Annotated in this window: 56 protein-coding genes, 1 tRNA gene and 2 pseudogenes; 32 read left to right on the top strand and 27 right to left on the bottom strand. The window is 40.4% G+C overall.

Annotated features, from left to right (window positions below; all coding sequences use genetic code 11):
* The coding region (locus H6G28_RS27160; RefSeq protein WP_190674042.1) for a transposase at nt 1-267 on the top strand (267 nt) is incomplete at its 5' end.
* A 15-nt stretch (nt 268-282) separates the two neighbouring features.
* On the opposite strand, the pseudogene H6G28_RS27155 reads toward H6G28_RS27160, so the two are convergent.
* Nucleotides 283-915, bottom strand: a pseudogene (locus H6G28_RS27155) (hypothetical protein); the annotation flags it as partial.
* 341 nt (nt 916-1,256) lie between these two features.
* Here H6G28_RS27155 and H6G28_RS27150 point away from each other — a divergent pair.
* Together H6G28_RS27150 and H6G28_RS37020 are read left to right on the top strand one after the other, a co-directional pair.
* Nucleotides 1,257-1,366, top strand: a tRNA-OTHER gene (locus H6G28_RS27150).
* A gap of 240 nt (nt 1,367-1,606) precedes the next feature.
* Nucleotides 1,607-1,873, top strand: coding sequence for an AAA-like domain-containing protein (locus tag H6G28_RS37020; protein WP_313934726.1), 267 nt, complete (start codon nt 1,607-1,609; stop codon nt 1,871-1,873).
* Nucleotides 1,874-2,087: 214 nt separating this feature from the next.
* On the opposite strand, the gene H6G28_RS27140 is transcribed toward H6G28_RS37020, so the two are convergent.
* The 8 genes from H6G28_RS27140 to H6G28_RS27105 form a co-directional block, all read right to left on the bottom strand.
* Nucleotides 2,088-3,356, bottom strand: a complete 1,269-nt coding sequence (locus H6G28_RS27140) for a glycosyltransferase (RefSeq protein ID WP_190592274.1) — start codon at nt 3,354-3,356, stop codon at nt 2,088-2,090.
* Nucleotides 3,357-3,783: 427 nt separating this feature from the next.
* Nucleotides 3,784-5,043 carry a glycosyltransferase family 2 protein gene (locus H6G28_RS27135; protein ID WP_190592275.1) on the bottom strand — a complete coding sequence of 420 codons (1,260 nt, stop codon included), beginning with the start codon at nt 5,041-5,043 and terminating at the stop codon, nt 3,784-3,786.
* Nucleotides 5,044-5,340: 297 nt separating this feature from the next.
* Nucleotides 5,341-6,600 (bottom strand): glycosyltransferase family 2 protein, encoded by a 1,260-nt coding sequence (locus H6G28_RS27130; protein ID WP_190675591.1) that lies wholly within the window; start codon nt 6,598-6,600, stop codon nt 5,341-5,343.
* 134 nt (nt 6,601-6,734) lie between these two features.
* Nucleotides 6,735-7,202, bottom strand: a complete 468-nt coding sequence (locus H6G28_RS27125; protein WP_190592277.1) for a DUF2141 domain-containing protein — start codon at nt 7,200-7,202, stop codon at nt 6,735-6,737.
* 139 nt (nt 7,203-7,341) lie between these two features.
* A complete protein-coding gene (locus tag H6G28_RS27120) occupies nt 7,342-8,343 on the bottom strand; it encodes an NAD-dependent epimerase/dehydratase family protein (protein WP_190675588.1) in 1,002 nt (333 codons plus the stop codon).
* 229 nt (nt 8,344-8,572) lie between these two features.
* Entirely contained in the window at nt 8,573-9,751 is a 1,179-nt protein-coding gene (devC, locus tag H6G28_RS27115; protein WP_190592279.1) for an ABC transporter permease DevC, read from the bottom strand.
* Nucleotides 9,752-9,834: 83 nt separating this feature from the next.
* Nucleotides 9,835-11,040, bottom strand: coding sequence for an ABC exporter membrane fusion protein (locus tag H6G28_RS27110; RefSeq protein WP_190592280.1), 1,206 nt, complete (start codon nt 11,038-11,040; stop codon nt 9,835-9,837).
* Nucleotides 11,041-11,609: 569 nt separating this feature from the next.
* A complete protein-coding gene (locus H6G28_RS27105) occupies nt 11,610-11,759 on the bottom strand; it encodes a hypothetical protein (RefSeq protein WP_190592281.1) in 150 nt (49 codons plus the stop codon).
* Nucleotides 11,760-11,874: 115 nt separating this feature from the next.
* Between H6G28_RS27105 and H6G28_RS27100 the strand changes: the two genes are divergently transcribed.
* The 17 genes from H6G28_RS27100 (at nt 11,875) to H6G28_RS27020 (ending at nt 45,899) form a co-directional block, all read left to right on the top strand.
* Nucleotides 11,875-13,212 carry a ParB N-terminal domain-containing protein gene (locus H6G28_RS27100; protein ID WP_190675604.1) on the top strand — a complete coding sequence of 446 codons (1,338 nt, stop codon included), beginning with the start codon at nt 11,875-11,877 and terminating at the stop codon, nt 13,210-13,212.
* 798 nt (nt 13,213-14,010) lie between these two features.
* Nucleotides 14,011-14,289 (top strand): hypothetical protein, encoded by a 279-nt coding sequence (locus H6G28_RS27095; protein WP_190592283.1) that lies wholly within the window; start codon nt 14,011-14,013, stop codon nt 14,287-14,289.
* Between the two features lie 264 nt (nt 14,290-14,553).
* Entirely contained in the window at nt 14,554-19,875 is a 5,322-nt protein-coding gene (locus H6G28_RS27090; protein ID WP_190675586.1) for a type I polyketide synthase, read from the top strand.
* Between the two features lie 101 nt (nt 19,876-19,976).
* Nucleotides 19,977-21,707 (top strand): SDR family NAD(P)-dependent oxidoreductase, encoded by a 1,731-nt coding sequence (locus H6G28_RS27085; protein ID WP_190675584.1) that lies wholly within the window; start codon nt 19,977-19,979, stop codon nt 21,705-21,707.
* A gap of 156 nt (nt 21,708-21,863) precedes the next feature.
* Nucleotides 21,864-23,243, top strand: a complete 1,380-nt coding sequence (locus H6G28_RS27080) for a beta-ketoacyl [acyl carrier protein] synthase domain-containing protein (protein WP_190675582.1) — start codon at nt 21,864-21,866, stop codon at nt 23,241-23,243.
* Nucleotides 23,244-23,440: 197 nt separating this feature from the next.
* Nucleotides 23,441-26,737, top strand: coding sequence for a PfaB family protein (locus H6G28_RS27075; RefSeq protein ID WP_190675580.1), 3,297 nt, complete (start codon nt 23,441-23,443; stop codon nt 26,735-26,737).
* Between the two features lie 340 nt (nt 26,738-27,077).
* Nucleotides 27,078-28,724: a PfaD family polyunsaturated fatty acid/polyketide biosynthesis protein gene (locus H6G28_RS27070; protein WP_199332948.1), complete on the top strand. Its 1,647-nt coding sequence runs from the start codon at nt 27,078-27,080 to the stop codon at nt 28,722-28,724.
* A gap of 15 nt (nt 28,725-28,739) precedes the next feature.
* Nucleotides 28,740-30,254, top strand: a complete 1,515-nt coding sequence (locus tag H6G28_RS27065; RefSeq protein WP_190592289.1) for a thioester reductase domain-containing protein — start codon at nt 28,740-28,742, stop codon at nt 30,252-30,254.
* A gap of 611 nt (nt 30,255-30,865) precedes the next feature.
* Nucleotides 30,866-31,744: a hypothetical protein gene (locus H6G28_RS27060; protein ID WP_190675576.1), complete on the top strand. Its 879-nt coding sequence runs from the start codon at nt 30,866-30,868 to the stop codon at nt 31,742-31,744.
* A 94-nt stretch (nt 31,745-31,838) separates the two neighbouring features.
* Complete coding sequence (locus H6G28_RS27055) at nt 31,839-32,453, top strand: hypothetical protein (RefSeq protein WP_190592291.1); 615 nt, start codon at nt 31,839-31,841, stop codon at nt 32,451-32,453.
* 173 nt (nt 32,454-32,626) lie between these two features.
* Complete coding sequence (locus H6G28_RS27050; protein WP_190592292.1) at nt 32,627-35,458, top strand: hybrid sensor histidine kinase/response regulator; 2,832 nt, start codon at nt 32,627-32,629, stop codon at nt 35,456-35,458.
* A 50-nt stretch (nt 35,459-35,508) separates the two neighbouring features.
* A complete protein-coding gene (locus tag H6G28_RS27045) occupies nt 35,509-36,951 on the top strand; it encodes a hybrid sensor histidine kinase/response regulator (RefSeq protein WP_190592293.1) in 1,443 nt (480 codons plus the stop codon).
* Between the two features lie 109 nt (nt 36,952-37,060).
* The gene (locus tag H6G28_RS27040; protein WP_190592294.1) at nt 37,061-38,452 is read left to right on the top strand and encodes a malic enzyme-like NAD(P)-binding protein; all 1,392 of its coding nucleotides are present in this window, start codon (nt 37,061-37,063) and stop codon (nt 38,450-38,452) included.
* A 195-nt stretch (nt 38,453-38,647) separates the two neighbouring features.
* Nucleotides 38,648-40,918: an alkaline phosphatase D family protein gene (locus H6G28_RS27035; RefSeq protein WP_190675574.1), complete on the top strand. Its 2,271-nt coding sequence runs from the start codon at nt 38,648-38,650 to the stop codon at nt 40,916-40,918.
* 98 nt (nt 40,919-41,016) lie between these two features.
* Complete coding sequence (locus tag H6G28_RS27030; protein WP_190592296.1) at nt 41,017-41,439, top strand: peptidoglycan-binding domain-containing protein; 423 nt, start codon at nt 41,017-41,019, stop codon at nt 41,437-41,439.
* A gap of 188 nt (nt 41,440-41,627) precedes the next feature.
* The gene (locus tag H6G28_RS27025) at nt 41,628-42,887 is read left to right on the top strand and encodes a CHAT domain-containing protein (RefSeq protein WP_190675572.1); all 1,260 of its coding nucleotides are present in this window, start codon (nt 41,628-41,630) and stop codon (nt 42,885-42,887) included.
* A gap of 21 nt (nt 42,888-42,908) precedes the next feature.
* On the top strand, nt 42,909-45,899 hold the full coding sequence (locus tag H6G28_RS27020; RefSeq protein WP_190675570.1) for a CHAT domain-containing protein: 2,991 nt from the start codon (nt 42,909-42,911) through the stop codon (nt 45,897-45,899).
* A gap of 138 nt (nt 45,900-46,037) precedes the next feature.
* Here H6G28_RS27020 and H6G28_RS27015 read toward each other — a convergent pair whose 3' ends face one another.
* The 3 genes from H6G28_RS27015 to H6G28_RS27005 all read right to left on the bottom strand — a co-directional run bounded on the left by H6G28_RS27015 (nt 46,038) and on the right by H6G28_RS27005 (nt 52,555).
* On the bottom strand, nt 46,038-48,302 hold the full coding sequence (locus H6G28_RS27015) for a caspase family protein (protein WP_190675568.1): 2,265 nt from the start codon (nt 48,300-48,302) through the stop codon (nt 46,038-46,040).
* A gap of 546 nt (nt 48,303-48,848) precedes the next feature.
* Complete coding sequence (locus tag H6G28_RS27010) at nt 48,849-51,572, bottom strand: CHAT domain-containing protein (RefSeq protein WP_199332946.1); 2,724 nt, start codon at nt 51,570-51,572, stop codon at nt 48,849-48,851.
* 188 nt (nt 51,573-51,760) lie between these two features.
* Nucleotides 51,761-52,555, bottom strand: a complete 795-nt coding sequence (locus H6G28_RS27005; RefSeq protein WP_190592301.1) for a tetratricopeptide repeat protein — start codon at nt 52,553-52,555, stop codon at nt 51,761-51,763.
* 847 nt (nt 52,556-53,402) lie between these two features.
* On the opposite strand from H6G28_RS27005, the gene H6G28_RS27000 reads away from it, so the two are divergent.
* Entirely contained in the window at nt 53,403-53,660 is a 258-nt protein-coding gene (locus H6G28_RS27000) for a hypothetical protein (protein ID WP_190592302.1), read from the top strand.
* Nucleotides 53,661-53,975: 315 nt separating this feature from the next.
* On the opposite strand, the gene H6G28_RS26995 is transcribed toward H6G28_RS27000, so the two are convergent.
* Both H6G28_RS26995 and H6G28_RS26990 read right to left on the bottom strand, forming a co-directional pair.
* On the bottom strand, nt 53,976-54,827 hold the full coding sequence (locus H6G28_RS26995) for a cyanophycinase (RefSeq protein WP_190675564.1): 852 nt from the start codon (nt 54,825-54,827) through the stop codon (nt 53,976-53,978).
* Nucleotides 54,828-55,322: 495 nt separating this feature from the next.
* Nucleotides 55,323-55,526 (bottom strand): hypothetical protein, encoded by a 204-nt coding sequence (locus H6G28_RS26990; protein WP_190592304.1) that lies wholly within the window; start codon nt 55,524-55,526, stop codon nt 55,323-55,325.
* Between the two features lie 319 nt (nt 55,527-55,845).
* On the opposite strand from H6G28_RS26990, the gene H6G28_RS26985 reads away from it, so the two are divergent.
* Nucleotides 55,846-57,762, top strand: a complete 1,917-nt coding sequence (locus H6G28_RS26985) for an ATP-binding protein (protein WP_190675562.1) — start codon at nt 55,846-55,848, stop codon at nt 57,760-57,762.
* A gap of 174 nt (nt 57,763-57,936) precedes the next feature.
* On the opposite strand, the gene msrA is transcribed toward H6G28_RS26985, so the two are convergent.
* From msrA to H6G28_RS26960, 5 genes are all read right to left on the bottom strand, one after another.
* Nucleotides 57,937-58,614 carry a peptide-methionine (S)-S-oxide reductase MsrA gene (gene msrA, locus H6G28_RS26980; protein ID WP_190592306.1) on the bottom strand — a complete coding sequence of 226 codons (678 nt, stop codon included), beginning with the start codon at nt 58,612-58,614 and terminating at the stop codon, nt 57,937-57,939.
* 23 nt (nt 58,615-58,637) lie between these two features.
* On the bottom strand, nt 58,638-59,090 hold the full coding sequence (locus H6G28_RS26975; RefSeq protein WP_190592307.1) for a GNAT family N-acetyltransferase: 453 nt from the start codon (nt 59,088-59,090) through the stop codon (nt 58,638-58,640).
* A 153-nt stretch (nt 59,091-59,243) separates the two neighbouring features.
* The gene (locus H6G28_RS26970; RefSeq protein WP_199332945.1) at nt 59,244-60,422 is read right to left on the bottom strand and encodes a sensor histidine kinase; all 1,179 of its coding nucleotides are present in this window, start codon (nt 60,420-60,422) and stop codon (nt 59,244-59,246) included.
* Between the two features lie 737 nt (nt 60,423-61,159).
* On the bottom strand, nt 61,160-62,311 hold the full coding sequence (locus tag H6G28_RS26965; protein WP_190675560.1) for a 5-(carboxyamino)imidazole ribonucleotide synthase: 1,152 nt from the start codon (nt 62,309-62,311) through the stop codon (nt 61,160-61,162).
* Nucleotides 62,308-62,880, bottom strand: a complete 573-nt coding sequence (locus H6G28_RS26960) for a pentapeptide repeat-containing protein (protein WP_190675558.1) — start codon at nt 62,878-62,880, stop codon at nt 62,308-62,310. Before H6G28_RS26960 ends, H6G28_RS26965 begins: the two co-directional genes overlap by 4 nt.
* A gap of 813 nt (nt 62,881-63,693) precedes the next feature.
* On the opposite strand from H6G28_RS26960, the gene H6G28_RS26955 reads away from it, so the two are divergent.
* A complete protein-coding gene (locus H6G28_RS26955; protein WP_190592310.1) occupies nt 63,694-64,017 on the top strand; it encodes a slr1957 family protein in 324 nt (107 codons plus the stop codon).
* A gap of 170 nt (nt 64,018-64,187) precedes the next feature.
* Here the strand turns inward: H6G28_RS26955 and H6G28_RS26950 are convergent, their stop codons facing one another.
* Nucleotides 64,188-65,423 (bottom strand): tetratricopeptide repeat protein, encoded by a 1,236-nt coding sequence (locus H6G28_RS26950; protein WP_190675556.1) that lies wholly within the window; start codon nt 65,421-65,423, stop codon nt 64,188-64,190.
* A gap of 564 nt (nt 65,424-65,987) precedes the next feature.
* On the opposite strand from H6G28_RS26950, the gene H6G28_RS26945 reads away from it, so the two are divergent.
* Together H6G28_RS26945 and H6G28_RS26940 are read left to right on the top strand one after the other, a co-directional pair.
* The gene (locus H6G28_RS26945) at nt 65,988-66,635 is read left to right on the top strand and encodes a hypothetical protein (RefSeq protein ID WP_190592312.1); all 648 of its coding nucleotides are present in this window, start codon (nt 65,988-65,990) and stop codon (nt 66,633-66,635) included.
* 240 nt (nt 66,636-66,875) lie between these two features.
* On the top strand, nt 66,876-68,216 hold the full coding sequence (locus tag H6G28_RS26940; RefSeq protein WP_190675554.1) for an NAD(P)/FAD-dependent oxidoreductase: 1,341 nt from the start codon (nt 66,876-66,878) through the stop codon (nt 68,214-68,216).
* Nucleotides 68,217-68,354: 138 nt separating this feature from the next.
* Here the strand turns inward: H6G28_RS26940 and H6G28_RS26935 are convergent, their stop codons facing one another.
* From H6G28_RS26935 to H6G28_RS26925, 3 genes are all read right to left on the bottom strand, one after another.
* Complete coding sequence (locus H6G28_RS26935; RefSeq protein WP_190675552.1) at nt 68,355-68,927, bottom strand: HD domain-containing protein; 573 nt, start codon at nt 68,925-68,927, stop codon at nt 68,355-68,357.
* A gap of 738 nt (nt 68,928-69,665) precedes the next feature.
* Nucleotides 69,666-72,506, bottom strand: a complete 2,841-nt coding sequence (locus H6G28_RS26930; protein ID WP_190675550.1) for a pentapeptide repeat-containing protein — start codon at nt 72,504-72,506, stop codon at nt 69,666-69,668.
* Nucleotides 72,507-73,587: 1,081 nt separating this feature from the next.
* Nucleotides 73,588-75,804: an alkaline phosphatase family protein gene (locus H6G28_RS26925; protein WP_313950000.1), complete on the bottom strand. Its 2,217-nt coding sequence runs from the start codon at nt 75,802-75,804 to the stop codon at nt 73,588-73,590.
* 181 nt (nt 75,805-75,985) lie between these two features.
* Between H6G28_RS26925 and H6G28_RS26920 the strand changes: the two genes are divergently transcribed.
* From H6G28_RS26920 to H6G28_RS26900, 6 genes are all read left to right on the top strand, one after another.
* Nucleotides 75,986-78,331 carry a sensor histidine kinase gene (locus H6G28_RS26920; RefSeq protein WP_190675548.1) on the top strand — a complete coding sequence of 782 codons (2,346 nt, stop codon included), beginning with the start codon at nt 75,986-75,988 and terminating at the stop codon, nt 78,329-78,331.
* Nucleotides 78,332-78,334: 3 nt separating this feature from the next.
* Nucleotides 78,335-78,967, top strand: a complete 633-nt coding sequence (locus H6G28_RS26915) for a response regulator (protein WP_190675546.1) — start codon at nt 78,335-78,337, stop codon at nt 78,965-78,967.
* Between the two features lie 21 nt (nt 78,968-78,988).
* A complete protein-coding gene (locus tag H6G28_RS37490) occupies nt 78,989-79,120 on the top strand; it encodes a hypothetical protein (RefSeq protein WP_277883259.1) in 132 nt (43 codons plus the stop codon).
* Nucleotides 79,121-79,671: 551 nt separating this feature from the next.
* Entirely contained in the window at nt 79,672-81,303 is a 1,632-nt protein-coding gene (locus H6G28_RS26910; protein WP_242054655.1) for an iron uptake porin, read from the top strand.
* A gap of 27 nt (nt 81,304-81,330) precedes the next feature.
* The gene (locus tag H6G28_RS26905) at nt 81,331-81,900 is read left to right on the top strand and encodes an antibiotic biosynthesis monooxygenase (RefSeq protein WP_190592332.1); all 570 of its coding nucleotides are present in this window, start codon (nt 81,331-81,333) and stop codon (nt 81,898-81,900) included.
* A 15-nt stretch (nt 81,901-81,915) separates the two neighbouring features.
* A complete protein-coding gene (locus H6G28_RS26900; RefSeq protein WP_190675544.1) occupies nt 81,916-83,004 on the top strand; it encodes an alkene reductase in 1,089 nt (362 codons plus the stop codon).
* A 501-nt stretch (nt 83,005-83,505) separates the two neighbouring features.
* Here the strand turns inward: H6G28_RS26900 and H6G28_RS26895 are convergent.
* A complete protein-coding gene (locus H6G28_RS26895) occupies nt 83,506-85,716 on the bottom strand; it encodes an HAD-IIB family hydrolase (RefSeq protein WP_199332944.1) in 2,211 nt (736 codons plus the stop codon).
* A gap of 490 nt (nt 85,717-86,206) precedes the next feature.
* Here H6G28_RS26895 and H6G28_RS26890 point away from each other — a divergent pair, with 490 nt between their 5' ends.
* Complete coding sequence (locus H6G28_RS26890) at nt 86,207-87,568, top strand: UDP-N-acetylmuramoyl-tripeptide--D-alanyl-D-alanine ligase (protein ID WP_190675542.1); 1,362 nt, start codon at nt 86,207-86,209, stop codon at nt 87,566-87,568.
* A gap of 73 nt (nt 87,569-87,641) precedes the next feature.
* Here the strand turns inward: H6G28_RS26890 and H6G28_RS26885 are convergent, their stop codons facing one another.
* The 3 genes and pseudogenes from H6G28_RS26885 to H6G28_RS26875 all read right to left on the bottom strand — a co-directional run.
* Entirely contained in the window at nt 87,642-89,540 is a 1,899-nt protein-coding gene (locus H6G28_RS26885; RefSeq protein ID WP_242054654.1) for an EAL domain-containing protein, read from the bottom strand.
* Nucleotides 89,541-90,383: 843 nt separating this feature from the next.
* Nucleotides 90,384-91,655 (bottom strand): tetratricopeptide repeat protein, encoded by a 1,272-nt coding sequence (locus H6G28_RS26880; protein ID WP_190675593.1) that lies wholly within the window; start codon nt 91,653-91,655, stop codon nt 90,384-90,386.
* Nucleotides 91,656-91,721: 66 nt separating this feature from the next.
* A pseudogene (locus tag H6G28_RS26875) lies at nt 91,722-92,017 on the bottom strand (zinc ribbon domain-containing protein); the annotation flags it as partial.

The following is a 92,017-nucleotide window of genomic DNA, read 5'->3' as shown; positions in this document are numbered from 1 at the left end:
GCAAGTTTTCACAAAAGAGAAGAGTATATCAATAAAATTGAAGCAGAAATGCCGAATATTCATTTAGAGTTTCTCCCGGAATATAGCCCAGATTATAATTTAATTGAATTGGTTTGGCACTCGACAAAAGAATATATTGCTAATCGGCTATTTAAATCAATTGAAGACCTAGAATATTTATTACATCAACTTTTAAATGAAGGAGCGTTAATTATTAAATGGGGACGAAAACTCAAAAATAAAGGCGATACTATTATCACAATTTAAATGCACAAGAGCTTAGCCCAAGGTTTCAAACCATCCTCGCATTTGTTGGGCTAAGGCGATCGCTCTACACTGATTTTCAGTTGCAGTTTCGGTTAATACTAGAGAATTATGGGCTGCTAATCTTGCCATTTCTGTACGAATACCTTCCAGGGTTGGCAATCTTTCTAGCTGTTCTTGAATACCAGCAATTCTCTTGTGTAGAGATCCAATCTGCTGACTCATTAAGACATCAGCTGGTGTACGGCTGCGTTTGGCGACTTCAATAAATACGGTTGCAAATGCAGCTACCTCTCGTCTGACATCCAGTTCTAAGTTTCTGATTTCTTCACCCAAGGTATAAGCTTCCAAAAAAGCATCAACTTCAGAAAGCAAAATTGAGGGATTATTATGGCCCAATGCTTTACGAAATGCTTGCTTAATGGCTTCTTGTCGAAATAATTCGAGAAATAGTTTTGGTTTACCAACACCGTATTCTACTAAGGCATAGGCGTAAACACCACTAAAATCGGCTGGTGGATGCTCTGGGTCAAGGTTAAATTGCTGGAGTAACTTAATTACTGTCTCATTACGCAGAATTTTTTCTCTAATTAAAGGATTCGCAATGCTAGTAATTGCGTTGATGACTAGATCCAAGTTAATTAAGCTCATTACGACACCCCGAAAATGCAGAGCAATCTTGCTCAACTATGCTTAATTACTATTACAAGGGATATCTGAGCTATAAAAGTTTTCTTTTATACTTTCTCAAGTATTATCTGAGTATCAGTTTGAAGGTTAGTGAATGGCAAGTACTGTTACCAAAATTTCTAACTGGTTGCCGATTTTTATAAGATGCTAGAATTAGCCGATCGCTGAAAATGATAAAACTGGCGATCGCTTAAATTCAATTCTATTTTCTTCAATATTTCAAATACACATTGATTTACTTTTGTCAATCAATAGTCTTAATTAAAAATCAAAAAGTCAGGGAATTTTAATATTTGTCTGTTGGGTGTAAATTGGGTGTAAAAATTTTTGAAAATGACTGAAACTTTTGTAAATAAAAGATTTCATATAGCCTTCCAAGCTATTAATGCGGGTTCGATTCCCGCCGCCCGCTTAGAAACTGAAACCCTTGTGAGCTAAGACTTACGAGGGTTTTCTTTATTTATAAGACAGTTCTTTTTGCAGTATTTTTGTACTAAAAATATACAATCACAGGACTGACGCACCACAATTGTCTGTGGGGATTGGGTGTCGGGGTGAAAGGGTATGGGGTGTAAGGGTTTTGAATACTTACAACCTTATACCCATATAACCATATCTGAAAAATGACAGTTGTGTTTTTATTTAGAACGCGATCGCTAATAAAGTTCTAGAGCAAGCCCCTAAGCAAATGGGCAAAAGCTCCCTGATGACACGCATCTTGGTTTACTCTAAAAATCTGGGATATCAAACCGTTTTTGTGAGCTTGCAACTTGCCAACGACGAGATTTTACAGAACCTAGAACGCTTCCTTCAGTCCATTTTTTCGCGATCGCCTGTGGCAAATCAACAATTAGGAGACACCGATGAAAAGTTGGTATTTAGGCGCTCACAAATGATCAGGACTCACGTAGAACAATAGTTGGCGCGTGAGTCCTAATCATTTGGGATTGTTTTATTTTTAGCCAACTAGTAGTCTGCCAAGATAACTTTGCGTGGTGGCTGGCAGAGGGGCAGAGGGGCAGAGGGGCAGGGGAGAGAGTACCTTCATTCCCCCCTGCTCCCCTGCTCCCCTGCTCCCTTGCAGGGTCTACACAGCAATATTGGGTTGGTGAACTACTAGAGTGATAGTCAAGTTATCCCACAACTGTAGGTTTTCGTGGTTGGGAAGTTTCCACCACTTCGTAAAGTCTGGCCTCAAACTTCTCCATACAAGCAGACCAATCATACTGAAGTATAGAAGGACGAGCTTGTTCACTCATTGCGGCTTTGAGTTCAGGATTTTCTAGGATAGCAATTACCTTTTGAGCAAAATCTCTGGGGTTATTTGGTTCTGCTAAAAAGCCATTCTGACCAGGAAATACTTGTTCTGATGTTGAAGGTGCAGTTACGGCTACTACAGGAGTTCCCGAAGCTAAGGCTTCGTTAGTTGTGGTGCAGAAGTTTTCTGTTACTGAAGGGTTGACAAATATATCTGCACGCGCAAACCAACCTAAAAGTTCTGTACCGTGTGACTCACCCCAGATAGTAATACCAGAACCAAATTTTGCTGCACGCCGACGAATTTCGGCATCTAAGGGGCCGCTACCAACAATCACTAAATGCACATCAGGAACTTTAGCGGCAATTATTGGAAAAGCATCTATTAATTGAGGCACATTTTTTTCGGCTGTCACACGTCCTACAAAGAGTAATGTCGGACGATTATCATTCGGTATTGGATTATGAATGATATTTTGGGGATGAAATTTTTCGCAATTAATTCCTTGATAGGGAAGATATTCACTTCGTTTACATTGGAGGTTTTGATATTTTACAAGCTGTTCTTTAGAAGAAAATAAATTCAGATCGTAAGATTCACTAAACTGTTTAACTATCAGAGGAATAATCGGGCGCAGGAAGTTGAAAAATGTATCGCCTAAATAATATTTAATGTAGGCAACAATATCAGTATGAAAAACTGAAACAATTGGAGTATGAGTTTTTTTTGCATATCCTACTCCAACAGGACGACCATAACCTTGTAAAAAGGCTGAATACACTCCTCGCATTTGGGCTGCTTCTTCAACCACAATAATATCTGGTTGAAATTGTTTTAGTAGTTTATTATCACTCCAATGACGATAATTTAATGGTTGGGGAAGAGACTTATAAAAGATTAAAGGCTCTGTGGGGAATTTGTATGAAGAAAAAGTCGGAAAAGATTTTAACTCATCTAGCCCTGGCATGGGGCGATCGCTCACTTTTTTGGGATACTTATTGTTGATTTCTGGATGGACAAGTAAAACTTCATGTCCTTGTTGTAGCAACCAGCGAACTCTTTGATGGACTGCAACGGAAACTCCTGTCAGAAAAGGAGAGTATAATCCTGTAAACAGTGCAATGCGTAGCTGTTGCTTTTTCATGATTTTAGTTAGTTTGTTAATTTTTCTCGGAGTTTCATCGTTTGTGAGGAAAAAGATACTCGACTCCTCATAGCAATTCTGTATTAAGATGCACTGAATTAGAGAACGAACCACAAAGGTCGCATAGATGCGATAGCGGCTTCCCGTTCGCGCAGCGTCTCCGTCAGGAGAAGGGTAGGACACAAAGGAAGACGAGATAAAAGATTAAATGCAGTCTCACATAGAATTGGTATCACAAATCAGATAGGATTGCTATAAAATTCTTGCTCACACCGCAAAACGCTAATTTGAGGATTTACGCATTGCTAGAGAAATTCCTGAAAGCACAATTCAGGAGTCAGAAGTCAGAAGGATTAATAAATCAGCTTCTTTTCACACTCATTGCCGAGTGCTGAATAGTATGAAGATTACTTCTGACTTCTGAATGTTAGAGAGAAACTTTGCGATCGCTTGGCTGATCTTGTAAATGATAAGGACGATATTCTACAAGACGGATATTCCAAGGGCCTTGAACTTGATATGTCACGCCACGCCAATGAACTGTGGGCATCTGAAACGATGCTAACATAGCTAACCCATAAATCCATTGTGTGAAGGGCAAAGTTATTGCAATTTTCCCAATTACGGCTGCGGAAAGTTTTGTTACTTGTTGACCTTGAGCGCGAATTTCTGGCTGTACTCCTAACTCTAAAAAGAGGATCAGCATCACTAAAGCCAACATATAACTGACATACCAACTCAAAGCTAAGTTGGCGCTGTCTCCTTCTCCAATTAACAAAGCTGCGAAAAATACTAGCAATAAAAGATTCGGTAGCATGATTGTGAAAATCACATCAGTAGCTACAGCTATCCATAAAGGATGGTACAAGCGAGAAGATAACAATTGACGTTGAAACCAGTATCTTAAACTCGGTAAATCGCACTCTTCCTTATTCAACATAATCAAAGAAGGCACAAACTGAACTTTAAGTTTATGCTTACCTAAAACACTACGAATCATCGTATCTTCGCCAAAAGCTTGACTCCACTTATCTAACAGTCCAGTTTGATGAAGTACAGAGGTTTTGATTGCTAAGGTTCCACCCCAAGGAATGCCATAAAGAAACATCTGTACAAGTGCCGAAACATTCCAGATGTAACGGACTACAGTACCCCAATATCTACCTGTTGGAAGGTACCAACGATTCCCTGTAGTTGCACCGACTTTCGGGTTATTGAGAGGTGTGACTAATTCCCGCAACCAATTGGGATGCACAACTGTATCAGCATCAACTAAAGCCACAACCTCGTAAGACTCATCGAGTTCTGAGACAGCTTGAATCAAAGAACTACATTTGAGGCTGCAACTATGACGAACTATTTTGAGTGGTTGGATATCAACATTAGTCGCTCCTAGTTCATTGATAGTATTGTGGGCTATTTGCCATGCTGGATCGTCGATGCTATCCACAACCAACTTCAAATTATAGTTAGGGTAGTTCTGATGAAGTAGCGATCGCAAGCAATTTGGTAAAAACGGATCAGCACCACGCAAACAAAGAATTACTGCTGTTTTTGGCAGTTCTTCATCTAGTAATGGATCTTGTGGTCGTGAAGACAAACACCACAACAACGCCAACACCGAACACACTTGAACAGCTAACCAACTCAACAAGCACCGAGACAAAAATATTATTAACTCATTCATGTTTGAGAAACCCTACGCAATTGCATCTGAAAGACAAGCTATAAATAGCTTTTGTGACTCATGAAAAATAACAGTCAACTGACGCAGGATTTACACAGAGTTTGTTAGGATTTTGGACTTTTAGATCCCCGACTTCTTAGAGAAGTCGGGGATCTGATGATTGGCGATTAAAACTCTAGTACAGATTGGCGTAAATAAATAGATCATCGGTAATTATTAAAAGACTTGTGGTATCACGATTCTTTCTTTTTCCTTTTGACTTTTTACTTTTGCCTTATTGCACTAGCCCCTTTTAACTCACAAAGATATTTTGCTATCTATCGGTTGATCCAAAAAATCATAAGCTTGGTATTCCACTAAACGGATATTCCAAGGGCCTTGGACACGATAAATCACACCCCGCCATTTAACAGTTGATCTGACCAAAGAAGTAAGTAATGCTAAACCATATACCCATTGTGTTAACGGGATGGCAATCAACATTTTTAATATTGTGCCGATGGATAATTTTGTCACTGACTGACCTTGATTTAAAATTACTGGTCTGACTCCTATCTCTAATGTCAACATGAGTAAAAGTAGCCCCAGGGTGTAGATGCTATAAGAGCGAAATAATAAGGCGGCAGTTTGCCATTCTTCATCCCACAAAGAGGCTAGTAATAAAACAATAGTGATGGCGGGAAATAAAATACTAGAAATTACATCCCCAACTATAGCTATCCATTGCGGATGATAAAGTCGAGAGTATAAAAACATTCGTTTGAGATGATCTATTAAGCCGAGTAAATCAGATTCTTCCCGATTTAACATCATCAAAGAAGGTACAAACTTGATTTGCATTCCGTGTTTTTTCAAAACTTTGTGCATCATCAAGTCTTCATTTAAGGCTTTACCCCACATATCCAGTATCCCGGTTTGGCGCAGTAGTTGTGTTTTGATGGCTAAAGTACCGCCCCAAGGAATACCAAATAAAAACATCTGCACAACTGTAGAAACATTACCTGCATAGCGGACTACTGAACCCCAATATTTACCAGTTGGTACATACCAACGATTACCAGTTGTCGCGCCGACTTTGGGATGAGATAAAGGGCTAACTAATTCTCGCAACCAGTCGGGATGGACTACCGTATCAGCATCCACAAAAGCCACAACTTCGTAAGTATCATCTAATTCGGCAAAAACTTGCAAAAGGGCGCTGCATTTGAGGCTGCAATTGTGGCGAATCACCCTTAAATAGCTGATATCAACATTAGTTGCGCCTAGTTGACTGATAGTATCGTGGGCTATTTGCCAAGCTGGATCTGTTTGACTATCGACAACTAGTTTTAAAGTATATTGTGGATAATTTTGAGTGAGAAGCGATCGCAAACATTCCGGTAAAAACGGATCGGCTCCACGTAAACAAAGAATTACCGCCGTTTTGGGTAGCTGCTCATCTGCTAATGAGCTTCTTTTACTGAGGCGCAAGTAGAACAAGAAAACAAGTGCTAGACACACCTGAATAGCCAGCCAACCCAGCAAAGACTTAGACAGGAATATCGTAAATGCTTCCATGTAATTGAGATGTGAGGAGGAGTTGAGGTGAGGGGGGAAGGGGGAGACAAGGGTGACAAGGGTGAGGGGGGAGACAAGGGCGACAAACATAGTTTCTACCTTGTCCCCTTGTCTACCTTGTCCCCTCTCTCCCCTTATGGATCAAGTGAATACTTCATGACAATATTGATGCTGGTGTTTTTGTTAACGACAAAACTAGCGTCACGAAATTTTGGTGTACCTGTTTGCACAGAAACAGTAGGATTTTTAGAAATACCAAAGCCTTCTTTAGGTATACCGAAGAAGTCTGTATTTAATTTGCGATCGCCATTTTGGTCGTCAACAATTGCTACTGCATAAGTACCATGTTTTAAACCAGAGAATTTTTTAACTACAGTGTTACCTGTAATTTTGGCGCAACCGCTTTGGACTTCACTTTTATCACTCATCGGGAATCCTTTTTCCCCAGCGTAAATGCGGAAGCACACATCACCTTTTTGATGGCGAACATTTTTGACTACAATAGTAAGTGTTGCAGTTTGTTCTGCGGTTACGGGTTTAATACAATAAATGCTGATTAAAGAAGAAAGCACAAAGTAAGACCAACGTGCAATTTTACGCATGATGATTCATGAAGAGGTAATGTTTATCTTTTAACGCGGAGGTACGCTAAGTCTCTACCTAATCTCTGGATTATTTACTCTGCGTCCTTGGCGTTCTTGGCGGTTCGTGAAAAAATTAAGTAGATGATAGCCGATTACACTACTTAACTAGTTTTTGGATATCTGTTTTCTGCACCCATTCAGATGTTCTACGCAAGCCTTCTTCTATGTCAATTTTGGGTTTGTAATCTAATAAAGTTTGGGCTTTAGCGATAGAATAAGCATAGGGACGGGTCATAAAATCAACTGATTCTGGGAGAATATCAGCTTTTTTACGAAATAGTTTTTGTCCTTGACTGCGGATTTTGAGAAATAGTTTGATTTCATCTTTTGGTACAGACATCGGAGCCTGTAAACCTTCAGTTGCAGCCAAGCGCATGAAATACTCTTTCCAAGAAGTTTGTTGACCGTCGGTGATGTTAAAAACTTCGCCGTAAGCTTCTTTTTGAATGGCTAAAAAGATAGCATCAATCAGATTATCTATATATAGATGGTTGATGACTCCTTGACCATCGTTAGCATAAGCAAATAGCTTTTGACGCATCATCAAAAGTGGTCTAATGATCCAAGGGATACAGCCAGGGCCATAAACATCTCCAGCACGAATTACAATCACACCAAAGTCTGGCGGAGAGTTTAGGGGTAAAAGTTCTTGTTCGGCTTCGATTTTGGTCTGACAGTAAGGATTATTATCACCAGATAAAGGGCCAGTTTCGCTTACGCCATCGGGATAATCAAAGCCATATACCATCGCACTGGAGAGGTGGACGAAGGTTTTTACGCCAGCACTTTTGGCGGCTTTTGCGATGTTGAGAGTACCGTTAACGTTGATTTCCCGAAACTCTTTGATGGGGCCAGCTTCTTGGGTGAGTTGTGCTGTGTGGAGAACGATATCTACTCCCTGACAAGCTTTTTGAGCAATTTTGGGGTCGGTAATGTTACCAGCGATCGCTTCTACATTCAGATTTTGTGGTATCTTGCGATCGCTAGAACTTTGCAACCCGCGCACCTTCATTCCCTGCGCTATGGCTAACTCGGCTGCACGCAACCCGATAAAATCATCAATCCCAGTAATCAGGAGAGTTTTGTTTTGTAAGTTCATCAGGGGTTATTATTTTACTAAAGTTTGAATGTTTAATGTGAGGGGTTAGGGGCTAGTACAAAAAGGCAAAAGTAAAAGGTCAAAAGGAAAAAGAAAGAATAGTGATACCACAAGCTTTTTAGTAATTCCTTATGGTCGGTTTATTTACGCCGAACTGTACTAGATAAAAAGAATTAGAAAAGTGAAAACCCTATTTAATCCCTACTCCCTACTCCCTACTCCCCACTCCCTAAAAAATATCTGCCGGGTCAGCAGAACGCAATTTATTAATCGCAAGTGCGCCAGAGGTAATACACATCAAGACTGCTGAGATAAACACTATCAAGGCATTTGTCGCATTCATCATGATGGGTAATTTTGTTGCTTCCCTTGCAAAGTCATACAAAATTATGGAAGTGAAAAATCCGGGAATATATGAGAGAAATGCCAAGATTAACGCTTGTTGAAATACCACCTTTAACAAATAAGAGTTGGGATAACCAATGGCTTTTAATGTCGCATAAGCAATAAATTGAGTGGCAATATTACTGTAGAGAATTTGATAAACAATCACCACACCTACCACAGAAGCCATTGTTAACATTAGATTCAAAATAAAACCAATCGGTGTTCTATCTGCCCAATATTGTTTCTCAAAGTTGATAAAGCCTTGACGAGTAAAAACTAGAACATCATTTGGTAAATTGCCTTGTAAACTCTTTAAAACTTTTTCTTTATCAGCATCAGGCTTGAGAGTAATTATGCCGATGTCGATTTTTTCTGCTGGGCGAGTATTGGGATTTATCCGCAAAAAAGTTGAGTCGCTGACAATTAAGTTTCCATCTACACCAAAGGAAGGGCCTAAGCTAAATAATCCCCCGACTCGTACGTTATAGCCAATTGGCCCATCAAAAGGAAAGATTTCAATTGTCTGTTCAGTATCTCCTTTATCAAAATTCGCAGCAATTGGCCCAAATTCTGGACGAGAATCGCGGTCAAATAGCATGACATCAGGAATTTTGAGCTTGTCCAAATTCTGCTCAATTTCTGGGATATTTAGTACCGGATTTCCTGGGTCAAAGCCAATCACATAAATAGAATATTTCTCACCATTGACGGGATTTTTTAACTTGGCAAATTGCAAGTACATGGTGCTAACAGATTCAACACCATCAAACCCCAAAGATTGATATAAACGAGTGCGAGAAAAGCTTTGATTAGATGTCAAAGACTTATATTGTGCGCTAACTAAAAATAAGTCCCCGCGTAGGCTTTGATGTACTGCGGTTGCACTAGAATAAAGTGCATCTTGAAACCCTAACTGGACAAACATTAGCAGCACAATGAAAGCAATTCCGGCTACAGCAACGACAAAACGAATCTTTTGTTGGGCAAGCTGTAGCCATGCTAAAGGAATCTTGAAATTCATGGATTCATTTGTTATTTGTTAATTGTCATTAGTCATTAGTCATTTGTTATGTTGACTATTGACTATTAACTTTTGATTGTTGACTAAATTTGAATAGATACATCCACTTGCAGATTTGTCATCCGAGCTACTTTTTGACTATCTGCGGGGTTATCAATAGAGATTTTGACTTCTACAATTCTGCGGTCGGTATCAGACCTGGGGTTGAGACTAAAGATGCTTTGTTTGTCAACTTGCCAACCAATTTCTTTCACAGTTCCCTGCAATTTTCCAGTAAATGCAGCACTAGTAATTGATGCTTTTTGACCGACACGTACTTTTTGAATATCGGTTTGATACACTTCTGCAATTACATACATTTGTGATATCTTACCGATTTCTGCAAAACCAGAAGTATTGATAACTTCGCCAGTTTTGGCATGAATTTTGAGAATCCTACCGTCAATGGGAGCTTTAATGTATGTTAATTCTTGGTCAGCTTTGGCTTGTTTAATTGCTGTGACAGCACTTTTAACTTCTGTTTGCGCGGCTTCAACATCTACAGAACGTACTTCTTTAATACTGCTGAGTCTGGCTTGCGCTTCTTTTTGTTGGTCTTGTAGAGTGTTTTGGGTACGAGTTAGTGCAGCTTGCGCTTCGGTAAGTTGTTGCTGGGCGGTTTTGAGTTGTAAAGCTTTGCTGTCGGCAACAGAAGCCGCGATCGCACCTTGTTTGTATAATTGCTGATAGCGATCGTTTTCTTTTTGAGCGTTATCTACTTCAGCTTTAATGCGGTTAATAGTTGCTTGTTGAGTGGCAACTTCTCCTTTTAATTGAGATGCTAAATTCGCAATGCTGGCTTTTTGCGCCTCAATGTCTCCAGATTTTGCCCCAGCTTTTACCTGTGCTAATTTAGCTTTGGCAACTTGTAATTTATCTAAGGATTGTTGTAAAGCGGCTGTGGCACGATTATAATCTTCTAAATATGCCAATACCTGCCCAGCTTTGACTTCATCCCCTTCTTTGACCAACAGCTTTTCCACACGCACACCGTTGATAGAATTAGGCGCAGACAAATAAGTAACTTTACCTTCTGGCTGCAAACGTCCTAAAGCGGTGACTGCAACTTTTACAGGCGCGGGTTTTGGTGTTGTTGCTTGAGTGGTATGAACTGCGACACGGTTTGATTTTGGTGCAACAGTGTAAAAAGTTCCTAGCCCAGCCACAGCTACAGTAATAGAAGCTGCCAAAATTATTTGCCACCGACTCAAGGGTTTTGTAAACAAGTGGCCGTATCTTTTTAGTGCCATATTTTTATTCCAATCATGCTATGCCAGGGAACAGCCGAAATGACTGATAATTAAGCTGAAAAATGAAGTCTGAAAATGTAAGCATTCAGGAGTCAGAAGGTAGGAGGAAAGAATAATTTATATTTCTCCTATCTTTTCCACTCCCTACTCCCTACTCCCTACTCCCTATTTCATAATTCACACTTCATACTTCATACTTGTTGTACGCCTTTACACCAATCTTGATAATTAATTGTGCGGATAACTAACAGAAGGCTGTACTCTAAATCTTTCTCAGTTTTAACTTAATTTCCTATCAAATCCAGTATTCTAAATTACGATAACGCTAACCCAAAAATTTAGTTTTCCTCAAATGAAGCGTTTAGAAAATCTGGATAAACTGTGTCCAATTATTGCAAAATTGTTTACTCTTGTCAACCGATTGGCATTGCTTAAGTTAGCTTTTAATGACTCAGCTATGTGGTTGGGAGTGGGGAATGGGGAGTAGGGAATAGGGATAAATTTTAACAATTATTTTCATGATTATTTTTTACCAAAATTGTGTAATTTCAAACACATTGTATAGATAGCTATTGCCAGACAGGTGAGAAAAATTGAAAAACATGAATGCTACAAATAGTAATACTTTCACCTTCTGCCTCCGGTCGCCGAGCGACTTGTACCGAGCGTTCGCGCAGCGTCTCCGTCAGGAGAAGTCGAGGTAAGTCGAGGTGCTGCATTCTCCTAAATTTCAGGAACAAAATTCTAGATTTCAACTCACTAAATAAAATGTGTGAAATTGACTTCGCGTGTTATCTTGGTTGTTTTAACTGAACTTATATGAAAACAGTAATTATGCCTGTTATTGCTATCGATCAAATTCATATAGGTGCTAACCGCCGTCCTGTTAATGCTCATAAAGTTAGTGAGTTAAAAGAATCAATTAAAGCCAATGGTTTACTCAACCCCATCACGGTAGATCAGAATTTGACCTTGGTTGCTGGTTTGCATCGCCTCACAGCTTGTCAGCTTTTGGGGTTAGAAACCATCGAATGTAATGTTGTTAACTATCAAGATGCTGACCAAGCGCGGCTGGCAGAAATTGACGAAAACCTGATTCGCAATGAGTTAGAACCCTTGGAGCGTTCAGAACTGTGGTTAGAGCGTGACCAGATTTTAGAGCGGATGGGGTTACGGGCGAAAGCTGGAGATAACCAACATACCTTCAAAGGTGGTGCAACCATTTCACCACCTAAAAGAACCATCGAGTTGGCGAAGGAAGTTGGATACTCTGAGCGTACTTTTCAACATGGAAAGCAAATCGCTAAAAGTATCCATCCAGATGTGAAACAGATGATTAAAGGTACATCTCTAGCTGACAGTCCTACAATACTACTGAAAATTGCCAGGGCTGGTAGCGAAGAACGCAGTTTAGCCGAAACTGCACAAAAAGCTTTGGAATTGGCCCAAAAACAGGGAGATGAACCAGCAATTATCCAGCAAACACAATTAATTGCAGAAGCTAACAAAAAGCAAAAAGAGTTACAGATATTAGCTTTTAAAAGTGCTATGGCGGAAAAAGAAGCGAAATTAGCCATCAAAAAGGTGCAACGCCAGGTAGAACAAGCAATTGAGCAAACCAAAGCCAATGTAGAATCCGCCATAAAAGTTGGTGAAGAATGGATGTTGGGAAGACATTTGGTTTATTGTGGCGATACTTACACTTCACAGTTTCGGAATTTGTTACCTTCAGATGCAGCACTGGCGATCGCTACTGTATCCTCTACATGGCAACATAATTATTTAGTAGACGAAGCCAGGGTTGTGGCTGTCCTCCGTTCTGAAGGACAAATTTACGATTTTTACAAACATAACAAAATGCCATTTCAATATGAGTTGTTAGTAAATAACCTTTATATAGGCATTTTTTCACATCATGCGATCGCTAAACCCCAATCACCAATTCACATAGAAGGTATAGAAGGTGTTGTCAATTATTTAATAAATTTCTACACCAGTCCCAATAATTTTATCATTGCGCCATTTATGGGGAATGGTGAAATATTAGCTACTTGTGAAAGGTTGGGACGCATCTGTTTTATTGGCGATGAAAATCAGCAATTAGTTAATCGCGGCGTGATGCGCTGGCAGCAATTGACTGGCAAGTTAGCAAAAAAAATGGTGAGTGTTTGATGAGTAGAAGGCAGTGGTTCGGCTTCGCTCACCAACCACGGAGGAGCTTTTGATTTGCCGTCCATTTGATTCAAAGTTAGATCCCCGACTTCTTGAAGAAGTCGGGGATCTGGAACACCTCATTTTCTGTAACGTTTTTAGCAGATATACATTTCAACACTCAAATGTTTGTAATTTGTGAAATGTCATCAAAGTATTGTTTATGCTGTACTTTCTAAAATTTTAATATTTGCTGATTCCTAACTTATTGGTGTTGTTTTTTGCCTTATTTTAAAAATTCATCAAAAAGTCGAATCAAATTATGATGCTACGTTGAAAATATCGGATATATACCCATGTATTTGCTTATGGATTGTCTACGGAATATGCTGATGGTGCTAATGGCTAGAAAATTAAGCTGTATTTGGATTCGAGAGAGCGATCGCGTAAATTCACAACCACTAAATATGAGTTTGCAAATATACTTTAATACAATATTGTGTTTAACATTGCCATCTACTAAAAGCCAGATTTTTTTCTTAAAATCCCTTGAAGAAATGATTTAGTTTATGTGAAGTGTGCTATTCTTTTTATTAATTCAACTCTTCAAAGCCCAACGGAAACAGAACACATTTATTGTGCTTGAAGATGAGAAACATACTATACAAAGTCGCATCACTATCACCTTGTAACTGTTGGTTAATTTCTTCAAATTACTGTGAAATTTAAAGTAGAGGTGATGTTCTTTCGGTAACGAACTTGTCAGCTTTTCTGGGTCGAATTCCGTACAATATATTATCCTGGACGTTGAAACTGGCTATGGCATTTATCAAGATACAGAACGTTGTCATTAATACCAGCTACGTTGCTGCTGTTAAGCTAGATAATCAAACGAGCTTGGGAGAAAAAAGCGTTTCTGTCCTCATGGCTACTCCTAAGTTTCCATTGTTCCAGCCGGATGCAATCACACAAAACTTCTACCATTACGAATGGCTTGAATTTACTGGTCAAGCTGCTAACGCGCTTCAAGATTATTTTACCAGTTTCAACAACGTTATTGACCTGCTACCACAATATCAGGAAAAGTGTGAAGTATGAAGTGTGAAGTGTGAAAGACTTCATTCTTAAGTAATTCGGCAGTAATAAACACCTGACAAATAAGCAATAAAAAATGATGTTTGTCCCGACTTACTTAATGTTTCGTACTTCATTTGTATTGTGTGGTGTTTGTTAGGAAAAAAGCATTTAGCCTTCATACATAGGATAGCTAGTTGCTTGTCACAACAGACAGATGATTTTTGATGGGTAACAAAGACTACTGTAGCTTCACAATCCACAGTAATTAAAAACTGTCTATGTCCTATGTCTGCTTATTCAATTGATACTGCTTTGGCGGAATTAGAAGCCCAGATCAACAGTTGTGAAAAAACTTTGATTCGGTATATAGAGGAAAAAAAGATGACGACAGACAAACCAATGTCGATTAACAAACTTAACAGACAACTGCAACAAAATCCTATAGCTATTGTGGGCATGGCTTCGTTATTTGCGAAAGCCAGAAATTTGCGGGAATATTGGCAAAATATCATTAACAAAATCGATTGTATTACTGATGTTCCGCCCTCTCACTGGAGCGTAGAAGATTATTACGACCCCAACCCCAGAACCCCAGAAGATAAAACTTATTGTAAACGCGGTGGCTTTATTCCAGAGGTTGATTTTAACCCGATGGAATTTGGGATTCCGCCCAGCATTTTAGAAGTAACTGATGTTTCGCAATTACTCAGTTTGGTAGTTGCAAAAGAAGCAATGGAAGATTCTGGCTATGGTGAATCTCGTGAGTTTAGCCGCGAAACAACTGGGGTAGTTCTCGGTGTGGCGATGGCTAAACAGTTGGGAATGCCACTAGCTGCACGCTTAGAATATCCTATCTGGGAAAAAGTTCTTAAAAGCAGTGGTCTTTCTGACGAAGATACCAAAAAAATCGTTGACAAAATTAAAGCCGCTTACGTCAAGTGGGATGAAAACGCTTTCCCTGGTATGCTGGCTAACGTTGTGGCTGGACGTATCGCCAACCGCTTGAACTTCGGCGGAATTAACTGTGTAGTTGACGCGGCTTGTGCTAGTTCCTTCGGTGCGTTGAAATTAGCTATCAGCGAACTCATCGAACATCGCGCTGATATGATGCTGACTGGTGGTGTAGATACAGACAACACCATCATGGCTTACATCTCCTTCAGCAAAACCCCGGCGGTTTCTCCCAGTGAAAGTGTTAAACCATTCGATGCGAAATCTGATGGGATGATGCTAGGTGAAGGTATCGGGATGATTGTTCTCAAGCGTCTAGAAGATGCAGAAAGAGACAACGATAAAATCTACGCCGTAATTAAAGGCATCGGTACTTCCAGCGATGGCCGCTACAAGAGTATTTATGCACCCCGCAAAGAAGGGCAAGTAACAGCCTTACGCCGCGCTTACGAAGATGCTGGTTTTTCTCCGGCTACCGTCGGTCTGATGGAAGCCCACGGTACGGGGACAATGGCTGGCGACCCAACTGAGTTCGGTTCTTTAAGAGACTTCTTTGGGGTACACGACCAGAAAAAACAGCACATCGCTTTAGGTAGTGTGAAATCCCAAATCGGACACACCAAAGCGGCTGCGGGTGCGGCAAGTTTAATTAAAACTGCTTTGGCACTGCATCACAAAATTTTACCGCCAACTATTAACATTACTGAGCCGAACCCCAAACTCGACATTAACAACTCGGCATTTTATCTGAATACTGAAACCAGACCTTGGATACGTGCTGAAGGCGAAGCACCAAGACGCGCAGGTGTCAGTTCCTTCGGGTTTGGTGGGACAAACTACCACGTAGTTTTAGAAGAATACGAAGCGGGACAAAATAAACCTTACCGCATACACAGCACACCCCAAGAAATTCTGCTGTTTGCGCCTAACCCAGCGCAACTACTCAGCAAGTGTGAAGCAGATTTATGGAAGTTGCAATCAGAAGGCGGCGACAGACACTTTTCTCAGTTGGTGCAAGATAGTCAATCTCTTGAAATTCCTCAAACTGCGGCGAGAGTTGGCTTTGTCGCTGAGAACCTACAAGAAGCTTGCAAGTTGCTGCAAATCAGCATCGACTGGTTGAAACTCAAAGGTGCGGCGGCTTCTTGGGAACATCCCCAAGGTATTTATTACCGCGCCTCTGGGATGGAATTAGGCGGTAAAGTTGTTGCACTGTTCTCTGGTCAAGGTTCCCAATACCTAGAAATGGGTCGGGAATTGGTGATGAATTTCCCTGAGATGCAACGGTTACATGGATACATGGATAGCTTGTTGCTAAAAGATAACTTGCAGCCTCTCTCAGAAATTGTCTTCCCGCGCCCAACCTTTGAAGAAGCAGAGAAAAATGCTCAAGTTGCAGCATTGCAACGTACAGAATACGCGCAACCTGCTATTGGTGTCTTTAGTGCTGGGTTGTATTCTATCCTGCAAAAAGCTGGTTTCAAATCTGATTTTGTCGCTGGACATAGCTTTGGTGAACTAACAGCATTGTGGGCTGCGGGTGTATTAAGTGAAGCAGATTACTTGTTCTTGGTGAAATCTCGCGGTCAAGCGATGGCTGCACCAGAAGACCCAGACCACGACGCAGGTACAATGTTGGCGGTTAAAGAAGACATCAACAAAATTGAACCTATACTCAAGCAGTTCCCGCAAGTATCCATTGCTAACTTCAATTCTCCGACTCAGGTAGTGTTAGCAGGGCCGACCGCAGAAATCGCTAAAGTGCGCCAAGCTTTGCAAGAACATGGCTACGCGGCTGTACAGTTGCCAGTTTCCGCCGCCTTCCACACTTCGCTGATTGCTTTTGCCCAGAAGTCCTTTGCGATCGCTACAAAATCAGTCAAATTCAATACCGCAACAACTCCAGTTTTCAGCAATGTTACTGGCAAGCCTTATCCCCAAGACCCCACCGGAATGCAGCGCATCCTGGAAACACACCTGGCAAGTTCGGTGCTGTTTAAGCAGGAAATTGAGAATATCTACGCGGCTGGCGGTGCTTGCTTTGTGGAATTCGGGCCGAAAAGGATTCTGACTAACTTAGTTAAGGATATTTTAGGCGATCGCCCTCATATTACCATTGCCTTGAATCCTAGCACTCAGAAAAATAGCGATCGTTCTCTGCGGGAAGCAGCAGTACAAATGCGCGTCATTGGGATGCAGTTGAAGAATCTTGACCCTTATCAAGTTCAACCTGTATTACCTGCTGAGAAGAAGAAAACTTTGAGTGTGCGTCTCAATGGGATTAACTACGTTTCGGAGAAAACTAGAAACGGTTTTAAGGAAGCGTTGGAGAGTGGACATAAGGTTTCGTTACAAAGTGCTGAGTTGAAAGTGCTGAGTGCTGAGTTGAAAGACCAGTTACAAGAGATTCCGCCCACAAGTGAAGAAAAGACTGAGAATTCTTCACCAGAATCAACACTCAGCACTCACACTTCGACTTCGCTCAGTGTACAGCACTCAGCACTCAGCACTCAGCACTCAGCACTCAATATGAAACTAGCCCAGGAAACTGATATGCCAACACCTGAAAACTTGGTAAATTACCAGCGAATGCTAGAAAGCTTAGAGTACCTGCTGACCCAATTCCAAAAGAATCAATCTGATAACTTACAAACTCACGGTCAGTATCTCAATCATCAGATGGAATATACCAAAGCATTCTTCCAACTGATGCAGCAGCAAAACGCTTTGTTTGCTAACGCCAAGTCTTCTCAAGAGGTAGCGCAACTGAAGCTAGTGGTTATGGAAGGTGTCGAACGCAGCATGATGCAGTTTCACTCTCAACAAGGTGAAACCCTCCGCATCCATGAACAATATCTTCTAGAACAGGTAGAATACGCCAAAAACTTCTTTAATCTCATTCAGCAGCAATATTCACAGTTGATTGCTGGCGGTGTCGCAGTTGAACCAACTCCTGTCAGTGATGCACCTGTACCTGCAACCACCAAAATTGTTGCACCAACTCCAGTAGTTGAGCCTGTAGCGAAAAACGGCAATGGTAACGGTTATGCTAAACCTGTTGAAATGCCAGTTGCACCAGCGCCTCAAGCTGTAGCAGTTGCACCTACGCCAGTAATTGAGACACCAGTTGCACCCGTACCTCAGCCTGTAGCGGTTGCATCTGCACCTCAGCCTGTTGCTTTCACGCCCACACCTGTAGTTGAAACACCTGCACCAGTTGTTCCAATTCCTACGCCTCAGCCTGTGGCTGTAGTTAGCGCACCTGTTATAGCTGCACCTGCGGTTGATGTCTCTGACTTAGACAAAAACCTGCTGGCTATTATCAGCGATAAAACTGGCTACCCAGTCGAAATGCTCGAATTAGAGATGGATATGGAAGCCGACTTGGGTATTGACTCCATCAAACGAGTTGAAATCTTGGGTGGCTTACAAGAAATGTATCCTAACTTACCCAAGCCCAACTTAGAAGAACTAGCAGAAAAACGCAGCATCGGTGACATTATTACATATCTGCAATCTAATTCTTCGGGAAGTGCTAATGTCGGAGTTGCAGTTTTACCCGCACCAGTCGCACCAGAAATGCCAGTTGCGCCTGTAGTAACTGCACCTGCACCAGTAGTAATTGCTGAGACTCCAGTTGTCGAAACAGTAGAAGATACCACTGATTACGCAGATATCGCCCAAACACTTCTAGCCATCACCAGCGATAAAACTGGCTACCCAGTCGAGATGCTGGAACTGGAAATGGACATGGAAGCGGACTTAGGTATCGACTCTATCAAACGGGTAGAAATTCTGGGAGCAATGCAAGAAACGTACCCCAACCTACCCAAACCCAACGTCGAAGACTTAGGTGACTTGCGAACCATCGGTCAAATAGTTGAGTATCTGCAACGCCTAGTTGCGGGTGAAAAAAAAAAGCCTGATTCTAACTGGGACTTCCAGCCAGTCCAAGTAATCGATAGCGTTGCGCGTCGTCCCGCGCAACTAAAAATCCTCCCGCTACCAGACAGCTTAGAGTTCAGTTTACCAGAGGGACACATCTGCTTAATCACAGATGATGGCTCCCTCACCACCTCCCACCTAGTACAAACACTGTGCGATCGCGGTTGGAAAGTAGTAGTATTAAGCTTCCCCCAAGCCATCATCGCTCAACAAGCACCCTTACCTGCTGGTGTAGAACGTATCACCCTCGCAGATATGAGTGAAGAATTACTCCAACACAAATTATCCGCGATCGCAACTAATATTGGCACAATTGGCAGCTTTATTCACATCCATCCCCAGGCTGTAGAACAGGACAAAGCGATAGTTAAGCACATCTTCTTTGTAGCGAAATACTTGAAGAAATCCCTCACCGAAACCGCCAATTACACCCGCAGTTCCTTCTTAACAGTCGTGCGCTTAGATGGAGCATTTGGGTTAGAGCATAACACCAATTATGGAGCGATCGCAGGTGGTTTATTTGGACTTACTAAAACCTTGAGATGGGAATGGCCAAAAGTATTTGCTCGCTCCATTGATTTGAGTCCGGCGATAGATGCACAAAAATCTGCTGAACATATTATTGCTGAACTGTGCGACTCGAATCTTTATATCAATGAAGTGGGTTACGGTTCCCAAGGGCGAGTTAGTTTGAAGGCTTCCATTAAGTAAAGCTTCACGCAAAGGCGCAAAGGCGCAAAGAAAAACTCTTCTTCTCCGCGTCCTCTGCGCCTTGGCGGTTCGTTTAAATAAATTCTCAAATTCAAACAAATATGACAACAGCAACTCAGGTTCGTTCCTCATCAGTATTTCTCGTCAGTGGTGGTGCGAAAGGAATCACCTCCCTCTGCGTTAAAAAACTTGCACAACAACAACCTTGCACATTTATACTCCTCGGTCGTTCCGAAATTTTAGAAAACGAACCAGACTTCGCCAAAGATTGTTTTGAAGAAGCTGCATTAAAAAAACGCATCATGGAAAATCTTCTCGCTCAAGGTGAGAAGCCTACACCCATGAGTGTGCAGAAAATATATAACAAAATTGCTTCCAGTCGAGAAATTAAGCAGACGATAGCAGAAATTCAAGCAACAGGCGCAAAGGTTGAATATCTGAGTGCTGATGTGACAAATGTTGCTGAACTACAACAAAAACTAGCAGCCACAGTTGCACGTACTGGCGCAATAACTGGCATTATTCACGGTGCTGGTAACTTAGCTGATAAATTAATTGAAAAGAAAACCGACCAAGACTTTGAAAAAGTTTATACAGCCAAAGTTCAAGGGCTAGAAAACTTACTGAATTGCGTTAACCCCAACCAACTAGAACAGTTAGTATTGTTCTCCTCCGTAACTGGATTTTACGGGAATATTGGGCAGTCTGATTATGCGATCGCCAACGAAATTCTCAACAAATCAGCGCATCTATTCAAACAAAACCATCCCAATTGTCACGTAGTTGCAATCAACTGGGGCGGTTGGGATAGTGGGATGGTGACACCAGAACTCAAAAAAGCTTTCGCCGAACGCGGAATTGATATTATCCCCGTAGAAGTTGGCGCACAAATGTTAGTCAACGAACTGCATCCCGCCCACCATGACTCTACACAAGTTGTCATTGGTAGCCCCACAATTCGTCCACCCGCACCTTTAGATGCAGAACTCAAAAGCTACCGCATTCGTCGCCGCATTGTATTAGAAGCAAATCCCTTTTTATACGATCATGTCATCGCAGGTTCCCCCGTATTACCAGCAACCTGCGCCATGTCTTGGATGATTAATGCTTGTGAAGAATTGCATCCAGGTTATCGCTATTTAAGTTGTAAAGAATTCAAAGTTCTCAAAGGAATTACCTTCGCTAACTCCAACGTCAGCGAACATATTCTGGAAATTCAAGAACTTGCAAAAAGTGAATCTGAATTTGTCGAATTACAAACCACAATCTTAAGTAAAACACCCGAAGGCAAAACTCATTATCACTTCCGCGCCCAAATCAAAATCGTGCGGAAAATGCCAGAAGCACCAGTTTACGAATCAGTAAACCTCAGCGAAGATAACATCATCACTACCACTGGCACAGACTTTTATCAAAAAGATAGCTCCTCATTATTTCACGGCCCAGCATTTCAAAAAATCACCAGAGTTATTAACATTACCCCCGAAAAAATCACCACCGAATGCTATTGGGCATCAATCTCACCCCAAACGCAAGGGCAATTTCCTATCAATTGGCATAACCCATACTGTAATGATTTAAGCACACAACCATTATGGGTTTGGCTAAACCATTTCCATCAAGAAATATGCTTACCAGGACAACTCACCCACTCCGAACAATTCCGCGCCTTACCTTGCGATGAAATCTTCTACGTTTCTTGCGAAGTTAAAGCAAAAACAGCAACAGGCGTAACCTCTGACTATTACATCCACGACCGCGAAGGTAAAATTTACTCCCGCATCCTCGGAGCCAAAGCAGTAATTTGGCCTATGAGAATGATGAATAAATAACCGCAGATAAACGCAGATAAACGCCGATAACCCTCCGCGCCCCTCTGCGTTTAAAATAGTAATATCTCTTTGCGCCTTTGCGCCTTTGCGCGAAACAAATTTCCACTCCGGGGAACAACGTAAATCCAAAAGCCCACCCCAACGAGGACAACAACAGTGGAAAAAATAGCCATCATCGGTATATCCTGCCTTTTCCCCGACGCGAATAATCCCGAACAATTTTGGCAGAATATCACCGAACAAAAAAACTCAACCTCAGAAGTTACACTTGCCGAAATTGGCGTTGATCCCACAATATTTTACGACACTGCTAAAGGCAAACCGGAAAAAATTTACTTCCTCCAAGGTGGATTTATTCGCAACTTTCAATTCGACCCCAGCGAATACAACCTATCACCAACCTTAGTAAATAGCTTAGATAACACCTTTAAATGGTCACTCTACGCAGCTAAACAAGCAGTCCAACATAGTGGCTATTTAGGTAATCAACAAGCCCTCGCCAAATGTGGCGTAATTTTAGGAACCCTTGCCTTACCGACAAAACTTTCCAATCAATTATTATCCCCCATTTATCGCCGCACAATTGATGGTGCGATCGCGCAACTTCTCCAAGACCAAGATTTCCATTTAGCAGCCATCCCCCCAACCACCAAACCATCATCCTACAACGCGATGATCTCTGGTTTACCAGCCGCCCTCATCGCTCAATCTCTCTCACTATCAGGCACTCATTTCTGTATAGATGCAGCTTGTTCCTCAGCCTTTTACTCCATCAAACTAGCATCGCACTACTTACAGACAGGCAAAGCCGATTTGATGTTAGCTGGTGCTATTAGTTGTTCTGACCCTCTATTCTTACGAATGCTCTTTTCTGGTATTCAAGGATATCCAGAAAACGGAATTAGCCGTCCCCTAGATAAAGCATCACGCGGTTTAGTAACCTCCGAAGGTATCGGTATGGTAGTTCTCAAACGCTACAGTGATGCTGTTAGAGATGGTGATAATATTCTTGCTACTGTTTGCGGTAATGGACTCTCCAACGATGGTAGAGGCAAACACTTACTCAGCCCCAACGCTAAAGGACAAATCTTAGCTTACGAACGAGCTTATCAAGAAGCCCAACTTAGCCCGAAAGAAATTGATTATTTAGAGTGTCACGCTACAGGCACACTCTTAGGCGATACCACCGAATGTAATTCTGTAGAAAGCTTTTTTGGGGAACACCAAGCATCACCATTAGTAGGTTCTGCTAAATCAAATGTTGGTCATTTGTTAGTAGGTGCTGGAATGGTTGGCTTAACCAAAGCAATTTACAGCCTAAATCATGGTGTAATTCCACCCACCATTAATATTGATGAACCCATCGGTGCAGAAAATACTGTTATTTCTCCTAAAAACATAGTCAAAACAACAACACCTTGGCCTAACAATAATTCGACTAAACGTGTAGCTTTAAGCGCCTTTGGGTTTGGTGGAACTAACTCTCACATCATTTTGGAAAAAACCGCGAAGGACACAAAGGACACAAAGAAATAAGAGTTTTAGAGATTTCTAGATAAGTTTATAAAATTACCTATTGTCTCTCTAACTCTGTGTTCTCCCGAAGTTTGCTCAACGCGGGGAACCCGCGCACGCAACTTCTCTCTGTGTCTCTGTGGTTCGTTATTCCCTCTTTCCTTCGCGCTCTTTGCGTCCTTTGCGGTTCGTTATAAACTCTGTTTAGGTACTCAATAATGACCCAAGATAATAAAAACAAAATTGCAATTATTGGCATGGATGCCTTCTTTGGCGAATGCCATAACTTAGATGCTTTTGAACGTAGTATTTATGACGGTAAACAACACTTCATACCTCTACCTGAAAAAAGATGGTATGGCATTAACACCGAAAAAGACTTACTCCAAGACTACGGTTTAGCTGAAGGTAAACCCCCAGTCGGAGCATATATCAAAGACTTTGAAATTGATACTTTAGCCTATAAAATTCCTCCCAACGAAGTCGAAAAACTCAACCCCCAACAACTATTACTGTTGAAGGTTGCAGAACGCGCCATCAAAGATGCAAACCTCCCCGAAGGTGGGAATGTCGCGGTAATTATTGCGGCTGAAGCAGAGTTATCTGTACACCAACTACAACAAAGGTGGGATTTATCTTGGCAAGTCAAAGATGGTTTGAATGCGGCGGAAATTACCTTACCACCAGAAAAGATTGCTCAATTAGAAACCATCGTTAAAGATAGCGTTCACCAACAAGTAGAGATTGGTGAATACTTAAGCTATATCGCCAACATTATGGCGAGTCGCATTTCCTCGCTGTGGAACTTCACCGGGCCTGCTTTCACCCTTACGGCTGTAGAGACTTCAGCTTTCAAAGCTTTGGAAGTAGCGCAAATGTTACTGATGACTGGCGAAGCAGACGCAGCCATTGTTGGTGCTGTTGACTTGGCTGGTGGTGTAGAGAATGTATTGTTACGCAATCAAACCGCCAAGATTAACACTGGTGTCAATACGTTGAGTTATGACCAAAAAGCCAACGGTTGGAATGTGGGTGAAGGCGCGGGTGTAGTGGTTCTCAAACGCTACGATGTGGCGCAAGAGAATGGCGATCGCATTTATGCCACCATTGATGCTGTTAATATCGGACAATCTCTGGTCAATTCAGCAAACGAAGCCTTTCAGAGTGCAGGTGTACAACCCTCTCAGGTGAAATATGTAGAGGTTTGCGCTAGTGGTATTCCCCAAGAAGACGAAACGGAAATTACAGGTTTATTGCAAGCATACCCATCAGTAGGTCATGGTTTGCACTCTGCTATTGGTAGCGTCAAAGCCAATATCGGACACACTCAAGTAGCTTCGGGAATTGCCAGCTTAATCAAAACAGCGTTGTGTCTTTACTATCGCTACATTCCTGCTACTCCTAATTGGTCAGGTGTGAAAGCACCACAACAATGGGAAGGCAGTCCTTTTTATGTAGCTACAGAATCTCGTCCTTGGTTCTTGGGTAAAGACTCTGACCGTCGGATAGCTGCAATTAACGGTCTGGGTTGTGATGGCACTTTTGCTCATGTGATTATCTCAGAAGACCCCACCCAAGAAGAACGCCCTAGCAGATATCTGGAGCAAATGCCATATCATCTGTTCCCGATAACTGCTAACGACAGGGATAGTATTTTTGCGGCTCTAGATAGTCTGCAAAAGAGCATTGAAACTAGTTCTTCTTTATCAGACTGTGCAAGTCAAGCCTTTGCTGCATATAAAGCCAACCCCCAAGCGCAATACGCCATCGCCATTAACGGACGGAACAAAAAAGAACTCCTCAAAGAAATTGAGTCGGCGCGTAAGGGTGTCAAAACGGCGTTTGAAAAAGGTACAGACTGGCAAACACCTATAGGTAGTTATTTCACTCCCAAGCCTCTCGGAAAGCATGGCGAAATTGCCTATGTATATCCGGCGGCGGTGAACTCTTATGTAGGTATGGGTCGAAATCTCTTCCGCCTGTTTCCTAGAATCTTCAACGATTACATGGTGAAGAGTCTAAATAAGCGGGTAGCGGATGTAGAACTACGAGTATTTCCCAGAAGTTTGAGTAAGTTATCCCTCAGACAGCTAGAGACTCTAGAAAAGCAATTGCTAGATGATTCTTTAGCAATGTTTGAAGCGGAAATGTTTTTTACCAGACTGCTTACCACGGTTATTTGTGATGACTTTCAACTCAAGCCGAAGTATGTATTTGGTTACAGCTTGGGTGAAACGAGCATGATGGTAGCGCAAGGAGTTTGGAATGATTTCTTCCAAGGTAGTAACTCTTTCAACTCCTCGGCGTTGTTTGGGAATAGGTTATCTGGGCCGAAAAATGCGGTGCGCGAGTTTTGGGGTTTACCAAACACAGATAATTCAGACAAAAACTTTTGGGGTAACTTCGTTTTGATGGCGAGTCCTGAACAGGTACAAGAAGCTATCAAAAACGAGCCGCAAGTTTATCTCACACAAATTAATACACCGGAAGAAGTGTTAATTGCTGGTGAACCTGCGGCGTGTAAGCGAGTCATTGCCGCCTTGGGATGTAACTCTTTTACGGCTCCGTTTGATCACGTTATTCACTGTGAAACGATGCGATCAGAGTATGGGGAGTTAGTTAAATTAAATACTCTACCATCGCAGAATCTAGCAGGTGTTACCTTCTATTCTGCGGCTGAATATCAGCCTATTGCACTAGAGAGTGGTGCGATCGCTCGCAGCATCGCCACCGGACTTTGCCAACAATTAGACTTTCCTCGCCTAGTCAACCGCCTCCACGACGACGGTGCGAGAATCTTCATCGAAGCTGGTGCTGGTGGTGTTTGTTCACGCTGGATTGATAAAATTCTCGAAGACAAAGACCACATCACCGTATCCCTCAACCGCCGGGGGATGGATGACCATACTAATATTGTCAAAGCACTAGCAAAACTTCTCAGCCATCGCGTAGCTGTAGATTTATCACCACTCTACAACCTCACACCTGCGCCCAAACAAAATAAAGCTACACTACGCACTGTGACAGTCGGTGGTGAATCAATAACCGCCAGTATTTTGACTGAAGAAAACCGCAAACTTTTCCAAGATTTGCCAGGGAAAGCTAAAGGTATTCAATCTGAAAATCTGCATTCAAATATACCATTACCCGATGAAATTGATATCATCAAATCCCTGCAAGATACACATAAAATCTTAGGCGGTGAAATTCTGACGCAAAATGCAGAAGTTTCAATGAAAAATATCATTGAACACGGTTTTACAGCAGCAGAAAAAGTAGAATCTTCTGAGTTAATCGCCACACCGACACAAGCATCTGCTACCAATCAAGATTTAAATACCCTAATCAGAATGCTGGAGATAAATACCTCTCACTGTCAAAAGCTGAATGCTAATAATGCTCGGATAACTCAAGCACATACAGCTTTTTTACAAGCACGGCAAGATTTTAGTCAGCAGATGCGTGAAATTATTCAATTGCAATTAGTTTGCGCGGAAGATTTGCTCAAAGAATAAGCTTGAATGCACGTTACCTCATGGTTTAAGGATAAAGATTTAACACACTTTATTCTTAGACCTTTCTTAAGAAAGTTAAATTATAGCAATTCTAATTGAGTAATGAAAAAAAGCTTTTTTAACGTAGACGCGCAAGCGGCTTCCCGAAGGGTACCACAAAGTACGCAAAGTACGCAAAGTTGAAAAAGATAATTTTGTCAGTTCCAACCTTTATTATCTTTCTTCCCTTCGCGCCCTTTGCGCCCTTTGCGGTTCGTTTCAAAAAAAATAATTCACCTAACCACAACAATAAAATCAGCAATTAACAATCCGAGGGATAACTACTGTGACGACCTTCGATATGCCACTCAGCACCCAAGATAATGGCTTAAGATTCTCCGCCTATACATACAATCATAATCTTGTTTGGAAAGGCAATTTAGAAACAATATCCTTTGAACAGCAAGCCATCAAAAATAAATTACTGCTATTAGATAAACCTTGCTATCTTGTCAAAATTGCAGGTAAAATCGGCATTACAAATGAAGGATATTTATATCCTGCTGATAATAACACAACTTCCCAATTAGAATTAATCGCTTCTCTTGCGCCAATTTCTCTACAACAGTTAGGCGACCCTAGTTTTCTCGCTGGTTATGGCGTGAAATATGCCTATATGACTGGCGCAATGGCTGGTGGTATTGCTTCTGAAGAACTGGTGATTGCGTTAGGAAAAGAGAAAATTTTAGGTTCTTTTGGTGCAGGTGGTTTACCTCCCGAAAGAATAGAATCAGCAATTCAACAAATTCAACAAGCTTTACCAAATGGCCCCTACGCTTTTAATTTAATTCACAGTCCTAATGATATGGCGATTGAACGTCGGGCTGTGGATTTATATTTAAAATATGGGGTAAAGGTGGTAGAGGCTTCAGCATTTTTAGATTTAACACCCAACATTGTTTATTATCGACTGGCTGGGTTAAGTTTAAATGATGCCAATCAAATCATCATTCAAAATAAGGTCATCGCTAAAATTTCTCGCCGCGAAGTTGCGAGTAAATTTATGCAGCCAGCACCAACTAAAATTGTCAAAGAATTAGTTGAACAAGGATTAATTACTGGGTTACAAGCAAGATTGGCAGAACAAGTGCCAATGGCTGATGATATTACTGTGGAAGCTGATTCTGGTGGTCATACTGATAACCGTCCGTTGATTTGTTTGCTTCCTTCATTGATTGCTTTAAAGGATGAAATTCAAACTAAATATCATTATTCCCAACCAATTAGAGTTGGTGCAGCCGGGGGAATTGCGACCCCAGAATCAACCTTAGCAGCTTTTATGATGGGTGCTGCTTATGTAGTTACTGGTTCAATTAATCAAGCTTGTGTTGAATCTGGTGCTTGTGAGCATACTAAAAAACTATTAGCACAAGCAGAAATGGCTGATGTAACTATGGCTCCCGCCGGCGATATGTTTGAAATGGGTGTGAAAGTACAAGTGCTGAAACGGGGTACGATGTTCCCGATGCGAGCGCAAAAATTGTATGAATTGTACCGCACTTATAACTCAATTGAAGAAATCCCGGCGGCAGAAAAAGAGAAGTTAGAAAAACAAGTTTTTCGGAAAACTATTGCTGAGGCTTGGGAAGGAACGGCTGCTTATTTATCACAGAAAAATCCTGAAAAATTGGGTAAGGCTGTGAATAATCCTAAGTTGAAGATGGCTTTGATTTTCCGTTGGTATTTAGGCTTATCTTCTCGTTGGTCTACTGCTGGTGAAAAAGGTCGAGAAGTTGATTATCAAATTTGGTGCGGCCCGGCGATGGGTGGTTTTAATGACTGGGTACGCGGTTCTTATTTAGCTGAACCAGAAAACCGCTCAGTTGTGGATGTTGCTGACCAGATTATGCAGGGTGCAGCATTTTTATATCGCATCCAAAATTTAAAAATTCAAGGTTTGCAAATACCCGATTACTACACTCAGTATCGTCCCGAAGTTTGTCAATAATTGGAAGAGGTAACAATGTCTTATAGTGCAGCAGATATTCAAGCGTGGATGGTGTCTAACCTCGCTGAGTTAGTAGGTGTAGAAACTGACGAAATTGATATCCACGAAAATCTCGAAAACTACGGTTTAGACTCAGCACAAGCAATGACTCTAGTAAGTAAATTAGAGGAATTACTGGGTTTTCAACCATCTCCTTTGTTGTTGTGGCATTATCCCAATATTGCATCTTTATCAGAGCGTTTAGCTGAGGAATTAGTCGAACAATCTGATGTACAAGATACAGGAATTATCAAACAAAGCAGTGGGAATCATGCTACTGACATCCCTACTCTCGATTTACAAGCTGAAGTAGTCCTCGACCCCACAATTAATCCTGGCGGTGCTGTTTACACACCTATCGACAAACCCAAGAAAATCTTCTTGACAGGTTCCACTGGCTTTTTAGGCGCGTTCATCATCCGGGAACTGCTAGAACAAACCGACGCAGAATTGTATTGCTTGGTACGCGCCAGCAGCCTCCAAGACGGTAAAAACAAGCTGCAAAAGAACCTGGAACAGTATGGAATTGGTCAGGATGAGTTAGATCCTCGCATTATTCCCGTCATTGGTGATTTATCACAACCAATGTTAGGCCTGGGCGCAGAACTGTTCCAAGCGTTAGCAACCAACATTGACACCATCTATCACAGTGCTGCTTTGTTGAACTATGTTTATCCCTACTCAGCACTGAAAACTGCTAACGTTTTAGGTACGCAAGAAATATTGCGCTTGGCTTGTCAAATCAAGGTCAAGCCGGTACATTACGTTTCCAGTGTGGCTGTATTTGAATCACCTTATTACGCGGGTAAGGTGGTGAAGGAAGATGATGATTTTAGCCACTGGGAAGGTATTTTCCTCGGTTACTCCCAAACCAAATGGGTAGCTGAGAAGTTGGTGAAAATTGCCAGCGATCGCGGTTTACCTGTTACAATCCACAGACCACCATTAATCGCTGGAGATAGCAACACAGGTATCGGTAACACCCACGACTTTATCAACTTGATGGTCAAGGGTTGTCTACAAATGGGTAGCTTCCCAGATGTAGAATATATGTTGGATATGTCTCCTGTAGACTATGTAAGTAAAGCGATCGTCTATCTGTCAATGCAACCAGAATCGATAGGTAAAGCTTTCCACTTACAACATCCCAACCCAGTTTCTTTAAAATTTTTAGTTGAGTGGGTGAGTTCTTTCGGTTATCCCGTGCAAATTCTCCCCTACGATGAATGGCAAGCAGAGTTGATTAAAAATGCCGCCTCACCAGATAATCCTTTATATACCTTGCGCCCATTCTTGTTAGAACGCTGGTCAGAAGAACAAGTCACAATTCCTGATTTGTATCTGCAAACAAGAAGACCCACAATTAGCTGTGAAGCAACAGTGAAGGCATTAGAGGGTAGTGGAATTTCCTGTCCACCAATCGATTCTAAGTTGTTTATGACCTACACAGCTTATTTAATCGAAAGCGGCTTCTTGAGTGTCGCTTTGTAATATTTTGCTTGTTATGTATCACAATATTACATTTGTTTATGTTGCCTATTTGCAGTTAAAAACATATTTTTAACAATCAACTAGCCTTGTGAATAAATGTAATAAATAGCCACATAACTGCTAAATAATTAGTTAAAAATACAAAACCCAGTTGTTTATCTAACTGGGTTTTTGGTTTATTATGCTATATCAGGAATATTGCTGTTTATCATCAAGTCAATTTACATCAAATCTTAATATTAAGGATATTATTTCTTAAAATTTTTGCTCACAAGAAATTTATATTTTTTAGTTTTGATTTATATATGTACTTCTGTTTTACAAATTACAATAAAAACTCAGTATTCATTTTATGTTTTCAGCAACACGGCAGTATGTTGAACATTTTTATATAAAGATTGGATAAAAGTTGAATTGTTAAATTTAGTCTAGATAAGCTTTAGATGAACTTATTTTAAATTGGTTTGATTTTTGAAGTTGCAAATACTGAAATTGAGTATTTGTATCAAAAGCAGTTAGATTACTGATGTAAACCAAAGTAGTCAAAAACTACATTAATGTCACTATTAAACCTGACACACTTTGGTATTAATTCTGAAGTAATCTAGCTGATGGAAATCTTCTCTGAAACTTTTTTTAAGCAAGCTTTTGACTTTGCCGAATTAGAACAGACAATAGCGTCTACTATCCGTCTGGTTGCACATAATCCGGCTGCTTTGTATGTATTCTGGCAACATTATACTTGTTTCAATGGCTACACATCCTCAGTAATTTCTCGGCTTGCGAGTTCAATTGCGATGTCTCGTTATTTATTTACTGATCCAGAAATTGCGGTGATTGAAGAAGCAGATCGCGGCTTTCAAATTTCTGCTGAGATTATGATTGCTGCGTCTGATGAAGGAGCTTATGGTATCACCCATCGAGAATTGGCTCAATTACTGTTAAAGACAGTAGGAGACTATGCAGGAATTTCCGTCGAGGAACGTAACCAACTTTCTCAGACTCCAGTTTGGCTGGACGACATTGTGCAAGCTGTCATAGCTGGCTACCAAGGAACTCCCGGCGATGCTGTTTCCTTGATTCGTTCTCTGGGATTTCATACGGCTTCCGAAATGTTGGGCGATCGCGAGTATGCACTATTGGATATGATTATCCGCTATGAAAATCAAGGCGTAGGATTTGACCGCTACCTCAAAGAGAAAAGTACTCCCGTCGCCATTCGGGGTCATCGTTATGATCCTTGGTGTTATGTTGTCATCCACGGTAAACATGAAGGTTCCGGCGCAGAAGCCAGACACTTTGACCATGTTTTACAAGCCTTGAATATGGTAGTTCAGTATCGGCCTGAGTCAGAGCAGCAAATTATGGAGTGGGTGCTTGAAGGTTATCAAGCATTTACAGAGTTACAGCAGCGTTTATTTAGAGAAATTTATCGGGAATGTCTGCAAGTGCTAGAACCTCTAGAGACAGGTAATTTAGTTTCTGTATAACTTGCTGGCGATCGCTCCAGGGTGCATATACTCACTCTTGAAGTTGATGTAGAAATTTTCTCAACTTGCATCTACTACTTATTCATCACAAATCATGTTTCATTGGCAAGAAGTCATTGGTATAGTCGCCGGGTTTCTCTCACTCTTAGGCTTTTTACCCTACATATTTAGCATCTATCAAAGAAAAACTCGACCTAACAGAGTTACTTGGTGGATTTGGACAGTTGTCGGGTTCATTCTTTGTTTTAGCTACTACTCCTCTGGTGCGGTTAATACAATCTGGGTTCCGGTGTGTTCTGCAATTGGTCATTTGACGATTGCTATTCTTGGGATTAAATATGGTGAAGGTGGTTGGAATCGTTTTGACCGATGGTGTCTATTAACTGCTGGTCTTAGTCTGATCCTTTGGTGGCGTTTTAGCTCTCCTAGTATTGCTCTCATGATCAATATCTGCATTGATTTTTTAGGAGCTTTACCAACCATCAGAAAATCCTACTATCAACCACATACAGAAGATATTTTCACATGGTCTATATTTCTGTTGGCGCATACACTCAATCTGTTTGCCCTTAAAAATTGGTCTTTTAACCTCTCAGTTTATCCACTGTATTTATTTGGCTCAACTTTCACTATATTTCTCTTACTTTCCCGTACTCAAATCCATAGTCAAGTGAATTTGTATAAACGACGCAGAAGTATAAAAATCTAGAAGAATAAGACACTTTTGTTTTAATTAACCAAACATTTTCCTACTTCATATAGCCAACCATAAAGATTTTCAGCAAAACCTAAAATCAGATATATAATTCATATTTGATTTTTATTTTTTCTGCCCATTGACTGACGACACTAGTATATTCTGTAATCAACCTAGATTCTTCTATGTCATCTAAGCTGCTCTCTAGAAAAATTCCTCAAGACGGCAAATCTCAAAAAATTTCATTACGTTTGATTCTGGTTGTGCCTTTTGTACTGCAAGTGATTACAGCTGTAGGACTAACAGGATATCTGTCATTACGCAATGGTCAAAAAGCTGTAAACGAATTAGCAAGTCGATTACTAACTGAAGTCAGTGGACGCATAGACCAACATTTAGATAGTTATATGCTTGTTCCGCAAAAAGTAGTTATACTCACTTCCGATGTAATTGAGATGGGCTTATTAGATTTGCAAGACAAACAGCAACTGGGAAAATTTTTCTGGAGACGGCTGAAATCATTTAATATTGGCTATATACTTTTAGGTTTCCAAACAGGTGATTACATTGCAACTGGCTATCTTTTTGGTGATCATCGCATTACTATTGATGAATTAGCTCCTAACAATTATCAAGGTAGTAATCATTTATATAGTTGGTCAACTGATAATCAAGGAAACCGAATCAAAATTGTTCAAGATAATGGAGAATTTATTGCTAAAAATGAAGGTTGGTATGCAGAAGCAGCCAACCAAGGTAAACCAACTTGGAGTCCCGTTTATAACTGGTTAGTTCCACCTTTTAACTTATCGATTGCCGCTAGTCATCCTATTTATGACTCGAAGAAAAAACTGCTTGGTGTCATTGCGGCTGAACAACGTCTTTCCCAAATTAGTGATTTCTTAGGTCAGTTGAAAGTTAGCCAAACTGGTAGAACTTTTATTATTGAACATAATGGTCTATTAATTGCTAGTTCAAGTGATGAACAACCCTTCAGCCTTCAAAATCAAAAACCGCAACGCCTATTAGCATCCAAGAGTAAAGATCCACTCATCAAAGCCACTGCTAACTATTTGACGACACATTTTGGCAGTTTTGAGAAAATTAGTGATTCTCAGCAAATGGATTTTTTACTCCAGGGTCAACGCCAGTTTGTCCAGATTACTCCTTGGCGCGATGAATGGGGACTTGATTGGTTAATGGTGGTTGTGGTTCCTGAAGAGGATTTCATGGCGCAAATTAATGCTAATACTCATACAACGATTCTGTTGTGTTTATTAGCTTTAGGTTTAGCAATTATTCTTGGGGTTTATACATCTGAATGGATTACGCAACCAATTCTACAATTAAGTCAAGCTTCAGAAGCGATCGCCAATGGTAAACTAGACCAAAAAGTTCAGGAATCTCAAGTTGAAGAACTGCAAATTTTAGCACAATCTTTTAATATGATGGCTACTCAGCTACGCGAGTCTTTTAATGCTTTATCTAAAACCAATGAAGAACTAGAAATTCGAGTTGAAAATCGCACCAAAGAACTCAGGGAAGCAAAAGAAAGTGCTGATAGTGCCAATAAAGCCAAAAGCGAATTTCTCGCTAATATGAGCCATGAGCTACGTACACCCCTAAATGGAATTCTCGGTTATGCTCAAATTTTACAAGGTTCCAAAAATCTCACAGCAAAAGAAATAAAAGGCATCAATATTATTCATCAATGTGCTTCTCATCTATTAACTTTAATTAATGATATCCTTGACCTTTCTAAAATTGAGGCGAGAAAATTAGAACTACAGCCGACACAATTTAATTTTCTTTCCTTTCTCCAAGCCGTTGCTGAAATCTGTCTGATTAAAGCCGAACAAAAAGGAATTGAATTTGTCTATCAATTCGATGAACATCTGCCAATTGCTATCGAAGCAGATGAAAAACGTTTACGGCAAGTTCTGATTAATTTGTTAAGTAATGCTATAAAATTTACCGAGACTGGCAAAGTAATTTTTAAAGTAGAAGTTATTTTTCCTGGACATCAATTTTCCCAAGATGATATAAATATACCACCAACAACCACTTATAAAATTCGCTTCCAAATAGAAGATACTGGTATAGGAATTAAATCTGAAGAACTAGAGAAAATATTTTTACCTTTTGAGCAAGCAGGTAGTATTAAAAAACAATCAGAAGGTACAGGATTAGGTTTGGCAATTAGTCATAAAATTCTCTCGATCATGGGCGGTGATTTAAAAGTTAAAAGTGTAATGAGTCAGGGAAGTATATTTTGGTTTGATTTAAAAATAGCCAAAGCTCAAGAATGGATTGATATATCTCAAAGTTACCAAAGCCGAAAAATCATTGGTTATAAAGGAGAGAAAAAGAAAATATTAATAGTGGATAATGTTGCGGAAAATCGCTCTGTATTTGTTAGTTTATTAGAAGTATTTGGTTTTGAATTAGTAGAAGCAGAAAATGGTCAAACTGCTTTAGCACAAGCAACAGAATTTAAACCAAACTTAATTATTACAGGTGCTTGTATGCCGGTAATGGATGGATATCAGATGTTATCTAATTTACGAGAATCTTTAGAATGGCAAAATTTGAAGGTGATAGTTTCTTCAGCTAGTGTATTTGATGATGATAAACAAAAAAGCTTTGATGCAGGTGCAGATGACTTTTTAGCTAAACCTGTCCAACTGCCTGAACTACTCAATCAATTAGAGAAACATTTACGCTTGGAATGGATTTATGAAGAAAAAACTGTCGAGGCGATCGCACCTGTTAATATAATCGGATCTCACAAACAAAATGAATCTGAAATTATTCCGCCACCTCTAGTAGAATTGAATTATTTAAAGGAATTAGCTCTAAAAGGTCGGATAAAAGCTATTTCTAAACATTTAGAAAATATAGAGAAAATGGATGAACGTTATATTGCTTTTGTGCAGTATGTGAATCATCTAGCTCAAGGGTTCCAAGTTAAGGAAATTAGAGAGTTTCTCGAAAGAATATCGCAAATAAATTATTAATAAAAATTCCTCACTCCATAAAAATTTGAATAAGTATCAGGGGAAGAATTGTGCAGACTCAAGAAACCAATTTAATTTTAATTGTAGATGATACGCCTACCAACTTAGAAGTACTTTCGGAAGCTTTGACTGACGCTGGTTTTGAAGTTGCAGTCGCCACTAGTGGAGAAAGTGCTATTGAACAAATCGAATATGATCCACCAGACCTAATCTTATTAGATGTAATGATGCCGGGGATTGATGGATTTGAAACATGCTACCGACTCAAGCAAAATCCACAGACAAAAGATATTCCTGTCATTTTTATGACTGCTTTGAGCGATACGGTAGATAAGGTGAAAGGCCTTTCTTTAGGTGCTGTTGATTATATTACCAAGCCATTTCAGCAAGCAGAAGTGTTGGCGCGGGTTCAAATCCATGTGAATTTGCGAAACTTGAATTCAGCACTAGCAGAGAAAAATTTCCGTCTCCAACAAGAAATCCAAGAAAGGGCGATCGCTGAAGCAGCTTTACAGAAATTAACTCAAGAATTAGAACAAAGGGTATTGGAACGTACCCAAAAACTTACTGACGCACTTTGCACCTTAGAAAAAGCTCAAGTTCAGCTGGTGCAGTCAGAAAAGTTAGCCACTCTAGGTCAACTAGTAGCGGGTATAGCCCATGAAATTAATAACCCCGTGAACTTTATCCACGCCAATCTTTACTATGTCAGTCGCTATACCCAGAACTTGCTGGAATTAGTGGCACTTTATCAAAAGCAATTACCTGGCGCTACCCCGGAGATTAAAGCCAAAGCTAAAGACATAGACTTAGAATATTTGCTAGAAGACTTACCAAAAATTCTTTCTTCAATGGAAGTTGGGACTGAGAGAATTTGTGACATTATTAAATCTTTGCGTAGCTTCTCCCGCCACGATGAAGCAGAAGTCAAAGTGGTAAACATTCATGAGGGTATAGATAGTACACTCATGATTCTCAAGCGACACCTAGACGGAAAACCAGGACAGCCAAACATTAAAGTAGTCAAAGAATATGGCAACCTGCCCAAAGTAGAGTGCTATCCCGGCAAAATGAATCAGGTGTTTATGAATATTTTGAGTAATGCCATTGATGCTTTAACAGAAGCGATGGAACATTATCCGAGTTATGTGCCATCACCGATGATTCGGATTCATACCGAGGTGGTAGACAGCGATCGCATTATTATTAGAATTGCTGACAATGGTCTAGGAATACCAGAACATATTCAACAACGAATTTTCGACCCTTTCTTTACAACCAAACCTGCGGGTAAGGGTACAGGGTTGGGAATGTCAATTAGTCATCAAATTATCACTGAACTACATTATGGCAGTTTGCGCTGTATTTCCCATCCAGAGCAAGGAGCAGAATTTATAGTGGAAATACCCATTCAACAGCCACAAGTTTGTCATACAGGCTTAGTTAAGCAAAAAGTTGTCGGTTCTGCCGTACCTGTGATGTTGAACTTTTAGTCAATGATTAGGTTAGGAAACGTTAGGGTCTTTGTAGATTTTAGTTTTAGTCTAGATTTTTACTCAGCGATTCAATATAAAATCTAAAATTCACTATTGCAAAATTACAATGGCAGACCTAACTCCTAATTCCAGTTTTAGTTTGACTCTGCGGTTGCAAATTCCCAACCGCGTCGGGATGTTAGCATCGGTGACACAGGCGATCGCAACCAGTGGTGGTAATCTGGGGCAAATAGATTTAATTGAACAAACCCGTCAAGAATCTACGCGCGATATTACCGTAGATGCAGCTAGTACAGAACATGCTGAAACCATTGTCCAAGCAATCAAAGAACTACCAAACATTAAGGTGATCGATGTTTACGATCGCACCTTTAATTTACACCGTGGTGGCAAAATTAGCATCACTAGCCGTATTGCCTTAAGAAGTGTTTCTGATTTAGCAATGGCTTATACTCCTGGTGTGGGGCGGATTTGTAAAGCGATCGCCGCCAACCCAGAAGAAGTTTACAATCTGACAATTAAACAAAATACTGTCGCCATTGTTACCGATGGTAGTGCAGTTTTGGGCTTGGGTAATCTCGGCCCGGCGGCGGCTTTACCTGTGATGGAAGGCAAAGCTATGCTATTTAAGGAATTTGCTGGTATCGATGCTTTTCCTATTTGTCTAGCTACCCAAAGTACCGATGAGATTGTTCAGGCGGTGAAGCAAATTGCGCCTGTGTTTGGCGGGGTGAACTTAGAAGATATTGCTGCGCCCCGTTGTTTTGAAATTGAACAAAGATTGCGTCAGGAATTAGATATCCCAGTATTCCATGATGACCAACATGGCACAGCGATTGTCACTTTAGCAGCATTATATAACGCGCTGAAATTAGTTAACAAATCAATGGCAGATATCCGCATTGTCATTAATGGTGCGGGCGCTGCGGGTGTGGCGATCGCGCGGTTACTGCGGAAAGCTGGGGCGCAAACCATTTTGATGTGTGACTCTAAAGGTATTCTTTCTGTTCACCGCACTGACTTGACAGAAGAAAAACAAGAATTTGCTGTCAAAGCCCAAGGAACATTAGCTGGCGCAATGCAAGGTGCAGATGTCTTTATTGGTGTTAGCGCCCCTGGCGTATTAACCCCAGAAATGGTGCAAGCAATGGCGAAAGATCCCATTGTGTTTGCCATGGCCAATCCCATTCCTGAAATTCAGCCAGAATTAGTGAGCAAAACTGTGGCGGTAATGGCGACAGGACGCAGTGATTACCCCAATCAAATTAACAATGTGTTGGCTTTTCCGGGAGTCTTCCGGGGTGCTTTAGATTGTCGTGCTAAAGAAATTACAACCACAATGTACTTAGAAGCGGCCAGTGCGATCGCTTCTTTAGTCAACCCCAGCGATTTGAGTCCTGAACATATTATTCCTTCTGTGTTTGATACCCGTGTCGCCCCGGCTGTGGCGGCGGCTGTACAAAGGGCAGCACGTCAAGAAGGTATTGCCAAGAGTTGAGTATAATTCTTGTGGGATAGGCAGCTTGCCTATCTCCCAGAAAAAGACAGTAAAGATCAAGTAACCGCAGATGTACGCAACGAAAAGTTGAGCCAGTGCGTTGGGCGGGTTCCCCGACTCCTTCACTGGCGTTGCGCGTCCGGCTTTCCCGGCGCAAAACTTTTTCAGACAGATACACGCAGATAAAATTCACTCATGCAGTATCCTTTTGGAAGCGAGTTCATCACCGAACTGCCGCTAATTTTGGCAGGGCCAATGCTACAACATACTGAATCAACAGCCGTGACGGTATGGATAGCCCTCAAGCAGTCTTGTCGGGTAGAACTGAAAATTTATGAAACAACAAATCAAGGCGCAACTCTAGGGAATTGTTTGTTGACTGGAGAACGCGCTACATCTGCTTTGGGTGAATATCTGCATGTTGTGGCGGTAACGGCTGAATGTCACGATGAAAATCATCTGCTGGGCGATCGCATCTACGCCTACACCTTACAATTTATCTGTGGTACAGAACAGCAAACCCTATCGCAGGCATTAAGTTCTGAGAATTTTGCCGCAGATAGCATTAGTTATTTTGACCATCAACAACCAACCTTTGTTTTACCTCCCAGCCGTCTGCAAGATTTAAAAATTGTCCACGCTTCTTGTCGTAAACCGCACGGACATGGGTTGGATGCGTTACCAATTCTTGATAGTTTAATTGCAACTACAGCAACTCAACCCCAACGCCGCCCCCAGCAATTGTTTCTCACTGGCGACCAAATCTATGGTGATGATGTTGCTGATCCTTCCTTATGGGTGGCGACTCATTTGGGCGATATTTTATTGGGTTGGGAAGAAAAGTTACCAGTCAGCCCAATTAGCTGTACTCCCAAGGAATTACCTACCAGACAACGGGCGGAAGTCGCAACAGAACAAGCAGGTTTCACCGCCGGATTACATAACAAATACAGTAAAGTTAACAGTCATCTGCTGAGTTTGGGGGAATATTACGCGGCTTATTTATTAACTTGGTCGCCTGTGTGCTGGCCTAGGAAATTTCCTCAAGGAACAGAAGTAACTAGCGATCGCCAAGGTATCAAAAACTGGAATCGAGAAGTCAAAGATTTACAACAATTTATTTATACTTTGGGAAAAGTTCGCCGTGCTTTGGCGAATATTCCCACCTACACAATTTTTGATGACCACGATGTTAGCGATGACTGGAATTTGAATCAAGCTTGGTGTTTGCGCGTTTTGGGCAAACCTTTGGGGCGGCGGGCAGTGCAGAATGCCCTGTTAGCTTACAGCGTGTTTCAAGCTTGGGGAAATACACCTGAACAATTTGCCTTTGGTCAATCTGGGGAAAAACTGCTGGCGGCGGCGGAAATTTGGTCAGCTTCCCACGGTACAGATAGTTATGCCGATCAAGCGATCGCCCTTTATCTTGGTCTGCCAGATACCGATTCTCTCACAGGCTTACCAACTTTTGCTCAAGATGATTCCACATTAGTTTTAGCCAGACATCCCCAATCCCTCAATTGGCATTACACCATTCGCAGCCCAATTCATGAAGTGATTGTTCTCGATACCCGGACTTGGCGGGGTTATCCAGCCGACGCGAAACCCATCGCCCCACCCAGGTTATTATCACCCCAGGCGGTAAAACAACAACTACTGACACCTTTACAAGCAAAAACTAATATTCCCGCCACATTTGTGATTGCACCTACCAATGTCTTTGGCTTAAAAGTGATTGATTGGGTGCATCATTGGCATTTAAAAAACGATAAGGTTTTTTCTACAGATGTGGGTGATGCGTGGAATATTCATACAGAAGCATTGGCGCAATTTCTCACAACATTATTTACCCAACGTCAACAAGTCATTGTCTTGTCGGGAGATATTCACTATAGTTCGGCGGTGCGTTTATCTCATCAAGATATTGATTCCCAATCGTCATCTGTATTGGTGCAGTTAACCTGTAGTGCCTTAAAAAATGAAGAATTTCTCACGCGGTTAATTCACACCAAATTGAAAAATTGGCTATTACCAGAAAAAGTCCGATATTGGTGGGGCTGGAATCATCCTGCTGATATGGTGGAAGTTGCTGCTAAAAAATGGCAACGCCAAAACTCGTCCCGTCCTGACTGGCGTTGTGCGTTAGAGTTAATTCCTCGGCAAAAAACCCAAACTGCGAATTTAGCCATTGATGTATTAAGTTTTATTGCTCCCTGGAACCGCCCAGAAAAAGCGAAGTGGCGATCGCTACAATTTTTAATGTTTTGGAAATCCCCTTGGTTTCAAGATGGAAAAGAAGTAGTAGGCGTGAATAATTTAGCATTAGTGCAGTTTGAACCAACCGATGAAAGTCTTGCGAATAAAGTCATCCAAGATTTATACTGGTTTTCTTCCTGGTATACAACTGAACTGGTTTACTCCCGGTTTGAAACTCAACTGCTACCTGATCATGATGTATTTCATTAGGAATAGCATCAATGGGTGGTGTAGCTAATGTTAACCAATAAAACCCAATTACTCAGTAATTCAATCTTGCAGCCTGGAGATATGGAGCTTTAGTAAATATGATTACCTACAACAATGCTCAATTCCGTTCTATTTTATTTGGATTAGGATATCTAGCTCAAGATTTTGCTGCTTTGGGGCAGGGGTTTCCAGTTAGTAAAGATAATTCGCCACTCACAACCATTAAAACTGTACAAGCCATCAAAAATTTTCAGGCAGACTATGAACTGTTGGTAGATGGTATAGTCGGGCCAAAAACAATGGCGAAAGCGGAAGAAGTGATCAGAATTTTGCAATATGAATTGAATGTAGTAGTCAAAGCCGACTTACCTAAAGATCATCCCTTTTATGGGCCAAGAACTGTAGCCGCAGTCAAAAAATTTGCCGCCCAATATTTGGCTGAGGATGAAGGCGCAATTACTGGTGTTGCAACTTTAGAAATTCGCAAAAATCTTGATAGAGTAGCCAAACAGTTAATTTAAATCTATTAAAAACTTACAGCAGCATATTCTTAGAATAATGTAGAGACGTTATATGTAATGTCTCTACAGAGTTATAGATTTTATGCCTTTATTCCAATTCTATAAGCGACTGCATATAAACTCATCTACTCTTACCTATTTATATAAAAAACAATTTAATATCTCATTATTTTTACTTGAAAGATAAAATGTCGATTAACTTTACACCATCAATTTTTACAAATACATCAGTTTGCCTAATGATGATGGCGATCGCCATCAATATTTTTGCTCACAACCAGGTTTTAGCTTCAGAGCAATTGCCAGGAAATATATTAGGCGATCGCATGTTTACATTAGCAGTTAATTCTGCTACAGAACAGATTAGGCAAGTTGCTAAACAACAAAATGCCACCCTTATACAATATTCAATTATTAATAATGAATTTACGATTGCAGGCAAAAAACAAACGAGAGAATCAGAACTCTATATTTGGGTCATTAAACCTACAGGAGATATAACCTTTCGTCAGGTTGATATTAAAGCATTGTGGCAAAAACAAAACACATCTCTGTCTGAGTTAATTGCTCAAAGTCGTTTGTCTCTTGGGGTGAAAGGTAATTATAATTATCTCAAACGTAATCAACTTAAAGATAACTTCCAAAAATTGCATGAATTATTAATTAAACCTATTGAAAATTTATTACCTCAACAACCAAACACAAATATTATTTTCATTCCCCAAGGCGAATTATTTCTTGTACCTTTTGCTGCCTTACAAGATGCCAAAGGTAAATATTTAATTGAGCGATATACAATTGCCACTGCACCTTCCATTCAAGCCTTAGATTTACTTTATCAGCGAAAAAAACAATATCAAAATATCGGACAAGATATTTTAGTAGTGGGTAATCCTAAAATACAATCTGATCGAGGAGAACCGCTTCAGCTAATTGGTGCAGAACAAGAAGCAAAAGCGATCGCACAATTATTTAACACCCAACCACTCATAGGTAATGCAGCAACCGAAACCGCAGTTATACAGCGAATTTCGCAAGCAAAAATTATTCATTTAGCAACACAAGCATCTCTCAAAAATCAGCAAGGTTTAGCTTTCACACCCTCCACTCAAGATGATGGCTTACTCACACCCGCAGAAATTCAAAAATTAAAATTAACAGCAGATTTAGTTGTCTTAAGTGCCAACGATACAGCCATCGGAATAATCACAAATGACGGCGTAATTGGCTTATCACGTTCTTTCTTATCGGCGGGAGTTTCCAGCGTGATTGCTTCTTTATGGGATATATCAGATCAATCAACCGCATTGTTAATGACAAAATTTTATCAAAAACTCCATGAAAAACCAGATAAAGCAGCAGCCTTGCGTTATGCGATGCTAGAAACTAAGAAAAAATACCCAAACCCCAGAGATTGGGCAGCTTTTACTTTAATTGGCTTGTTATAGTTTGACATGAGGGTAAGAATTATGAGCGATAGACATAACGAGCTACGCCTACGCAAAATTATTTCAATCGCTTTCAATACTTTTCTCGTAACAATTGCACTGACATTTGGAAATAATTCCTACAAATTTTTCTTTACACAACAGGTTTTAGCGCAAACATCTACAAATCATCAAGCTGAAGCAGATAAACTGTGGCTTAAAGGTATTGAAAAGTTTGATAACATTCAATTTTCAGCAGCATTACAATCTTGGGAACAAGCATTGTCTCTGTATCGAAAAAATAAAGACCGTCAAAGCGAAGGGAGAATTTTAGGAAATATAGGAATTGCTTACAGCTATTTATATAATTACAACAAAGCTATTGAATCTCTTCAAAAATCTTTACTTATTGCCCAAGAAATTAAAGACCGTCAAGGTGAAAGTTTGGCTTTAGGTTATTTAGGATTTATTCATTCTTATTATTTATTTGGAAACTATCAAAAAGCCCTTGAATACTATACAAGAAGTTTAGATATAGCGAAAGAAATTAAATATCGTCAAGGTGAATTATGGAATTTAGAAAATTTGGGAGACTTTTATTTTTATTATACTTATTCGATTTGGAAACATGCAATTATCTTTGATAAAAAAGCGATTGAATCTTATGAACAGTCTCTAGCGATCGCCAAAGAAATAAATGATTATCAAAGCCAAGTATCTGCCTTGATGAATTTGTATAAATCTTATTTAACTTTAGGTGATTATAAAACGGCAATTAAATACAAACAAGAATATATAGATTTAATTAAAAAACTTCCCACACCTTTACCAGCTAATTTACTCCCACCATTAAGAACATCACAAGCATTAACCAAGACTACTGCTTTTCTTAAAGCTGAAGCTGAACGACTAACTGGAGAAGGATTGAATTCCTATCAAAATTTAGATTTTGAAACAACATTAGAAAGTTGGCAACAATCTCTACATCTATATAGAAAAATTAAAGACTCCTACGGAGAAAGTAAGACTCTCAGATATTTAGGTATGTCCTATATTGACTTAGGTAATTTTCCTAGTGCTATTGACTATTTTCAAAAGAGTTTAGCTATTGCTAGAAAAGCTAAAGACCGTTACAACGAAAGTTGGAGTTTGGGATTTTTAGGATTAGTTTATATCAAACTAGGTGAATCAAAGAAAGCTATTGGCTTTTTGAATCAAAGCCTAGTATTTAACAAAGAAATTAAAGATGATAATACAGAACTTTTTATATTAGATAATTTGACTAATCGAGAGTTATGGTTATTGAGTAATTTAGGTAAGGCTTATTTTTTAGCAGGTGATTATGCTAAAGCTCTTGAGAAATATCAGCAATCCTTAAAAATAGCAAGAGACACTCAAAACTCTTATATGGAAGCAACTGCTTTAGGTAATATAGGAAATATTCATCTTCAAGAGACTAATTATTCAAAAGCAATTGATTATTTAGAGAAAAGTTCAGCAATTTTTCTACAAAGATTTCAGACCGAGCAGAATGGTTATCAAGAGAGAGGTGAAATTTTAACTAAGTTGGGGGATGCTTATCGTAAATCTGGTAAGCTTGATGAAGCGGTCAAAGCACTATATTATGCAATTGATACATGGGAAGATGTCAGGCGGAATTTAACAGATATCAATAAAATATCTGTTTTTGAAACACAAGCTGATGCCTATCAAATATTACAACAAGTTTTCATTGAGCAGCAAAATTATGATTCTGCCCTAGAAACTGCTGAAAAAGGGCGTGCAAGAGCATTTGTTGATTTACTTAATACACGTTTATCTACTAAAATTAATGATAGTCTTACCCAAGATTTAGGAACTCAATTACCCAACCTCCAAGAAGTTGCTCAACAACAAAATGCAACACTTGTTGAATATTCAATTATTTATGATGAGTTTAAGATTCAGGGTAAACAACAAACTAAAGAATCAGAACTCTATATTTGGGTAATCAAACCCACAGGTAAAGGTACTTTCCAAAAAGTTGACCTCAAGCCTCTGTGGCAGAAAGACAATACAACTCTTTCTGAATTAGTTACTATGAGTCGTCAATCTATTGGTGTGAGAGGGCGTGGTATTATTATCAGTCAAAATTCTGATACTTTGAAAACAAAACAAAGATTCCGAAGACTACATGAACTACTAATCAAACCCATCGCCGAATTTCTACCCACAAAAGAAAGCGAAAAAGTTATCTTCATTCCTCAAGGTTCTCTATTCCTTGTCCCCTTTCCTGCACTACAAGATGAACAAGGCAAATACTTAATTGAAAAACACACAATTCTAACTGCACCATCAATTCAGGTTTTAGATTTAACCCGCAAACAAAAGTTGGCAAGTCAGGAATTGAGTAAAGAGGAAATTTTAGTAGTGGGTAATCCGACGATGCCGAAAGTAGAGTTGGAACCAGGAAAACCCCTCGAACAATTAAATAATTTACCCGGTGCAGAACAGGAAGCTAAAAATGTTGCTGCAATCCTCAAAACTCAAGCACTGACAGGTAAGCAAGCCAGCAAAACAGCTATTTTACAGAAAATTGCACAAGCGAGAATTATTCACTTTGCTACTCACGGTTTACTTGATGATAACCGGGGATTGGGAAGTGCGTTAGCCAAAGGCTTTGGTGGAGCCATTGCTCTTGCACCTTCCGATAAGGATAACGGGTTGCTTACGGCCGAAGAAATCTTGAATCTAAAGTTAAATGCAGACTTGGTTGTTTTAAGTGCTTGCGATACCGGACGTGGGAGAGTAACTGGTGATGGTGTAATTGGTTTATCTCGTTCTTTAATTAGTGCTGGTGTCCCCAGTGTCATCGTTTCTTTATGGGCAGTTGATGATAACTCGACATCGTTTCTAATGACCGAATTCTATAAAAATATCCAACAAAAACAAGATAAAGCGACTGCTTTACGTAAAGCTATGCTGACAACAATGCAGAAATATCCTCTCCCCAAAAATTGGGCTGCATTTACCTTAATTGGTGAATCTGAATAGTTTGTTTGGCGTATCTAGGTTGTATATTTTTCATTAAAAACATACAATATTTTTCCCCTCTCCGATGCGGAAATGGGTTAGGGGAGAGGTCAAAACAGACTTGTTGAATTCCCATCAAATTAAATGTAGAACAGCTTATTAGCTATTTTCAGAATCAACAACCTCAAACGAGATAGCCATTGCGGCTAATTTTTTACTATCAATACCACGCACTCCCGACGGTAATTGTATTTGCTGTGCAGAAATCCCGCCACGAGTACCTGCATCTAAATCATCTAATATATTGTTGGTTACATCTAAAATTTCATCGGTTACAGCAATAGGAGTACTACGATTAGCGACATTTCTGAAACTAGCAATTTTTTGCAAGGCTAAAAGTGAAGTTCTCAGGGGTGTTGTACTAGCAATAACTAACGCTTCTGAAATTCCTAAAGGTCTATCAACAGCTAAGATAAACTCATCATCTGTTTGGGGAATGAGTTTTGTTTTTTGTGCTTCTACTAAAGCCGCATTTTGTGTGGCAGACCAATTATTAGGGAATATAACCGTCATTTCTCCTTCCGCATCAATTACTAAAATACTGACATAAATGGGTTGATTTTCATTGTTTTGAATTTTAAAAGCAATTTTGGTGCCGACAGCAAGTTGAGTCAAGCCGGAATTAGAAAATTTAATAGCAGGTTTTGGCTGTTTCGAGATAGATCCGCGAACTGGGAAAGATTCTGCTAGTAATTCATTGCTATCCGCTATATTCATCGAAACAGCAACATTGATGCGGGATGAATTAATGTTACCCAAAATTTGCTTAACTACTCTAGCAGCTAGTAAAGATTTGAACTTCGGCTGTAAACGTTTTACAGCTTCAGTAACAGATTCACCAGCTTGACCAAAAGACTTAGGAATAATTTCATCTTGGCTAGGGAGAAATAAGCCAAAACTACCAACTTCTGGCAACTGAGAAATGCCTTTTTTCTGTAATTCCTGATATTTAGGCTGAGTCATCTGCCCTAGAATATACTGTACTGATTGTTTTCCTAAAAGTTGCGGTTCAACACGTTTCAGGGATTTGAGAGCTTTTATGGCTTGCTGGGCATTGTTATTATTGAGAGATTCATCAATGCCTATTTTTAAAGTAGGATTGTTGGGAATACTGCGAATCCGTTCTTGTAATAAATTTCCTGGCTGTAATTTTAAAGTTGAGCGTGTACCTATATTAACTAATGTACCTTTACCAATTAATCCTTGACGAGATTCTAATTTGATTAAGCCAACTTCATCACCTTGAGGATTGACAACTGAAAATAAGGGATTATCTGTGAAGGCTTCTAAGCTTTGTGGATCTATACCACCCAACCACAATTGAACTTGATTACCCTTGACTTGAGTCACAACAGCTTCAGCCGGCACAGCTTGAATCGGAATAAAATAAATCGGTGGGTTGTTTTTGTTGCGGCTAAGATTTAATTCAAACTCTGGGTCTTGGAGATTACCATTTTCCCTCGCTAATATTTTAGTACTGCGGCCAATATTTGCGATCGCACTATTTACAGATTCATTACCAGCTTGTTGCCAAAGATACTGTGTTAACAAATAAGTAAACGCCCCAGCATGAAAGCCCTCAAACGGTGCATCCGCCGCAAATTGATCACTTCTCGCACTAGCAATCACAACTCCCTTCGCCACAGCTTGTCTGCGTTTCTGGATAAATTCTTGCTGTGAAAGTCCCAGCCGCTTCAGCCATTGGCGTTGATATTCCAACTCTTCGGGACTGGGTTGTAGTGATGTACCACCATTCACCGAACGAACGCGCAAATTTCCCCGTTTACCACCACCAGAATGACAACTATCTAACACAACCGTCACATTCTCGGTTTTTAATGCAGACATCAACAAAAACAATGTGTGTCCCATAATGTGATTTACCGAACCGCGTCCGTTAGGTGGTAATTTGCCATCTATCGGAATAAATGTACTATTCAGTCCATCTGGCGCATCACCATCTGGATCTTTGACTCGTGTACCATGTCCAGAAAAGTGAAATAAGACTACATCACTGGGCTGGGCTTGTTTAATTAAATGTTCTTCAAACGCCGTCAGGATGCCTTGACGAGTAGCTTGTTTGTCAGTCAAGGTGAGAATATCTTGGGGTTTAAACCCAAAACGATGAATTAATAATTCCTGCTGTAGCCTGACATCAGTAACACAACCAAAAAGGGGCGACAAACCATCATCTTCAGAATACTCATTAATGCCTACTAATAAAGCTAGTTTACGCCCTGTATTTTGTGCCAAGACTTTACCCAGATGATTACCCTGCTGCATAATATCCCATTGGCTTAAACCCAATGCAGCAAGGGTAGAAGCAGAAAATTGCAGAAAATGACGGCGTTTGATATTAGACATAAGATGTAAGAAATATCTAGTTTGAAACTGTTTTAAAAAATTGTATTTCTAGCTTGTGTGAGATTATGCAAAATGTTCCAGATAATTTGATAGCGTTCCTCATTTACTGAACTATAGGAATCCGATTTGATTTCTGAATCTAGTTGTGTAGGCAGGGAGTAGGGAGTAGGAAAGAAGCTTGACCTGGGTGTACTGATTTTTTTCATAAATCAAATATGAGTCCTATATAAATTTATCTGCGTCCATCCGCGTTTATCTGCGGTTAATTATTTCCCTATATAGCAGTCCTAAATAATTTGTAAAATTTCCATATCTTTTTCTTCTTTCTTATCTTTGCGTCCTTCTCTACGAGACGCTACGCGAAGGCGTTCTTGGTGAAGCAGTCCGGTCTTGGGGGTTTCCCCTCCCCCATGAGGAACTGCTGTTAGCGCAGCGTTAGCGACGCAGGAGCGTCACCCGGAGGGCGGTTCGTTTCCATATCTATGTTTTTCACGACTCATTTAGGATTGCTACATATAACCCACAAAAGGCTTAAATTTTCAAAATCTACTCAGCTTCACCAATTAAACTAAAAGCAGCCCAATGTAAGGGATTTTGATATTTATCTTGTTTCATTGTTGTTAACATAGCTTGGCGTAATGCGGTGGCTTTATCTTGTTTGTTTTGGAGATTTTTATAAAATTCGGTCATTAAAAACGATGTCGAGTTATCATCAACTGCCCATAAAGAAACGATGACGCTAGGGACACCAGCACTAATTAAAGAACGAGATAAACCAATAACACCATCACCCGTTACTCTACCGCGTCCGGTGTCGCAAGCACTTAAAACCACTAAGTCTGCATTTAATTTTAAATTGAGGATTTCTTCTGCTGTCAATAAACCGTTATCTTTACCGGATGGTGCTAATGCTATGGCGCTTCCTAACCCTTGGTTATCATCTAATAAACCATGAGTGGCTAAATGCACAATTCGCGCTTTTGAGATTTGCTGTAAAATGGCAGCTTTTGTTGCTTGGCTACCAGTAATTGCTTTCGTTTTGAATAACGGTGCAATTTCTTTTGCTTCTTTTTCTGCACCTGGTAAAGCTGGTAATTGTGCCAATGGTTTGCCAGGTTCTAAAGCTACTTTTGGCATTGTGGGATTACCCACGATTAAAACTTCTCCCTGGCGCGAATTTTGATGTGCTAACTTTTGTTTACGAGTTAAGTCTAAGACTTGAATTGATGGTGCGGTAAGAATTGTATGTTTTTCAATTAAGTATTTGCCTTGTTCATCTTGCAGTGCTGGAAAGGGAACTAAAAACAAAGACTCTTGAGGAATAAATACCACCTTTTCGTTTTCTTTGTTGGGTAAAAGGTCGGCAATAGGTTTAATTAATAAGTCATGTAACTGTCTAAAAGAGTTTTTGGCTTTGGTTGGATTTTGGTTAGCAGTAACTTGAATTCCCCCGCGTCCTCTGACACCAATTGATTGACGACTCACAGTCACTAATTCTGCAAGAGAGGTTTTATCTTTTTCTTGTAAGGGTCTGAGGTCAGTTATGCGGAAGGTAATTTCACCTGTAGGTTTGACTACCCAAATATATAGCGCCTGATCAAGAGTTGCTGATGCTCCTAAGCGAGAAGTTGTTTTAGAATCAATTGAATATTGAACTAAGGTAGCATTTTGTTGCTTTGCGATTTGTTTGAGAAGCGATAATGTTGGTTTTGCGATTGTTGGTAATTGTGGTGCATTACCGCGAGTGCTAGGCCTTGACTGGCGGGAAGATAATAAATCTATAAACGCTCTGGCTCTACCTCGTTCTGAAACTTCTAGAGCTTCATTCGTTTTATTTTGGGCAATTAAAACTTTTTGTAATAATTGATACGCTTGAATTGGCTGCTCAAAAAATGATATTTTATAACTATCATTTTCTCCTAATCTTTCGCGCAGTGATTCCCAAATTTCAATGGAAGAATATAAGGCTTTTTCTGCTTCTGGGAGTTTGCCCAACTCCATCAAAGGAATACTTAAATTATAGAGTGTGATGCCTTCGCCCCTGGTATATTTAGCATCTCTGGTAGCAACTAAAGCTTGCTGATAATATTCTACAGATTTATTATAATTCTTCACTTGCAGGTAAGCACTGCCCAAGTAGCCTAAAGTTTGACTTTCGTTGAGGCGATCGCCTACTATTCTGGATACTGCCAAATCTTTTTCTAGATAATCTATTGCCTTAGCTGCTTCACCTTTATTAATATACGCTAGTCCGATATTTCCTAATGCTAATCCCTCGGCTCTGCGGTTAGATTGGGAACGGGCAATAGACAAAACTTGCTCATAGTAATTAATCGCTTTGTCATAATCTCTCAGATAATAGTAAATATTACCAAGAGAGTTGAGGGATTGACGTTCACTATCTTTATCTTGAATTATCCGAGCAATTTCTAAACTCTGCTGATTGTATTGAATTGCTTGATTATAATCAGCAATAAAATAGTAGGCACTGCTAATATATCGCAGAAAATCTATAACTGCTGTACTATTAGTTAATTCTTTAGCAATAACTAACCCTTTTTGAGAAACTTCAATAGCAGCAGCATAGTTTTCTAAATTAAGATAAGTCTCACCTAAATTTAACAGTGCGACTAACTCACTTTGACGGTCATTAATAGCTCTCGCAAGTGCTAAAGCTTGTTGGTAATAATCAAGAGCTTGTGGTAAATTATTCAGGGCTGCGTAGGTTCTCCCTAAATTTCCAAGGGCGGCTATGCGATTTTGACTATCTTGATTTTGCTGGTCTAGGGCTAAATATTGTTGATAATATTGTATCGCCTGATTGTAGTTTTTTTGCAGGCGGTGAGCATTGGCTAACTTAACTACAATTTCGCCTGCATTGGGTTGTTTGGGTAATTTCTGGGCTATCTGCCAAGATTTTTCATAATAATCAATTGCTGTTTTGTAGTTATTTTCCTGTTCATAACTAATTCCTAAAAATACCAAAGCAACAGACTCACCTTGGCGGTCATTAACTTGTTGATAAATACTTAAAGCCTGTTGTAAAGCTTGTCTGGCTGAAGTGATTTGTTTGTTACCTAAAAGTGCAGCCGCTTGCCTAATTAATGTATTGGCTTGTTGTGATTTGTTATTAGATGTTTGTGCCAATACTGGTGAATTAAAAAATATTAAATTCAAGTTTGAGGGGGTAAACCCAATAGTCAAAATGGCGGTGATAAACGCGGTTAAATTTATTCTGCTTAAGCGTAGCCCATTGTGGGAATTGCTCATATTTTTATCTAGCATTTGATATATGAACAAGATAGGTAGAGAGGGGGACAAGGAGGACAAGGTAGAGTGTGTTTTATTTAGGATTGCTATTGTAATCAGCTAAAAAAGTTTAGGTTGCATATCCGAATTTAAGTTAAGGTGGGTATATTGCCCATATTATGCAAGTTAAATGTGCAGTAGCTTATCAATTAACGTTTTTGGTTTTGATTTCTTTCATAACTAAGAATACCAAGAATATTAGTTAATCTCGACTCGGTTTCTTTATCATTTATCTCGCGGGCAATATTTAAACTCTGCTGAACATACTCTAAAGATTTATCATATTGTTTTAAGTGATAGTGAGCCTCACCTAATTTTTCTAGAAAAAACATTGCCCCTGGTTTATCTTGTAAATTTTTGACTAGTGCTAAACCTTGCTGAGATACTTCAATAGCTGCGGCATAGTTTTTGACTAAAATATGACCAATTCCTAAATTACCTAGCAATTCTTTTTCATTTTTAGTATCTTTATTTTTTCTGGCTAACACCAAGGCTTGCTGATAATATGCAATAGCTTGTGGATAGTTTTTAGATTGTTGATAGGTATCACCTAATAAACGAACAATGGCATATTCATTTTCTCGTTTTGGTAATTGCTGGACAATTTTTAAAGCGCGTTGATAGTAATTAATCGCAGCATCATAGTTAGTTTCTTTGTTGTAAGTAATCCCCAACAATAACAGCATTGCTGATTCACTTTGTGGCTTTTTTGCTGCTTGATACAGTGCCAAAGCTTTTTCAAAAGACTGTCTAGCTTCAGGTACTTTTTGATTGTTTAAATATTCCACACCTTGTTTGAAAAATTTGTCTGCTTCTACTTCTTGACTGTTTTGAGCTTGTGCCAATACCTGCGTTGATGGCCAGATGAACGAATTTGCCGGGATCAATCCAACAGCTAATACCAGTGTAGTAAGTGCCGTTAAGCCAATAGCGCGATAAGACATGGTGCTTTTACATATAAATATTTTTGTAATTTATTACGTAGGTGGATATTCTTAGCCAATATAGAGATAAATTTTAAGAATTCAGTACTCCCCTTCCCTCGTCTACGGTGTACACACAAATCAGGGTTGAGTGCATCTATCCGCTCAATTCAAACTGGTATAAGTCCTGTCACCAATATTTCGGATATCTAGCTTCACGGGAAAGATTATTAGACTTATCATAAAACCCGCAGGGGGCAGGGGGAGAAAGAGTTTTGTCTTTCTGCACAGATTTCTAGAATCATAACTGATTAACCGGACATGATATGACATCTTTTACTGTCTTGAAGTACAGTTACCGCAACAGTTACCGCAAAAGCAGTATCCAGCAGTCATGCCGTACTCTAGCAGCCTAACAGACGAAGAGTGGGAAATCCTTGAACTCCTACTGCCGACTATAATTGCCGCCTAAGAAGCAGACCAGACCCTCGAATTGGACAATAATTGGCTCGCAAGGGGTGAAAAACACTTGTAATGCTAGTGTTGAGTCGAAAGGATATTGTTTCTACAAATCGACGAATAGAATTAAGAAGCATCTAGCCGTTGATACGTTGGGGTTTCCCTTCTTTACTTACTGCTAAAGTTGATCGCTTTTTGTTTTCTATAGTAATTCTAAAAAAATTATTAACATATCTCTACCTTGTCTCCCGTGTCTACCTTGTCTCCTTGTCTCTTTTATTTATATATCAAAATTATAAATAATGTGGTTTTAACTACGCTCTGAGATGGGTTAGATCAGATAAACTTTTCAAGGTGAATGTCATTAAATGCTGACTTTCGTGATGTTACAAAATAGGACAGCCTAGCTATGAGTAGAGATGTAGTCAAAGTCATCTTATGGGAAGAAAAGCAAAAAGAGTATCTCAAAAAGTTGTATGATTTACAATTTATTCCCCGAATCGGAGAAGAAATTTACATAAATAGGGAGAATTGGAAAGTAACGAGAATTGAACATGATGTGGAAGTTAGTGAAGTGAATATCTATATGGAAATAGCCAAAAAATCCAAAACAGAAAAAGAAAAAGAAAAAGAAAAAGAAAGAGAAAGACCATCCTCAAATTCATAAATATGTAGTCAATAAGGTGCATTTACCTATTGAGGTGGGGAGTAGGGAGTAGATTTATTTGTAATTTTTTTAGTGATATTATATCTGACTTCTGAATTCTTATTCAAATATTTCTCAAATTAATCATTGTTTCACTGCTTTTTTGATTTTATTTTGTTGCATAGTGCAGCACTTGTAAAGTTAGCGATCGCTTAAACTAACTATCATTTTGCTCATAGTATTTACTCAGTGACTAGAGTTATCAGAATTTACGCAAGAAAATGCCAAATTAAGGGTGTAGGGGTGTAGGTGTTCAAAACCCCTACACCCGTATCTCTATACCGCTACAGACTCATTCACAGCTTCACTAGCAACAACACCATTAGTCAGAATTGCTTGCCGCGTTTTTAAGTTAAATTTATAACCATGTGGCAAAATGTGTAACTTCGCACCGCAAATTGCTAAAGGTTCATCGCGGAGAATTGTATCTGCGTTGTTATATGTAGATTCAGATTCATCCACGATTGTGACTGAACCTTCACCAATAATTTCGATTTGGTCATCAGTGATGGCGATCGCAGTATTCTCATCAATCCCAAATCCTAACACCGCAGGTTCACGGACTAAGGCTGTAATCAAACGTCCTAAGCGTCCCCGTTGCAAGAAATGTTGGTCAATCACCACCCCTGGAAGAAAACCAAGGCCTGGCCCCATTTCCACAATTTCCATCCTGGGTGTACTTTGAGAATCACCCTCAACAATCATTTTATCGGGCATTACCGCCGCACCCGCACTCGTCCCGGCGATTACTGCGCCTTCCGCGTAACGTTTGTGAATCGCCGCATCAATTTCGGTATCTTTGAGGATGCTAGTAATTCTGGCTTGGTCTCCACCAGTAAAAAATATCCCAGTTGCTTTACTAATTGCTTCTAAAGCAGTCGAAGAAGAGGCATCTTCACGAGTTTCTGTATCAATAATTCTGACGTTTTCTGCACCTAAGCGTTCAAAAACTCGAATGTAATTTTCGCCTACATCTCTAGGTAGTTCTGTAGCGGCTGTCATAATTACAATATTGGCTTTTGTACCTCCAGCCCGACGGACAAATTCTCGCAGAATCACGCAATCGCCTTCTTTATCTTCTGCACCGCCAATAATTACCAACTGGCGTTTATGTGTAGCCTCTGTCATAATGCCTCCCGGATAACCGGATTAAGAATTTAATTTAATTAATTTCAATAAAACATGACAATTACGACAATCCAATCAGCCCTTTGGTAGATTAATTTTTAATAGGAGAAGCTAAAATTTGTATAATTCTATGTATACTTAAATCTCATGAATAAGTAGGTGGACATAATTATTTAGAATACGCCTTTCGACTACGCTCAAGGCACGTCGCTCAATGCTCGTCATAACAATTGCTACAACAATAAGACCCAAAGAGATAGAAAAGCATAGCAGTAATTGGTAATTTATTTAGCAGAATTACCAATCACTAATGTATTAAGAATGTATTTATCCCTCTTCTCGAACGGGCTTTTTTACTGCCCTGAAATTATATAGCGTTTTTCATTCCAATGAAGTAAATCAATCTAGCCTCTATCCCCTATCAACTTGTACTGCACTCAACCACAAAACGCTATAAATGTGGATAATAATCTCCACATTTATTCAGGGAAATTGCTACTGCGGGCGAATTTTGTAAAGTAAGTTAACTAAAAATAGACGCGCTTGTTCCAGAGGTAAATGTCGTGGTTTACCTTGATAAACAATTTGAAATTCGTTGATATCTGGGCCATCACCATAGCCAGAAATCAGTTTACAGTGAAAAGCTTCCTCGGCGAGTTGTCTCACTTCATCTCTGAGAGCAGCTTTTGTGCTATTCATGTTTGGCTGTCTCCTCTAACCCTATTTTTCTACTTATATATTTTTCTGAATCAAAAAGCACCCTTCAAAGGTTATATTTTTATCTTGACCAATTGCGTGTAGAATCCTATTGATTTGAGTCAAACCCACAGAAATTTATTTATGCCCTGAGATAGTTGAAAATACTTAATAAATCGATTTAGGGTGAAATTAACAAAGTATAAGAAGAAAGTTACAGATTGCCTAAGCTAATGTGAATCAATTTACAATAATTGATTGAGTCTAAGCAACCACAAATTACAGTTGAAATTTCAGGGTGTTTAGCAAAGGTTGAGAATCAATGATTCAAGAAAAAAGTACCAATGTAGTCCGTGTGAATGCCAGAAGAACAGATGTGTTTGATGTTTTCAACTTCCAGCATTATGCCGGGCCGAACCCCTATTTAGATAGAGGCGCACTAGTATTTGATTTTGTGCTGACTGGGTATAGAGAACCTTTGCCCATTGAAGACTATGTTAAAAAAATTAGCGATCGCTATCCCCTGTTAGGTAATCAAACTTATGAATCTTATGCTCATTTGTTTGCACGCACCGCCTCAGAAGTGGGAAAGTTAGACATGGATTTGCACCTCACTCACTTCTATGTGAAACCAGAGGACAAATTTACCCGCATTAGTATTCAATCACTGCATCCCCGCACAACCAGAGCCGTAACTTATTGTATTTGGGATTGGTTTGAAGCGATCGGGCAAGACGAAGATTTTCTGTTGGATGACCAACTAGTCAGCTTACAAACCAGATTCCGCGAATCTGTCTATGGTGGCCCCACCGTTTACGCCTTGTTACGCACCGCCGATGAAAAAGGTATCCCCACCTTTTATCTTTGGGATGAAGGATTAATGCAATACGGCTGGGGGAAAAAACAAGTCCGGGGTGTCGCCACAACTTTTGACTGTGATAGCCATATAGATTCCGACTTCACCACCCGCAAAGACGACTGTAAAGACTTTTTGGGTAACTTAGGTTTTCCAGTTCCCCAAGGTGAAATCGTCACTACTGAAAAAGAAGCCTTGATAGTAGCTAGAGAAATTGGCTACCCCGTCGCCGTTAAACCTGTAGTTGGTCATAAAGGAATCGGTGTCACCGCCGCCGTACAAGACTCCTACGAGTTAGAATCAGCTTACGATCGCGCCTTAACCGCCATTCCAGAAAATCAACCTACAAGGATAATTGTCGAAAAAAGCATTACTGGTAAAGATTTTCGCTTGCTGTGTGTCAACGGTAAATTTGTTGCAGCCACAGAACGCCGTCCCGCATCCGTCACAGGTGATGGTTACTCCAGCATTCACGAATTAATTCGCCAAGAAAATCGCAAACCAGAACGTTTAGACTCACCCACCTCAGCAATGAGCAAAATTCAAATTGATGAGGCGATGGAACTGTATTTAGAGGAACAGCGTTTGTCTTTAAAAAGTGTCCTCGAAAAAGGTAGAAGTGTCTTTTTAAGGAAAGTTGCTAATCTTTCTGCTGGTGGTATGAGTATCAATGCTACCCACACAATTCATGACGATAATATTATCTTGGCGCAAGACATTGCCCAACATTTTCGGTTAACTTGTCTGGGTATTGATGTGATTACCGAAGACTTAGCGGAATCTTGGAAACAAGGTAACTTTGCCATCTTAGAAATTAATGCTGCACCCGGTATTTTAATGCACCTCAACCCCGCCGTAGGTGAAAGTACTGATGTCCCATCCCGCATCCTCGAAACTTTTTTTACATCGGGAATTGATGCGAGGATTCCTACTATTACCTTTAACAAAATCTCAGTTCAAGAACTACAAACCACAATTGACCATATTTTATTGCAGCATCCAGAATGGACAATAGGTGCTGTATGTCGGGAAGCTGTTTTGATCAATCGCTCCCAAAAAGTTTTGCGTCCAGATTACAACAGTAATATTCAAAGTTTACTGCGGAATCCCAAACTTGATTTGTTAATTGCAGAATATGACTCAGAAACTTTAAATACAGAAGGGATGTTTTATCAAGGCAGTAATATTGTAATCTTAGATAACCCCACTGAAACGGAAATGATGTTAGTGCGTGATTTAGTGGATGGTTCAACAGTGGTCATTAAAAAAGGTAATGATATTTCCATTAAACGCAAAGGATTAATTGAAGACTACACCTTGGGCGAAGATGAACCATTTACCAGAGTTTATTTGAAAGAAGTTAGTACCATTTTATCTACATAGAATTCAGGAGTCAGAAGGAAGTACGATATTTCGTCAAGCTCAGTGCATCGCCGCCGGATGAATAAGCGGGTTGAAGACCGCTACGAATTGATTCTGACTCCTGAATTCTGAATTATTCTTCAAGCAAAGTGCTGAGTTCCACCATCTTTATAGGTGGTGGTTTTTAGTGTCTCCTTATTTTTTATAAATTTCAGGAAATGTAGCTTGAAGTTTAGCTAATTTTGGTAGGTCATGGGCTACGACATAGCGACTATCAGGATTACGAGCTATATAATTTTGATGGTATTCTTCTGCTTTGTAAAAACCTTTTAATGGACTGATTTCGGTAACAATTTTTTGATCAAATATTTTCTGTTGATTAAGTTGATTAATATATTTTTGTGTTTCTTGCTTTTGTTGGTCGTTTGCAAAAAATATTACTGAACGATATTGTCTACCAGAATCTGGCCCTTGGCGATTTAACTGTGTTGGGTCATGGGCTACTAAAAAGTAAATTTTTAATAGTTGTTCGTAGGAAATTTTTGAGGGGTCATAAGTGATTTTTACTGATTCCGCATGATTGGTAAAGCCAGAACTCACAAGTGAGTAGTCTGCTGTCATTGCATCGCCGCCAGAAAAGCCAGAAACAACATCAGAAACACCATTGAGATGCTCAAACACTGCTTCCATTCCCCAAAAGCAGCCACCACCAAAAACGGCTATTTGCTTTGTTTGGGGTGTAGTGGTGGAAATATCACTGGCGGGAGTGGGAAATAGTACACGCGCTGCACCATACAAGAGTATGAAACTCAAAGATATGATGGACAAGTTGCGTACTAAGTTGCGAGAAAGTGTCAAGTTACTATTTGACATATTTATATAAATTCCTTTGATGATTAATTTAGTTTTTTAGTCATAAGATAGCGATCGCTATCTTTAAATCCCACTCGGTGATAAAAATTTTGGGCAGATATATTTTCTCTTTCAACTTCTAAATGTAATGCTTGAATATTCAGAGAAATGCAGACCTCTTCTAAAAACTTAATTGCTTGTTTGCCAATGCCTTGACCTTGATAAGCTGAATTAATATATATTTCATCAATAAAAGCATCTCGTCCTCCGTATTCTAAACTATAGCCAAATGAGAGAATAACATAACCAATTGCTTGACTTTGGTCTTGAATTAACCAAACCTGACCTATTGATTTTTCATTCAGTAGTTGCATCAACGCATGACGCACAACAACTGCATTAAATGAGAGATAGCCATCTAGTTGATAAAATTCTTGGATTAAAACTAAAAGTGTTTCAACATCATTATTATCTCCTGGTTTAAAGTTAATGTTCATATAGGAATACGGTTTGATTCCTGAATCTAGTTGTGTAAGCAGGGAGTAGGGAATGGGGAGTAGGGGGTAGGAAAGACTGCTGATCTGAGTGTACTGATTTTTTTCATAAATCAAATATGAGTCCTATATAGCAATCAAATTTAACTCCTGAACTTACTCTTGAAGGTAGGGAATAAGATTTTCTGGTTTTTTTCCTTTTACTTCTAATGCAGGTAATTTCAAGATAAAACTACTACCATACCCAAGTTCCGAGCGGAGTTCAATTGTACCGCCAATACACTCTACAAGGCGTTTGACGATACATAAACCCATACCAGTACCGCCTGTAGCACGAGTGCGAGAAGAATCTAGGCGATAAAATGGTTCAAAAATGCGGGACTGTTCTAATAAGGGAATACCACATCCTTTGTCGCTGACTTGAATCATTGCCAAATCTTCCGTTTGGGTGAGTTGTAAAATAATTGGCTCACCAGTAGCGGAATATTTCACGGCATTGGTAATCAGATGGTTTAATATCTGCATTAGCTGTTGGCGTTCGGCTTTGACTTGAACAGGAAAGGAAGTGATATTTAACTGAATTTCCCGATGATGAAATTTTTCGGTCATCTCGGCTACGGCTACAACTACATCATTAAGTAAAATTGTTTCAGTTTCGCCGGGACAGGGAATGGCGCTGTTATCCGCCCGTGCTAAGTCTAGTAAGTCTTGGAGGATATGATTCATTCTTTCGGCATCAGAAACAGCCATTTCGAGAGTTTCTTTTTGGGAAGCGGCTAAATTATGGCTACGTTGGAGACTTCTTTGCAGATATCCATAAACCATACTCAAGGGTGTGCGTAACTCGTGGGCTAAATCACTGAATAACTGGCGTTGCTGTTCTTTGGCTTCAGAAAGTTTGGTTAAAAATTCTATCCATGTCTGGGCTAATTCTTGAATTTCGGTTGGTGTTTGATTTAAACCTAACTGCTGGGGAGTGAGTTCAGTTGTGCAGGTTTCTGCCCATTGATTGATCTGTTGTAATGGTAAGAGCGATCGCTTAATAAATAAAGTAGTCAAAACTGTGGTGATAGTCAGGGAAAAAATACTCATCATTCCCAAACTTTGAATCACAGTTAATAATTGATAATTGTCAGCTATTCCATAATTTTTATCAGCAATCATCAAACATTCTTTGATTTCCCAACCAGCCCAGAGTGTAAAGCTACTTAGTCCCAGGGTCACAATTAAGATAATGCCAACAGTCAGCCGGAAATGTAGTGAATCTGGGTCAATTCTGGCGACCAAAAATTCAACTAATTTTCGTTTAAAACTTTCCGCAAAATTTATTGTCATATCTTGATATATGAACCAAAGAGACAAGGTAGACTAGGCAGACAAGGTAGATTCATACCTTGCACTTTCCACAGTTCAAATTTAATCGATGTTTCTGCCAGAAAAATGAGTTTTTCCTGAATAGAGTTAAAGCTTTTGCTGAAAGCTCTTTCAGAGCGATTTGGTATCATAGTGTTTACTATAGGAATCCGATTTGATTTCTGAATCTAGTTATGTAGGTAGGGAGTAGGGAATGGGGAGTAGGGAGTAGGAAAGACGGCTGATCTAGGTGTACTGATTTTTTTCATAAATCAAATATGAGTCCTATAGTACAGGTCGGCTTAAATAAACAGACCACACTTCGACTACGCGGTAGTTGAATCTCGACACTTCTCCTACCGGAGACGCTACGCGAACGACAAGCTCAGTGCATCGCTTCGCTCGATTACCGCGAAGCCGAAACTCAGTGACCATAAGAAATTGCTAAAAGGCTTTTGGTAAGTAGTTAAACATAATCAATTACACAAAGTCATTGCGAATGGAGCGAAGCGAAATGAAGCAATCGCAAGGGCTGGGATTGCTTCGCTTCGCTCGCAATGACTGTAATTAATTTTGCGTGGTTACTTATCGTTATTATTTCTTTTTACTTTTGCCTTCTTACAAAGTTAGGCGGGACGGAAACCGACACCGCCTACTTTGCGCTTTTTACTTTTGCCTTGTTGTACTAGGCTTAATCATTGAACAAACCCAAGAAGGAATCACTGTGTAATTCTTACGGGATACCAAATAGATTCTAGGGTGTGGGCTAGATGATTTGCAGTTTCTGGATTATATTCATTCAGCAAAACTGTAACATGCCCCAATTTCCGCCCAGGACGAGATGTAGTTTTACCGTACCAGTGAACGCTGGCTTGGGGAATGGCGGCTAATTGTTGGCGCTGGCTTTGATAGTCACTCTCAGAATTTTCATATCCCAGCAAGTTGACCATGATAGCCATTTGACAGTGTAAGTCAGGATTGCCCAAAGGTAAACCACACACGGCTCTGAGGTGTTGTTCAAATTGGGAAGTTTCGCAAGCATCTATTGAGAAATGTCCTGAATTGTGGGTGCGGGGGGCTATTTCGTTGACTAAGACTTTACCTTCTTTGGTGAGAAATAGTTCTATGCCAAAAATACCGACTACTTCGAGGCTATTTAATAAGGTATGAGCGATCGCTTGACTTTGTTCGGCTTGATTAGGTGTAATATCCGCAGGTGCTATCACGCGCCGACATACCTGTTGCTCTTGTTGAGTTTCTACCACTGGATAGATAACCACTTCACCATTTACCGAACGGGCTGCAATTACCGCTAGTTCTCGTTCAAATGGCACAAATTCTTCAATTAAAAACTGTGATTGATTTGCTGCTTGAGCTAATTTTTCCTGTAAACTGGCTAAATCTTGGATAATAAATGTGCCTTGTCCGTCGTAACCGTGACGACGGGATTTTAAGACGACAGGAAAACTTAAATCTTCTAGCTTGGATGCTAAATTCTCAACATCATCCACAGCAAAAAATTGCGGTACAGGTAAACCTAAGTCTCGCAAATAACAACGCTGATGATATTTATCTAATAAAGGCAATAAAGCTTCTAACTTGGGGCGGAAGCAAACACCTTGATTTGCCAATACACCTAAAGCATCAAGGTCAACAAATTCATTTTCAAAGGTGATGATATCACTTTTTTCGGCTAATATTTTTGTGGCTTTTGCATCATCAATTGCCGCAAAAACGGCATCTTGAGCAACAGCTACAGCCGGGTCAAATTTACTAGGAGTCTGTACAATTAATTCTACTCCTAGTTTGTGCGCTGCATCCCCCATCATCCAGGCTAGTTGCCCACCACCAATTACACCAACACGCTTCATCGACATCCTAAAGATTCACGGGTATCTACGCCAGTTTTGGAATTTACCCCACTGGCTTTACTGCACAGTTCTTTGATTTGCGCTCTATCCAAAACTGCATCGGTGAAGTCTGCACCTTGAATATTCACATCTGTAAACAGGGCGCGAAGTAACAATGCTTCTTTAAAAATGGCATCACTTAAATCTGCCCCTGTTAAGTTTACCTGATCCACCATCGCATTAGTTAAATCGGCTTGGTGAAGATTGGCTTTTGTCATCACTGAAGCACTTAAGACGGCTCCGCGCAAGTCAGCACCAGTAAAGTTCGCCATTTCCATATTCGCGTTAGAAAATTCCGCCGCTTGCAAAGTTTCTCCCGAAAAGTCTCTTCTCGCCAACTGTGCATTACTAAATGACAAGGGATGAGTCCAGTCTACGGCTAAGGCGGTATCAGGCAGAAAACAGAGAGTAAAAATACTCAATATCAAAGCCGGAATGGGATTTATGACTCTGTGATGATTGCTTTTTATGTAAATTAGGCAAAATAATAAAATTCCTAAAAGTAATGCTAATCCTGGCTGCCACAACATATTTGTTTTTTAGGTATAGTTGATGACTTTAGCTTAACATTTTGTAATCTTAGGCGATCGCTAAAACATTTTTGGGAAACGACTGGATGAGTCGAAGAGATAAGGGAGATAGGGGAGACAAGGTTGACAAGGGAGACAAAAAGAGGGATGTTTGTCAATCAATTTAGGATTTCCATATATTAATCAATCCCTTTTTTACTGTTCCCTCCCTACGCAAATATGTTCATTAATCAAATCAGGTTAATATATATAACCAAAGGCTGATTTTTATCACTAAATATAAATTACTGCGAACGCTCACGTTAAACTTTACAATTCTTGATTTAAAAAATTGCGTTTTGCGATATAAGTTGCGATATAAGTATTCTTATTAAAGAAATTCATAAGTTGTTAATCATGAGAACATCTCATAAATAAACATCCACAAGGAATATTCCCTAATCGCTAATAAATTAATTAGTTACATTTCTTTATGATTTATTTTCCAAGTAAAGTTTATTAACTTTTGCTGTTAACCTCAATTCTCCCCTGTTAGTCTTCTTATTAAGGTGAGTGAGTCAGCGTTGCTTGAGCATATTAATTATCTGTCTTGGATGCTTGACCAGCTACACCAGAGGAGAATTAACTTTAGTTTCATAAATAGTTGCTTGGCTACGACAAGAGGCAGGAGGAAAAGAAAGTTCAAGAGGTCACAAAATAGGTTTTAACCTTCTCTAACGGTTGGTTTATTTCTATTGCCACTTGTGAGTCAGAAACTCATCAGTTTATATTCAGCAACTACCCAAAAATTCGTAAGCAGTAAGTATAAGACAAATGGTGAAACATTATTCTCTGGAATGGATTGAAGCTTGGTGCCAAGAAAATGGCTGGACAGAGTTATTTGTAGAGCGACGCAACAATTATTGGGCGTTTCCTCCTGGTGGAGTGATGCCAGAACCAATTCCATCTCATGTGTTGAGAGGAATTAAAGCCGAAAAAGGACTCACCGTTGAAGAAAGAATTTGGTCATTGTCGGCTGTAATGGGTACAGTTGTAGCTGTCGTTAGCACCTTTATACTCAGATGTCCTATGCCTTTGGTATTGGCCTTTGCCTTTAACGCTGTAACGGTGGCTCAATTTGAATTAGAAGATGTTTAACGGTTAAGGTGGTCATTTGTCCTCTCTTACAAAGTTCTGAGCGGAGGAAGCCTCCGCTCAGACTTTGCGCTTTGTTCTTAGTCATTAGTAAGGTTTCGAGATTTACGTTTTGTAACCTAATTGTTGTTGATTTAACAAATGACAAATGACAAATGACGAATGACAAATGACTATTGCCCAGATTCTTTAGAGACTTTTTCTATTTGTTGGGTAAAGTAAGATTCTTCGTGTTTGAGTTGCTGTGCTAGTTGTAAGCCTTGCTGAAAGGCTGAGAGTGCTTGAGGATAATCTTTTTGTTGTAAATAAATTTGCCCAATTTGGTCGTAAGCTTGCATTAAGCCGTAAGAGTTATAGGCTTTGCTTTGGGTTTCGATGAGAATTTGACTGGTTTGTAATGCTGCGTCAATTTGTCCTTGGGAACGGTAAAGGACAATTAATTTTTGTAAAGCTTCCGCCGCTATAACAAATTGTTGTGATTCCCAAGCAGTTGTATAAGCTTGTTGATAGTTATTAAAAGTTTCTTGAATTAGGCTAGGATTTTCTTTGGCTAAAGATTCGTAGTTACTAGCGATCGCTAATTTTAATTCTGGTATTTTGAGAATATTTTCTGGGTCAGTATACAGTAACGCTAACTTATTTAAGGTATCGATCGCCTGTTGTGGTTGTTTGTTTTGCTGGTAAACATAAGCTAACTGTTTGAGATATGTTACCTCACTGGTGCGATCGCCCTCAACAGTCGCTAGATTTAATAATTCTTGATATGTGGCGGCGGCTTTAGGATAATCGAACCAAGCTAGATTTAATTCGGCGATGGTTTGCAGGGTTGATAACTCTGCGGTTTTATCTTGTTGCTGGCGTACGGCTGTCAAAATTTGATTGTAAACTTCTAAAGCATTTTTGGGCGATCGCACATTTTGATAAGCTGCACCTAAAGCCTGTAATAATTCTAAATTTACGCCTTGTTGAGCAACGGTTTTGGGTGATAAAGCCTGTTTTTGAATTGCTTGCAACCTTTGAGTTATATAAAATAACTGCTGACGGTCGTTTTGATTCCAAGCGATCGCACCAACTCTAGATAAAGCTTCAATTTCCGGTATTGTACCCAAATAGCGTCGCAGACGGATTTCCCGGTTCCAAATTTCAAACGCTGTTACCTTATCTCCCGCTTGTAACGTTTCTGCTGCTTGTTGATTTAATTCATCTAACGCAGTGGCTAAAGTTTGCTGTTCCTCCGTCGTTAACGGTTCTTTATCAGCCGAAGGCCGCACTAAAGGATCAGGTGTGGTAACTTCTAAAGGACTAGGGGGAAATTTATCTGCTTGATTAGGATCTTTCGTTGCTGCCAGGGTGACAGAGTTATTTAATAAGATAGTGAAAATTGCGATCGTGCATAAGCGCCTGAGCATAAATACTTTACCTGACTAAAAGTTAGATGATAATTAGTTACTAGTACAACAAGGCAAAAGTCAAAAGGAAAAAGAAAAAATAGTGATAACACAAGCCTTTTAGCAATTCCAGATGCTCTATTTTATTTACGCCGACCTGTACTAGCTCAATAATGACGATATTTTTCTAAAAATTCTCCAGGTGCGAGGATATAACATTTCTGTTTTCATCCCCTTACGGGGTAAATGGTTTGGATACTCTTCGCTCAGGGGCGTTTACCTACTGTGTACACACAAGTCAAAAATTTTCAGGTTCAACCACATCCCGCCTAGAACTAAAGTTCCAGACTCATAGCCAAAGTCCACGCTTTGTGGACTGGAATACATTTTTAGTCGAGTCATCTGAAGATGACTTGCGCTAAGAGACTCGGAATTCATTCCGAGGCGGGACTGTAAAGAAACTGGTTTAAAAAAAATTTTCCCACATCTGCCAAGAGGCTGCATAAAAAAATCTAGGTCAACCTATTGAGTTAGTGAAGGGGTTAAACCCCAGAAACAAGCAAGAAAACATTAGGAGACTAGATCATGAAATTCCGTAATATCACCAGTTCTTTATTGACCGCTACTGCACTTTTGACCACTACATTCCCCGCCTTTGCTGGCCCCTTTGATGTCAGACCATCTGGAATATTCCGCCCCAATGATGTGATTCCTGGGGCTGTTGGTAATGTGAATAAATCTACACCCAGCACACCCAGCAACCCAGTCGGTAATAGTGAAATTCAAGGCTTAGGCGACCATCAATCTTGGGTTGACAACAAAACTCTCGCCAATGACCCCCGCGCTTTGTGCAGTGATGTTGGCTTAGGTAACAACACCCGCACTAGTTCCAGCAAAATTGCTTTAGCAACCTCTACTAGCACTCGTACCAGTTCTTCTCGCAGTCATAATGATGGCGGTGGCGGTGGTGTCAGCATTTTGGGAATTGGTGTTAGCGGTAGTGGTGCTAGTCAAGGTAGTCAAAATAATAGTGAATCTCGTGACAGTCGCACCAACCGCAACGAAGAAAATAGCAGCAGTTCTGCAACTGTGGTTCAAGGTAAGAATTGCGATGCTTTTGTTAACGCTGCTGCGGCTAGAGATATCAACTACCAAGACAACTTAACCCGCCGCTATGAAATTAAAACAGGTCGTCGCGGACAACAAGTTAATCAACTCCTGCAAGATAAGTAATGCGATGTTCGATATTAGCTTGGACATCTTGTCCAAGCTACAAGAAATATAAAAATAATTAACCTGAAAACGCCAAGGTTAGCGCCTTGGCAATTCTCATTCTGAGTTCTGACTTCTGCTGTAGTTTTGACTACTTTTCTGATTTTTTAAATAGTTCTAAATAAGCAGCAACTTAATGATAATGCTGTTAAATCTTTGTTAAGAAAAGTTACAACGCTCTTAACACAAGGAAATATTATTATGGTTGTCACAGGTGAGAAGAATACCAAACATCAGGTAGTAATTGTAGGTGGTGGCTTTGGGGGATTATATACAGCAAAATATTTGGGTAACGCGAATGTAAACGTTACCCTCATTGATAAACGGAACTTCCATTTATTTCAGCCACTGTTATATCAAGTTGCTACAGGTACGCTATCACCCGGTGATATTTCCTCACCATTACGAGCTGTATTCAGCAAAAGTAAGAATACTCAGGTATTGTTAGGAGAAGTCAGCGATATTGACCCAAAAACCCAAAAAGTGATGATGGGTAATCAAGTAATACCCTATGACACTTTAATTGTGGCGACAGGTGCAAATCATTCTTATTTTGGTAAAGAACACTGGAAAGATTTGGCTCCTGGTTTAAAAACTGTGGAAGATGCTATCGAAATGCGCCGCCGGATATTTGGTGCATTTGAAGCCGCCGAAAAAGAAACTGATCCTGAAAAGCGTAGTGCTTGGTTGACTTTTGTGATTGTGGGTGGTGGCCCTACAGGTGTAGAATTAGCAGGTGCGATCGCGGAATTGGCATACAAAACTCTCAAAGAAGATTTCCGCAGTATCGATACATCCGAAACCAAAATTTTACTATTGCAAGGTGGCGATCGCATTCTGCCACACATTTCACCAGATTTGTCAGAAGAAGCAACCGCATCCTTAAGAAAGTTAGGTGTGGTGATTAACACTAAAACCAGAGTCACCGACATTGAAAATGACATTGTTACTTTCAAGCAAGACGGTGAAATCAGATCCATTCACTCCAAAACTATCTTATGGGCAGCAGGTGTGAAAGGTTCGACAATGGGGGCAATTTTAGCAGAACGTACAGATGTAGAACTTGATCATGCCGGACGTGTAGTTGTAGAACCAGACTTGACTGTTAGAGATTACAAAAACATTTTTGTGATTGGAGATTTAGCTAACTTTTCCCATCAAGATGGCAAACCCTTACCTGGTGTTGCACCAGTCGCCAAACAACAAGGAGAATATGTCGCTAAACTGATTAGACGACGCTTGAGAGGTTCGACTTTGCCACAATTCCACTACAACGATGTTGGTAGTTTGGCAATGATTGGGCAGAATTTAGCTGTTGTCGATTTAGGTTTCCTTCAACTGACAGGTTTCCCAGCTTGGGTATTTTGGCTCATAATTCACATCTATTTCTTAATTGAGTTTGACACTAAATTACTCGTAGTATTCCAGTGGGCTTGGAACTATATCACTCGAAATCGTCGCTCTAGATTAATTACAGGCCGAGAAGCATTTACAGAACCGCAAACACCTGTTAACAAGAGCAGTCGTTTACTAGATGCTTAACGGCGTAAATAATTATTGTTGGGGTAAGCAGAGGAAACAGCACCTCGACTTCTCCTAACGGAGACGCTGCGCGAACGCTCGGCGACCGGAAGCAGAGGTGTAGAGGGATTTGTATTAGTAATTTTGTGAATGGTATTATTAGCTTTCGTTGTCGAGTTCTTGAATCACCCGTGAAAACTCTTGGGTGAGAAAGTCGGAACCAGTTGCAGTATAAATTTCTTGCAACTGTTGATAAAACCATAAGGTTCTTTCTCTACCCGCCTTAAACTCTTGCCAAATGCCGTTACCATGTTGGCGTAAATCCGCTAATAATGACCTAGCATTGTGTAGTTTATCGGCTAAAGATACCAGTCGAATTGAAGGTGAAGCAAAACACAGATTTTCTAAATACTTTTGTTTACGTTCTTCCCAAGGTGGTTTGGGGTATGTGTCAGATTCTGTGCAACCATCGACAATGGTAACGACTGTCTCACCGAAACGCTGGCGGATTTCTTCACGGGTGGATTTTCCGCCTTGGTCTTCGATACTATCATGTAGTAGAGCTGCGATCGCTTCTGCTTCTGTTCCGCCTGCCTCTAAAACCAGTGCTGCAACACTTAGTAAATGACTGATATAAGGAACGCCGCTAATTTTGCGAGTTTGATACCGATGCAGATGAGTTGCGTAAACTAACGCTGATTCAAAATTGGCTGTTAATGGTACTGTATTCATAATTCATCTTGAAGATAAAGCTGAAATTCTGGAGCAACATCAGCCGCAATACTTTGTCTAATGTTTGTAAATATTCTAATTACAACTAAAAGGATATAAGCTTTTATGCTTACAAGTTGCACAATTGAAATTTTGGGTAAAAACTTCAAATCCTCTCCCCTGCTCCTCTGCTCCCCTGCTCCCTTGCAGTCTCAACAAGCAAATTAAGTGTTTAACAGCTTACCCTCACTGTGTAGGCAAGGAGCAGGGAAAAAAATATGCTCTCTCAAAAATTTAGATATTGTATTTTCTGCAAGTGTTAATTTACGCTACGCTGTACTAGTTGTTTAATCAGCAATGTTATAACGTCGCCTTGCATTGTGAATGTACCAAGTGACATTGTTAATGGGTCGCCTCACATTGTGAATGTAGCAAGTGACATTGTTAATGGGTTGCCTCGCATTGTGAATGTATTAAGTCACGTTGTGAATGTGTTGTCTCACATTGTTAATGCACTGAGCCTACCTTGATGATGTTGGGTTCTACTACCGCGCCACCCAATCTACTCCTAAAAAAATTGTGCAAAGGCGTGCAAATTATCTGTGCGAATATTGTCATTCTCCAGAACGCATTTCTACAACAAGATTTACAGTCAGAAATGTAGGTTGAGTGAAACGAAGTTGAACCCAACAAAGCCTACTTGATGATATTGGGTTTTGTTCCTCAACCCAAACTATGCCTGTGAATTGCTGATGCAGTTTATTCTTCAGAGTTTGGCGTTGAATCATCATCAAATTCATCATCATCAAAGTCTATTAAATCTTCGTCTTCACAATCTTTTGGTAAAATCGCCTCCTCAAGATTTGCCCCTTCAAGATTCGCCCATTGAATATTCGCATATCGAAGATTCGCTCCGTTAAGATTGGCTCCTCGCAAATCCGCCTTTACAAGATTCGCCCATTGAAGATTTGCTCCGTTAAGATTGGCTTCTCGAAGATCCGCCCATTCAAGATTTGCCTGTTCAACATCAGCTCCTCCAAGATTTGCCCCTTGAAGATTCGCATTTACAAGATTCGCATTTACAAGATTTGCCCATTCAAGATTTGCCCATTCAAGATTTGCCCGTGTAAGATCAGCTCCTCCAAGATTCGCCTCTACAAAATTTACCCGTTCAAGATTCGCCCACAAAAAGTCTTTTGCAATTAAAATACAATTTTGTAAATCCAAAAAACTCAGACAATTCAAGCACAATATATCAGTACCAAAATCGACTCTTTGCCCATGCAAGCGAGAAATCCAATTACCAAAAGCTTCAGGAGAAGGCCATTTAACTTTAGAAATCTTTTGTGTCACCCTAGCGCAAGCATTTAAAACAACTAATAATGCTTCTTCAGCATTACGTGCTTGTTGATTGGCTTGATGAAAGCTTTTGATTTCCGGCAAAAGTTCCATTGGCATTCCGTGACGCAACATAAAACTAATTAAATGGCATAACATCTCTTGCCATTTGCCAACATCAACTTTATCTTTATCTTGCTGTAAACGAATTTCATTAATCACGAACTGAAAAAGGTAATTATTCATAGCAGTTGAACCAAAAAGTTCTGCCCACTGCTTTAAAGCATCTTTTTCATTCCAGGTTATATATGAATTCTTTTTACTCAGTTCTTGCATTTCATACAGGCGTTTTACTTCCCAGACTATACGTCTTGCAGTCAGATACTCACCAAAGCTTTTATGCGTAAATTCAAAAGTTTCTTCATCTTGTTTATATCCACTTTTACGGAAATAAAAAGCAGTTAACAGACGAGTTATACCAGCTTTGCTATCTGAAGCTTTGAAAACATCTAAAACACGTTTGAGAATCTCCTGTTCACAAAGACTTTCGATTTTTTTAACCGTTGTGGTGCGTCCATCACCTCCATGCCAAGCAGCAATAGCAATACCTTCTAGGATTCTGATAAAATCTTCCTCCTCAACACCCCTAATATGCGGATTATCATCAGCCCAAACTCGCCGATAAACTCGCGTTAATAAAGATGCGTAAATATCATTGAGGTTACTATTTTCAGAGAGGAATGACTTATTTTGGTCATAGCTTAAAGCAACTAAATAATTTAGCAAAGGTTGAGCAGTAATTTCTCGCAACTGACCTTTGTCTAATTCTGTTGGTAAACCATCATATCCGCGATTACTAGCTGAACCGTAAGAACGCCACCATAAATGTCGTTGGTCTTCATTTAACAATTCCTTTTCATCAAAATAATTCTTTTTTTGTTCCTCTTCTATTAAATAAGGCAGAATATACAAGATTTGTTTTTCTTTGCGAAACTCACTGCTGTTATTTTGTACTACTAATTCTCGACCACTAATTAAAACTTGCAAATGAGTCTGGCTGGTGTTTGCTCTATTTACTTCTCCTCTAACTTCGCTTACAAATTTTTGAGCAACATCAGCGCCTAGTTTCCCTTGCATTGATAGTTCATCTAAACCATCAAATATAATTAGCAACCTTGGCACAAAATTATCTGGCTCTAATGGATTAGATGGCAGAGGTGTATCTCGTCGCATTGAGTTGATAAATTTACCAATTTCAGTAACTAAATCACCTTCTGTATTAAATAAGTGTAACGGAATAAATAAAACGTGAACTTTTGGTTGATTAGTTTCTTTGCTTAACCAAGTTTTTGCCTGTTTAGCAGCAAATATTTTAGTAAAAGATGATTTACCACTGCCTGGACTACCACTAATAACCCGAATGGCATCTTTGGGGTTAGCTGCATCTAGCCAAGTTTGTAGCTCTGTGTCTAAATCAACAACAATTTTTTGAGTTTTTTGTTCTCTTTTTTCATCGTTACGTTCTTCATAATAAGCACGCAATGATATATAAACTTGCTGCAATGTAAAAACTTCATCAAACATCCTTTGATTAATTTGGTTTTGCAGCCAAGCAAAATAACGTCGCCAAGAAAGTTCCCGTTTAGCTTCTCGTTCTACTGCTTTAATAAATGGAGTGTCTAGTTCTGCTTGTAAACGAGCATATTTATCAGAATTATTTACCCATTCTTCATGTAGCGCCGAGATAAACTGAATTGGTAAACGTTGACTGATAGCTTCTGATTGTGATTGGTTGAGATTTAAACTTTGTAACCAATCAGCAAAAGGAGTTTTAATAGCTGCAATAATAGATAAGTCTTGGGGATTGTCAAAAAAGTCTTGGTAAATAGTAATTTCTTCTTGGTCGAGTTTTTCTAAAGACTGGCTGAGGCGATGTTCTGAAATTATTTTTAAATCATCAAGGTTAACTTCTCGATGTTTGTTAGCTTGTAGGATTAAATCTTGATTATCTTCTACTAAACTAGCCATTGCTTTGATGAGCGACTGAAAAATCAACACCCAAGCAAGTTCTCCTAGTTCTTTGGCTAACCCAACGGCTGCACCAATATCAACAATGTTTTCTGGTAAGTTCCCCCAATTAGCAGTAGCCGCATTCGCTCCAACTTTAATAATTCCTGTAAAGAAACTTCGCCAATCAACATTAATATCTTTGTTTAAAATACCGATAGGCTTGGTAATGAGAATCCCAGGTCTTTTGCTCATAAGTGTTGGGTAGTGCTGTTAGAGACATTTGATTTGTAAGTAATTGGACAAACATATTTACAATCATTGCAAGCGTAGCGAAACAATCTTACCTTTTGCGATCGCTACCCTTCTCCCAAAAGGAGACGCTACGCGAATGGGAAGCAGCATTGCGTCTACGTTCTGCTTTGCTCCATTTGCAATGACATTGTGTAATTAATTGTGTCTCACTACTTATATATACACAACATTAGTACAACAAGGCAAAAGTAAAAAGTCAAAAGGAAAAAGAAAGAATAGTCATACCACAAGCTTTTTAGCAACTCCTCTGCAAATGTTAATTTACGCTGCGCTGTGCTAGTTGTTTAATCAGCAATGTTATAATATTGCCTCACATTGTTAATGTACCCAGTCACATTGTGAATGCGTCGCCTCGCATTGTTAATGTACTCAATCACATTCTTAATGGGTTGCTTTACATTGTGAATGCACTGGGCTTACTTATTAATTCATCATGATAAGTCTTTCAGAGAACAGGATATAAGAGGATGTTTTAAAAGTCCTATTGTTGGTAGCCAAACATTTTAGATCCCCCTAAATCCCCCTTAAAAAAGGGGGACTTTGAAGCATTTCCCCCCTTTTTAAGGGGGGTTAGGGGGGATCAAGAAGTGCTAATAATCATAACCAACCACTTTTCAAACACCCTCTAAAGCAATAAGGTTTATTTAAGTCTTAAACTATTGGTTAAAATCAATTTTTTTAACGAACCGCAAAGAGCGCAAAGAGCGCGAAGAGAAAAAAGAGATTACTAACTGAAGCTGTGTATATAGTAGGGGTATGAGAGGATGTTTGAAAAGTCTTTGGTGGTGGATCAAATAATTTTAGATCCCCCTAAATCCCCCTTAAAAAGGGGGACTTTAAGAGACTCTTAGCCCCCCTTTTTAAAGGGGCTTGGGGGGATCTATAAGTGCCGATATACACAACCAACCACTTTTCAAACAACCTTTAAGATAGAAAAAGTTTTTTAGCTACTTGATTGCAACTAAAGTGTTGTATGTTGGGTAAAGCGATCGCTCCACCCAACTGACTTTGTTATAATCTGTTACCTCTCACCTCTTCCCTGAATATTTAAAGCTCGTCCTTGAACTGTGGGAGCAGAGGGAACGTTTAGTAAACTGTTGATGGTTGGAGCAATATCGATATTGCGAATCCTGCCAATGTTACCACGACGCTGAATGTCAGGGCCAGCAGCATAAAAGATGGCGCTGAGACTGGGAATTGTGGGATCATAACCATGCGCCCCGTAGAAATTTGGTACGGAAAATACAGAATTATCTGTGTCTCCTAAACGGGTGATGATGGGATTTTGTATACCGTCAAAGTTGTATCCCGATCGCATAATTGCAAACACATCACCAGTATCTTGACCGACAAATTCACTTGTACCTAAACCAAATTTTGGATCGTTGACATCGCTGGGTAATGGGCGAGGGTAAATTAAGTCAAAAACTGCTTGTTGTCTTCCCCGCAAGTAATTAGGATTGTTATCTACTAATTCTCGCAATGCTGTGATCAGTTGCTGCTGTAACGTAATATATTCTGCACGACTGACAACCCCGTTTGGTTCACGTCCTTGGAGATTAATATAAATGTTGGCGGCTGGCCCTGATGTGACGGCGCGGACTTTAGTTAAGTCAAAGCCGCGATTTCTCAGGTAGTTATTTAAGTTAACAGCTGTGTGAAAGGGAGCAAAGCCATGATCGGAAACAACTAAAATGTTACTGTTGGGTGTACCTTGGCGATTTGTCCCCACTGCGTTGATGATGCGCTGAACGGCATTATTAGCGGCTTGATAGCCGGCTTGTACGTAAGTTCTATATCGCGCTACTTTGGCTTTATCTTGTCTAGCGCCAATGGATAATGGATTTGTCGGATCACTAGGTTGACGGGAATCAGTTAATAAAAACTGGTGTTCTGAGCCATCTGGTTGTTCAATATAAACCATGACTAAATCTGCATTGGGATTTTGGTTAATGGCTCTCAATGCGAGTCGAGTTTGATAATCAACAAACAGTTGTACTTGGTCTTCGTAAATATCTTCTAGTTCGCTGTCGGGGAAAGTGGTAAATCCTGGGCTGAGGCGTTCTGGAATGCGGAAATCAGCTTGGGGCGACCAAAAACCAACGTTACTAAGAACATCATCGACACTGGTTTGCACTGCGGGGTTACGGGGAATTGCATTTGCAGAATAACGTGCAATGCGAACGGTACTCAAGTCGGGTGCGAGATTGCTGACGTAAAATGCTGTACCTGCTTGATTAGAACTGCCTTCTAAATAAAATAAACTAGATTTACGATCGCTCGCCTTCACATAAGCCGGGCCAGTTGCAGGTAAACTAAAAGTTCCTGTGGGAATACCAAGTTGAGCATCAAAAAATACTAATGTGTCGTAATTGGTGCGGCGATCGTTTGTTGTATCTAGTGCGGCAACTTGAATATTATAATTGACACCACCAACAGTAAACTGATCATTTAAACTTGCTTGTAAAATCGGGCTGTAAGAAATTCTGCCTGCATTATTTAATTGTGTCACTATCAAACTAGTTGCAGAACTAAATTCAGCAGTAGTTAAACTAAAACCTCTAGCACCTACCCCCGCAAATGCTCCAAAGGGAACGGTGTAAGATACAGTTCTGGTGCTGGCTGGTTGAATAATTGGGCTATTAGTCAAACCTGGAACGCGCACATCAACTCCATCTGCACCGGGAAAGGTAGCCGCCACCACTTGCTTACCATTGCGCTGAAGCCCGACCCAAATTGGTTCTGCCGTTGGTTGTACACTGGCGCTAGGGCCGATTGTAGAATAACCACCAATGGGTGCGCCAAAACCACTAATGTTAGAGGTAAAGGGACTAGCAACTAAGTGAAATGTATTAGTATTAATATCATTGCGGGCAGCAGTGGAACCTGTACCAATAGCTACATGACAAGCCGCAGTTAAAGAGGCACTGCAAGTAATATTTCTTTCAGCATACACACCTTGTCTTCTGAGTAATCCCAATCCTTGGCTGCGGTTTAATACACCATCCCTTAAGTACTGCTCGACGAAATCGGGTGTGGCACCATCGAGAGAAATTAAAATGACTTTGGGACTGGGTGTATTAGCTACTGGTTGAGCCGCGATAGAATGCACACCTAAACTCAGGAAAACAGTCACCAGCACTATTGCAGATAAGCGGAAAAATAACTTATGTCTAAAAGTCTGCCTTAGCCACTGCCATGTTTGATTTATGCCATAGAATTTTAAATACTTGCTCACTTGTCCTCCGTTAGTCTGCGACCGTCATTTGCATAGGATGATTGCTGATCAAATTTATTGACGGTACGTTAACGAAAGGCTATGAAAATCTTAAGTCGAGAATTCTATCGGAATCTGGTTTGATGGGTGAATAGACAAGGGAGAGAGGGGAGACAAGGTAGACAAGGGGGATAAGGGACAATTGTTAGCGTCGAATTATTTGGGAGAAAATAGCAATGGAATGCGATCGCACTTTGGCGATCGCATTTTAGAAGCCACAACTATAGCGGTGAATGCTTTACTCACCATTGATAACTTTGATGAAGCGGTGAAGACGGCTTTACAAGTGATGGGTGAAAGTTTAGATTGCGATCGCTTGGGTGTGATTGAACATTTTCCCATTCCATTATCTACTCTACCTGGTTGGCGATCGCTGTATGAGTGGAATGCACCAAATATCATTGCTCAAATCTCCCATCCCACCACAGCCCAAGGAACCTACGCCGGCATTGAGGAATGGTATCAACGGCTGTACGCAGGTGAAAGTATTAGCTGTTTACTGGAAGAAATGCCAGAACCGTTTCGCAGTGGACAAGCTGCAATTGGTGTCAAAGCATTGTTCGCTGTGCCGATTTTTGTTGAAGAACTATTTTGGGGAGTTTTGAGTTTTGATCACTGTCGTCAAGCCAAACACCCCAGCACCGCCGAATTAACATTGTTAAAAACCGCCGCCGCTTGTATTGGTAGTGCCATTCAGCGTCAACGTATTCGCCAAACCGAACAAAAACGCACAGAAGAATTAGCAAAAGTTAACCAAGAGTTACAACAACGCGATCGCTTACTTTCTGTAGTTGCCCAAGTTACCAAAAATCTCTTAGATGCAGAAGATATTGATGTAGCAATTCCTCAAGCTTTACAAGCCATTGGTACAGTCGCCAAAATTAGTCGCGTGCAAGTCATCCTTGAACGCCAAAACCCAACCACCCAAAAATTACAACATTGCATCACTTATGAATGGGTAGCTGGAGGTATTTCTCCCCAAATTCATCATCCGACAATGGCAGTTATTGATAATGATGATGCCGAAATTTTACTGAAAGAACTATATGCAGGTCGTTCCATCTGGTATTTAATAGATGACTTACCCCATTCCCTCAAAGCGCAATTCCAATCACTAAACATTAAATCTTCTGGAGGTGTACCCTTATTCATCGAAGGACGCTACATCGGTTGTGTGGCTTTTGATGATTGTGTTACGCCGCGCCATTGGAGTCAGCAAGAAATGGATGTCCTCACCACTGCGGCGGAGGGAATTGGAGCCGCGCTGCATCGCAAACAATTAGTAGCACATCTGATTCAAGAACGCGCCAGTACTGTAGAAAAACGAGTCGCAGAATTAGTCAGAGCCAATGAATCACTGCGTGGTTGTGTGAATCGATTGGCAGATGAACCAGATTTAGAAACATTCTGGGAACATATTTTACTAGAAGCCTCCGCCCAAGCCAAATCCTATGCCGCCGCTTTGTTTTTGTATGACGCATCAACTAACACTAGTTTGATGAAACGTTATGTCAGAGAAGGTAAAGTGATTCCGATCCACACAGATCCCGAATTTGTGCAGTTTCGTCTGCCAATTTCCGCAAATATTTTTTCTTATTGGCAAGAGGCGCTATTTAAAGGCGAGGTAATTTTTTTTAATGTTGAGGATAACAAGAAACTGCTCGGCGCAAGAATTAAATGGCATCGCGCTCAAGGACATCGTTCTATTGTACGTGTACCTTTAATTTTGGGCGATCGCCCCTTGGGATTCATTGGTTTGTGTTTTCGAGAACCCAGAACGGGTTTACCTGCAAATATTGAATTGATTATCGCCCTAGCACAGCAAGCCACCTTAGCCATCCATTTAACTTCTCTCGCAGAACAAAGTCGTCAAGCCGCAATTTTAGAAGAACGCAACCGCATGGCTAGAGAAATTCATGATACCCTAGCGCAAGCCTTCACTGGTGTGATCGTTCAATTGGGTGCAGCCTCCCGCATCATTCCCCAAGATTTACCAGAAGTCCAAGAACATATCACCCAAGCCAGAGAACTAGCGCGGGAAGGTTTAGCCGAAGCGAGGCGTTCAGTAAATGCCCTACGTCCCCAAATTTTAGAAACGCAGAATTTACCCACAGCCTTTCATCACCTCGTAACGCAGATGTCGGCAGTGATTGATACTCAGATTATCTGCAAAATCATCGGGGAAGCTTATCCCTTAACAGTCGATGTTGAAAATAACTTGTTACGCATTGGCCAAGAAGCATTGACAAACGCCATTAAACATGCGTTTGCTAGTGAAATTGTGATTGAATTAGTGTATGAACCGACGCAGTTTATCTTAAGGGTGAAAGACAATGGCAAAGGATTTGCACCAGAGAGTTTAGCTGTTGTTAAAGGTTTTGGCTTGATGGGAATCAAAGAAAGAAGCGATCGCATCAAAGCTCAGTTAACCATTAAAAGTTTGCCACAACCAGGCACAGAAATTACCATCCTGATTCGTCGAGACTAAACCATGACTGACAACCAACCCATCCGCATCTTGATAGTTGACGATCATCCCGTCGTGCGTCAAGGTTTAGCCGCCATGATTGACCGCGAATCAGATATGACAGTTGTCGGACAAGTTTGTAATGGATATCAAGCAGTAGAAATATTTCCGCAACTACAACCTGATGTCACCTTAATGGATTTGCGAATGCCAGAAATGGACGGCGTTGCAGCAATTACCGCTATTTGTCGGGAATTTGCCAATGCTAACATTATTGTCCTCACCACCTACGACGGCGACGAAGATATTTATCGCGGCTTGAAAGCTGGCGCGAAAGGTTATTTACTCAAAGATGCCGAACCAGATGAATTACTCTTAGCAATTCGCATCGTCAACACCGGACAAAAATACATTCCCACATCCGTTGGTGCTAAATTAGCCGAACGAGTAGGAATATTGCAACTCAGCAGTCGAGAACTCGAAGTGATTCGGTTGATGTCCACAGGGAAAACCAACCAAGAAATTGCAGCAGTATTGCAAATTTCCGAAGGCACTGTCAAATATCACGTTAATCATATTCTCAGCAAACTTGGCGTAAGCGATCGCATCCAAGCCGTCATCACCGCCCTCAAACGCGGAATTGTCACGTTGCACTGAAATAAGAATTCAGGAGTCAGAATGAACACCGAGCAGATATCTAATTTTCTTGTACAAGAACCTTTTTCTTCTTTCTTACCTTTGCGTCCTTGGCGTTCTTGGCGGTTCGTTTCCATATCTATGTTTTTCACGACTCATTTAGGATTGCTATAGCTAAATCTTAGGCAGTTGATTCAGAAGTAAAAAACAGCCAAACACCACTGAAACACCTTATTTATACTTCATACCTTTTCCAATAGTACAGGCTGGCGTAAATAACCAGACCATAAGAAATTGCTAAAAAGCTTCTGGTATCACTATTCCAGAACTTACGTAAAATCATGAAAAAACGTAGACGCGCAAGCGGCTTCCCGCAGGGTACCGCAAAGAGCGCAAAGGACACGAAGTTAAGTAACCACGCAAAATTAATTACAGTCATTGCGAGCGAAGCGAAGCAATCCCAGCCCTTGCGATTGCTTCATTTCGCTTCGCTCCATTCGCAATGACTTTGTGTAATTAATTATGTTTAACTACTTAAGAGGATTTGAGAGGGTTCTTGCGTAAGTCTTATATTCTTTCTTTTTACTTTTGCCTTTTTCCACTAGCCAAAAGTTAAGGTCATATCCCCATCTCTGAGTTAGTCATCAACTCACCTTGTGGTCTATGTAAAACTTCAACTTTGGACTAGGGACAAATGTTAGCCGATTTTATAAAGTAATAGCAATTTGAAATCCGTTGGTTCTGCGCCAGTTTTATTGAGATCACGTCGTGCTAATTCTGCAATGCTCAAACTTATGACGTTGTTACTAGTCAGCAGCATGACTGTGATGGCTAATGTAACCATTTCCTCTGCCTTACCGCCTATAGAAGCATCTGATATTGAGAATTTCTCAGAGCCGAATATTATAGAGCAAGTCCCGACTGTTAGCCAATTCGCCGATGTGCAAACTACAGACTGGGCTTTTGTGGCACTGCGATCGCTCGTTGAAAAATATGGCATCATTTCTGGTTATCCTGATGGAACATATCGAGGTAATCGGGCGATGAGTCGATATGAATTTGTTGCGGGTTTAAATCTTGCCCTCAGACAAATTCATCAACTCATCGCGGCGGGTGATACCGTTTCCCCAGAAGACTTGACATTATTACAAAAACTCCAAACAGAATTTGCGGCAGAATTAACCACCCTGCGATCGCAAGTTGAGCAGTTAGAAGCCCAAACAACTGTATTAGCATCCCAGCAGTTTTCTACAACTACAAAACTATCAACCCAAGTCATCATCGCTGGGAATGCAGGCGGATATACAAGCGATCGCATCATTGCCCCTAGAGGTGCTGTAATTACCGAAAATCAACCAAATGCCACCATAATCTACCGAGTTAGCCTCAATTTCAACACCAGTTTTACAGGTAAAGACTTATTACAAGTGCGCTTAGTAACTGGTAGCGGTAGTGCTGATGACAACACAGCAGGTTTTTTAGAACCAAATTTAGGAAGTACTCTAGAGTTCTCCATCCCTGGTAGAAATAACCAAATCAGCCTAGCGCGTCTTTATTACACCTTCCCCCTGGCTCAAGACTTGAGTTTAACCTTGGGGCCATCAATTACCGCCCCCGATTTTGTTGATAAAAATCGCTATGCCAACCTGAGTTTTCTGGATTTTTCTACTCAAGCCTTAGTGAATAACTATGTACTGTTTCCCAGAGCCAGAGGAGCAGGTGCGTTTCTGGAATGGAATCCAGGTGCAGGAGCTTTACATTTACGCGGAGTTTACCTAGCTGGAGATGCTAACAATACCCTACCAGAGAATGCCCAATTGTTTGGCGGTGGTAGACCACAAGACATTCGCCTGTTTCCCGTTGGGGGTGGTGGTGCAACAGGCGGTTTATTTGGCGATCCTTACCAGGGAATCATCGAATTAGAATATTCACCGAGTCAGAGTTGGGCGCTACGTCTGCAATATGGCGGGGGCAGAATTTTTGGCAGTGATTTTGCCGCTTTCGGAGTCAATTTTGACTGGGCATTGAGTAATCGCTTGGGTGTATTTGGTCGATATGGCTACAGTTCTTACAGTAATACCACTGTCGGCGATATTCACCCAAATTATTGGATGGCAGGGTTGGCTTTTCCTAATTTATTCGTGAACCGAGCCATAGCCGGCATTGCGATCGGTCAGCCATTAATTGAAAATGCTGTGGGTAATGCAACTCAAACTAATTTTGAAGCCTTTTATAATTTCCCCCTCACAGAGCGAATCCGCATCACTCCCTTAATCCAAGTCATTACCAACCCCGCCAATCAAGATGCCAACGGCACAATTATTAGCGGCACTATGCGAATGGTTTTATCGTTTTAACCTTTTTCTTGATGACAAATACAGCCTATGAAAGTACCATGTCAATATCCATCGCCTGGTGTAATTGCGATCGCTCGGCGTGTCAAACCAGGGTTAGAAGAAGCTTTTGAGGAAGCAACCAAAGGTGTGATTCTCGCAGCCAGCACCTTTCCCGGCTATATGGGGAGTGATGTGTTATTTCCCCTCACGAAAAAAGGCGAGTGGCAGTTAATTTTGCGGTTTGACACCGCTAAACATTTACAAGAGTGGGAAGAATCGGTAATTTGTCAAGGTTGGATTGCTCGCGCCGAAGCTCTCACAGTAGATGGAGCCAAGGTGATGCGCGTCAATAGCCTAGAAGCTTGGTTTGCTCTCCCAGAAATCCCCAACGCCTCACCGCCCCCTAAATGGAAAACTGCGATCGTCAGCGCAGTCGGTCTTTATCCCGTGATTTCGATTCTGCCGAATTTTCTCCGACCAATTACCAGTGGGCTACCGGTTTGGATAGCTAGTCTAGTGAACATTAGCATCATGATGCCCTTGATGACTTGGGTGATTATGCCCCAAGTCACACGTTTGTTTAAAGGTTGGCTTTATCCATCTAAGAGTAAGAAGTAGTAGGACACAGAACAAATGACCAACAATCAAGATTTATTCTCACCCATCCAGCTTGGTGATTACACATTACCCAACCGAATTGTTATGGCTCCCATGACGCGCAATCGGGCTGGGGAAGGCAATGCACCCACACTGCTAAATGCTACATACTACGCTCAACGTGCCACTGCTGGGTTGATTGTCACCGAAGGTTCGCAAGTATCACCCCAAGCTTTGGGTTATCCAGCTACACCAGGAATTCACTCTCAAGCACAAATTACAGGTTGGCAAGGGGTAACAAGAGCAGTACATAGTGCAGGTGGGAGAATCTTTTTGCAACTATGGCATACAGGACGCATTTCTCACCCTTCTTTACAAGCAGATGGCGGATTACCTGTAGCGCCATCTGCGATCGCACCTGCTGGTAAAGCTATGACTTATACTGGTGATCAACCCTTTGTTACACCTCACCCCTTGGATTTAGATGAAATTCCTGGTGTGATTGATCAATTTCGTCAAGGCGCGAAGAATGCCCTAGAAGCTGGTTTTGATGGTGTGGAAATTCACGGAGCCTTTGGGTATCTAATTGATCAGTTTTTACAAGATGGTGCTAATCAACGCAGCGATCGCTATGGTGGTTCCATTGAAAATCGGGCGCGGTTTTTGTTGGAAGTCACAGAAGCAGTATGTAGCGTTTGGGGTTCAGCGCGGGTAGGGGTGAAACTATCACCCAGCAACACATTTAACGATATCCATGATTCTGATCCAAAATCAACATTCAGCTATGCGATCGCTGCCCTCAAGAACTTTAACTTAGGATATCTGCACTTAATGGAACCCACACCCGCCGATATTCGCCACGGCGGTAAACCAATTCCCGTTGCAGAATTTCGCCCTTTATATCCTGGGGTGTTGATAGCCAATGGTGGTTACGATAAACAAAAAGGTAATGCTGCGATCGCTAATGACAATGCAGACTTAATTTCCTTTGGTGCATTATTTCTCGCCAATCCCGACTTACCCAAACGTTTTCAGTTAGATGCACCCCTCAATCAAGGCGATCGTAATACCTACTATGGTGGTGATGAAAAAGGTTACACAGACTATCCTTTTTTACCCTCTTAGTGCTGAGTGCTGAGTCATAAAAAAGTACTCAGCACTATAAAAATCTACTAGCGTGATCCGTGCAAAATAGCTGTTCTTGGAGTGAGATAACGCCGTGTGCAACTTTCTCTCAAACCTAACCCCCAACCCCTTCCCTACAAGGGAAGGGGAGCAAGATTCAAAGCCTCTCTCCGCTTGCCTAACGGCAGGCTAACGCCAACGGGGAGAGGTTTGGAGAGGGGTTTCAAGAATAAGTTGCACATCGCGTGAGATACAGAAAAAATAAAATTAACCGCAGATGGACGCAGCGAAAAGTTGCGTGGGCGGCTCTGCCGACTTGAGCAAACTTTTCAAGACAGATAAACGCGGATGAATTTGTAGAGTGACGCGATAAAGCATCCCGCGTATGTAAAAAAGTAAAAAGTTGTACCAAGCGGAGTGCAAAGAAGTTGATTAATCAACCCTGTCGCCATCCAAAATTCAACATGGTATTACCCTCTACATACACGGGAAACTCATAAATTACACCGCTACCATTTCTGGTTCTGACTGGATTACAGACAAATTACCAAAAAAGTCGTAGTGATCTAAGGCTTCTAAGATTCCCCAAGCATAGCGGCCTTGAGCAAAGTAAATTTGAGGATAGCCGCGTAACTTGTGAATTTCTTTGCTGTAGTTCCCGACGACGACTGCCAAAGTATTGCCAGTTAGCATCGATTCATCATTACCAGATGCACCTGCCACTAAGAACTGTTTCACGGGTAATCCCCATTTCAAAGCAACATAGCGCAGTGCATCTCCCTTAGAAGCGCGGAACGGCAATAAGTCAAGATACATATTGTGACTAAAAATGCCTTTGACGGGGAGTTGTTGCTGGCGTAGATGGCGGATAATTTCGCGGAAATGTGGTGCTTTATCAGCATCAACAAAGTAGCTAATTTTAAACTTACCTTGGGTATCTGGTGGCTGTAATTCCAGTCCAGGGATATCTTTCATGGCTTCTCGAATTGCCGCAGGTTGCCAATTGTAGCTGATGTGTTTCTCCCAACTGGTATCTGTCACGATTTTGGGGCCGTAGTAAATTTCACTACCTGCGGAAGTAATCAGCAAATCTGGCATGGGAAATTCCCATTCTTCCAACATATTTAAGGTACTGCGGAGGTTACGTCCAGTAGCAATGCCGACACCAGTGGTATGTCCTTCAGCACGAATGCGGTGAATTAATTTGTGCAGGGCTTCTTGATCGCCTAATAAGGTATTGTCAATTTCGGTAACGAGAAAGCGATCGGCGGTTGGGAGATGGTTTGTATCGGGGATTTTCCATTGTGGGCGATCGCTTGTGGGAAATTCTCGCACCGGCGACAGTAAAGACTGCACTTTCTGTTGGGGAAATAGTCGGACTTTCTCTAAGTATTGTTGTACATGACTTTCCCAAGAGAAAGATTGACGCACATTCACCAAGCCATTGCTAGACCAGTCTTGCCATTGGGCGGTATCTGTTAAAGCTTGATGCAAGGCTTTTTGAATGTCTTGGATATTTAGCGGATCAATCAATAAACCATTTTGACAAGCGCCAATAATATCCCGCGGCCCACCGTCACAGGTGGCAATAATTGGCACACCGCAAGCTGTAGCTTCAATTAAAGTCAATCCAAATGGTTCTGTGAGTGCAGGATTAATAAATACTCCACCAGTTTTTGCGGTCAAGCGATATAAATCTGGGACATCATCAGAAACATGGTGTTTGGGATAGGCTACATGGCCATACAGATCATAGCGATCGATTAATTGAAAGATTTCGGAAAATACCTGACGTGGCCCAGATTCCATTGTTGAAATGTCTTCTCGCTGTCCTAGAACAATGACGAGATTAGCCAACTCACGTAGTTTGGGATCTTCCCCAAAGGCTTTGATTAGCCGACCAACGTTTTTGCGAATAGCTGGCCGAGAAATGGCCGTAATCATCGGCTTTTCTGGTTCTTTGAGGAATCGCTGTAATTGCTTGTAAATGGGGGGTTTTGGCCAATCTGCGGGGGCGGGATAAAATTTCTCTAAGGTTACTCCTGGCGGGATGACCACCATTCTTTCTGGTTGATAGCGGTCGTAAATACTGTACTGTTCCTCAATTTCTTGACTTGTACTTGCAATCACTAAGGCTGCACCACCAAGGGTAATTTCTTCGGCTTCAATGCGGGTACTAATATGAAAGTGGTCTTCAATGGCTTCGAGTTTGGTTCCTTGTTCGAGTAATCGTTGCTGTTTGACTCGTCCCAGGGAATGACCTGTGTGTACTAGTGGCGTTCCCAACCAACCAGCCACTCGACAACCAACATATCCTGCATCGGCGTAGTGAGTGTGAATGACGTTGGGAATCCTGCCAACTTTGCGGATATGTCTGAGTAATTCATCGGCAAATGTATCTAAATGCGGCCAGAGAACTTCTTTGCGGAGGTAGCGACGTGGCCCACAAGCGAGGCGAATAATTTGGGCTTTGTCTGAGAGAATTTCTACAGGCTTGGCGTAGTCGGAACTGATTTTAGGGTCATCGATTAAACGTGTTACCAAGTCAACTCTTTCTACTTGGGGATGTTTGGCTAAGGTACAGGCAAGTTCAACTACATACTTTGTTTGTCCACCAGTGTCAGCATCTCTGCCTAATTCGAGATTTTCTCCCCTAATCAAGCCGTGAACACTGACTAGTAGAATATACAACCCTGAACTATGTGATATCATGTCTTCCTCTGTGGTTGATTGTAGATAGGTAATGCTATAGTTCGCCTGATGAATTTTTAATTTGTTGGGAGAGTTAAAGACAAAACATCGATCATTCGGTAGCCTTACTCAAATGTTTGATACTTATTTTTCCTGACTATGGACTAAATCATTAAACAACTAACTGCGAAAACCAAGGTATTTTGTGTGTTTTTGCCTTGGCAAAAATGCCAATTAATGGTCAAAAAATTAGAATTTGAGGATGGATGATGACAAAATTCGGCTATGATGTATGCTTTGTCATTTTTAAATCGACAAACTGGATTTTTATTTCGTAAAATAAATCACTCCTTGAATCATCGCTAAAAATTGCTGGTGAAAAAAAGCGTGGTACTTGGTTTTTTGTTCATCAAGATTATACGATGAGATAATTTTATATTCGTCTCCTTTATGGACGATTTAGTGCAGAAAATAGATAATCATTTTTTATAAAAATCATCCCAAAAGCTCTATGTCTTGGTCTTCTACCTTATCCCAACTGTTACAAGTGATTTCGGCTCAATCTGCTAATTTATCAGAGACGGTGTTAACTCAAGTTAGTATTGGTGTCCAAACAGATACTCGAATTCTTCAACCAAAAGAAGTATTTCTGGCTTTACGGGGTGAAAAGTTTGATGGTCATGATTTTATCCCCACTGCGATCGCCAAAGGCGCATTAGCCGCAATTGTCGATTTTGACTACGAAAATTTGGAATTTCCAGTTTTAAAAGTCAAAAACACCTTAGCAGCTTATCAACAAATTGGTCGATGGTGGCGCGATCGCTTTGAAATCCCAGTGATTGGGGTAACGGGTTCTGTGGGTAAAACGACAACCAAAGAATTAATTACGGCTGTTTTATCTACCCAAGGCAAAGTACATAAAACCTTCGGCAATTTTAATAATGAAATTGGTGTACCGAAAACTCTCTTAGAATTAAATGGCGAACATGATTATGCTGTGATTGAAATGGCGATGCGGGGTAGAGGGCAAATTGCCGAACTCACCCACATTGCTAGACCAACGATTGGGGTAATTACTAATGTTGGCACAGCCCATATTGAGTTATTGGGATCAGAAGTAGCGATCGCCCAGGCAAAATGTGAATTACTCGCCGAAATGCCAAAAGATAGCGTGGCAATTTTAAATTACGACAGTCCTTTATTAATTGCCACAGCTAAAAAAGTCTGGTCGGGTGAAGTTTTAACTTACGGTTTATCGGGTGGTGATATTCACGGTAAATTGATTGATACTGAAACTATAGAAGTCGCTGGGATAAAATTACCTCTGCCTTTAGTGGGTCGTCATAATGCGACGAATTTTTTAGCAGCTTTGGCTGTAGCTAAGGTGTTGGGGATTGATTGGTCTACTTTAACAGAAGGCGTGGCGGTGGATATGCCGACTGGGCGATCGCAACGTTATGCTCTGCCCAATGATGTTGTAATCTTAGATGAGACTTATAATGCTGCACCAGAAGCAATGTTAGCAGCGTTGCAACTATTGGCAGACACTCCCGGAAATCGCAAAATTGCCGTATTAGGTGCGATGAAAGAATTGGGAGAGCGATCGCCACAATTACACCAAAAAGTCGGTGAAACAGTCCGTAACTTGCATTTAGACGGTTTACTAGTGTTGGTAGATGGGCAAGATGCGGCAGAAATAGCCCACAGTGCCGAGGGTATTCCTTCCGAGTGCTTTACTACTCACAGCGATTTAGTCGCACGGCTCAAAACTTTCATTCAACCAGGCGATCGGCTTTTATTTAAAGCCGCCCATTCGGTCGGCTTAGACCGGGTTGTTAATCAACTGCGAACAGAATTTGCAACAAAGTGCTGAGTTGAAAGTGCTGAGTGCTGAGTACAAGTACTAACCTCCAGCCTGTAACCTGTAACCTGTCAATCTCTCAAATTTAGTTCAACAAAAACGGAACTGGTCGCGCCACCCCATAACCTTGGGCATAATTTACCCCAAGGTTTTGAATTACTTTTAAAATTTCGTTATTTTCCACAAACTCAGCAATAGTTTGAATACCCATAACTTGACCAATTTTATTAATCGCATCGACCATTGCTAAATCAATTGGTTCTTCTACAATATGCTTGACAAAACTACCATCTATTTTTAAATAATCAACTGGTAAATTTTTGAGATAAGCAAAAGAAGACATTCCACTGCCAAAATCATCTAAGGCAAAGCAGCAACCAAATTCTTTAAGTGCGCGAATAAATCCAGCCGCTTTACCTAAGTTTTTGATAGCGACGGTTTCGGTAATTTCAAAGCAAATTACTTCTGGGGGAATTTGGTGTAATGTAAACTGGTCACACACAAAATCAATAAATTGGTCATCGTTGATACTCGCACCAGACAAATTAATAGTATATAAACAGCCCCGCGAATTTTTAAATCCAGGACAATGATTTTTTTGAAAATCTACACACTGCGCTAAATGGGTAAAAAATGTGTGAATTACCCAACGGTCTATAGTTTGCATCAGATTATAGCGTTCAGCAGCCGGAATAAACGCCATTGGTAAAACTAACTTACCTGTTTCATCAACTAGTCGTAAAAGAATTTCGTAATGTGTTGTTTCTGAGTTGCTGTTTGTTACGGGAACAATCGATTGATAATAAAGCCGGAAGCGATTATCTTCTAGTGCTTGTGTGATTTTGCTTACCCATTGCATTTCACCATATTGTCTGACTAAATCCAAATCATCAGCTTGGTAAATATGGACACGATTACGTCCTTGGTTTTTAGCAACATAACAAGCTGCATCAGCCGCACTCAAAGCGCGATTCATATTTGGTGTATCGTGATTTAGGGCAACTAAGCCAATGCTGATGCTGAGATTAAAAACTTTATCTTGTTGCCAAACAAAGCGAAATTTTTGGGTTTTTTCTCTGATGGTATTTGTAATCAATACTGCGGCTTCAAGAGAACAGTTGTGGAAAATAATGCCAAATTCATCTCCGCCTAAACGTGCCAAGGTATCGCAAGAACGTATATAGGTTTGAAACAAATGGGCAACTTCACATAATAGTTCATCTCCAGCCGCATGACCGCAAGTATCATTGACAATTTTGAATTGGTCTAAATCTAGATAACACAATATATGTTGTTCTTTGCCAGTTTGGGCGTTGTTCACCGCTTGGGTGAGGCGGTGTTCAAACTCGCGTCTGTTGACTAGTCCTGTTAAGCTATCGTGGCTGGCTTGCCAAGATAATGTCACTAAAGCCAGTTCTTTTTCCGCAAACAAAGCTTGTTCAGTAATTTGACGTTCGGCAATTTCTTGTTGTAATTGTTCTAAAGCTGTTAATAACTCGTTTGTGCGGTGGGTAACTCTTGTTTCTAATTCTTCATTGGTTTTTTTGAGGGCAACTTGCGATCGCCTGCGTTGATGATCAATAATGTTGAGCGATCGGGCATTGCGCCAAATCAACACGGCAAACGTAATCATATTCAAAATACTTAAAATACACAGTCCAAATTCCGCAGTATAAATCTCCATTCGATACCCAAACAAAACTAGCCAGAAAATAACCGGCGAAAACACAATTACTGCTGGTAATAAATTCCTCGCCATGATTCCGCCTGCGCTTTGACTCGTGACTATCATCATTAACCCACGCTCTAGACAGGCAAACAAAATGCCAAGGATTAGTAATATAAATGCAATTTCTGTATGTATTGCTATTGATGTGAATGAGCTAAATTGATAAAAATGTGCATTTATCAAACCAATAGCAGTGTTAGCTTTCATGGCTATCCATCCTGGTATAACGCTTTTCAGCACTTCAATATCTTTCATGCAGCCAATAAGAACTAAACAGCTAATCACAATGACTGCAATACTCGTTTTTTTGTGAATCAGACTGGAATACAGGGTTGAGTGAGGAAGACTGGAAACAAAATTGAACATGATGAATAGTCATAGTTAATTTAACCAGCAAATATCATGTTACATGCTAGTTTGGCATAAAAACCACATATATGAAAGTATGCAATCTTGAAATTCACACTAATTTTTGGTTAATACTAGTTCTTGATAAAGTTGTTATGGAGATTTTATACACAGCATCTCTACAAGATTTACAGCATATTTCGAGTAAATGAGGTACAAGCGTAAAACCCAAAACCATGCAGAGACTTTATATGTAACGTCTCTACAGTATTCCACGAATATACCAACTGCTGTATTTATCACCGCTAGTTTATTCAATAAATTTTTCCGCTATAAACCTGAATAAAAAAAGTCCGCTAATGCGGACTAAATATAAGGGCTAATTGTTACTTGTATGGGCAAGAAATACTCCATCTGGCATTTTTATTATTTCTAATTTGAGTCCATAAATCAAGGTGATAAACTTATTTTTCGGACATAATTAACAAGGAAATAAGGAATAGTACGTGATAATTTTATGCAAAAAAAAGTCCGCGAATGCGGACTAAGGACATTGGATAAGGTTAGGTTGTCACCAAGATCGCTTACTCTTTATGAGAGTTATTTTTATTCTGATCTACACGCTCTTGAAAATCAAGTATTATTCAACAGGTATTTAGACATAACTCCTGATATTCTGTCTCTTGATAATCTAATATTCTGAAATATTAATCAACCAATTGGTGGAATTTTGAATATTAATTTCGGCGATTATCTACCGCGATCGCCTTCTAAATCTTCAATCACTCTTTGCAAATACCACTCATCTGATCTGCCAGGATAATCATCTTGTTTTTGGTCAATTAAGCGTTGAGCAATTTCCCAATAACCGCCGACCAAGCGTAAAAGTTTTTGTCTGAGTAAGTTATATTTTTGTTTATTAGACTCTGGATAAGCTGTTTGAATTTTTTGCAGACTATCTAAAACTTGTTGATAATTATCCCAATCTTCTTGTTCACAAAAAATACTCGCGGCGCGTTGATAATCGGCAACAGCACTTTGCATTTCTTCAAGTAATGTATAAGCAATGCCGCGATTATAGTAAGCTTGGGCATCATCAGAGTTAATTTGCAAAGCTTGGCTATAATCTTGAATTGCGCCTAAATAATTACCCATTGCGCGATAAACATTACCTCTGGCAACATATATCAAAGCATCTTCGGGCTGCATTTGCAGTGCTTGGTTAAAATCTGCGATCGCACCTTGATGATCTCCCAACAAAGCACGGGCTTTACCTCGGTTACGATAAACAATCGCATCTTGAAACTTGAGTAACAGTGCTTGGTTAAAATCTGCGATCGCCTCACGATAACTACCCATTTTGCACCACACCACACCCCGACAGCAATAAGCCTGAGCATCTTGAGGATCAGCTTGTAATACCCAGTTTAAATCTGCGATCGCTGCTTTGGTATCTCCTTGTTCAGCTTTGTCTAAGAGTTGGGTAAAATAATCTTTCGTAGAGATAATTGGCGCAGTTACAGAATTTTGGGGTTTTACTGCTGGTTTTGCTGGCGGTTGTAGCTGTTTAATTTTTTCCAGACACAGACGACAATTTTCCTTATCTTTTTGCTCTAAGTATAATTCTGCCGCTTGTTTAAAACTAGCGATCGCATTAGTAATTAACCCTTGCTTGCGTTGGACTATTCCCCGCAAACTATATGCGGCTGCATAATTTCCCCGCAGATGAATCGCCTGTTCCACATCATCCAACGCCCCAGGTAAATTTTTCAAGGCTAACCGCGCCAATGCACGACTGTAGTAAGCTTCTACAAATTTCGAGTCTATTTTTAAAGCTTCGGTATAATCGGAAACTGCCGGCAGAATTTGTCCTGAATCATAATACGCCAAACCTCTGTGCAGATAAGCCTCAGTATCGAATGGCGCAACTTGGATAACTTCACTAAAATCTGCGATCGCCCCAGCATAATCTTTTTGCTTGGCCTTTTCTAGCCCCTGAAAATAGAGTTCGTGATGATTCATAATCAGTAATTTATAAGTGTATGTTGCAATCTGCTCACCGTAACTCCTATCTTGCACCATAATGAACTACCCCTGGCTAACTTCGTTTGAGCCAGGGGTTTCTACATCCCCTAGCGTAGCCTGAGATTTTTGACGCTTCATTTGACCCAGGTTCTTCATGCTTCCCGCAGTCTTACGGGTACATGAAGTAGAGCTAGAATCATCTGCATCTGCGAGGTTCGTTCCAAACCCCAGTAGTCGATTTGAGTGCCAAAGCAAAAGGACTTCAGATGATGCGATATCACGCTGTTGAGTGTATCCACAATTACTGCAAATATGCACTCGCTGGTCTAAAGTTTTCTTTTCTTGATGACCACATTTAG

This window comes from Nostoc sp. FACHB-190 (assembly GCF_014696905.1).
Classification (GTDB): domain Bacteria; phylum Cyanobacteriota; class Cyanobacteriia; order Cyanobacteriales; family Nostocaceae; genus Nostoc_B.
Note: the sequence above shows the minus strand (reverse complement) of the source record. Positions and strands in the feature narration are given on the sequence as shown.

Excerpts from the sequence above, each read along its gene's own strand:
- H6G28_RS27020 (WP_190675570.1), top strand. The coding sequence starts at position 42,909 with ATGAGCGATAGACATAACGAGCTACGCCTACGCAAAATTATTTCAATC.
- H6G28_RS27095 (WP_190592283.1), top strand. The coding sequence starts at position 14,011 with ATGGCATTTATCAAGATACAGAACGTTGTCATTAATACCAGCTACGTT.
- H6G28_RS26905 (WP_190592332.1), top strand. The coding sequence starts at position 81,331 with ATGAAAGTACCATGTCAATATCCATCGCCTGGTGTAATTGCGATCGCT.
- H6G28_RS27105 (WP_190592281.1), bottom strand. The coding sequence starts at position 11,759 with ATGCAGCACCTCGACTTACCTCGACTTCTCCTGACGGAGACGCTGCGC.
- H6G28_RS26895 (WP_199332944.1), bottom strand. The coding sequence starts at position 85,716 with ATGATATCACATAGTTCAGGGTTGTATATTCTACTAGTCAGTGTTCAC.
- H6G28_RS26940 (WP_190675554.1), top strand. The coding sequence starts at position 66,876 with ATGGTTGTCACAGGTGAGAAGAATACCAAACATCAGGTAGTAATTGTA.
- H6G28_RS26915 (WP_190675546.1), top strand. The coding sequence starts at position 78,335 with ATGACTGACAACCAACCCATCCGCATCTTGATAGTTGACGATCATCCC.
- H6G28_RS27135 (WP_190592275.1), bottom strand. The coding sequence starts at position 5,043 with ATGAATGAGTTAATAATATTTTTGTCTCGGTGCTTGTTGAGTTGGTTA.
- H6G28_RS27120 (WP_190675588.1), bottom strand. The coding sequence starts at position 8,343 with ATGAACTTACAAAACAAAACTCTCCTGATTACTGGGATTGATGATTTT.
- H6G28_RS26960 (WP_190675558.1), bottom strand. The coding sequence starts at position 62,880 with ATGTTGTGGCAGCCAGGATTAGCATTACTTTTAGGAATTTTATTATTT.
- H6G28_RS26900 (WP_190675544.1), top strand. The coding sequence starts at position 81,916 with ATGACCAACAATCAAGATTTATTCTCACCCATCCAGCTTGGTGATTAC.
- H6G28_RS26890 (WP_190675542.1), top strand. The coding sequence starts at position 86,207 with ATGTCTTGGTCTTCTACCTTATCCCAACTGTTACAAGTGATTTCGGCT.
- H6G28_RS27060 (WP_190675576.1), top strand. The coding sequence starts at position 30,866 with ATGGAAATCTTCTCTGAAACTTTTTTTAAGCAAGCTTTTGACTTTGCC.
- H6G28_RS27055 (WP_190592291.1), top strand. The coding sequence starts at position 31,839 with ATGTTTCATTGGCAAGAAGTCATTGGTATAGTCGCCGGGTTTCTCTCA.
- msrA (WP_190592306.1), bottom strand. The coding sequence starts at position 58,614 with ATGTCAAATAGTAACTTGACACTTTCTCGCAACTTAGTACGCAACTTG.
- devC (WP_190592279.1), bottom strand. The coding sequence starts at position 9,751 with ATGAATTTCAAGATTCCTTTAGCATGGCTACAGCTTGCCCAACAAAAG.
- H6G28_RS27025 (WP_190675572.1), top strand. The coding sequence starts at position 41,628 with ATGTCGATTAACTTTACACCATCAATTTTTACAAATACATCAGTTTGC.
- H6G28_RS27125 (WP_190592277.1), bottom strand. The coding sequence starts at position 7,202 with ATGCGTAAAATTGCACGTTGGTCTTACTTTGTGCTTTCTTCTTTAATC.
- H6G28_RS27075 (WP_190675580.1), top strand. The coding sequence starts at position 23,441 with ATGACCCAAGATAATAAAAACAAAATTGCAATTATTGGCATGGATGCC.
- H6G28_RS27070 (WP_199332948.1), top strand. The coding sequence starts at position 27,078 with ATGCCACTCAGCACCCAAGATAATGGCTTAAGATTCTCCGCCTATACA.
- H6G28_RS27100 (WP_190675604.1), top strand. The coding sequence starts at position 11,875 with ATGCCTGTTATTGCTATCGATCAAATTCATATAGGTGCTAACCGCCGT.
- H6G28_RS26950 (WP_190675556.1), bottom strand. The coding sequence starts at position 65,423 with ATGCTCAGGCGCTTATGCACGATCGCAATTTTCACTATCTTATTAAAT.
- H6G28_RS27015 (WP_190675568.1), bottom strand. The coding sequence starts at position 48,302 with ATGTCTAATATCAAACGCCGTCATTTTCTGCAATTTTCTGCTTCTACC.
- H6G28_RS27085 (WP_190675584.1), top strand. The coding sequence starts at position 19,977 with ATGACAACAGCAACTCAGGTTCGTTCCTCATCAGTATTTCTCGTCAGT.
- H6G28_RS27035 (WP_190675574.1), top strand. The coding sequence starts at position 38,648 with ATGCAGTATCCTTTTGGAAGCGAGTTCATCACCGAACTGCCGCTAATT.
- H6G28_RS27030 (WP_190592296.1), top strand. The coding sequence starts at position 41,017 with ATGATTACCTACAACAATGCTCAATTCCGTTCTATTTTATTTGGATTA.
- H6G28_RS26965 (WP_190675560.1), bottom strand. The coding sequence starts at position 62,311 with ATGAAGCGTGTTGGTGTAATTGGTGGTGGGCAACTAGCCTGGATGATG.
- H6G28_RS26935 (WP_190675552.1), bottom strand. The coding sequence starts at position 68,927 with ATGAATACAGTACCATTAACAGCCAATTTTGAATCAGCGTTAGTTTAC.
- H6G28_RS27000 (WP_190592302.1), top strand. The coding sequence starts at position 53,403 with ATGAGTAGAGATGTAGTCAAAGTCATCTTATGGGAAGAAAAGCAAAAA.
- H6G28_RS27110 (WP_190592280.1), bottom strand. The coding sequence starts at position 11,040 with ATGGCACTAAAAAGATACGGCCACTTGTTTACAAAACCCTTGAGTCGG.
- H6G28_RS26955 (WP_190592310.1), top strand. The coding sequence starts at position 63,694 with ATGGTGAAACATTATTCTCTGGAATGGATTGAAGCTTGGTGCCAAGAA.
- H6G28_RS26880 (WP_190675593.1), bottom strand. The coding sequence starts at position 91,655 with ATGAATCATCACGAACTCTATTTTCAGGGGCTAGAAAAGGCCAAGCAA.
- H6G28_RS26990 (WP_190592304.1), bottom strand. The coding sequence starts at position 55,526 with ATGAATAGCACAAAAGCTGCTCTCAGAGATGAAGTGAGACAACTCGCC.
- H6G28_RS26930 (WP_190675550.1), bottom strand. The coding sequence starts at position 72,506 with ATGAGCAAAAGACCTGGGATTCTCATTACCAAGCCTATCGGTATTTTA.
- H6G28_RS26975 (WP_190592307.1), bottom strand. The coding sequence starts at position 59,090 with ATGAACATTAACTTTAAACCAGGAGATAATAATGATGTTGAAACACTT.
- H6G28_RS27065 (WP_190592289.1), top strand. The coding sequence starts at position 28,740 with ATGTCTTATAGTGCAGCAGATATTCAAGCGTGGATGGTGTCTAACCTC.
- H6G28_RS37490 (WP_277883259.1), top strand. The coding sequence starts at position 78,989 with ATGAACACCGAGCAGATATCTAATTTTCTTGTACAAGAACCTTTTTCT.
- H6G28_RS26885 (WP_242054654.1), bottom strand. The coding sequence starts at position 89,540 with ATGAAAGATATTGAAGTGCTGAAAAGCGTTATACCAGGATGGATAGCC.
- H6G28_RS27090 (WP_190675586.1), top strand. The coding sequence starts at position 14,554 with ATGTCTGCTTATTCAATTGATACTGCTTTGGCGGAATTAGAAGCCCAG.
- H6G28_RS26945 (WP_190592312.1), top strand. The coding sequence starts at position 65,988 with ATGAAATTCCGTAATATCACCAGTTCTTTATTGACCGCTACTGCACTT.
- H6G28_RS27140 (WP_190592274.1), bottom strand. The coding sequence starts at position 3,356 with ATGAAAAAGCAACAGCTACGCATTGCACTGTTTACAGGATTATACTCT.
- H6G28_RS27010 (WP_199332946.1), bottom strand. The coding sequence starts at position 51,572 with ATGAGCAATTCCCACAATGGGCTACGCTTAAGCAGAATAAATTTAACC.
- H6G28_RS27040 (WP_190592294.1), top strand. The coding sequence starts at position 37,061 with ATGGCAGACCTAACTCCTAATTCCAGTTTTAGTTTGACTCTGCGGTTG.
- H6G28_RS27130 (WP_190675591.1), bottom strand. The coding sequence starts at position 6,600 with ATGGAAGCATTTACGATATTCCTGTCTAAGTCTTTGCTGGGTTGGCTG.
- H6G28_RS26995 (WP_190675564.1), bottom strand. The coding sequence starts at position 54,827 with ATGACAGAGGCTACACATAAACGCCAGTTGGTAATTATTGGCGGTGCA.
- H6G28_RS26985 (WP_190675562.1), top strand. The coding sequence starts at position 55,846 with ATGATTCAAGAAAAAAGTACCAATGTAGTCCGTGTGAATGCCAGAAGA.
- H6G28_RS26970 (WP_199332945.1), bottom strand. The coding sequence starts at position 60,422 with ATGACAATAAATTTTGCGGAAAGTTTTAAACGAAAATTAGTTGAATTT.
- H6G28_RS27005 (WP_190592301.1), bottom strand. The coding sequence starts at position 52,555 with ATGTCTTATCGCGCTATTGGCTTAACGGCACTTACTACACTGGTATTA.
- H6G28_RS27050 (WP_190592292.1), top strand. The coding sequence starts at position 32,627 with ATGTCATCTAAGCTGCTCTCTAGAAAAATTCCTCAAGACGGCAAATCT.